This window comes from Zavarzinia compransoris, assembly GCF_003173055.1.
In the GTDB taxonomy this organism is placed as follows: domain Bacteria; phylum Pseudomonadota; class Alphaproteobacteria; order Zavarziniales; family Zavarziniaceae; genus Zavarzinia; species Zavarzinia compransoris.
In genome coordinates this window covers 555,606-663,761 of sequence record NZ_QGLF01000001.1, presented here as the reverse complement: position 1 = coordinate 663,761, position 108,156 = coordinate 555,606, and the positions used below count along the sequence as shown (strand labels likewise).

The following is a 108,156-nucleotide window of genomic DNA, read 5'->3' as shown; positions in this document are numbered from 1 at the left end:
GTCGAGCTGTTTCGCGAACCAGCCGGAAATCGCCGCGTCATAGGCCGCGGTCCGGGCATAGGCCTTGGCCGCCAGCCGGCGGCGGAGGCCAAGGGTGGTCGCCCCGCCATGCGCCGACAGATCGGCCAGCACATCCTTGTAGTCGGCCGGTTCGACCACGACGGTGACATGGTCGTGGTTCTTGGCCGCGGAACGGATCATGGCCGGGCCGCCGATGTCGATGTTCTCGATCGTCTCGTCCCAGTCGGCGCCGCGCGCCACCGTCGCCTCGAAGGGATAGAGGTTGACGACGACCAGATCGATATTGCCGATCCCGTGTTCCTGCATCTGGACGACATGGTCGGCCACGTCGCGCCGGCCGAGCAGGCCGCCGTGCACCTTGGGGTGCAGGGTCTTCACCCGCCCGTCCAGGATTTCCGGGCTGCCCGTGTGGTCCGCCACTTCGATCACCTTGAGGCCGGCATCGCGCAGCGCCTTGGCCGTGCCGCCGGTGGAGAGGAGTTCGACCCCCCGCTCGGCAAGGGCGAGGGCGAATTCGACGAGGCCGGTCTTGTCCGAGACCGAGAGAAGGGCGCGGGCGATCATGATCATCCTGAACAGGCTGTAACGGAATGGCCGCTCTCATAGCACCCAAGGCCGGGCCTTGCCACTGCAACCCTTGCGGAGCGGGGCGATGTTCCACTAATGTTCGCACGATGCTGACCAGATTCCTGCTGCCCGCCGGGCTCGCCACCGCCCTGGCCCTGGGCGCCGCCGCCACCGGCGCCATGATCACCCGGCCCGATACGCTGGCCGGGCGCCTGCATGATTCCATGCCCGGCCCCTTCACCGCCCAGGTGATCGAGGTCGTCGACGGCGACACGCTGGAAGTCCGGGTGCAGATCTGGCTGGGCCAGGAAGTGATCACCCGGGTGCGCATGACCGGGATCGACACGCCGGAACTGCGCGGCCAATGCGACGCGGAAAAGGCCAGGGCGCGGGAAGCCAAGGCCCTGCTCGCCCGCCTCGTCGCCCCGGGCACGGTGATCCTGCGCGACGTCACTTACGACAAATACGGCGGCCGGGTGCTGGCGGCGGTCAGCGGCGCCGACGGCCGGGGCCTGGCCGACCAGATGATCGGCGCCGGCCTCGCCCGGCCCTATCAGGGCGGCGGCCGCGCCGGCTGGTGCTGATCAGTTCCGCCGCGCCGCCTCGTACAGCGGCAGGACCGCGGGGATCTGGGCCTGAAGGCGCTGGATGCGGTTGGCGTCGGACGGATGGGTGGAAGCGAATTCGAGTGGCCGGCCCGCGTTCCGCGCATTGGCCGCCGCCATCTTCTGCCACAGGCTGACGGCGGCATTCGGGTTATAGCCGGCCCGCGCCATGGTGGTCAGGCCGCCGGCATCCGCCTCATATTCCTGGTCGCGCGAGAAGGGCAGGATCACGCCATAGGAAACGCCGGCGCCGATCAGCCCGGCGATCTGGTCCGATTGCTGCACGCCGCCGACCGCCAGCCCGACCTGGGCCAGCGAGACACCCAATTGCCCCGCCCGCTGGGTGCCGATGCGCTGGGCGGCATGGCGGCGCTGGACATGGGTGACCTCATGGCCGAGCACCGCCGCCAGTTCGTCGTCCGCGCCCGCAAGGTTCAGCAGGCCGCGATAGACGCCGATCTTGCCGCCCGGCAGGGCGAAGGCATTGATCTGCGCACCGTCGAACAGGGCGAATTCCCAGGTATAGGCATGCCCGAGGCCCGAAGCGTCGACCACCCGGCGCGCCACCGTATTCACCCGCGCCCGCCCCTTGGCGTCGGACGAGAGTTTTTCCTTGGTCTTCAGTTGCGACCAGGCCTGCAAGCCCATCTGGTTCAATTCGCCGTCCGCCGGCGCCATGCTGCGCCCGACCGCCGTGCAGCCGGCCAATCCCCCCGCTGCAAGGCCGAGAACGCCGCGGCGCGAGACGAAACAGCAGCGGCCGAAGCAAAGGGTCATGACGCGAACTCCGGAATCATCGTCGGCTGCGAGTAGAGCCACCAATCCGGGCCGGAGCAAGGCCGCGGCCGGGGCGGCCAGAAAAGCCTCATGATTATGCCACAGTGTTGGCTATGCTCCGCGCGAATGAAAATTCCCTTTCGCGGCGAGTCCAATCACATGCCCCTGCTGTCGCGCGCTTCGTCCCTCGCCCTGCTTCTCGTCCTCGGCGCCCTGCCCGCCCGGGCCGAAGAGGCGCCGCCGGCCCCCCTGCCCGCGCCCCTGCCGGCACCGCTGTCGACGCCCCAGGCCGCCAACAGCGAGGATATCGGCGGCTGGAATCTCGATACCTTCAAGCTGCCGGGCAAGGATGAAACCATCTGCGTCGTCACCCGCGAATTCGACAATGGCGACCGTCTCGGCTTCGTCCTCGGCGAGCGCGGGCGCGGCATCATCTATGGCCAGCCCGGGCTGAAGGTGCGCGAGGGGGCGGAGATGGACATCGGCTTCTCGGTCGACGGCCGCCAGCCGCTCGGCTTCCACGGCGTCGCCTATGATCCTTCCGCCATCATGTCCGAACCGGTGCCCTCGCCCGAGGGCGAGAAGGTTCTCGCGGTCTTCGCCCGCGGCCAGAAGGCGGTGATCGGCTCCAACGCCCTGAAGCTGCGCTCGGGCGAGTTGGACCTGGCCGGGGCGGAGGCGGCGATCCGCGCGCTCGACGCTTGCGGCAGCGCCAACAATATCCAGGTGGTGCGCATCGATCCGGCCGCCCCGGCCGCGCCCGCGGGCGGATCGGGCGCGCCCGTCACCGGCTCCACCTTCGCCGACGACGGCCAGGCCGCAGCCCCCACGGCCCCGCCCGCCGCCGAGCCGGCCCAGCCCGAGCCGACCCCGGTCGAGACCGCGATCCGCGACGCCATCGCCGCCGAGGCGAAGAAGCGCAGTGCCGGCGTCGGCTATGCCGTCGCCCTGCCGAAGGACGTGACCGGCGACGGCCAGGAAGATGTCGTCCTCGTCTTCGTCCTGCTCGAAGGCAAGGTGAAGAAGGGCTATGTCACGGTGCTGAAAACCATCGGGGTGAATAGTTTCGCCCGGCTGAACACGGTGGATCTCGGCGGCGTGCCGACCAATGACCCGGTGATCTTCACCCCGGCCGGCATCATCGTCACCATGGAAGGCGGCACGCCGGCCAAGCCGAAGGAAGTCGAGGTGCTGATCACCCCGGACAAGCTGACGGTGAAGAAGAAAAAATAGCTCAGTCGCCGCCGGGCAGTTCGGCGCGGATCGCGCGGGTGGTTTCGACCGCCCGCGCCAGCAGGCTTTCGACCCGGTTCATCCGCTCTTCCAGGCGCTGCATCGCCTGTTCGACCGCCTCCAGGCGATCGTCGAACCCGCCGGGCGCCGCCGGCTGCGGCTCGGGCACTTCATCGGGCATCTGGGTGCCGGCGCCGGCCCGCTGCACCACGTCGGCGACGGGGACGGCCAGCAGCGCGGCCAGGGTCACGACCTCGGTCGGCGCCAGTTCGCGCTGGTCCTTGAACAGGGCATCCACCGCCGCCTCGGAGACATTCAGGGCAGCGGCGACATTCGAACGGGCGAGGCCGAGCACGCGCAGGCGCTGATCGAACCAGGCCGTGTCGAAGAACAGCGCCACCCCAATCCCCTTCTCCGGTCAGGACGCGGCGCCGGCCTCCTTCAGGCGGGCGATCTCCGCGGCCGAGAAACCCCAGTCGGCCAGCGCCGTCTCGGTATCCTGGCCGGGCAGCGGCGGCGCCGCCGGCAGGTCCGGCCTTGTGCGGCTGAACCGGGGCGCCGGCGCCGGCTGCACATGGCCATCCTGCTCAAAGAAGACGCCGCGGGCAATATTATGCGGATGTTTCGGCGCCTCTTCCATCGACAGCACGGGGGCGTAGCAAACGTCCGTCCCCTCCATCAGCGCGTCCCATTCGGCGCGAGTCTTCCCCCTGATCACCGCGGCCAGTTTCTCCTTCATCGCGGGCCAGCTGGCGACATCCATCTGGGCGCCGAAATCGGCCGGGTCGAGGCCGGCGAGGCGGATCAGTTCGGCATAGAACTGCGGCTCGATCGAGCCGATCGAGACATATTTGCCGTCCTTGGTCTCATAGGTGTCGTAGAAATGGGCGCCCGTATCGAGCAGATTGACGCCCCGCTCGTCCTGCCACAGGCCCTGCGCCTTCATGCCATACATCATGGTGGTCAGCAGGGCCGCGCCGTCGATCATGGTGGCGTCGACCACCTGGCCCTTGCCGCTCGACCGCGCCTCGATCACGGCGGCGAGCAGGCCGAAGGCGAGGAACATGGAGCCGCCGCCGAAATCGCCGACGAAATTGATCGGCGGCACCGGCCGGCCGCCCTTGTGGCCGATCATGTGCAGGGCGCCGGACATGGCGATATAGTTGATGTCATGGCCCGCCGCCTTGGCCATCGGGCCGTCCTGGCCGAAGCCGGTCATGCGGCCGTAGGCGATCCTCGGGTTGCGGCCGAGGCAGACGTCGGGGCCGAGGCCGAGACGTTCCATCACGCCGGGCCGGAAGCCTTCGAGAATGATATCCGCCTTCTCGACCAGCTTCAGCACCGCCTCCACCCCGTCCGGCTTCTTCAGGTCGATCGAGATCGAGCGCTTGCCGCGGTTGAGGAAATCGAACTTGTCGTTCATCACGCTGAACCGTGCCGCCCGGTCGACGCGGACGACATCGGCGCCCATGTCCGCCAGCAGCATGGCGCAGAACGGGCCCGGCCCGATGCCTGCGATCTCAACCACCTTCAAGCCCTTGAGCGGCCCCGCCATGCGACTTCCCCTATTTGTCATGTTTGATTGTTAAGACAGCTTTTTAACCGTGTCGTGAAGCCAGGTCACGGGCGAATATCAGCATCAAACCAGGACACCAAGATGACGTCGCGCCTTCCTGCCGAATCCATCGTCGCCCGGATTGAAGCGCTTTACCGGGAAAAGGGCCATTCCCCCTATGAAGGGGGCGAATCGGTCAGCCAGCTCGCCCATGGCCTTCAGGCCGCCGCCTGCGGCCGGCGGGCGGGCGCCGGTCCCGGCCTGATCGCCGCCGCCCTGCTGCACGACATCGGCCACCTGCTGGACGCGGCGGGGGAAGCGGCGGCGGTGATGGGCTATGACGCCAGGCACGAGGACGGCGGCGCCGACCATCTGGCCCGCTGGTTCGGCCCGGCGGTGACGGAACCGATCCGCCTGCATGTCGCGGCCAAGCGCTATCTGTGCGCGACCAAGGCGGGCTATTTCGACCGCCTGTCGCCCGCCTCGGTGCGCAGCCTCGCCCTCCAGGGCGGGCCCATGTCGGCGGCTGAGGTGGCGGACTTCGAGGCGCTGGACCATTGGCGCGACGCCGTGCGCCTGCGCGTCTGGGACGAGGAGGCGAAAGTGGTCGGCCTCGACGTGCCCGCTTTCGCCGACTACCGCGAGTTGCTGCGCGCCCTGGTCCAGGGGGCCTGAGCCTTGGAGCCGGACGAGGGACCGGGCCGGGTGATCGGCCGCACCCTCCTCCCGATTCTCCTGGCCCTCCTCTTCGACGGTCTGGCGGATTTCGGCAAAGCCGTCCTGCTGGGCCAGCGCCATGATGTCGTGGTCTGGCTGGTGCTCAGCAGCCCGGCGCTGATCCCGGCGCTCGTCCTGTTCTACGCCTTCTCGATGCTGCGGCTCGCCGGCATCCGCCGCCGCACCATTTTCATCCTGTTCGTGCCCACCCTGACCGCCCTCGCCCCGGCCCTGTCGATCAATGCCGCCGGCAACATCAGTCTGACGCTGCGGCAGGGCGGCATCGAACTGTTCCGGGACGGGGCGATCACCTGGGCCGGGGTGTTCTTCCGATCGGCGGAAGCCGCGGTGCACGCCCTGGGCATCGTCCTGGCCAGCATCGTCTCGCGGCGGATCCTGCCCGAGATCCGGCGCCCGGCCGAGCCATGAAGGACATTGCCGGCCGCTGGGGATCTTTGTATCCAAGATCGGCCCCCCATCGAGAAAAGACCCCGACCGTGACCCTGCCCGAGCGTTTCAACATGGCCCGCTATTGCCTGGACGGGCATGCGGCGGGCAAGACCGGCCTGATCCTGGCCGGCGCCCATGACGACGAGGTGTGGCGCTTCGGCGCCCTCAAGGATGCGGTGCTGCGGGTCGCCAACGGGCTGCTGGCCGCCGGGCTGCGGCCGGGCGACCGGCTGATGATCCGCATGGACAATGACGTCGCCTATGCGCTCGCCTATTTCGGGGCGATCGCGGCGGGCATCGTCGCCCTGCCCTCGTCCAGCCAGTTGACCGCGGCCGAGGCCGAATTCCTGCTGGCCGATTGCGGCGCCCGGGCGGTCGCGGTCGGGGCCGGCATGGCCGACCTCAAGGTGCCGGACGGGGTGACGGTGATCCCGGCCCAGGCCGTGGCGGATTGGGCGCGGAACGGTGCCCTTGGCGATTTCGCCGATACGGCGGCGGACGACCCGGCCTTCCTGGTCTATACCTCCGGCACCACGGGCAGGCCCAAGGGCGTGCTGCACGGCCAGCGCAGCGCCTTCGGCCGGCGCCCCATGTATCAGGGCTGGTACGGCATTTCCGGCGACGACCGGGTGCTGCATGCCGGCGCCTTCAACTGGACCTATACGCTCGGCGTCGGCCTGACCGACCCCTGGGCCAATGGCGCCACCGCCTGCCTCTACAACGGGCCGCGCGATGCCGCCGTCTGGCCCCGGCTGATCGAACGCTTCAAGGCGACGCTCTTCGCCACCGTCCCCGGCCTCTACCGCCAGATCCTGAAATACGGCGAGATCGGCGGCCACGATCTTGCCAGCCTGCGCCACGGCCTGACCGCGGGCGAGAGCCTGCCGGCCGTGATCCTGGAACAATGGCGCGAAACCGTGGGGACCGAGCTTTACGAGGCGCTGGGCATGTCGGAAATCTCGACCTATGTCAGCCAGTGCCCGCCTGGCCCGGCCCGGCCCCATTCGCCGGGCCGGCCGCAGCCGGGGCGGCGCGTCGCCATTCTCGACCCCGAGACCTGGGTGCCGCTGCCGGCGGGCGAGATCGGCCTGCTCGCCGTCCATCGCAGCGATCCGGGCCTCATGCTCGGCTATTGGCAGCGCCCGCTGGAGGAGGCGGAAGTGCTGCGCGGCGACTGGTTCGCCGGCGGCGACCTCGCCCATCTGGACGAGGACGGTTACCTCTGGTTCCATGGCCGCAACAATGACCTGATGAACGCCGGGGGTTACCGCGTCTCGCCGCTCGAGGTCGAGGCCGCGCTGGCGAGCCATCCGGCGATCGCCGATGTCGCGGTCGCGGAACGGCAGGTGTCCGAGACCATTTCGATCATCTGCGCCTATGTCGTCCCGCGTGACGGCGCCGCGATCGACAAGGCGGCCGTCCTTGCCCATGCCGGCGGCCGGCTCGCCGCCTACAAGCAGCCGAAGGAGGTGATCGTGGTGGAAACATTGCCGCGCACCGCCAACGGCAAGGTCATGCGCCGGGCGCTGGCGGGGCTGGCATCATGACCTATCCCTTCGACGAGGCTTGCGCCGGCCTCGGCCCCGACTGGCTGGCGATCGTCGAGGCGGCGGCGCGCCGCGTCGATCCCGCCTATCTGGCGGCCCTGTCCGGGCAGGAGTGGCTGCCGGGCCCGGCCCTGATGCTGGCAGCACTTCGCCTCGTGCCGATCGAGGGCGTGCGGGCGGTGCTGATCGGCGAATCGCCCTATCCCCGCGCCCAGTCCGCCCGGGGCGAAGCCTTCTACGATGGGGCGGTCGGCCCGCTGTGGGGCCCGGGGGGGCTGGCGAAGCCGGTGAACCGGGCGACGTCGCTCCGCAACATCATGAAGATGCTGCTGGTCGCCGCCGGCCATATCTCGGCCGATGCCCGGGCGGAAGAGATCGCGGCGCTCGATCCCGGCGCGCTCGGCCTTGTCGCCACCATGGACGAATTGTTCCGCCGCATCCGGGCCGAGGGCATTCTCTGCCTCAACGCGATCCCGGTGCTGACCGCCGCCAAGGCCCGCGACGCCAAGGCGTGGAGCGGGTTCATGGACGTGTTCCTGGCCGGCCTGCACCGGGCCCGGCCGGACGCGACCCTGCTGCTGTTCGGCAATTTCGCCCGCAACCTCGGGCAATTGCCCGGCGCTGCCGGCTTCTCCGTCCTGGCCGCGGAACACCCCTATAATATCGGCTTCATCAACGATCCGGCGGTGCAGGCTTTCTTCCGGCCGCTCGATCTGCTGCGGGCCTGAGCGCGTTCAGGACCACGCTGGCCACGATCAGCCCGGCGCCGGCAAGGCCGAGCGCCGGCAGCCGTTCCCCGGCCAGCCGGCCGAGAATGCCGGCCCAGATCGGCTCGGTCGCATAGATCAGGGTGGCGCGCGTCGGCGACAGGCGCTTCTGCGCCCAATACATGGCGAGATGGATGACCACGCTGCCAAGCCCCAGCCCGCCGGCACAGGCCAGCAGCAGCCAGCCCGGCGCCGGCACGCCCTCGCCCGCCACCGGCACGGCGGCGAAGGTGGCGACGGCGATCACCACGATCTGCACCAGCGCCACGCGCCGGGAATCCAGGCGCTTCGTGTAGATGCCGATGGCGACGATCTCGGCGGCGATGATCGCGGCGCTGGCGATGGTCATCGCCTCGCCCGCGCCGAGATCGAGATGCAGCGCCCCCGGCCCCGCCAGCAAGACCATGCCCGCAAACGCCAGGGCGATGCCGGCCCAGGCCAGGGGCCGCGGCGGATCGCGCATGAACAGCCATTGCGCCAGCGGCACCATGGGCACATAGAGCGCGGTCAGGAAGGCGGACGTGCTGCTCGGGATCATGCCGAGGCCGACCGCCTGCAAGCCGTTGGCGGCGGCGACCGCAAGCCCGGTGCAAACCCCGACCCACCATTCGAGCCGGGTCAGCCCGCCGATCCGCGGCAGGGTGATCGCCGCCAGCACCAGGGCGGCAATGCCATAGCGCAGGCCCTGGAAGAACAAGGGCCCGGACACCGCCAGCGCGGTCTGGATGACCAGGAAGGACGCGCCCCAGATGAAGGTGACGCCGAACAGCACCAGCGCCGGCAGATGGCGGGCAAGGCCGGCCTCGGTTTCGGGCGCAAAGGGACGGTCGAGGCTGGTCATGGCTTGAGGTGCGTCCGCAGGGGCCGTAAACTGGGCGGGTGAATAGTGCAATATATTGCCCATGACGGAAGGTCAAGCCCCGGTCCTCCGGCATCTTGCCGCCAACCTGAAGCGCCTGCGCCAGCGCGCCGGCCTCAGCCAGGAACAATTGTCCCGGCTGTCCGGCGTCTCGCGCCGCATGCTGGTGGGGATGGAGGCGGGCGACAGCAATGTCAGCCTGTCGACCCTGGACAAGGTGGCGGCGGCCTTGGGCGTCCTCCTGCCCGACTTGATCACCGACCGCAGCGAAAACCCGCCCCGCCCGGTCCTGGCCTGGACCGGCCGCCACCGGGGCAGCGAGGCCCACCTGCTGCAATCGGTCCCCGCCAGCCAATTGGCCGAGCTTTGGGAATGGGTGCTGATGCCGGGCGAAAGCTATACCTCCGCCGCCGATCCCGCCGGCTGGTACGAAATGGTCCTGGTGATCGAGGGCGAGCTGGAAATCACCTTCGCCGACCGGGTGGAGCGGCTGGGGCCGGGCCAGACCCTGTCCTACCGCTCGGACCGGCCCTTCGACTACCGGCCGGCGGCCGATGCCCGCGTCCGCTTCATCCGCAATGTGGTGATCTAGGCTGTGAACTCATAACCGTTGCATGGTGAGGGTGCACCTGCTCTGGTAGTGGAGCAAACCAGCGCGCGAGACTTCCGATGCGAACCGAGAACGTCGAGATACTTTCGGACCAGACCAACGCCGCCATTGTGCGGCATCCCGGCCGAGCTTTTCCAGGGGTTCTCGTTCAGGGCGACAGTCTGCATGCGTTGTGCCAGCGAGCGGACTCGGCCTGCAAAGAGGTTGGGCGAGGAAAACCGGGCTTTGACGAACTGAACGATCTTCGCAATGCGCTCTGGTTTTACCTCAATCACTACAAGGCGACCCTTATGGAGCACGGCATAGCTCTGCCCTTCTCTGAACAGCAGTCTCCCTGAGACTGGCCTTTCAATTATGCGGAAACCGGGCGTGTGGAACCGGATGATGGACGCCATTACCGCCGCGCACGATGGCGACATCCAGATGATCGACACCACCTCCGTGCGTTTATGAGTCTACGGCCTAATCGGCGACAGCCGCATCGAAGGCGGTGCGGGCTTCGGCGATGGGGCCCTGGTTCCGTTCCGCCCAGGCGATCAGCCCGACCAGGGGATCGAGCAGGGACTCGCCGAGGTCGGTCAGGCGGTATTCGACGCTGGGCGGCTTGGTCGGGAAGACGCGGCGGGCGATCAGCCCGTCCCGTTCCAGGTCGCGCAGGGTCTGGGCCAGCATGCGCTTCGAAATATCCGGCACCGCGCGCTGGATCTCGCTGAAGCGGTGCGGCCGCTGCGACAGGGTGATGACGATCAAGGTCGTCCACTTGTCGCCCAGCGCATCGAGCACGCCGCGCACCGGGCAGCCGGCCAGATCGAAGGCCCGGCTGCTCCACACCCTGAACCGTTCCGCCAGCCGCGCCTTTGCCTCGGCCGGGGGATGGTTATCGGCAAGTAACCCTGTCACGAAAAACTGCCTCCTTCCGCAGGACCCCATGGCCTCATATATAGGCATGGTCTAAATTCTATACCAGGAGTCGGAACGTGGCAAACAGCGAAACCATCGTCGTCACCGGCGCCACCGGCCAGTTGGGCCGTCTGGTCGTCGAGCAATTGCGCGCGGCGGCACCAGGCGCCCATATCGTCGCCCTCGCCCGCAAGCCCGAGAGCGCGGCCGATCTCGCCGCCCAGGGCGTCGAGGTCCGCGCCGCAGACTATGCGAAGCCCGAGACCCTGGCCGCCGCTTTCGCCGAGGCCGACAAGGTGCTGCTGATCTCATCGAGCGAGGTGGGCCAGCGCTTTCCCCAGCACCGCAATGTGATCGAGGCGGCGAAGGCGGCGGGCGTGAAGCTGCTCGCCTATACCAGCCTGCTGCGTGCCGACGTCAGCCCGATGAACCTTGCCGTCGAACACCGCCAGACCGAGGACTTGCTGCGGACCTCGGGCTTGCCCCATGCCGTCCTCCGCAACGGCTGGTACACGGAGAATTACATCGCCGGCCTCGGTACGGCGCTGGAACACGGCGCGGTGCTGGGTGCCGCCGGCAGCGGGCGGATTTCCTCGGCCGCGCGGGCGGATTATGCCGCCGCCGCCGTCGCGGTCCTGACCGCCGCGGCCGACCAGGCGGGCAAGGTCTACGAGCTTGCCGGCGACACGTCCTATACGCTTGCCGATTATGCCGCCGAGATCGCCCGCCAGTCGGGCAAGCCGGTGGTCTACAACGACCTGCCGGAGGCGGCGTACCGCGACATCCTGCTCGGCGCCGGCCTGCCGGATTTCCTGGCCGACCTGCTGGCCGAAAGCGATGCCAAGGCCGCCGGCGGCGCGCTTTACGATGCGGGCGGCGCGCTCGGGCGCCTGATCGGCCGGCCGACCACGCCGCTGGCCGCCTCGGTCGCCGCCGCCCTCGCGGCCTGACGCGGTGCCCGCCGCCCGTGCGGGGCGGCGGGCCCGCCTACATCAGCAGTTGGGCGTCGTCGACATTGACGATGGCGCCGGTCATGAAATCCGAGCGCGGGTCCAGCATCAGGCTGATGATGCCGTCCAGGTCCTCGACCTTGCCGATCCGGCCGCGCGGAAAGCGCGCGACGAATTTCTGCCCGGCCTCGGTATGAAAGAAATCGCGGTTGATCTCGGTCTCGACATAGCCGGGGCAGATGGCATTCACATTGATGCCGTGGCGCGCCCATTCGATCGCCATGGTCCGAGTCATCTGCACCACCGCCGCCTTCGAGATGCAGTAGATCGAGAGTTTCGGCAGCACCCGCAGCCCGGCGATCGAGGCGATATTGACGATGCGCCCGCCCGACTTCCGCTCGAGGAAGCGGCGCGCCGCCGCCTGGGCCATGAAATAGACCGCCTTCACATTGGTGTTCATGATCCAGTCGTAATTCTCGACCGTTTCCTTCTCGATGCCGGTGCCGCCGCCGACCCCGGAATTGTTGACGAGGCCGTAAAGGGGACCGAGCGCCGCCTCCGCCTTGTCGAGGGCGGGGGCGATGGCGTCGAGGTCGGTCACGTCGAGGGGGATTGCCGCCGCCTCGATGCCGCGGGCGGTGAGGTCTTCGACCAGGGCTTCCAGCCGCTCGACCCGGCGGCCCGAGACCGAGACCTTGGCCCCCTGCCCGCCCAGCACCTCGGCGAAGCGCCGGCCGAAGCCCGAGGTCGCCCCGGTGATGAAGACATGGCGCCCGGCCAGCGGCTGCGCGGTGGAATCGGTCATGGCTCTCCCCTATAACGTTTGTCGCTTGTCGCCCGGCATAGCAAAGGCGACCATGGCGCCCCAAGAACAAAAACCGCATGGGGAGTGTGTCGCGTCATGAGTCTTCAGGAATTGGCCGCCATCCGCGCCGCCCTGGCCGCCACCGACCGCGAGGGCCAGTCCTTCGCCGAAATCCGCGTCCTTTACGAGCAACTCGCGCCGCCGGTCGATCCGGACGACGGCACCATGGTCGAAGCCTTCGAGATCGGCGCCATGAAGGCGGAGTTTTCCGTGCCCCGGGGCGCGGACGCGACGGCAGCCATCCTCTATTTCCATGGCGGGGGCTATTGCCTCGGCTCGCTGAACACCCATCGCCGGCTGGCGCGAAGCCTTGCCCAGGCGGCGGGGGTGGCCGTGCTCGCCATCGACTACCGCCTTGCGCCCGAAGCGCCCTTCCCCGCCGCGGTCGAGGATGCGCTGGCCGGCTACCGCCACCTGATCGGCCGGGGGATCGCGCCCCGGCGGATCGCCTTCGCCGGCGATTCGGCCGGCGGCGGCCTGACCATGGCGACGATGCTGGCGGCGAAGACCGAGAACCTGCCCCTGCCGGGCGCCGGCTTCTGTATCTCGCCCTGGGTGGACCTGGCGAACGACCTGCCCTCGATGGCGCTCAAGGCGGCGGAAGACCCGATGATCTCGAAGCGACGGCTGGACGCTTTCACCGCCGGCTATCTGGGCCCGCGGGATGCGGGCGATCCCCTGGCCTCGCCCCTGCGCGGCGACCTCAGGGGCCTGCCGCCGATCCTGATCCAGGTCGGCTCGGCCGAATGCCTGCTGGACGATGCGGTGCATCTGGCCGGCAACCTGGGCCTGGCCGGGGTCGAGACGCGGCTCGACATCTGGCCCGAGATGATCCACGTCTGGCATTTCTTCGCCCCCCTGCTGTCGGAGGGGCGCGATGCCATCACGGTCGCCGGCCGATGGCTCGGTGAAAGGTTGCGGACATGACGGATACGATCGCCATCGAAATCGTTTCGGACGCGGTCTGCCCCTGGTGCTGGATCGGCAAGCGCCGCCTGGACCGGGCGCTGGCCGCCCGGCCCGACCTTACCGTCGAGCGGGTCTGGCGCGCCTATATGCTGAACCCGGAGATGCCGGCGGAAGGCATGGACCGCGATACCTATCTCGCGGCGAAATTCGGCGCCGACCGCCTGCCCCGCCTGCACGAGCCGCTGGCCGCGATCGGTGTCGAGGAAGCCATTCCCTTCGATTTCAAGGCGATCGCGCGCATGCCCTCGACCCTGGATGCCCACCGGCTGGTGCGCTGGGCGCGCAGTGCCGGGGTCCAGCCCCAGGTGGTCGAGGATCTGTTCAGCCGCTATTTCGAACAGGGCCAGGATATCGGCGATCCCGCCGTCCTGGTCGCGGCGGCGCGCGGGGCGGGCATGGACGGCGATCTCGTCGCCGACCTGCTGGCGGGCGAGCAGGATGTCGAACTGATCCGGCGCGAAGACACATTGGCGCGCCAGATCGGCATCACCGGCGTGCCCACCTTCATCATCAACGGCAAATGGGCCCTGGTCGGGGCCCAGCCCGCCGAACAATGGGTGGAGGTACTGGACCGGGTGGCGGCGGGGGCCGACCTCGCCGCCCCCTGACCGGCAGGGCCCCGATCAGCCGATATGGCGGCTGGCGACGGCCGTGGTCTCGCCGGCCGGCACCACGAAGCGGCCCATCCAGTCGAGATCGGCGCGCAGGCGCACGATGTCGCCGACGACGATCATGGCCGGGGCCTTGATCCCCTCGCGGCCGATCACCTCCGCCGCCCCGGCGATCGTGGTCTCGAAGACCTTCTGGCTGGGCAGGGTCGCATTGGTGACGATGGCGACCGGCTGGCCGGCGGGCCGGCCGGCCTCGATCAGGCGGGCGGCGATGCCGGCGAAATGGCGGACGCCCATATAGATGACGAGGACCGGCGCGCCCCGGGCGATGGCCTGCCAGTCGAGACCGTCGGGGACATCGCCGCCGGCGTCATGGCCGGTCAGGAAGGTGACGGCGGAATTCACCTCGCGGTGGGTCGCCGGCAGGCCGCCATAGGCCAGCCCGCCGATCCCGGCAGTAACCCCCGGCAGCACGCGGAACGGAATCCCGGCGCGGGACAATTCCAGCGCCTCTTCCCCGCCGCGGCCGAACATGAAGGGATCGCCGCCCTTGAGGCGCAGCACCCGCTTGCCGGCCCGGGCCAGCTGGATCAGGCGTTCGGTGATATCGGCCTGGCGGCAGGACGGCCGCCCGCCCCTTTTTCCCACATATTCGAGCAAGGCGCCGGGCTTGGCGAACCGCAGGATATCGCCGCCGACCAAGGCGTCATGCACGACGATATCGGCCTGCTGCAAGGCGCTGTGCACGCCCAGGGTCAAAAGCGCCGGGTCCCCGGGCCCCGCCCCGGCAAGCCAGACCCAGCCGGGCGCGAACACAGGCAGAAAATCGAATTCGGGCAATGTTGAACCTCCGCCATCGGCCGCTGCCGAGGGGTGAGGTTCAACATTGTCCGTCACGTACTGAAAATTCAATACAAGTTATTTCTGCTAAAATACCGTCACACCGCCAGCCGGCGCAGGCGCGCCGACAGGACGTCGAGCAGCGAGACCGCCACGATGATGATGATCATGATCACCGCCGCGGTCGGATAATTGAACGCCCGCAGTTCCTCGTGCAGGACCATGCCGATGCCGCCGGCGCCGACGATGCCGAGCACCGCCGCCGAGCGGACATTGGATTCGAAGCGATAGAGTGCGAAGGACACCCAGAGCGGCATGACCTGCGGGATGATGCCATAGACGATCTCATCGAGGCCGGAGGCGCCGGTGGCGCGGATGCCCTCGACCGGGCGGTGGTCGATGGCCTCGACCGCCTCGGAGAACAGCTTGGCCAGGATGCCGGTGGTATGGACGAAGAGTGCCAGCGCCCCCGCGAAAGGCCCGAGGCCGACCGCGACGACGAAGAGCAGGGCGAAGACGATCTCGTTGATGGCGCGCAGCGAGTCCATCATGCGCCGGGTCGGCTGCACGATCCACCAGGGCGCGACATTCTCGGCGCACATCAGGCCGAAGGGCACGGCGAAAATGACCGCGAGGAAGGTGCCCCAGATCGCGATCTGCACCGTTTCCCACATTTCGAGGACGTAGAAGCCCCATTCGGCGCGCTGGATGAACTGAAGGAAATGGTCCGGCCAGAAATCGCCCGCGAGTTCGGCGATATTGGCCCGATTGGTCCAGAGCTTGCCGAAGTCGATCCCGGCGCCGCCGTAGGAAAGCGCCAGAAGGCCGACCAGGGCAAGCCAGCCGCCGATGGAGAACAAGCGCTTCCGCGCCTCGATCTGGGCGCGGGCGACCGCATCGGGCGATCCGGAAGCGCTGGACGACAGGCTCATGCGTGGACCTCGGAGACTAGACCTTGGCGGGGCGGCGCAGCGGTTCGGCGACGCCGCCCGGCAAAGGGCTGGACGAAGGTCTGGACAAGGGGGCCGGCACGCCGGCCCCCTTCCAGGGTACTCAGTTGGTCTTCGACTTCTCGGCCAGTTCGGCCAGCTTGGCGTCGATTTCGGCGATCTTCTTCGCCTTCTCGTCGGCCGGCAGGGCTTCGTCCGCTTCGAGCTTCTTCTTCGCCTTGAAGAGTTCCAGCTGACGGATCGGGTTCAGCTGGTCATTGGTCGAGGCGCGGAACGGCGACCACTGCAGGCCGGCCAGGACCTTCTTTTCTTCGGCGACCTGTTCGGCGGTGAAGCCGGCGCGCTCGGTGCCGTAGCCGAGGAAGAAGGCCTTCAGCTTGGCCTTGCTCTCGTCCGAGACGTCCTTGCGCCAGACGATCGGGTCGGAGGGGATCAGCGGCGAGGTCCAGATGACCTTCAGCTTTTCCAGCGCTTCCGGCTTGGTGACCTTCAGGCGCGACAGGTTTTCGCTGTTGTTGGTGGCGATATCGAGCTGCTTGTTGGCGACCGCGAGGGCATTCGCCTCGTGGTTGGCGTTCAGCACGGTCTTGAAGAAGGTCTTCGGGTCGATGTTGTTCAGCGCGAAGACGTAGTAGCTGGGGACGAGGTTGCCCGAGGTCGAGTTCGGATCGCCGTTGCCGAACACCAGATCCTTGCCGCCATGCTTCAGCAGGTCTTCCAGGCTGTTGATCGGGCTGTCCTTCTGGGCGATCAGGTGGCTGTAGTAGCCGGCCGAGCCGTCGGCGGCGACGGTCTGGGCGAAGACTTCGCCGTTGGCGCGGTCAACCGCTTCCATCGCCGACTTGTTGCCGTACCAGGCGACGTCGACCTGCTTGAAGCGCATGCCTTCGATGATGCCGGCATAGTCGGGGGCGAAGAACGCCTTCACCTCGAAGCCGGTCTGCTTGGTCATGTCGGCCAGGAACGGCTCCCAGATGGTCTTCAGGTTCGACGAGGACTCGGTCGAGATGATGCCGAAATTCAGGACTTCGGCGGCTTCCGCCTTGGCCGTCAGGCCGAAGGCGGCACCGACCATGGCCAGCGCCGCAATGGTCTTCTTGAACATGACCCTGTTCCTTACAGTTGGGGGTGAAGGGGTTACGACAGGCCGGCCGCGAGTTTCATCTCGAGGCTGTCGGCATTCTCCTGAAGCGACGTGCCCCAGAGGGCGGCCGCCGCTTCCTGATCGCCGGCATAGAGTTCGCCGAGGAGTTCGGGGGTCAGCCGGGCCGAGGGACCGTCATAGACGATCTGGCCCCGGCGCAGCGCCACCGTGCGCGGGCAATAGCGGACGGCGTAGTCGACCTGGTGCAGGGTGACGACCACCGTGATCCGGTCTTCCATGTTGATCCGCTGCAGGATTTCCATGACGTTCCGGGACGAGGCCGGATCGAGCGAGGCGATGGGTTCGTCCGCCATCACGATCGGCGCCTTCTGGACCAGGGCGCGGGCGATCGCCACGCGCTGCTGCTGGCCGCCGGACAGGGTGCCCGCCCGCTCGTAGGACCAGTCGCTGACGCCGACCCGGGCCAGCGCCTCGAGGGCGAGCTGGCGATCGGCGGCGGGAAACAATTTGAACAGGGTGCGCCATTGCGGCAGCCGGCCCAGCGCCCCGCACAGCGTGTTGGTCAGCACCGACATGCGGTTGACGAGGCCGAACTGCTGGAAGATGAAGCCGATCTCGGACCGGATGTCGCGGATGTCGCGCCCCAGGCGGCCCCGGTCCTGCACCATGCGGCCGTTGACGGTGATGGTGCCGGACGCCGTCGCATGCCGGTCGCCGGCGACGAGACCCGCGATATGGCGCATCAGGGTGGATTTGCCGGAACCGGAGGCGCCGATCAGCGCCACCATTTCGCCCGGCTCGATGACGAGATCGATGCCGTCGAGCGCCTTGCGCCCGCCGCCGAAGGTCTTCGAAAGACTGCGCACCTCGATCGCCGACGCCATACCCAACCCCGCAAGTGCTCTTGGGGGTTCGATAGCAGCCGCCGGTGACCTGTCCGTTGCGCTTGAGTTAAGGTTTGATGTCAGCCCCGGCGGGCAAGGCTGGCCTCGCGGTGCAGGATATAAAGGCCGGAGCCGACGACCAGCCCGCAGCCGGCCCAGACCGCAAGCGACGGCAATTCGCCCCAGAAGGCGAAGCCGATCGCAACCCCCCAGACGATCCCGGTATATTCGAAGGGCGAGACCACGGAAACAGGCGCCCGGCGGAATGCCGTCGTCATCGCCAATTGCGCCAGCCCGCCGATCAAGCCGATGCCGATCTGGCCCGCCCAGTCGGTCAGGTCCGCCGGCGTCACCCAGACGAAGGGCAGGAACAGGCAGGCGGTGACGCTGGAAAACAGGCCGAAGAAGAACACGATGGTCGCCGGCTCCTCGGTCCGGGACAGCACCCGGATGGTCACCCCGACCAGGGCATAGGTGAAGGCGCCGGCCAGCGGCAGCAGGGCATAGGCGCTGAACAGGCCACCGCCCGGCTGGACCATGACGAGGACGCCGAGAAAGCCGACCCCGATCGCCGTCCAGCGCCGCCAGCCCACCGTCTCGCCCAGCAGCGGCACCGACAGCGCCGTCATCAGCAAGGGGCTGATGAAGGACAGCGCGATGACATCGGCCAGCGCCAGCTTCTGATAGGCAAGGAAGAAGGCGAAAAGCGAGATCGTGCCGACCGCCGCCCGGACGAAATGCAGCCCCAGCCGCCTGGATTTCAATTTCGCCCGCAAGCCCGTGCCGTGCAGCAGGAAGGGCAGCACGACGAACAGGCCGAAGGTCGAGCGGAAAAAGACGAGCTGGGCGACGTGATAGCGCTCCGCCTGCCATTTGGCGAGCGCGTCCATGCCGATGAAGATGAAGACGGCCAGCACCATCCACAGGATGCCGGCGACAGCGTCGCGGGCCTGGACTTGGCTGTCGGCGGTGGTGGCGGTGGTCATTCCGGGACACTTTCGATGGCTCGCCAGCCTGCCGAAGCGGCCTCTGTTTCACAAACGGCTGCCGCGCAATGCGGCCATGCGCGGCGGTCTTTCGCAGATCGTCCAGGTTTCGTACTGTCCGTGCATGACCGACCCGACCGCGCCCCAGATCGATGCCCTTCGCCTCGGCATCGACGGCCTGATCCGCCGCTTCAAGATCGCCGAGGCGGCAGCCGGCACCCCCGAGCACCGTCTCAATCCGATCGACGTGCAGGCGCTGCAATTCATCGCCGCCCGGCCGGGCTGTACCGCCACCGCGGTCGGGCAGCATCTGGGCGTCGTCGCCACCACCACGTCCGCCCTCGTCGACCGGCTGGTGCGCCAGGGCCTGGCCACCCGCCAGCGCGTCGAAAGCAACCGGCGCATCGTCCGGCTCGATCTTTCGGCCGCCGGAAAGGCCAGGGTCGAGGCCATCGTCGAGACCCAGAACGACCATTGCCGGCTGATGCTGTCGAGCCTCGAAAGCCAGGAACGGGCAGCCCTGATCGCGGCGATCGAGAAAATCGTCAATACGATAGGATAATTATACGATCTTCGTATAATATACCCCTCGCCATTGCCGTGAGGAGGGAGCGACCGTGACCCGACCGACCTATGTCCTGACCGGCGCGACCGCCGGCCTCGGCCTTCATGTCGCCGCCCGGCTGGCGGCACGGACCGAGGCCCGGCTGATCGCCGGCGCCCGCCGGCCCGAGCGGGCGGCGGCCCTGCGCGCCCTGGTCCCGGCGGGGCGGTTGGAGGTGCTGCCCCTCGACCTCGGCACGCTGGCCTCGGTCCGGGCCTTCGCCGGGCAGGTGCTGGCGGACGGGGGCGGGATCGCCGGGCTGATCTGCAATGCCGGCCTGCAATTGATCGGCCCCCAGCGCCAGACCGCGGACGGGGTGGACGAGAGTTTCGCCGTCAACCACCTCGGCCATTTCGCCCTGGTCGAGCGCCTGCTGCCCGCGCTCGACCCCGGGGGCGTGGTCGTCACTATCGGCAGCGGCACCCATAATCCGGCGGACCGGCTGGCCCGGCTGTTCGGTTTCCGCGGCGCCGATTTCGACACTGCGGAGGCGGTCGCGGCAGGGAGGCTCAGCCGCCCGGCGGGGAACAGGCAGGCGGGCATGGACCGCTATGCGACCGGCAAGCTCTGCGCCATTCTCCACGCCCTGGACATGGCGGCGCGGGTGCCGCCGGAACAGGCGCGCTTCTATGCCTTCGACCCGGGCCTGATGCCGGGGACGGACCTGGCGCGGGAGCGCTCGGCCATCGAGCGCCTGGCCTGACGCCGCCTGCTGCCCTTGCTGCGCCCTGTCGTTCCGGGGGTGAGCAGCGCCGCGGGATCGGCGGCGGCGCTGGTCGACCGGCTGGTGCTGGCGCCCGCGGCCTATCCCTCGGGCAGCTACGTCGAATTCACGGGGCGGCTGGCGCCCCATGATCCGCTCGCCCGGCGGGCCGATCTCGGCCGCGCCCTGCATGCCCTCTCACGCCGGCTGACCAGCGGTTAGGCGAATTTATTCGCCTTGGGGAAGCCGCGCGGGGCCAGCCGCCCTGCCCCGCCCCGGCTGCCCTGCCAGTCGGCGAGGTTGGTCTCGGTCTTCACGCCGCTGCCATAGGGCCAGGACAGGCCCTGGGCCAGCGTGAAGGTGGTGACGTCGCCGAGGCCGCCGTCCTTGTACTTCTGCAAGGTGACGCCGCGGCCGCGGGCCATTTCCGGCACTTCCGACAGGGGGAAGACCAGCATTTTGCGGTTCTCGCCGATGACCGCGACACTGTCGCCGCCGGTGCGGCGGCAGACCACGGCCTCCGCCCCTTCGGCCGGGTTCAGCACCTGCTTGCCGGTCCGGGTCTGGGCGATCACGTCGTCTTCGAGGGCGATGAAGCCGCGGCCGTCGCTGGCGGCCAGCAGCAGCTTTGCCCCCGGCCTGTGCACGAACATGGCGACGATGTCCTGGTCGTTGCCGAGATCGACCATCAGGCGGATCGGCTCGCCATGGCCGCGCCCGCCGGGCAGCTTGTCGCAGCCCAGCGTAAAGAAACGACCATTGGTGGCGAAGACCAGGAGCTTGTCCGTGGTCTCTGCCTTGATCATGAAGCGGCCGTGGTCGCCTTCCTTGAAGCGGATGTCGGCGTCGCTTTCGACATGGCCCTTCAGCGCCCGGATCCAGCCCTTGGCGGAACAGACGACGGTGATCGGCTCGCGCTCGATGAAGGCGGTCGAGGGCAGGTCGACCGCCTGGGGCGCCTCGGCGAAGCTGCTGCGGCGCTTGCCGAGCGGGCTGTCCGGGCCGAATTCCCGGGCGATCTCGGCAATGCCCTTGGCGACGGCCTTCCGCTGGCGGGCGGGTTCGGCCACCAGCTTTTCCAGGTCGGCGCGTTCCTTGAGAAGACCGTCGTGTTCCTTGCGGATCTCGAATTCCTCGAGCTTCCGCAGGGAGCGCAGGCGCATGTTGAGGATCGCCTCGGCCTGGACATCGGTCAGTTCGAAGCGGGCCATCAGGGCGGGCTTCGGGTGATCCTCCTCGCGGATGATGCGGATCACCTCGTCGAGGTTCAGATAGGCGATCAGATAGCCGCCGAGGATTTCCAGCCGGTGCGCGATCTCGCGCAGCCGGTGGTTGGCGCGGCGCACCACCACCTCGATCCGGTGGTCGATGAAGGCTTGCAGGGCTTCCTTCAGGCTCAGCACCCGGGGCTTCTGCCCGCCGTCGAGCACGTTCAGGTTCAAGGACACCCGGACCTCGAGGTCCGAGAGCTTGAACAACCCCTCCATCAGCAGTTCGGGTTCGACGTTGCGGCTGCGCGGGACCAGGACGATGCGCACCTCATCGGTCGATTCGTCGCGCACGTCTTCGAGGACGGGCAGTTTCTTCTGCTCGATCAGTTCGGCGATCTTCTCGATCAGGCGCGATTTCGGCACCTGATAGGGAATCTCGGTGACGACGACATTCCAGATGCCACGGCTGCCCTCTTCCTTGTGCCAGCGCGAGCGCAGGCGGAACGAGCCCCTGCCGGTGGCATAGGCTTCGCGGATCGAGGCGGCGGGTTCGACCAGGATGCCGCCGGTCGGGAAATCCGGGCCGGGGACCAGGGCGACGATCTCGTCAACGGGTGCGTCGGGCCGGGCGATCAGGTGGGAGATGGCGGCGCATAATTCGCCGATATTATGCGGCGGGATCGACGTCGCCATGCCGACCGCGATCCCTTGCGCGCCATTCGCCAGCAGGTTCGGGAAGGCGGCGGGCAGGACCACCGGCTCCTTGTCCTCGCCGTCATAGGTGGCGCGGAAATCGACTGTGTCCTCGTCGATATCGGCCAGCATCAGTTCGGCGATCCGGGTCAGCCGCGCCTCGGTATAGCGCATGGCCGCCGGGTTATCGCCGTCGACATTGCCGAAATTGCCCTGGCCGTCGATCAGCGGATAGCGGACGGCGAAATCCTGGGCGAGGCGCACCAAGGCGTCATAGATCGACTGGTCGCCATGGGGATGGAACTTGCCCATGACGTCGCCGACCACGCGGGCGCATTTCTTGTAGCCGGACTTCGGGTCCAGCTTCAGCTGCCGCATGGCGAAGAGCAGGCGGCGGTGCACCGGCTTCAGGCCGTCCCGCACATCCGGCAGGGAGCGCGCCATGATGGTCGACAGGGCATAGGCGAGATAGCGCTCGCCCAGCGCATTGGCCAGCGAGACGTCGCGAATCTCGCCGGAATCGAAGGTCATGTCCGTCATGGCCCAGACCCTAGCAGATGGCGGGCCCCGAACCCAAGAGGCTGGCAAGGCGGATCCGCGCCGCCGGCAGCCCCCGCCCCTGGGGGGCCAGGACATGACGTTCCAGGAAATGGCCGGTCAGGGCCAGGCCGTCCGCGATCTCGCCCGGGTCCGCCGCCCCGCCCCCGGCGAGAAACGCGGGCAGGCGCAGCAACCGGTCGCCATAGGGTGCCGCCGCCGCGGCCGAGACCGCCCGCCCGGTCCGGGGCGAGACATGGGTCAGGCCGGCGGTCGCCCCGGTCACCGCACAGGCCCCGAGGTCCAGCCCGAAGCCGAGATCGGCCAGCACTTCCAGTTCCAGGCGGACCAGCAGGGCGGCATAGGGCCCGTCCGCCGCCAGCACCTGAAGGAAGACCTCCAGCCCGTCGAACAGGCGGGCGTGGACCTCGCGTTCCGGCAGCGCGGTTTCGAGCACGGCGCAGACGGCGCTGAGCGCCGCCAGTTTCCGCGCGGAATCGAGGGCCTGGGCGCCATGCGCCGCCCCCGGCTCGAGACCATAGGTGCCCAGGTGATCGGATAGCCGCGCCCGCCAGACCGCATGAAGCTCGTTGCCCGGTTGCAGCAGGGGGGTCAGGCGCCGCCCCGCCCCGCCCCGGACCAGGCCGGGATGGCGGCCGTGGTCGCGCGTGAACAGGGACAATACGGCATCCCGTTCCCCCAACGGCCGCACGGCGAGGACGATGCCGCGGTCACGCCAATCCATCGATACCTGCCGTCGGTTGCGCGGGAAGGCGACAATATTGTTTCAACCGGGCTTTTTCCATGGGGATCAGCGTGGTATCACCGTGCCAACGAGAGGAAGCGCTGCGATGCGGAAATCGACGCGTTTCCCAGATTCAGGGGCGCTCCAGATTCAGGGGCGCTCAGGTCTACAGGGGCCAGGACTGCAAGGGTCGGCACATCATGCCCGAGGTCAAGTTGAAACCCTCGATCGAACAGCGCTTCACCTTGTTCGATCGCGAGGAATGGCGGGCGCACCGGGCGGATACGCCCATGACCCTTTCCCCGAACGACCTGCTGCAATTGCGCGGCGCCGACGAGATGATCTCGTTGGACGAGGTGGCGGATATCTACCTGCCCCTGTCCCGCCTGCTGAACCTTCACGTCTCGAACACGATCGAGCTTTACCGCTCCACCTTCCGCTTCCTCGGCACGGTGCCGGCGAAAGTGCCCTATATCATCGGGCTGGCGGGGTCGGTTTCGGTCGGCAAGAGCACGTCCGCCCGCATTCTCCGCTCGCTGCTGGCGCGCTGGCCGTCGCATCCGAACGTGGAACTGATCTCGACCGACGGTTTCCTGCATTCGAATCAGGTGCTGCGCAAGCGCGGCCTGATGGAGCGCAAGGGCTTCCCCGAAAGCTATGACGTCCGCACCCTGCTGAATTTCCTCGCCAATGTGAAGGCGGGCAAGCACAACGTGAAGGCGCCGGTCTACAGCCATATCGTCTACGACATCGTGCCGGGCGAGCATCAGGTGATCAACCAGCCGGACATCCTGATCGTCGAGGGGCTGAACGTCCTTCAGGTGAATACGGCCCCCGGGCTCGACGACGTCATCTTCGCCTCGGACTTCTTCGACTTCTCGATCTATGTCGATGCCGAGACCGAGATCATCCGCGACTGGTACATCGCCCGCTTCCTGAACTTCCGCCAGACCGCGTTCCGCGATCCCAATTCCTATTTCGGCCGCTATGCCACCCTGTCGGACGACGAGGCGCGGGATACCGCGCTCTCGATCTGGACCCGGATCAACGAGCGCAACCTGGTCGAGAACATCCGCCCCGCCCGCTTCCGCGCCGACCTGATCCTGAAGAAGGGGCTGGACCACCGGGTGGAATCGGTGGCCCTGCGCAAGCTCTAAAGCCGGGCCATGATCCCGGCCAGGATCTCGTAGGAGCGCAGCCGCGCCTCGTGGTCGTAGATCGCCGAGGCGACCATGATCTCGTCGACCCCGGTCATCTCGATGAAGGCTTCGAGGCCGCGGCGCACCGTCTCGGCGCTGCCGGCGAAGGAATAGGTCAACATGCGCGACGCCTGGCGCTTCTCGACCGGGGACCAGTAGAGGTCGATATCGTCGATCGGCGCCTGCAGCTTGCCCCGGGTGCCGCGCACCATATTGGTGAAGGCCTGCTGCGCCGAGGTGAAGAGGCGGCGCCCCGCCTCGTCCGTCTCGGCGGCGAAGACATTGACCCCGGCCATGGCATGGGGCTTTGCCGACTGGCCCGACGCCTCGAAGCGGCTGCGGTAGAGGTCGAGGGCGGGCAGCAGTGACTCCGGCGCGAAATGCGAGGCGAAGGCATAGGGCAGGCCCAGCATGGCCGCAAGCTGCGCCCCGAAGGTGGAGGAGCCGAGAATCCACAAGGGCACCTGAAGCCCCGCCCCCGGCACCGCCTGCACCGCCTGCCCCGGCGCCGGGGCGGCGAACAGGGCCTGGAGTTCGAGCACGTCCTGGGGGAAATTGTCGGCGCTGTCGGGATGGCGGCGCAGGGCGCGCAGGGTGCGCTGGTCCGTGCCCGGCGCCCGCCCGAGGCCGAGGTCGATCCGCCCGGGATAAAGCGCCGCCAGAGTGCCGAACTGCTCCGCGATGACCAGGGGCGAATGGTTGGGCAGCATCACCCCGCCGGCGCCGAGGCGGATGGTCCTGGTGCCTTCGGCGACATAGGCAAGCGCGACCGAGGTCGCCGCGCTGGCGATGCCGACCATATTGTGATGTTCCGCCATCCAATAGCGGTTGTAGCCCCAGGCCTCGGCATGGGCGGCGAGATCGCGGGCGTGGCGCAGCGCATCCCCCGTCTCCTGGCCGACGCAGACCGGCGCAAGGTCCAGAATCGAGAACAGGGTCATGCGCCAACCTCCCGGCCACTTCGAGGACCGGTAGCATGCCGCCCGCAACGGCCGGGAAACAGCCCCCCGATTCCGCCGCCCTGCCCTGCACGGGCCTCAGATCGGCCCCCCGCCCACCAGCTGGATCACCACCCGTTGCAGCCGGCGCAGGCGCTGGGTCGCCCAGGGGCCGACGATCGGGGTGCGCGGCTCGATCGCCAGGGTGATCAGCACGCCCATCTGCGAGGGATCGACATAGATGGGGTAGAAGGCGCCGAGTGAAAACAGGCCGGGCCCGTCGCTGTAGACGATCAGGCCGCGGTCGGCATCATATTGATAAATCTGGTATTGGCGCGGCGGGTGGCGCAGGCCCTCCATCACCTCGGCGACAATCAGGCCCGGCACCGCCACCTGGCGGAAGCGCTTCCGCCGGGGCACGATATTGAAATCCGGCTGCTTCAGGAAACCGTAAAGCAGGGTCAGCGCGAACAGGCCGGCCGCGGCATAGCCGGCAATCTTCAGATACAGGCCGTAGTCGTCCACGATGCCGCCGATCCCCAGGGCACGGCATGATGCGGCCGTGCCCTGGCAGGTAACGGTATCGTTAACAAATCGTCAAGCCGGCCGACCCGATCCGGGGCGAACGGCCCTTCCCTATTCCTGCCAGTCGAGGCCCATGGCGGCGAAGCGCTCCCGGTCGTTGGCCCAGTCGGCCCGGACCTTGACGAAAAGGAACAGGTGCACCCGGCGGCCCAGGATCGCCTCCAGTTCCTCGCGCGCCAGGCTGCCGATGATCTTCGCTGTGGCGCCGCGCTTGCCCAGCACGATCGCCTTCTGGCCGTCGCGCTCGACATAGATCACCTGTTCGATGCGGACCGAACCGTCCTTCTGTTCCTTCCACGATTCGGTCTCGACATGGATCGAATAGGGCAATTCCTGGTGCAGGCGGAGGTAGATCTTCTCCCGCGTCACCTCGGCCGCCAGCATGCGTTCCGGCAGGTCGGACAGCTGGTCCTCGGGGAACAGCCAGGGCCCTTCCGGCAGGCGCGCCTCGATCGCCGCCATCAGATCGTCGCAGCCGGCGCCGCCCGAGGCCGAGATCATGAAGGTGGCATCGAAATCGATCCGCTCGTTCATCGCCTGGGCGAGGCCGAGCAGGGTTTCGCGCTTCACCAGATCGATCTTGTTGAGGGCGAGCAGGGCCTTGCGCCCGCTGTCCTTCAGGCCCTTGCACACCGCCTCGACCGCATCGTCGATGCCGCGCTCGGCATCGACCACGACGACGATGAGATCGGCGTCCGCGGCCCCGGCCCAGGCCGCCGCCACCATCGCCCGGTCCAGGCGCCGGCGCGGCGAGAACACGCCCGGCGTATCGACAAAGACGATCTGCGCCGTTCCCCGGGTAACGATGCCGGTAACGCGGGTGCGCGTCGTCTGCACCTTCTGGGTGACGATCGAAACCTTGGTGCCGACCAGGCGGTTGGTCAGGGTCGACTTGCCGGCGTTGGTCGGGCCGACGATGGCGACGAAGCCCGCCCTGGTCGGCGCCCCCGCCGCGGTCGAAGGGGCGTTATCGGTCATGGTTCTGCCTTCAATGCCGTGATCAGCGCCTTGGCCGCTTCCTGTTCGGCGTTTCGCTTCGATGTGCCTTCTCCCGTCGCCGTCTCGCCGCCGGGCAGGATCACGGCGACGATGAAGACCGGCGCATGGTCGGGGCCGCTGCGGTCGACCGTTTCATAGCGCGGCTGGCCGAGGCCCTGGGCCACGGTCCATTCCTGAAGCGCGGTCTTGGCATCCTTGGGCGGGGAGACCCGGTTGGCGAAATAATCGACCCAGAGACGGGCGACGACGCCGCGCGCCGCCGGCAGGCCGCCGTCCAGGAAGACGGCGGCGATCACCGCCTCCATGGCATCGGCCAGGATCGCCGGCTTGGCCCGGCCGCCCTGTTCCTCCTCGCCCTTGGCAAGGCGGAGAAAGCGGCCGAGGCCGATGTCGCCGGCGATCTGCGCCAGGGTTTCGCGCCGGACGAGGCCGTTCAGGCGCACCGCCAGCGCCCCCTCGTCCCAGGTCGGATGGGCGGCGTAAAGGGTTTCGGCGACGACCATGCCGAGCACGCGGTCGCCGAGGAATTCCAGCCGCTCGTTCGAGGTCTCGGCCCCGAAGCTCTTGTGGGTCAGGGCGCGCAGCAGCAGGTTGCGATCGGCGAAATGGTGCCCCAGCACCTGGCCGAAACTGTCGGGCGCGGTCACCGGATCACGTGCAGCAGGCGCTCGTAGCGGATCGCGCCGAACCATTTCCAAGGCTCGAACAGCCCTGCCGAGCCGTCCGACGAGAAGAAGATCAGGTCGGCGCGGCCGATCAGGTTTTCCGCCGGAATGAAGCCGACGCCGCCGATTTCTGGCGGGAAGCGGCTGTCGATCGAATCGTCCCGGTTGTCGCCCATGGCGAAGTAATGGCCGGGCGGCACTTCATAGACGCCGGTATTGTCGGCCTTGCTGCCGCCGACCAGGTTGAAGGTCGTGTAAGTGACGCCGTTCGGCAGGGTCTCGCGGTATTGCTCGATGCGGCGGACGCCGCCGTTCGGCAGGGTCTCGACGTAATCGTCGATGCGTTCGCGCGGCACCGGCGTGCCGTTGACGATGAGAACGCCGTCGGTCACCTGGATCCGGTCCCCGGGCAGGCCGACGATGCGCTTGATATAATCGGTGTTCGGCTCGTTCGGCTTCCTGAACACGGCGACGTCGCCGCGCTCCGGCACGCTTTCCAGCACCCGGCCCTCGAACAGGTCGAGGCCGAGCGGCATCGAATAGCGCGAATAGCCGTAGGAGAATTTCGAGACGAAGAGATAGTCGCCCACCTCCAGCGTCGGCCGCATGGAGCCGGAGGGAATGTTGAACGGCTCGAACAGGAAGCTGCGGATGACGAGCGCGATGAGCACGGCATAGATGACGGTCCGCACCGTCTCCATGAAAGACGAACGGCCCGACTGCTTCATCGCTTTATCCCTGACCACGGTCACGCACCTGCTCCCGGTTTGCGGGCATCAAGCCCACCGCCCGCCGTCCTGTCAACTGGCACGACGAGGGGCGGGCCCCGAGCCGGCTGTAAAGCGCCATTGCGGCAGCACCGGGGCGAAGCGGTTTCCCCGCCGCCCGCAGCGCGGCTAGACTGGCCCCGAAGCAGGCAGAACCCGGAGGCCCAGGTGGAGCATGATGGACCGGCGGGCGCCCCCGCCTCCCCCCTCGCCCTGATGCGGCAGCAGATGGCGGCGGCCGACGACCGGCTGCGCGCCGGCCTTGCCGCCGCCCGGGACGAGGCCGATATCATCGCCATCGCCCGCGACCTGCTGGCGCTATGCGAGGCGGTGGCGGCCGACCTCGCCGGCCTGGCGCCGGTGAAACCGCTGGCCTGCCGTGCCGGCTGCGATCTCTGCTGCCGCAACCTGATCCAGGTCCGGCCGCTCTTCGCCGTGCTGGCGGCGGCCGAGGCCCGCGCGACCTTTCCGCCGGCGCAATTCGCGGTGCTGCTCGACCGGGTCGCCGGGGGCACGGATTTCTGCCCCTTCCTGTTCGACGGCCGCTGTTCCATCTATCACGTCAGGCCCATGGTCTGCCGCGGCTATTACAGCCTCGATTTCGAGCGCTGCCGCGAGGGCGACTATTGCGAGAAGGGCCTCGGCTATCAGGGCGACGGCGGCCATGCCGCGCATCAATCGATGGTCTTCCTGTTCGCGCTCGAAAAGCGGATCGAGGCGATCGAGGCCGATCTCGGCCTGGCGCCGGGCCTCGTCCTGCTCGACCGCGCGGTCCGCACCCTGCTGGCCGAACCCGATGCCACGGCCCGCTGGCTGGCGGGCGAGGCCGTGTTCACCGCGACCGGCGACCCGCGCCTGCCCGGCTGAGGCATGGCGACCGGCGGCAACTTCGGCTAGGGTCCGCGCCATGCTGCCGATCCCTGCCAGCCTCTCGGCCTGCGCCGTCGAGGTCCTGACCACCGCCGACGCCCTGGAGAAGGCCGCCAAGTCCCGCCGCTTCGCCAAGGCCTGGCGCGACGGCCGCGCGGCGGGCGGCGCCATGCCCATCGGCAGCGCGGTGCCGCCGCCGCGCCCGGCCCGGCCGGCCAAGCCCGACCTGCTGCCCCCGCGCGACGTGCCGCGCCGCCGCCCGGGCTCGCCCCAGGGGCGCAAGGCCCTGCTCCATGCGGTCGCCCATATCGAACTGAACGCCATCGACCTGCATTGGGATATCGTCGCCCGCTTCACCGCAACCCCGCTGCCGGTCGATTTCTACGACGACTGGGTGCGGACCGCGGACGAGGAGGCACGGCATTTCGAATTGCTGAGCGACTGCCTGCACGCAAGGGGCAGTTTCTACGGCGACCTGCCGGCCCATGCGGAAATGTGGCGTGCGGCCGAGGATACGGCCCACGACCTGCTGGCCCGCCTGACCGTGGTGCCCATGGTGCTGGAAGCCCGCGGCCTCGACGTTACCCCCGCCATGATCGAAATCTTCCGCAAGGCCGGCCCGGCGGAGGCGGACGCGGTCGCCGCCCTCGAAACCATTTATGCCGAAGAGGTCGGCCATGTCGCCCATGGCACGAAATGGTTCCACGTCCTCTGCGCCCGCCACGGCCTGCCGCCGCGGGAAACATTCCACGCCCTGATCCGGCAATATTTCCACGGCGCCCTGAAGCCGCCCTTCAACGACGAGAGGCGCGCCGCCGCCGGCCTGCCGCCCGATTTCTACCGGCCCCTGGCCGAAGGGTGACCACGCGCGCGGCCGGAAGGCGGCAGCATGGCTTGACGCCCGGTCCGCCGCCGCCCAAGTTGTCCCCGGGGACGCGGGAACGGGGGTAGTCGCATGGCCACACGAACGGCGGACGGGCGCGGGGCCGGCGAAAAGATCTTTCGGTATCCGTGGTACGGCGTGGCACTCATCTGGTTCGTGGTGCTTCTGCTGGCCGGCTTCGTCATCGTCCTGACCGCCGGCGCCCTGGCGCTGGTGATCGACGGCGAGCCCGGCACCGCCGTGGTTCTGGCCGTGCTCGGCCTCCTTGTCGGCGCGCTCCTGCCCCTCACGGTCCGGCCCGCCCTGACCTTGACCAGACACAAGGTAAGCATCGGCGGCGACGGCCGTATCCGCATGACGCTGCCGACCTGGGGCCGCAACGGCCCGCGGCCGCCCCTTTATGACGTCGAACTCGCCCCCGGCGACATCGCCGCCGTAGAACACCGCGAAGTGATGCGGCGGAGCATGGGCACCCCCTGGACGGAGGAATGCTGGCGCGTCGTCACCCATGGCGGCGAAGCCTATGATTTCGGCACCCGCGCGACACGGGGGGCGATCCACTTCCCGGTCGAAACCGCGGGACAGGCGATCGCCGGACTCGCGGGCGTGACGGTCGGCGAGGCCGGCCCGGTGGAAGCCGGCAGCGACGGCGTGCTGCGGCCGCTGACCGCGGTCGAGGCCGAAGGCAAGCGCCGGACCGCCCAGAACTTCTGGATCGGCATCGGTATCGCCATGGCACTGCTCGCCATCCTGCGCGCGTGCATGCAGATGGGTTAGCTCTCCGGATCCTGGAGAGATGCCAGATATATATCGAGCGCCTGAACCGTGGCCTTTGCACGCTGGAAAGTATTTTCGCTGATGCCAAGGCCCATGTGCCGGGCTTCGATATGCACGAGATATTCCATGCACGCCTCTTTCCCGACGCCACGCCGAAGCAGCCCGGCGACGTGCATCAAGTAGCCGTCATACTCATCGGCCGCCCCGTCGCATCGGTGCAGCCCGATCGGGTCCCATAGAGACCAGCCGATGTCGCGCAACCGGGAAAGGGCGATCGTGGTGGGCTTGGGCATGGCGTCATTATAGACGACAATATCGCTACGCCCCACAACGTCCACCCGGTGGAAATCGGCGGAGCCCGATGGCTTGCCGCGGCGGATGGAGATCCATCTGCCCGGCAACATCGACAACTTGTCTGAAATCGGCGGCTTGCCAGGCCGTTGGCGTCCCCTACGGGATTCGAACCCGTGTCGCCGCCGTGAAAGGGCGGTGTCCTAGGCCTCTAGACGAAGGGGACTGAGAGGCTCTCGCGCTTGCGAGGCGCCTCAGATACGAATTCCCGAAGCGCCGGTCAACACAAAAATAGCAGACCCGGAAAGCCGCGGCCTGCGCTGCGGGAAACGGCCGGAATCGGCCGGTATCGAGACCTCGGGGGGATTCGGGTCCGAATCAGCCGGGTGCCCTCACCCCTGACGGTTGGCGTCCCAGAGCACGAATTCATGGGCGATGAAGCGTTCCATCATGTCGCGGTAGATCGCTTCGATCAGGTCGGGCGAGGCGCCATGGCCGAGGGCTTCGGCCCGGATCTTGTGCACCACGTCTTCGATCCGGGCCTCGTCGCGGACCACGTCGCGCGTCGGCTTGATCCGGCCGGCGTCGGCGATGCGCTGCTCGCGTTCGGCCAGCAGGCGGACGATGTCGCGGTCCAGGCGGTCGACCTCGGCCCGGACCTCTTCCATGGTGTTGCAGCGTGTCATGACACTATCCTAGAGGCCGGCCGCATCGGCCGCATCCTCGATCATGAGGCGAAGGCGGGACCGGCCCTGCCATATTTCGGCACGGACATGACCGGCGAGATGGACGGGCGCGCCCCGGGCCGCCGCCGCGGCCAGCCCCTCGACCACGGCGCCGTCGCCGGAACGGAAGGCCACCGCCTCCGCCGAGCGGCCGCCCGCATCTTCGAGGCGCAGGCGCAGGTGACCCTTGCCCATGGGCGCGGCATGGGCGATGCGGACCGCGGGCAGGACGAAGCGCGGCTCCGGATTGCCCTGGCCGAAGGGGGCGACCTGGGCCAGCCGCGCCACCAGGTCGCCGCTGATCCCGGCAAGGCCGATGGCGGCGTCGATCTTCAGGCCGTCGCGGGCGAGCGCGTGTTCGACCAGGGTCTCGAAGCGGCCAGCCCAGAAATGTTCCAGGTCGTCGAGGCGGGCCGTGGGCACGGTGATGCCCGCGGCCATGGCGTGGCCGCCGCCCTCGTCGATCAGGCCGGTAGCCCTTGCCGCCGCCACCGCCGCGCCAAGGTCGATCCCGGGGATCGAGCGGCCCGAGCCCTTGGCCCGGCCGTCCTCGATGATCGAGAGCACGAAGGTCGGCCGGCGATAGCGTTCCTTCAGGCGGCTGGCGACGATGCCGACGACGCCCGGATGCCAGCCCGCACCCGCCGCCAGCACCAGGGGGCCGACACCATTGCCCCGCGCCAGCCGGCTTTCCACCGCCTCGACCGCCGCCGCCTCGACCTCTTTCTCGATCGCCTGGCGCTCGCGGTTCAAGGCATCGAGACGGGCCGCCAGGGCGGTGGCGAATTCCGGATCGTCGGTCGCCAGCAACTGGGCGCCGAGATCGGCCTGCCCCACCCGCCCCCCGGCATTGACCCGGGGCCCGAGCAGATACCCGAGGTGATAGGCGGTCGGCGCCGTATCGACCCGCGCCACATCCATCAGCGCCGCAATGCCCGCATTGCCCCGCGCCGCCATCACCTTCAAGCCCTGGGTGACGAAGGTGCGGTTGAGGCCGGTCAGGGGCACGACGTCGGCAACGGTGCCCAACGCCACGAGGTCGAGCAGCGCCATCAGGTCCGGCGGCGCCCCGTCGCCGAAGAAGCCGCGGCGGCGCAAGTCGCGATTGAGCGCGACGACCAGCAGGAACGTCACCCCGACCGCCGCCAAGTGGCCGAGGCCGGACTCGTCGTCCAGCCGGTTCGGATTGACCAGGGCATGGACCGCGGGCAGCAGCGGTTCCGCCTGGTGATGGTCGGAGACGATGATCTCAAGCCCGGCCGCCCGCGCCGCCTCGAACGGCTGAAAGGCCAGGGTGCCGCAATCGACGGCGATCACCAGCCGCACCCCTTCCCGCGCCAGGAATTCGAGGGCGGCGACATTGGGGCCATAGCCCTCGCGCTGGCGGTCCGGCACATAAAGCCGCAAGGGCCGGCGCAGCGCCTTGAAATAGCGGATCAGCACCGCCGCCGAGGTGGCGCCGTCGACGTCGTAATCGCCGAAGACGGCGATCTCCTCGCCCGCGATCACCGCGTCGGCCAAGCGGGCGGCCGCGCGCTCCATATCCTTCAGGCGGGCGGGATCGGGCATGTCGGCCCGGAGACTGGGGTTCAGGAAGCGGTCCACCGTCTCGATCGAGAGCCCGCGCCCGACCAGCACCCGCGCCGTCACCGCATCGAGGCCGGTGGCCTGGGCCAGCGCCAGCGCCTCCCGCTCGTCCCCCACCCGGAAGCGCCAGGGCCGGCCGGCGAAAGAGCGCTCGACCCCGAGCACGAGGTCGGTGCCGGCCGGGAAATCGGGACGGGCGGCGGGCATCATGGCCGGGAAGTCCGGGCGTAAGCGCGATTCGTCATGGCTGCATAGTAAGCATGGTCCGGGCCGGGCCGTCAGTCCCCGCAATGCGACAGGATGATGAACGGCATCCGAGTACCCCCATGGCCGGTGCCGGACTCACGGCCAAGCACAAAATATGGGGGTCGAACCAAATTTTCCCGGTTCCGACTCACGCCGGGTCGACCTAGAGTTTGTGTCCAACCACGGCGGATGCCCCCTATCCATGGGGTCGCCATAACAAGGGTGGCAGCGGTCGGGCCCTTCGGTCCGGCCTCGGGGCGCGGCAATCTACAAGGTCAGGGGCGATAAGATGCGGATCGAGCGGCGATTCACGACCGAAGGCAACTCTCCCTACGCGGGCATCGAGTTTCAGGAAGTATCGAGCGAGATCCGCAATCCGGACGGTTCGGTGGTGTTCAAGCTGGGCGCCATGGAAGTCCCCGCCGCCTGGAGCCAGGTCGCGACCGACATCCTGGCCCAGAAGTATTTCCGCAAAGCCGGGATTCCCGCCCGCCTGAAGAAGGTGAAGGAAAAGGGCGTGCCGTCCTGGCTGTGGCGTTCCGTCGCCGACGAGACGGCGCTGGCCAAGCTGCCGGCGGACGAGCGCTACGGCGACGAGCGCACCGGCCGCCAGGTCTTCGACCGCCTGTCCGGCACCTGGACTTATTGGGGCTGGAAGGCCGGCATGTTCGACGGCGAAGCGGATGCCCTCGCCTTCCGCGACGAACTGGCCTTCATGCTGGCGAACCAGATGTGCGCGCCCAATTCGCCGCAATGGTTCAACACCGGCCTGCACTGGGCCTATGGCATCGACGGCCCGGCCCAGGGCCATTTCTATGTCGACGAGAAGAGCGGGCAGGTCACCCGTTCCACCTCCGCCTACGAGCGGCCGCAGCCCCATGCCTGCTTCATCCAGGGCATCGAGGACGACCTCGTGAACGACGGCGGCATCATGGACCTGTGGATCCGGGAAGCCCGCCTGTTCAAATATGGTTCGGGCACCGGCACCAATTTCTCCAAGCTGCGCGGCGTCAGCGAAAAGCTGGCGGGCGGCGGCAAGTCGTCGGGCCTGATGTCCTTCCTGAAGATCGGCGACCGGGCAGCGGGCGCCATCAAGTCGGGCGGGACCACGCGGCGCGCGGCCAAGATGGTGATCGTCGACGTCGACCATCCGGACATCGAGGAATTCATCGACTGGAAGGTGATCGAGGAACAGAAGGTGGCGGCCCTGGTCGCCGGCTCCAAGCTCGCCGAAGTCCATATGAACGCGATCCTCGCGGCCTGCCATCTCGACACGGTGGGCGGCGACGCCCGCTTCGAGCCGAAGCAGAACGAGGCGCTGAAACAGGCGATCAAGGCCGCCCGCAAGGCCATGATCCCGGACAATTACATCCAGCGCGCCATCCAGTTCGCCCGCCAGGGCTATCGCGACCTCGAATTCCGCGTCTATGACACGGATTGGGATTCGGACGCCTATCTGACCGTCTCCGGCCAGAATTCCAACAATTCGGTCCGCGTCACCGACGAATTCCTGAACGCCGTGCTGGCCGACCGCGACTGGCAGCTGACCGCGCGCACCACCGGCAAGGTGACGAAGACGGTGAAGGCCGCCGAACTGTGGGAAAAGATCGGCCTTGCCGCCTGGCAATGCGCCGATCCGGGCCTGCAGTATCACACCACGGTGAACGACTGGCATACCTGCAGCAATTCGGGCCCGATCCGCGGCTCGAACCCCTGCTCGGAATATATGTTCCTGGACGATACGGCCTGCAATCTGGCGTCCCTGAACCTTCTCACCTTCCGCCGGGACGACGGCAGCTTCGATGTCGCCGCCTTCGAGCATTCGGTCCGCCTCTGGACCCTGGTGCTCGAAATCTCGGTGACCATGGCGCAGTTCCCCTCGCCGAAGATCGCCGAACTGTCGTACCGCTACCGCACCCTCGGGCTCGGCTTCGCCAATATCGGCGGCTATCTGATGGCGTCGGGCCTGTCCTACGACTCGGACGAGGGCCGGGCTTTCGGCGGCGCCGTCTCGGCGGTGATGACCGGCATCGCCTATGCCACCTCGGCCGAGATGGCGAAGGAACTGGGCGCCTTCCCCGGCTTTGCCGACAATCGCGCGCCCATGCTGCGGGTGGTGCGCAACCACCGCCGCGCCGCCCACGGCGTTGCCACCGGCTATGAGAACCTGCACACGCTGCCGGTCGCCCTCGACCATGCGAATATCCGCGAGGCCGGCCTTGCCGCCGCCGCCAAGCGGGCCTGGGACCTGGCGCTGGAACTGGGCGAGCAGCACGGCTATCGCAATGCCCAGGCGACGGTGGTCGCGCCCACCGGCACCATCGGCCTGGTCATGGATTGCGACACCACGGGGATCGAGCCGGACTTCGCCCTGGTGAAGTTCAAGAAGCTGGCGGGCGGCGGCTATTTCAAGATCATCAACCGCATCGTCCCCGTCGCCCTGGCCACCCTCGGCTATGGCGAGAAGGACATCGCCGACATCGTCGCCTATGCGGTCGGCCACGGCACGCTGGCGGGCTCGCCGGCGATTTCGCATGCCGCGCTGAAGGCCAAGGGCTTCGGCCCGGCCCAGATCGAGGCGGTGGAAAAGAACCTCGCCCAGGCCTTCGACGTGAAGTTCGCCTTCAACAAATGGACCGTCGGCGAAGACTTCTGCCTGAAGACCCTGAAACTGCCGGCGGAGAAGCTGGACGATCCGGGCTTCGATTTCCTCGGTGCGCTCGGCTTCTCCAAGGCCGACATCGAACTGGCTAATGTCCACGTCTGCGGCGCCATGACCCTCGAAGGCGCGCCGCACCTGCGGGACGAGCATCTGCCGGTCTTCGACTGCGCCAATCCTTGCGGCCGGATCGGCAAGCGCTATCTCTCGGTCGAAAGCCACATCCGCATGATGGCGGCGGCCCAGCCCTTCATCTCGGGCGCCATTTCCAAGACCATCAACATGCCGGCATCGGCGACGGTCGAGGAATGCAAGGAAGCCTATCTCCTGTCCTGGCGACTGGCGCTGAAGGCGAATGCGCTCTATCGCGACGGCTCGAAACTGTCGCAGCCGCTGGCCAGCCAGATCCTGGAAGAGGTGAACGACGAGGTCGGCGAAGACGCCACCCCCATGGTGAAAGGCCAGGTCATCGCCGAGCGGATCGTCGAGCGCATCGTCGAGAAGGTCGTGCCCGGCGTCGGCGTGCGCCAGCGCCTGCCCCACCGCCGCAAGGGCTATACCCAGAAGGCCAATGTCGGCGGCCACAAGGTCTATCTCCGCACCGGCGAATATGACGACGGCAAGCTGGGCGAATTGTTCATCGACATGCACAAGGAAGGCGCCGCCTTCCGCAGCCTGATGAACAATTTCGCCATCGCGGTCTCGATCGGGCTTCAGTACGGCGTCCCGCTCGAGGAATTCGTCGATGCCTTCACCTTCACCCGCTTCGAGCCGGCGGGCATGGTCGAAGGCAACGAGGTCATCAAGATGGCGACCTCGATCCTCGATTACGTCTTCCGGGAACTGGCCGTCTCCTACCTCGCCCGCAACGACCTTGCCCATGTCGAGCCGGCGGACCTGCGCTTCGACGCCATGGGCGACGGCGCGGACGAAGCCGCCCTCGACGGCGCCCCGCAGCGCCGCGAGGCGGTGGATGCCAAGGCCGCCGCCTTCAAGGCGTCGGTCACCGCCCCGGTCTCGAACGGCTATGTCCGCTCCAACCTCTATGTCCTGAACGCCGCCGCGCAAGGCTTGCGTCAGGCGGCCCAGGCCTCCCATGCCTCGGAAGCCGTCGCCCTGGTGGCGGAGCCGGAGGTTGCCGTCGCCGCCCAGGCGGAAAGCGCCAGTGCTGCGGTGGCGGTCGCCGCCAGCGCGGTTTCCGCGGCCGAAAAGCGCCTCGCCCGCATCCGCGAGGCGCGGGTGAAGGGCTATGTCGGCGATGCCTGCGGCGATTGCGGCAATTTCACCCTGGTGCGCAACGGCACCTGCCTGAAGTGCGACACCTGCGGCTCGACCAGCGGCTGCTCGTAACCCGACGCGCCTGACGAAAACCCCGCCGGTCCCGCCGGCGGGGTTTTTCGTTTTTCAGGGGAGCGGCGCCCGGGCATAGCGGCCGGGCGGCTGGCCGACATGGCGGCTGAACGCCGTGCTGAAGGTGCTGGCCGAGCCGTAGCCGACCCGCGCCGCGACCTCGGCAAGACCGCCCTCGCCCCGGCGCAGCAGGTCCTTGGCCAGCGCCATGCGCCAGGCGAGCAGATATTCCATCGGCGGCACCCCGACGTGGCGGCTGAAGCGCTCGAAGAAGGCGGAGCGCGACAGCGCCGCCGCCCGCGCCAATTCCGCCATGGTCCAGGGCCGGGCCGGATCGGCATGCATTCTCCGGATCGCTTCGGCCAGCCGGCCATCGCCCAGGCCGCGCAGCAAGCCCGCCGGGGCATCCGGCGCCTGGGCCAGGCGCAGGGCTTCGACCAGCAGGATCTCGACAAGGCGGGCGAGCACGAGGCCGCGCCCGGGCTGGGCCGCCGCAGCCTCCCCGATCAGCAGGCGGACCAGGACGGACAGCCGCTCCACCCCCCGGACATGAATCTGCTTCGGCAGCAGCGACAGGAAGAGATCGCCGTTGCCGGCCTCGGTGACGAAATAGCCGCCCAGGATGCGGACATCGGGCGGGCCGTCCTGGCGGCCGTGGCGAAGCTCGGCCGTTGCCTGCGCCGCCGCATGGGGATCGACCGGCTCCGGCGCCACGGGCTCGAAGCCGGTCATGGTGAAGCCCGGCGTCGTCGGCAGCAGGATGAAATCGCCGGCATCGAGAGTCAGCGCCGCCTGCCCGTCCACGGCCAGCCGGCAGGCGCCTTCGATCACGGCGGCGAAACTGGGATACCCGAAATCCCCGTATCGGACCCCCCAGCGCCCGGCGCCGCTGATGCCCTTGGTAAAGACCGCCCGGGGCCGGAGCAGCCCGATGACATCCGAAAGAGGATCGACCATGTTTGGACGATAACAAATGAAAAATGGATCATCAATCGCAGATCGTCCGATCCACCCCGGCTAGAATGCCGTCATCGACACCCGAGATGGGAGATGAAGGATGAAGACGATATTGATCACCGGCTGTTCTTCGGGCTATGGGCTCGAGACGGCGCGCCATTTCCTGGGCCAGGGCTGGCATGTGGTCGCGACCATGCGCCGACCGCGGGCGGACCTTCTGCCGCCGGCCGAAAACCTGCGCCTCCTGCCGCTGGACGTTACGGACGAGGCCAGCATCGCGGCAGCGGTCAAGGCCGCGGGGCCGATCGACGTCCTGGTCAACAATGCGGGCATCGGCGTCGTCGGCGCCTTCGAGGCGACGCCCATGGCCCATATCCGCAAAATCTTCGAGACCAATACCTTCGGCGTGATGGCCCTGACCCAGGCCGTCATCCCGCAGATGCGCGAACGCCGCGCCGGCACCATCGTCAACGTCACGTCGAGCGTGACCCTGGCGCCCATGCCGCTGGCCGCCGCCTATACCGCCAGCAAGCAGGCGATCGAGGGCTTTACCGGCTCGCTGGCCCATGAACTCGGGCATTTCAATATCCGGGTCCGGCTGGTGGAGCCCGGCTATGCCCCGACCACGCGCTTTGCCGCGAATACCGAGGTCCGCATCGAGGATCTGGTGCCCGAGACTTACGCCGGCTTCGCCGCCCCGATCTTCCAGGCCTTCGCCCGGCCGGCCCTGACCACCCGGGAAAGCGACGTCGCGGAAGCGGTATGGGCCGCGGTCGACGACGGCACGGCCAGGCTTCGCTTCCCGGCAGGCGCCGATGCGGTCGCCCTGGCCGGCACCGCCTAGCCCGCATGGTTGACAGTCAGTCCGGTCCCGCGCACTGATGGTTAAAAGGGCTGGGCTCGACACACGCCATGATTCGTCATTTGTTCCTGATCCTGTTCGTGATCGCCGGCGGCATCGGCGCCAGCCAGCTGCCGAATTTCGCTCGCGCCTATGAACAGCGGCTGGGCGGCGCCCTGGGCGAAGTGCAGAAACTGGTCGATGCCTTCGCCACCCAGGCGGCGGCCGAGGGGCTGACCTTCAACGAACTGGCCGAGCGGCACCGCCAGTCCAGCGATTCGGCGGTGCGCGGCACGGCCGACCGCATGCTGGCGCTGGAAACGCGGCGGAAATCGCTGGCGGCGGAAATGACGGTGCTGAGCGCGACCACCGACAGTTTCGGCAAGGTGGTGACGGTCGCGACCGGCAGCGACCGCGAATTGCTGCGCGACACGCTGTCGACCTATGAGATCACGGCGACGCTGGATCCGATGTTCGGGCTGGGCGGGGTCGGCTTCGGCTGGGCGCTCTACGGCCTGCTCGGCCTCGTGTTCCGACGCCGGAAAAGGGCAACGCCGGGCGGTTTCGTCCGGCGCTGATCCCGATTGCCGCCGTCAGGCTGCGCGGGGCAGCCGGGCGGCGGTCCAGATGCGGTCGAGGGCGGCGACCAGCCGGTCCATCATGTCGTCGTCGTGGAAGGGCGACGGGGTGAAACGCAGCCGCTCGGTGCCGCGCGGCACGGTCGGGAAATTGATCGGCTGGACATAGATGCCGTCGACCGCCAGCAATTCGTCCGAGATCGCCTTGCAGCGGACCGGATCGCCCACCATCACCGGCACGATATGGGACTGGCTGTGCAGCACGGGCAGGCCGGCGGCGGCCAGTTTCCGCTTCAGGGTGGCGGCGCGTTCCTGATGCTTTTCGCGCAGTTCATTGTGCCGGCGCAGGTATTTGATCGAAGCGCAGGCCCCGGCCGCGATCACCGGCGCCAGCGACGTGGTGAAGATGAAGCCCGGCGCATAGGACCGCACGCAATCGACCATCACCGACGAGCCGGCGATATAGCCGCCCATGGCGCCGAACGCCTTGCCGAGGGTGCCCTCGATCACGTCGATCTCGCCCATGGTGCCCGTCGCCTCGGCGACGCCCGCACCCTGCAGGCCATAGAGGCCGACGGCATGGACTTCGTCGAGATAGGTCAGGGCATTGTATTTCTTCGCCACCTCGACGAAATCGGCGATCGGGGCGATATCGCCGTCCATCGAATAGACGCTTTCGAAGGCGATGATCTTGGGCGCCGCCGGATCGGCATCCTTGAGAAGATCGACGAGGTGCTTCACGTCGTTATGGCGGAAGATGCGCTTGGGCGCGCCGCCGTGGCGGATGCCCTCGATCATGGAGGCGTGGTTCAATTCGTCGGAATAGACGGTGACGCCCTTCAGCACGCGGGACAACGCGGACAGCGCCGCCTCGTTCGAGACGAAGCCGGAGGAGAAGAGCAGCGCCGCTTCCTTCCGATGCAGGCTGGCCAGTTCGTCCTCCAGCAGGACATGGGCGCGGGTGGTGCCCGAGATATTGCGGGTGCCGCCGGCGCCGGCGCCGAAAGTATCGAGCGCCTCGTGCATGGCGGCGAGGACTTCGGAATTCTGGCCCTGGCCGAGATAATCGTTCGAGCACCAGACCACGATCTCGCGGGGGCCGGCCTGGCTTTGCCAGGTGGCACGGGGGAAGGCCCCGCAGTGACGCTTCAAGTCGGCAAAGACACGATACCGGCCTTCTTGCTTCAGGTCGGCGATGGCAGTCGCAAATTTCTCGTCGTAGTTCATTCGCCCTGTCCCAGTTGCCTTGATCGTGGGCACCGGTGATTAGCCCCTGCCCCATGCCGATGATCACCAAGCGACGGCCACTCGTGTGCCGGCACCCATCCTCACAGGTATTGGTTCACAAATCCTATAACGGTGGGTTGATCCAAGGCAAAGCCGATCGACAAAATGCGGGGTGCAAGTTGCCGCAGGGCCCAAAGTGTGATGGGCCCAAAAGGGCGAGGTGCCGAAAATGCGGACGGCGGGAACGCCCCCCGACGTCCCGCCGCCCTGACCGCCTATCCCCCGATGGGCGATCACCGCCGCGGCAACCGCGGCGGCACGGAAGAAAGATGCCGGGGTCCGGGCGTCGGCGCTGTGACCGCCCGCACAGTCGGCAAGGTTTTGTTAACGGCCGCGCCGGCGCCGCCCCTCGTCCAGCTCGGCGGCGGAGATCTGCAGGCCGCCGATCAGTTCGAAGGCATAGGGCGACTTGCCGTCGAGCGGCACGGTGACGGTCAGGTGTTCCAGGATGCCGCCGCCCGGCTTGCCCCGGTCGAGGGGGATCTGGGTCTCGTAGCTGGCGCGGCTGATCACCCGCGTGTTGGTCTCGGTCAGGGCCAGGAAATAGGGCACGGTGATGCCGGTGACATCCTTGCCCGCCGGCCCCCGGCGCGCGACGATCGAAAGCCCGACGTCGACCGTGACCTGGCCGTTCGCGGCCGGCTGGCAGATGCCCTTGGCGTCCAGCACTTCGACGGTATAGACGACGTCGTCCGGCGTTTGGCCGCCGCCGTCGCGGAACCTTGTCAGGCTGGCGCCGTCGGACAGCACGGAAACGGCGGGGCAAGGCACGGCAGGCGTTTCCGTCGCGCCGGAGGACGACGAGGAGCCGCAGCCCGCGAGCCCGAGCGCGACCAGCACCGCCGCGGCCAGGGCGGCCTGCCTGCGCGGTGCTTTCCCGCCTTGCGACACGATGGCCATCCTTTGCTTCCCTTTCGCTGCCGGTACGGATTATGGTCGGCGCACTCTAGACAAGCGCCCGCACGGGCACAAGCCGGGCCCGGCCCCTCCAGTGGACGTCACGACGACGATGAGCAAACCCGCCCTGACCATCCTTCTCGCGGCCCCGCGCGGCTTCTGCGCCGGGGTGGACCGGGCCATCCAGATCGTCGAACTGGCGCTCGAACGCTTCGGCCCGCCGATCTATGTCCGGCACGAGATCGTGCACAACCGGACCGTGGTCGAATCGCTGGAAGCCAAGGGCGCGGTCTTCGTCGAGGAACTGGACGAGGTGCCGGCGGATGCCCATGTCGTCTTTTCCGCCCATGGCGTGCCGAAATCGGTGCCGGCGGATGCGCGGCAGCGCGGCCTGGCCTATCTCGACGCCACCTGCCCCCTGGTCTCCAAGGTCCATGTCGAGGCGGAACGCCTGCATGCCCAGGACATGCACCTGATCATGATCGGCCATGCCGGCCACCCGGAAGTGGTGGGCACCATGGGCCAATTGCCCGAGGGCGCGATCACCCTGGTCGAGAAGGTCGAGGATGTCGCCGCCCTGGCGGTGCCGGACCCGGAAAAGCTCGGCTTCATCACCCAGACCACCCTGTCGGTCGACGACACGGCGGGCATCGTCGCCGCGCTGACCGCGCGCTTCCCCGCGATCCAGGCGCCCCATAAGGAAGACATCTGCTACGCCACCACCAACCGGCAGGCGGCGGTGAAGGCGATCGCGCCGCAATGCGATGCGCTGATCGTGATCGGGGCGCCCAATTCCTCCAATTCCGTCCGCCTGGTCGAAGTCGGGGCCCGCGCCGGCGTCGCCAAGGCGCTGCGCATCCAGCACGCGGGCGAACTCGACTGGTCGTTGATGGAAGGCGTGCACCGGGTCGGCATCACCGCCGGCGCCTCCGCCCCCGAAAGCCTGGTCGAGGAATTGATCGAAGCCTTCCGCCGGCGTTACGCGGTGACCGTCGAACAAGTGACGGTGACCGAGGAACGCGTCCAGTTCAAAGTGCCCCGCGCCCTCATCGCCTGATCCCGATCCGCCATGGCCGTCTATACCGACGTCGACAACGACGCCCTCGCCGCCTTCCTCGCCGAGTACAATATCGGCGAGGTCCTGTCCTTCAAGGGCATTGCCGAGGGGGTCGAGAATTCAAATTTCCTGCTGGAAACCACCCGCGGCCGCTTCATCCTGACCCTGTTCGAGAAGCGCGTCGCCGAGGCGGACCTGCCCTTCTTCATCGGCCTGATGGACCATCTGGCGCTCGGCGGCCTGTCGTGCCCGACGCCGATCCATGCCCGCGACGGCAAGGCGCTGCGCCGGCTGGCCGGGCGGCCGGCGGTGATCGTCTCGTTCCTGACCGGCGTCTCGCCGCGGAAGCCCAATGTCGCCCAATGCGCCAGCGTCGGCGCGGCGCTGGCCGGCCTGCATGCGGCCGGGGCCGGCTTCGGCATCCGGCGCGACAATGCCCTGTCGCTGGCGGGCTGGCGCCGGCTGGTCAACGATTGCGCCGCCGATGCGGACAAGGTGCGCCCCGGCCTTGCCGAGACCATCGCCGGCGAACTGGCCTATCTCGAGGCGCGCTGGCCGCGGGACCTGCCGCGCGGCGTGATCCATGCCGATCTCTTCACCGACAATGTCTTCTTCGTCGGCGACGATGTTTCCGGCTTGATCGACTTCTATTTCGCCTGCAACGACTTCTACGCCTACGACCTGGCGATCTGCCTGAACGCCTGGTGTTTCGAGCCGGACGGCGCCTTCAACGCGACCAAGGCCATGGCGCTCTCCCGGGGTTACACGGGAAAGCGCCCGCTTTCCCGCGCCGAGGCGGCGGCCATGCCCCTGTTCTGCCGGGGCTCGGCGCTGCGCTTCCTGCTGACCCGGCTCTACGACTGGCTGAACCAGGTGCCGGGGGCGCTGGTGCGGCCGAAGGACCCGGTCGAATATCTGAACAAGCTCCGCTTCCACACCGGCGCCCAGGGCCCGGAAACCTATGGCATTACCATTGACTGACGACGACCGCGTTGAAATCCACACCGACGGCGCCTGTTCCGGCAACCCGGGACCGGGCGGCTGGGGCGCCCTGCTCCGCTTTCGCGGCACCGAGAAGGAACTCTCGGGCGGCGAGGCGCAGACCACCAACAACCGCATGGAACTGATGGCGGCGATCGCGGCGCTCGAGGCGCTGACGCGCCCGGCCGAGGTCCGCCTCTTCACCGACAGCCGCTATGTGATGGACGGCATCACCAAGTGGATCGCCGGCTGGAAGCGGAACGGCTGGAAGACCGCCGACAAGAAGCCGGTGAAGAACGACGACCTGTGGCGCCGGCTGGAAGTCGCCGCGGCCCGCCACCGCGTCGACTGGCACTGGGTCAAGGGCCATGCCGGCGATCCCTTGAACGAGCGGGTGGACCAGATCGCCCGCGCCGCCATCAGATCCGCCACGACAGGCTGAGGGCGCCGAAGACGTCGCCCTGCGTCTGCCCGACATATTCCTTGGTGCGGAAGACCTGGGTGAAGGTGGCGCGGACATTGCCGATGGTGACCGCGGCGCCGACCTGGAGATCGGCGACGAAATTCTTTTTCTCGACACTGTCGCTGTCGGCGAAACTATTGCCGTCGAGGAAGATGTTGCGCGCCACCGCCCGCCCCTCGACCCCGGCGAAGACATACCAGTCGATATCGTTCACCGGCTTGAAATAGCCGGTGCCCGACAGCGCGGTGCGGATGCGCGGCGCGCCCCAGTCCGAGGAGACGTCGCTGCCGACCTTGAGGGTGGCGCTGGCCGAGGCATAGGTATGGACATTGCCGAGGGTGGCGCCCACGCTCGGCTCCAGCGCGACGCCGAGGCCGCCGGGGTGGAATTCCGAGATGAAGCGCCATTTCCGCTCGTAGGACAGGACCACGCCCATCTCGTCCGACAATTGGGAATCCCAGCCCTCGAAGGGTTTCACGCCGATGGTGTCGTGGAACCAGCTCTGTGTCTCGGCGGCGCCGGCCGAAGGGCCGATGACCCCGACCTGAAGCTCGTAGCTGTCGAGCTGGCGGCCGGTGTCGTTGGTCAATTGCACGCCGCCGTAGAGCCAGCCCGCGAAGGGACGGCCATGGTTGCCGGCGGTGGTCACGTCCTGGCGGCCGGGGGTGAAGATGCTCTGCCCGATCGAGAAGCCGAGGCGGACCACGCCCTGCTCCGGCATGAGCGGCAGGGCCCGAGCCAGCACGCCGGCATCGAGCGGCGTCGCATCCGAGCTTAGCAGATAGGACGCGCGCATGCCGTGGGTGTAATGCTGGTCGGTGCCGCCGCCGAACTTGTCGTTCTCGATCTGGATCGACAGGGTGCCGCGGTCGTCGCTCGGGTCTTCGCCCGCGGTGGCGGTGCGCTTCGGCGCGGCGGTATCGCCCGCGGTCGCACCGTCGAGCGCGCGGCCGCCCTTGCCGTCGAAGGACAGGGTCAGGGAGGCGATCAGCGCCGGCATGTCGACGCGCGACCCATGCAGTGACACCGGGCCGAAGTCGAGGGCCGAAATGGCCCCGCTGGCCGAGACGGCGATCCCGGCGAAAGCCCCGCAGACGGCAGACAAAATGGTCCCGTTCAGGACCGCGTTCATGGCGATCATGGCAAGCTACCCACAGATTGGAAATGGTCAGGCGTTCAGCCCTTGTGGGAGCAAGTTGCACCAGGCCGGCGGCAACATCAGCCGTAAGACCATCCATTTCCAAAGGTATTCAGCCCCTTTGGAACCGCTTCGGCGCAGCTATGGTTAGCGAAGGGTAAATCGCCCAAGGATTGGGCAAAATGGCGGAAAACAAGGTGTTTTCGGGCACCATGCTACCGCCGGCGTGGCACGGTCGGGCCGCGCCGGCGGTGACAAATCGTCAGCGGTTGTCGCCGCCGCCGGTAATGACGCCCCGCGCCTTCCGGTCCTGAAGTTTCGCCATATTGGCGGCAAACACCTCCCCAAGGTCGAGGCCGGCCGCGGTGCAGAGTTCGGACAGGTACCAGCAGACGTCGCCCATCTCGGCGCGCAGCTTTTCGGTCAGCGCATCGTCGGGCGTCCCGTCGCGGATCCATTTCTTGACCACCCCCGCGACCTCGCCCGCCTCGCTGGCCAGACCGAGGGCCAGATATTCCAGGGTGCGGTCGGCCGGGAAGATCGCGGTCGTCCGGGTGAAGGCCTGATAGGTCTTGAGATCCATGGCGGCGCGCCCCTTACAGCAGTTCGAGGACCGCTTCGGCGGACGAGACGTCGAGGCCCGAGGGATTGGGCTCCACCGCCAGCGCCGCCACCTTGCCGTCGCGGGCGATCAGGGCATAGCGGCGCGAGCGCAGCCCCATGCCGAAGCTGGACAGGTCGAGGTCGAGGCCGACCTTGCGGGTGAAATCGCCGTTGCCGTCGCCGAGCATGAGGATGTGATCGCCGACCTTCTGGTCGCGGCCCCAGGCGCCCATGACGAAGGCATCGTTCACCGACAGGCAGGCGATGGTATCGACGCCCTTCGCCTTCAACGCCTCGGCATGGGCGAGGAAGCCCGGCACATGCTTGGCCGAGCAGGTGGGGGTAAAGGCGCCCGGCAGGGCGAAGAGGACGACCGTCTTGCCGCCGAACACTTCCGCCGTCGACAGCGGCGCGGGCCCTTTCTCGGTCGGGGTCATGAAGGTGGCCTCGGGCAGGCTGTCGCCGACGGCAATGGTCATTGGTCTTATCCTTCTGTGCGGGCCGCCGGGCCCGCCGGCGACCGTCGGATATAGCCGGAAGCCCGCCCCGGCCTCAAGCCGCCGATAGATTGCAGTGCAATAGCCTGCTATCTGAAACGGCATCAGAGGAGATACGGCATGTGCGACACCATCGTCGTGCCGCCTTCGGTTTCGGGCGGTCCGATGCTGTTCGCGAAGAACAGCGACCGCGAGGGCGGCGAGGCGCAGGCGGTCGAAATCCGCCCGCGGCGGACCCATGCGCCCGGCGCCCGGCTGCACGCGACCAACCTCAGCCTGCCCCAGGTCTATGAAACCGCGGCCACCCTGCTGTGCCGCCCCTATTGGCTGTGGGGGGCGGAAATGGGGGTGAACGAATACGGCCTTGCCATCGGCAACGAGGCGGTGTTCTCCCGCGTCGCCCCCGAGGCCGGCCCGACCCTGACCGGCATGGACCTCGTTCGCCTGGGGCTGGAACGGGCGCGCGGCGCGGCCGAGGCGGCGCAGGTGCTGATCACCCTGATCGCCGCCCACGGCCAGGGCGGCAACGGCGGCCAGCGCCACCATTTCCCCTATGACAGCGCCTTCCTGATCGCCGACCCGCGCGAGGCTTTCGTGCTGGAGGCCGCCGGGCGCCATTGGGCGCTGGAACGGGTGGCGGGCATCCGCGCCCTTTCCAACCATTATTCGATCACCAGCCGCTACGAGCGCCTGTCGGACGGGGCCAAGGAATTCGCGCGCGGCCGGGGCTGGTGGTCGGGCCAGGGCGCCTTCGATTTTTCCGCCGCCTTCGCCCGGCCGCTGCTCGGCCTTGCCGGCCGGGGCCGGCAGCGGGCGGCACGGGCCTGCGCCCTTCTGGCGCGGGCGCCGGCGGGCGGGATCGGCCTGACCGACCTGATGCGCCTGCTGCGCGACCATAGCCCCGCGGGCGAGCGGCCGGGCTGGCAGCCGGGCGGCCTGTTGCCGGCGACGATCTGCGCCCATGGCAGCGCCGGCCCGGCCAAGCGCGCGGCCCAGACCACCATGAGCTTGGTTGCCGGCCTGGAGCGCGGCCTGCCCGCGCTTTGGGCGACCGGCGGGGCGGCCCCCTGCACCGCCCTGTTCCGCCCCTTCTTCATCGAGGCGGGCATGCCGGCGGCCGAGCCGGCGCCGACCGACCGATTCGATCCCGCCTGCCTGTGGTGGCGCCAGGAACGGCTGCATCACGCGGTGGTCCGGGACCATGCCGCCCGCCTCGCCGCCTATGGCCCGGCCCGGGATGCGCTGGAAGCCGCCCTGGTCGAGGAGGTGGAGCGCGCCCGCGCCCAGGCCGCGACCCGCAGCGCGCCCGAGCGCCGCCGCCTGCTGGGCGATGTCGCCAGGGCGGCGTGGACGGTGGCGGAAGATGCGCTGGCCCGCTGGACAAGGATCGCCGAGGGTGTGCCGATCGAACATCGCCCCGGGCCGATTTTCCGCTATCATCGCCGCCAATTGTCCCGCCGGGCCGACATCCAGAACGGATAAGCCGCCGAAATGCCTTTGCCCATCCAGATCCTGCTGATCCTGTCCTATCTCCTCGTCGCGGCTGCCGGCGGTTTCGCCGCCCAGGATCTCTGGCCCGCGGTCGACGGCACGGTGATCGCCGTCGCCCTGTTCTTCGCCGCCCTGCAGGGCCATGTCCTGTTCCTGCGCGCCGGCGACCGGGCCGAACTGCTGACCGAGATCGACCTGCTGCGCCGCAGCCATGCCGAGACCCTGCGCGAACTGGCCGAACTGAAGCTGGGCCTGGCACGGCGCGCCGCCCGCGACGAACAGACTTCCCGCCTTGCCGAATAGCCCGCCGAATAGGTTGCCATGACGTCCCTGTTGCTTTCGAATGCCGCGCCCCTGCTGGCCCCCGCGCGGGGCGCCATCGTCGATCTCTGGGGCGTCGTCCACAACGGTGTCGCCGCCTTTCCCGACAGCCTGGAGGCGCTGGCCCGCTTTCGCCGCGGGCGGACGGCAAGGGTCGTGCTGGTCTCCAACGCGCCCCGGCCGCAGCATGTCGTGCACGAGCAGCTCGACCGCCTGGGCGTTCCGCGCGATCTCTACGACGCGGTGGTGACCTCGGGCGATGCGACCCGGGAAGCGCTGAAGGGCCGGCCGGGGGCGCGCGTCCGCCACATCGGCCCGGCCCGCGACCTGTCCCTGTTCGAGGGCCTGGACCTGACCCTCGTGCCCGGCGTGGCCGAGGCGGATCTCGTGGTCTGCACCGGCCTCGCCGACGACGAGACCGAAACCGCCGAGGATTACCGCGCCGAGCTTCAAGCAGCGAAGGACCGCGGCCTGCTGCTGGTCTGCGCCAATCCCGACCGGATCGTGGTGCGCGGCACCAGGACCATTCCCTGTTCCGGCGCGCTGGCCTGGCTGTACCATGATCTCGGCGGCGCGGTCGAATGGCACGGCAAGCCCCATGCCTCGGTCTATGCGCGGGCGCTGGCCCTGCTCGACACGGCGCCGGCGGAAACCATCGCCATCGGCGACGGCATCGAGACCGATATCCCGGGCGCCAATGCCCAGGGCATCCCGGCCCTGCTGGTCACCGGCGGCGTCCATGCGCCGCTCTGGGGCGATCCGCCGGACGAGGCCCGACTCAGGGCGGCGCTCGCCGATCACGGCCTTACGGTGGCGGGGGCGATCGACCGGCTGCGCTGGTAGCGGGCTTGCCCAGGCGCAGCATCACCACCCGATAGGCGGCGTTCAGCAAGGGATTGAAGCGCGCGAACCAGCCGAGCGGCCCGGCCAGCAGATCGAGCTGGCGGGCAAGGGGCACGTCGCGCAGCACGCGGAAGCCCCGGCCCCAGGCGGTGCAGCTTTTCGGCCGGTCCAGGCCCCAGGTGAAGCGCGATCCGGTCACGACGATCGAGGGGTAGAAGGCCCAGCCCCGGGCCAGCCACCTGGCCATGGCATCGAAGATGAAGGTCGCCCCCGGAAAGCGCGCGGCGATCCGCGCGGTCAGCGCCTGCATCTTCTCGTCCGAGAGATACATCGAGACACCTTCCATCAGGAACAGCGGCACGGCGCCGGCCGGGACTTCGATCGAATCGATGAAATCCGGCGCCGCCACCGAGCCGGTGACGAAGCGCCGCCGGGGCTCGTGGCCCTCGAAGGCCAGGGCCCAGATCGGCGCGACCATGGCGAGGTCGACGTCGATCCAGGTCACCGAACCGTCGTCCAGCCGGTCGAACCTTGTGCACAGGCCGCAACCCATGTTGACGACCACCGCCCGGCCGCGATGCCGGCGCAGGTGACCGGCCACCATCTGGTCGATGATGCGCTTGCGCAGGATCAGGATCGGCCGGTCGGTCAGGCTGGGGATGAATTTCTCGAACGGCGGCTTCAGCCGGTCGACGATATCGTCGACCTTGGCGTCGCGCAGCACCGGCCGGCCGCGCCGGTTCTCGCGCCATTGGGCGTAGAGCGGAATCAGCAGGGTCTCCGAGACCCCGGTCAGATCGATGGCCAAACGCGCCTCCCCGGATACTGGGGAGTCAGTCTAGGCTCAGTCGAACAGGGCGTCGATGTCCGCCTGGCTGGCCTTGGCGCCGGGGGCCAGCGTCGGCGCGGGGGCCGGCGCGGGTTCGGGCTTCGGGGCCGCGGCTTCGCCCAGCAATTTGTCGACCTCGTCCTGGGCGATGCCCTCGCCCTCGAGGGCGGGGCCGTTCAGGAGGGCGGCATCGCCCTTCCGGGTCTCTTCCGCCGGCACATCGGCCAGTTCGGCGCCGAGCGCATCCTTGAGGCGGCTCACCCGCTCCTCGATATAGGTCAGGGTCTCGACCACCTTGGAGATGCGCTGGCCGGTGATGTCCTGGAAGGAGCAGGCTTCGAAGATTTCCATGCAGCGGTCGGAGACGAGCGCGCCATAGGCGCCGCCCGCGGGATCGGCGGCCATGATGGCCTCGGCCGCGGCCATGATCTTGTTCGTCGCCTCTTCCGTCGAGCGGACGATGGCTTCGAGTTCGCGGCCGGCCCGGGGCAGGCGGTCGCGTTGCAGGTCGCCCGGGCGGAGCGAGGCGATCTCGCCCTTCGCCTTGGCGATATAGTCCGACAATTCCCGGAACTCGCGGTAGATCGAGGTATCGATCGAGCGGAAATAGGCCTGCATGGTCGCGATCAGCACTTCCGTGACCGAGGCGACCTCGACCAGGCTGGGGTCCTGGCCCCGCCTTCTGAGGTGATCGACCAGCGAGCCGACCTGCGCCGACAGATTGTCCCCGAGCATCGCGGATCCCTCAGAAATCGCCGAGCACGGCGCGCATCTTGGACTTCAGGGTTTCGGCGTTGAACGGCTTCACGATGTAGTTGTTCACGCCCGCCTGCTTGGCCGCGATGACGTTTTCCGTCTTCGATTCGGCCGTGATCATGATGAAGGGGGTCTTCTTCAGGCCCTCGTCGGCGCGGACCTGCTTCAGCAGTTCGTAGCCGGTCATCGGTTCCATGTTCCAGTCCGAGATGACCAGGCCATAGGGTTTCGCCTTCAGGCGGCCCAGCGCCTGCTGGCCGTCCGTCGCCTCGTCCACATTGTCGAAGCCGAGCTGCTTCAGCAGGTTGCGGATGATGCGCAGCATCGTCTTGTAGTCGTCGACGATCAGGATGGGCATTTGCAGATCGACTGCCATGGAATCATGCCTCGTGACTTTTGCATTGCGTCTTCACCGCTCGTGTTCCACGCGTACCGTCCGGAACCGGCGGGGCGCGACCGTCATCGTCGCCGCGCCACGATCCTCGCGGATTTCGGCTAAGAAACGGTAAACCGGGTTGCGGCCGCAGCGCCTCACTTGCACCGGCCGGGCCGCCCCTTTAAGGTCCCGGCCTCGACCCCCGGCTGCGGGGGCGGGAAAGAACATGGATCTCGATCAGAACGGGAATGGCAGATGTCGCAGGTCGGCCTTTATTTTGAAGATCTTTCGATCGGTCAGAGCGCAACCTTCGGGAAGACCGTTTCCGAGGCCGACATCCTGATGTTCGCCGGCGTTTCCGGCGACACCAACCCGGTCCATCTCGACGCCGAATATGCCGCGAACACCCCCTTCAAGGAGCGGATCGCCCACGGCATGCTCTCCGCCGGCCTGATCTCGGCCGTGCTCGGCACCCGGCTGCCGGGGCCGGGCGCCGTCTATGTCGGCCAGACCCTGAAGTTCCGCGCGCCGGTGAAGATCGGCGACACCGTGACCGCCCGGGCCGAAGTGATCGAACTCGAACCCTCGAAGCGCCGCGTCGTGCTGCGCACCCAGTGCCTGATCAAGGGCAAGGTCGTCGTCGACGGCGAAGCGACCGTCATGGTCCCCGGCCGCCCGGTCGCCGTCTGAACTCAGGTCCGCCATGCTCGTCGTCGATCGCCTTGACCATGTCCCGCCGCCGGCGCAGGGCGCGGTGCTGGCGATCGGCAATTTCGACGGCGTCCACCGCGGCCACCACACGCTGCTCGGCACCGCGGCGCGAATCGCGGGGCCCATGGGCGCCCCCGCCGGGGTGCTGACCTTCGAGCCGCACCCGCGCCTGCTGTTCAGGCCGGATACGCCGCCCTTCCGCCTGACCCCGCCCGCCGACAAGCTGCGCCTGCTCGCCGCGGCCGGGGCCGAGGTGACGGCGGTCCTGCCCTTCACCGCCACGCTGGCCGCCATGCCGGCGGCGGATTTCGTCCTCGATATCCTGGTCGGGCGGCTGCGCGTGGTCCATATCGTCATCGGCTTCGATTTCTGTTTCGGCCAGGGCCGGGGCGGCGATGTCGCCGTGCTGCACCACATGGGCGAGATGGAGGGCTTCGGCGTCACCGTGCTCGATCCGGTCGGCGACAGCGACTGCCGCCCGGGCGAAGGCTTTTCCTCGAGCGCGATCCGCAAGGCCCTGCAAGCGGGCGACATCGCCACCGCCACCGGCCAATTGGGACGGCCCTGGTCGGTCACCGGCATCGTCGCCCGGGGCGACCAGCGCGGCCGCACCATCGGCTTTCCGACCGCCAATCTCCCGCTCGGCGATTACCTGCGCCCGGCGTTCGGGGTCTATGCGGTCGAGGTCGGGCTCGACGACGGCCGCACCGTGCCCGGCGTCGCCAACATCGGCCGGCGCCCCACCTTCGGCAAATTGGACGAAAACCTCGAAGTCCATCTCTTCGATTTCGCCGAAGATCTCTATGGCCGCAGCATCGAGGTCCGCCTCCTCGCCTTCATCCGGGCCGAGCGGAAATTCTCCGGGCTCGACGAACTGAAGGCCCAGATCGCCGCCGACAGCGCGGAAGCCCGGCGAATTACCGCCGCGTCGGCCTGAACCGCCGGCGCGACCCCCAGGGGACCGCGGCTGGACGGTTCGTGGCCCGCCTGTTAAAACCACCCGTCAAAATCGGGGCCCCCGCCGGCTCCGCCACTCGTTCGAACTGGCACCCTCACATGACGACCGACTACAAGGCGACCGTATTCCTGCCGACCACCGACTTCGACATGAAGGCCGGCCTCGTCAAGAAGGAACCGGCGCTGCTTGAGCGCTGGGACCGCCTGGACCTCTATGGCCTGTTGCGCAAGGCCCGCAAGGGCCGCGAGAAATTCGTCCTGCACGACGGCCCGCCCTATGCCAACGGCAACATCCACATCGGCACGGCGCTGAACAAGATCCTGAAGGACGTGATCAACCGCAGCCAGTCCATGCTGGGCAAGGATGCGCCCTATGTCCCCGGCTGGGACTGCCACGGCCTGCCCATCGAATGGAAGATCGAGGAGAAGTACCGCGCCGCCGGCAAGAGCAAGGACGCGGTCCCGGTCTCCGAATTCCGCCAGGAATGCCGCGCCTTCGCCGACCATTGGATCGGCGTGCAGAAGGCGGAGTTCCGCCGCCTCGGCGTCGAGGGCGACTGGGACGATCCCTATCTGACCATGTCCTTCCCGGCCGAGGCCAGGATCGTCGAGGAATGCCTGAAGTTCCTGATGAACGGCGGGCTCTATCGCGGTGCCAAGCCGGTCATGTGGTCGGTGGTCGAGGAAACCGCCCTGGCCGAGGCCGAGGTCGAGTATCACGACCACACCTCGACCACGATCCATGTCCGCTTCCCCGTCGTCTCGGGGCCCGAGGTCGTCCGGGGCGCCTCGATCGTCATCTGGACCACCACCCCCTGGACCATCCCGGCCAACCGCGGCATCGCCTGCGCCGCCGACGCCGACTATGTCCGCGTCAAGGTGACCGAGGTCGCCGAGGGCAGCCGCGCCCAGGTCGGCGAGGCGATCGTGGTCGCCGGTCCCCTGCTGCCCGAAGTGGCGAAAGCCGCCGGCATCGCCGCTTACGAGATCGAGGCCGGCTTTCCGGGCAGCGACATCGCCTTCGCCACCGTCTGCGCCCATCCTTTCCGCGGCCAGGGCTATGACTTCGACGTGCCGGTGCTGGCCGGCGATTTCGTCACCATGGATACCGGTACCGGCTTCGTCCATATCGCGCCCAGCCACGGCGCGGACGACTTCGAACTGGGCCGCCGGCATGGCCTGCCGGTGCCCGAGCTGATCGGCCCGAACGGCGCCTATCTCGACGACGTGCCGCTCTTCGCCGGCAAGAAGGTGCTGTGGCCGAACGGCAAGGAAGGCAATGCCAATTCGAGCGTGCTCGAAGCGCTGGCGGCGGCCGGCGGCCTGCTCGGCCAGGGCCGGCTCGTCCATTCCTACCCGCATTCCTGGCGTTCCAAGGCGCCGCTGATCTTCCGCGCGACGCCGCAATGGTTCATCTCGATGGAGACGAACGACCTGCGCGCCAAGGCGCTGACCGCGATCGACGAGGTGCGCTGGGTGCCCGGCGTCGGCCGCAACCGCATCCATGCGATGATCGCCAGCCGCCCGGACTGGGTGATCTCGCGCCAGCGCGCCTGGGGCGTGCCCATCACCCTGTTCGTCGACCGGAAGACCAACGAGCCGCTGCGCGATGCGGCGGTGAACGCCCGCATCGTCGCGGCGGTGCAGGCCGAGGGGGCGGACGCCTGGTTCACCTCCCCGCCCGAGCGCTTCCTCGGCGCCGGCTACGATCCCGCCCAGTATGAACAGGTGATGGATATCCTGGACGTCTGGTTCGATTCAGGTTCCACCCATGCCTTCGTCCTCGAGGAGCGGGAAGAACTGAAGTGGCCGGCGTCGCTGTACCTCGAAGGTTCGGACCAGCATCGCGGCTGGTTCCATTCGTCGCTGCTCGAAGCCTGCGGCACGCGCGGCCGGGCGCCCTATGAAGGCGTCGTCACCCATGGCTTCGTCGTCGACGGCCAGGGCCGCAAGATGTCGAAATCGCTGGGCAATACGATCGCGCCGCAGAATGTCATCGACCAGAACGGCGCCGATATCCTGCGCCTCTGGGTCGCGACCTCGGACTTCTCCGAAGACCTGAAGATCGACAACGACATCCTGAAGGCCAAGGCCGAGATCTACCGCAAGCTGCGCAACACGCTGCGCTGGATCATGGGCAGCCTCGCCGGCTTTAGCGACGCCGAGCGCCTGGCGCCGGCGGAAATGCCGGAACTGGAGCGCTGGGTGCTGCACCGCCTGGCCGAACTGGACAAGGCGGTCAGGGCCGGCTACGGCGACTATGAATTCCATCGGGCCTTCATGGCCCTGACGGATTTCTGCATCACCGATCTTTCCGCCTTCTATTTCGACGTCCGCAAGGATGCGATCTATTGCGACGGGCCGGCCTCCATCCGCCGCCGCGCCGCGCGCAGCGTGCTCGACATCCTGTTCGGGTGCCTGACCAAATGGGCGGCGCCCGTGCTCTGCTTCACCATGGAAGAAGCCTGGCTGACCCGCGTGCCCAGCGAGACCGACAGCATCCACCTGCAGGAATTCCCGGCCATCCCGGCCGACTGGCACAACCCCGGCCTCGCGGCCAAGTGGGACCGGCTGCGCGACCTGCGCCGCGTCGTCACCGGGGCGCTGGAAATCGAGCGGCGCGAGAAGCGGATCGGGTCGAGCCTGCAGGCAAAGCCCGTGGTCCATGTCGCCGATGCGGACTTGTTCGCACTTGCACAAACCGCCGATCTCAGCGAGCTTGCGATCACGTCCGGCCTCGATCTGGTCGAAGGCGCGGGCCCGGCCGATGCCTTCCGCCTCGAGGACGTGTCGGGCGTCGCCGTCTCCCCCGCCCCGGCCACGGGCGGGAAATGCGTGCGCTGCTGGATGGTCCTGCCCGAGGTCGGCGCCCATGCCGATCATCCGGGCCTTTGTCACCGCTGCTACGAGGTCGTTGCCCATGGCTGAACGGTCGGCACCACGCTATCGCACCTTCGGGCTGGCGCTGCTGGTGCTGACCCTCGTTCTCGACCGGATCACGAAGGAATGGCTGCTCGGGCTGCTGGACGGCCAGGACCCGATCACGGTGACCGGCTTCCTCGATCTGGTCATGGTCTGGAACCGGGGGGTCAGTTTCGGCCTGTTCCAGCAGGGCGACGATGCCGGACGATACCTTCTGACCGGTTTCGCCGTCATCGTGGCTTTGGTATTGATCGTGTGGATGTGGCGTTCGTCGACCCGTATTGCGGTCACGGGACTTGCCCTTGTCGCCGGCGGGGCGCTGGGCAATGCTTATGATCGCGTGGTTTACGGTGCCGTTGCCGACTTTTTCGACTTTCATTTCTCGGGTTATCATTTCTGGGCGTTCAACATCGCGGATTCGGCGATCACCATCGGGGTGGGTTTCCTGCTGTTGGATGCTTTCCGCGCCCCGGCCGCAGCGGCCGGACGCTAGAGGAGCAGTGAAGATGAGTGTCATCCGATCCGGTTTCCGCCACCTCGGGCTGGTCGTCGCCCTCAGCGGCGGCGCGATCCTGATCAGCGCCTGCGACGGGGGCGGCGACATCCGCTCGCAGCTCGGCGTCAGCCGGCGCAGCCCGGACGAATTCTCCGTCGTCACCAATGCGCCGCTCGCCCTGCCGCCGGACTTCAGCCTGCGGCCGCCGCAGCCGGGCGCCCCGCCGACCCAGGGCGCGCGGCCCGAAACCTCGGCCTCGACGGCGGTCTTCGGCGCCACCCTGCCGGGCGGCCCCGCCGCCGGCACGCCGGTCGGCGTCGCCGCCGCCCAGCCGCCCAGCGCCCTCGAACAGCAGTTCCTGTCGCGCGCCGGCGCCACTAGTGCCGATCCGGCAATCCGCGCGACGCTGAACCAGGAAAGCGGCGCGCTGGTCGAAAAAAGCCGGAACTTCGCGCGCGAAGTGCTGGGCATCGCCAATATCGACCCGACCGATATCGTCGTGAACGCCCCGGAGGAGGCCCGCCGCCTGCGGCAGAACGCCGCAAGCGGCCTGCCGGCCAGCACCGGCGACACGCCGCAGATCAGGCGCGGGAACCCGGGGCTGCTTGAAGGTGTTTTCTGACCGTGTGCACCTTGCACTCGTCAACCTTCGGGCCGCAGCATGGCTATCGCCGATCTATTCCCTTCGACCAGGACTTCTCGCCGCCTGGGGGGAGCCCTTCCCCTCAGGACGGGACTCCGCCTTCGCTCCGTGCATGACGGGAACTTGAGACAAGCGATGCATGCGCCCGTGGACCACCCCGCACAGACCATTTTCGAGCAATCGATCACCGATTGCGCCAACGGCCGGCTGACTCATGCCGCGATCCGCGGCCGCCTGACCGAGACCGCAGGGGTTCTGTCGCGCCTCGCCAGCCAGGCGGAAGCAAAGACCCTGCCCCATTTCACCATTCCCTACCGCACCGACGATCTCGACGAGCAGGCGGCCGTCGCCGAACGGATCGTGGCCGAGTGCAGCCAGGTCGTGGTGCTCGGCACCGGCGGCTCGTCCCTGGGCCCGCAAGCCATCGCGCAACTGGTCCAGACCCCCTTCGGCGGCCCGGCGGACCGGCCCCGCGTCGGCTTCCTTGACAATCTCGACCCGATCGGGCTGGCTGCGGCCCTGGCCACCTGCGACCTTGCCAATACCCATTTCCTGGTCGCGTCCAAGTCGGGCAGCACGGCGGAAACCATCGCCCAGCTGCTGATCGTCATCGACGCGCTGGAACAGGCCGGTTACCGGACCGACGCGATCGGCCGCCATTTCACCGTGGTGACCGAACCGCGCGACAACCTGCTGCGCAACCTGGCCCGGCGGTTCGGCGCGCGGGTGCTGGATCACGATCCCGATCTCGGCGGGCGCTATGCCGTGCTTTCGGTGATCGGCACCCTGCCGGCGCTGATCCTCGGCCTCGATGCCGCCGCCTTGCGCCGGGGCGCCGCCCGCACCCTCGAGCAGAATCTGCATGCCATCGACCCGTCGCTGGCGCCCGCCGCCGTCGGCGCGGCCGTCTCGATCGCCGCCGACGACTGCGGCCTGCCGCAGACCGTGATGTTCGGCTATGGCGACCGGCTGGAGCGGCTGGCCGCCTGGTGGCGCCAGCTGTGGGCGGAATCGCTCGGCAAGCACGGCAAGGGCACGACCCCGATCACCGCCGTCGGCCCGGTCGACCAGCACAGCCAGTTGCAGCTCTATCTCGACGGGCCGGACGACAAGCTGTTCACCGTGGTCGACCTTGCCACCAAGGGCCAGGGCCCGGTCATTCGGACCGATCTGGCCGACGACCCGAGCCTCGCCTTCCTCGCCGGCCGCCAGATCGGCGACATCGTCGCCGCCCAGGCCCGTTCGACCGGGGATACGCTGGTGAAGTTCAGCCGCCCGGTTCGCCGCCTGACCATTCCCCGCTACGACGAGGAAGCGCTGGGCAGCCTGTTCATGCATTTCACGCTGGAAACCCTGATCGCCGCCGGCCTGATCGGCGTCGATCCCTTCGACCAGCCCGCGGTCGAGGACGGCAAGATCCTGACCCGCCAGTATCTGCTGGCCGACAAACGCTGAATGCGGCCCGGATGCGCATGGGGCATGATGCCCCCATGCGCATCCGCCTTCTTTCCGAGTCGACCGTCAACCGCATCGCCGCCGGCGAAGTCGTCGAACGCCCGGCCAGCGCGGTCAAGGAACTGGTCGAAAACGCCATCGACGCCGGCGCCAGCCGGATCGACGTGGTGGTCGAGGGCGGCGGCCGCGCCCTGATCCGCGTCGCCGACGACGGTTTCGGCATGAGTGCCGGCGAACTGGCCCTCGCCATCGAGCGCCATGCCACCTCGAAACTGCCGGACGACGATCTCGACGCCATCAGCAGCTTCGGTTTCCGCGGCGAAGCCCTGCCCTCGATCGGCGCGGTCGCCCGCCTCGACATCGCCAGCCGCGCCCGCGGCGCGGCCGAGGGCTGGATGATCCGGGTCGAGGGCGGCCTGAAGCACCCGCTCGAACCGGCCGCCATCGCCGCCGGCACCAGGGTCGAGGTCCATGATCTGTTCTATGCCACGCCGGCCCGCCTGAAATTCCTGAAATCGGAACAGGCCGAATACCAGGCGATCGCCGATGTCATGCGCCGGCTGGCCCTGGCCCATCCGGCCATCGGCTTCTCTCTGGCCGACGGCGCCAGGGTCGCGCTGCGCTTCCCGCCCGAAACCACGCTGGATCCCCTCGATGCCCGGCGCAACCGCATCGCCGCCGTGATCGGCCGCGATTTCGCCGACAATGCCCTGGCGATCGCGGCGGAACGCGAAGGGGTGCGGCTGGAGGGCTTCGCCAGCCTGCCGACCTATGCGCGGGCCACCGCCGCCCATCAATATCTCTTCGTCAACGGCCGGCCGGTGAAGGACAAGCTGCTGACCGGGGCCGTGCGCGGCGCCTATGCCGATTTCCTGGCCCGCGACCGCCATCCCGCCATCGCCCTCTACCTCACCATCGACGGGCGGCAGGTCGATGTGAACGTCCACCCGGCCAAGGCCGAGGTCCGCTTCCGCGATCCCGGCCTCGTCCGCGGGCTGATCGTCGGCGCGCTGCGCCATGCGCTCGGCGAAGCCGGGCACCGCGCCTCGACCACGGTGGCGGGCGCGGCGCTGGGCAGTTTCCGGCCGGCCGAACTGCCGTCCCTGCCCGCCCGCAGCCCGGGCTTCGCCTTCGCCGCCCCGCCCCGCCCGAATCTGGCCGAGCGCAGCGCCGCCTATGCCTTCCAGGCCCCGCCCGATGCAACGCCCGGCGTTGCCGCCATGCCGTCCCCCCAGGCCCCGGCCGCCGCCGCGGACGAGGGGCTGGATCGCCCGCTGGGCGTGCCGCGCGGACAATTGCACCTGACCTATATCGTCGCCGAGACACGGAACGGCCTGGTCCTGGTCGACCAGCATGCGGCGCACGAGCGCCTGGTCTACGAGCGGATGAAGAAGGCGATCGAAAGCGAGGGCGGCGTCAAGCGTCAGGCCCTGCTGATCCCCGAGGTGGTCGACCTCGACGGCGACGGCGCCGCCCGCATCGCCGCCAAGGCCGACGATCTGGCCGAACTCGGCCTCGTGGTCGAGGCTTTCGGCCATGGCGCCGTGGTGGTGCGCGAGGTGCCGGCCCTGCTGGGCAGGGCCGATGTCCCCGGCCTCGTCCGCGATCTGGCCGACGAGATCGCCGAACTCGGCGACGGTTTCGCACTGCGCGAGAAACTGGCGGAAGTCTGCGGCACCCTCGCCTGCCATTCGGCGGTCAGGGCCGGGCGGCGCCTGACCTACCCGGAGATGGATGCCCTGCTGCGCGAGATGGAGGCGACCCCCCATTCCGGCCAGTGCAACCACGGCCGTCCCACCTATGTCGAACTGAAACTGCCCGACATCGAACGCCTGTTCGGTCGGCGCTGAGAGGCTGTTTGGAAACCCCGGACGGGTCGATCCGGCGGATTTCCAAACAGCCTCTGAGCGTCAATCCCGGCCGAGGACGGTGATCGCGCCCTTGCCGTAGCGCCGCCGGTCCTCGACGGTGAAACCCGCCGGCCAGGCAGGCTCTTCGCGATGTTCGTGCTCGGCGACGACGAGGGCGGCGGGCGCCAGCCAGCCGGCGGCATCGAGCGCCGCCAGCGCCGCCTCGTTCAGCCCCTTGCCGTAGGGCGGATCCAGGAACACGAGGTCGGCGGCAAAACCCGGGGGCGGCGCGCCTGGCCTTATGGCGTCGCGGCCGACCAGCTTGCACTCAGCCTCGCCCCGCACGCGCTTGATGTTCTCGGCGATCAGGCGCTGGGCAGGCACTTCCTTCTCGATCAGGACCACGCGGGCGGCACCGCGGGAAAAGGCTTCGAGCCCCATGGCCCCCGTGCCGGCGAAGACGTCGAGCACCACCGCCGCCTGCGGCAGGCCCCGGTTGGCCAGGATATTGAACACCGATTCGCGCAGCCGGTCGGCCGAGGGCCGCGTCGCCCGGTCGTCCGGCGTCAGCAGGATACGGCCCTTGTTACGGCCGGCGACGATGCGCATGCCGCCCCCCCTTGTCGCCCGGCGCCGAACGCTCCTGACGCCCGCCTTCGGGGCGCGAGCGGGGCCCCCGCGGCCCCTTGGGCGGCGGACCGTCGCGGCCGGGCCCCTCCTTGGCCGCGGGACCGCGGCCCTGCCCGGTCTTCACGGCCGGCGCACGGCCCTGTCCGTCTCTTGCCGCGGGGCCCCGGCCGGCCCCCTCCTTCGCCGCGGGGCTGCGGCCCCGTCCAATCTTCTCGGCCGGCGCGCCGCCTTGTTCGTCCCTTGCCGCGGGGCCCCGGCCGGGCCCCTCCTTCGCCGCGGGGCTGCGGCCCCGTCCAATCTTCTCGGCGGGCGCGCGGCCTTGTCCGTCTCTTGCCGCGGGGCCCCGGCCGGGCCCCTCTTTCGCCACCGGTGTGCGACCCGCGCGGACTGGTGCCGGCTTGCCCCGCGGGGGCCTGTCCTCTTCGTCGGCGGCGGGTTTCTGCCGCGGGACGATCGGTTTCGCCGGCTTCGGCGCCGGCTTTTCGTATCGGACCTCGTCGCCCTTCAGCAATTTCTCGACGATGGCGGGGCCGATCGGCATGACTTCGCCGAGCGGCAGGCGGTCGAGGTCGAAGGGCCCGTAGGAGACCCGCTGCAAGCGATTGACCGAAAGCCCGAGGTGTTCCATCACCCGGCGGATTTCCCGGTTCTTGCCCTCGGTCAGGGAGACATAGAGCCAGGCGTTCAAGCCGCCGATCCGGTCGATCTCCACCTCGATGGAACCATAGCGGACACCGTCGATGGTGACGCCCTGTTTGAGCGCCTCCAGCCGGCCGACATCGATCCCGCCGGCGACGCGCACCTTATAGCGGCGCACCCAGGCGTTCCGCGGCAGTTCGAGCTGGCGGGCCAGGGCGCCGTCGTTGGTGACCAGCAGCAGCCCTTCGGAATTGAGGTCGAGGCGGCCGATGGAAACCACCCGGGGCAGGCCCGCGACCTTCAGCAGGTCGAAGATGGTCGGGCGGCCCTGGTCGTCCTTGTGGCTGACGACGAGGCCGCGCGGCTTGTTGAAGCGCCACAGCCTGGTCTTCGGCGGCGAGCCGACCACCCGGCCCTCGACCTCGATGCGCTCGGCCCCGGTCACCTTGAAGGCGGGCGTGGCCAGCACGGTGCCGTCGACCGTGACCTTGCCCTCCTCGATCAGGCGCTCGGCGTCGCGGCGCGAGCAGACCCCGGCGCGGGCGAGATATTTGGCGATTCGCTCCGCCTCCGGCGCGGCGGGCGCGGGCGGGGCGGCGGGCTTGGCCTTCGAGGGGCGGGATTTCTCGTTTGTCGACATGGGCGGATCATAGTCGTGTAATTTCCCAATGCCATGACCAAGACGCCGATGGACCACGCCCTGATCGAAGCCGAGGCCGCCGCCGCCCGCGGCGAAGTGCCGGTCGGCGCCGTCATCGTCGATCCGGCGACACGGGCGATCGTCGCCGCCGCCGGCAACCGCACCCGCGAATTGAACGATCCCACCGCCCATGCCGAGGTGCTGGCCATCCGCGCCGCCTGCGCCCGCCTGGGCCAGGAGCGCCTGACCGGCCTCGATCTCTATGTGACGCTGGAGCCCTGCGCCATGTGCGCCGGCGCCATTTCCTTCGCCCGGATCCGCCGGCTCTATTTCGGCGCCGACGATCCGAAGGGCGGCGCGGTCAGCCACGGCCCGCGCTTCTACGGCCAGCCCACCTGCCACCACGCGCCGGAGGTCTACGACGGCATCGGCGGCGACGATGCGGCCCGGCTGCTGCGGGAATTTTTCGCCGGGCGGCGTTAGAGTTCGTCAGCGGCCGTTCGTCTTTTTCGATTTTGGCTGATTCAGCCAGAATCGGACAGACTTAGGGCGTGGTCTTGCCCTCGGTTTTCGGGGCGGCGGGGGCCGCTGGGGCCGCGCCCCTGCCCAAGGTCCCCGGATCGATCGACGTTCCGGCCGGCACGGTCGTCGGACGCAAGGCGACCGGCGGCGGCACATTCGCCGGCGGCGGGTCCAGAGGACCGGCCCCGGCGCATTTATCCAGGCTTTCCTTCACATCGCGGAAACGCGCTTCGCTATGGAAGGCGACAGGGCCGAACCACAGGCGAACCTGGACCAGATTTTCGCCCACGTCGCGGAGGCCGGCCATGAAGAATGTGTTTCGGTTCAGGTCGTCATCGAAGGTGTCCCGCATCGCCCGGTCGATCGCCTGGCCGACGATGAAACCCATCACCCCCGCCCCGGCCGCCCCCGCGCCCGGCTGGGCGGCCTCGTTCCGGTAGCAGCGGACGGTGTAGGTCTTGCCATCCTCCTCGAGGCCGAGGGCAAGGGCGAAGATGCCGCAGCGATCCGCCACGCGGCCGGCGCGATAAAGGCAGCGGGCCAGGGGCTCCGCCCCGGCCTTGTAATAGAAGGCATTGTTCGGGGTGTGTTGCCGCGGGTCGTGGATCTTCGCGCAAGCCGAAAGGCCAACCAGGCCGAGCGCCGCGATCGGCAGAAAAATCGACTGGCGCATCATGCCCCCTAATCAATACCGGGAAAATGAAATCCACGGATCAATGTAACCTGGAATAGAATATTCCGGTATTCGAAGTTTCGCGGCTTTCCGCCCGTTTCCTTTCGGCGGGGACGCTGGTCTATTGAAATGGGTGGCCCGGCCGAAGGCCCGCAACCTCAACAAGAAGCGGCAATGGGTCTCTGCCGGGGCCGGCTGCGCGACAAGACCGCAAGCCGGCGGAGGAAACAAATGAAGGTCCTGATATAATGAAGATCCTCGTCCTGGGGGCGACCGGCACGATCGGCGCCGCCGTGGCCACAAGGCTGGCAGGCCAGGGCCACGATGTCCTGGGCTTGAGCCGCAGGGTCGATTCGGACCGGATCCTGACCACGCTCGGCCTGCCCTTCTTCCGCGGCGACATGCGCCGGCCCCAGCCCTGGTCTCACCTGCTGGACCAGATGGACACGGTCATCCAGACGGCCTGCACCTTCACCGACGACATGGATGCGGTGGACGCGGGCATTGCCGACGCCCTGATCGAGGCCGGCGCCCGACGCCCGACGCCGCTGCGCGTTCTCTATACCGGCGGCTGCTGGCTCTATGGGGCGACGGGGGACCGGGTCGCGGGCGATGGCGACGACTTTGCCCCGCCGCCGGCCTTCGCCTGGATGGTCCGCCACGGCGAAAGCCTGCTGGCCGCCCCGGGCCTCGTCACCGCGATCATCCATCCCGCCATGGTCTATCACGAGTTCGCCGGCGCCTTTGCCCGCATGGTGAGTGACGCCAAGGCGGGCCGGCCGATCGAATATTGGGGCAGCATCGAAACCCGCTGGCCCCTGGTGCATCGCGACGATCTCGCCGACGCCTACCGCCTGCTGCTGGAAAACCCCGGCCTGACCGGCCATTTCAACGCCAGCGCCGAGGACGGCGTGCCGCTGGCCGAGATCGTGGCCCATGTCGCCGCCACCCATGGCGCCACCCGCATGCGCCACCGCCCCCTGTCCGATGTCGTGGCGGAACATGGCGCCTGGGCCGAGGGGCCGACGCTCGACCAGCAGATGGCGGCGGGAAAGCTCAGGGCGCTCGGCTGGCGGCCCCGCCACGCCTCGTTCCGGACCGCGATCGGATAGATCAGATGTCCCGCCCCGCGCGCTTCAGGACATCGACGGCGAGTTCGGCCAGGAAGGTGGCGACGGCGCCATACATCACCGCCTTCTCCGAACTGGCATTGCCGTCGAGGCCGCGCTTGTAGACCCCTTGCGCGATGGAGGCGAGGCGGAACATCGAGAACGCCAGATAGAATTCCCAATGGGGAATGCCGTCGCGCCCGGTGCGGCGGCAATAGGCGGCGAGATAGTCGGCCTCGCTCGGAATGCCGGTCGCGGCGAAATCGACCCCCATGAGATTGCCCATGGTCGGATCGGCGATGTGATAGGGCATGCAATTATAGGCAAGGTCGGCCAGGGGATGGCCGAGGGTCGACAGTTCCCAGTCCAGCAGCGCGATCATGCGCGGCTCGGTCGGGTGATAGATCGAGTTTTCCAGGCGGAAATCGCCATGGGCGATGGCGACGTCGTCGCCCGGGGGGATATGGGCCGGCAGCCAGGCGATCAGCCGGTCCATGGCCGCCACCTCGCCGGTCTTGGCCAAGTCGTACTGCTTGGTCCAGCGGCCGATCTGGCGCTCGAAATAATTGCCGGGCTTGCCGAAATCGCCGAGGCCGACGGCGGCGACATCGACCTTGTGCAGCTTGGCCAGGACGTCGTTCATCGAATCGTAGATCGCCGCGCGTTCCTCCGGCATCAGGCCGGGCAGCTGGGGATCGCGCAGCACGCGGCCGTCGACATGGCCCATGACGTAGAAGGCGGTGCCGATGATCTCCGGGTCCTCGCACAGCACGAGCGCAGGGGCGACGGGCACCTCGGTCGCCGCCAGGGCCTCGATCACCTTGTATTCGCGCTCGATCTGATGGGCGGAGGCGAGCAGCTTGCCCGGCGGCTTCTTGCGCAGGACATAGCGCCGGCCGGGCGTGGTCAGCAGGAAGGTCGGGTTGGACTGGCCGCCCTTGAACTGGCGCACCTCCATCGGCCCGGCGAAGCCCGGAATGGCCGCTGTCAGGTATTCGGCGAGCCGGTCCTCGTCGAAGCGATGCGCCTCGCGCACCGCGCCGATGTCCACGCCCTGTTCCCCCGGTGCCACCACGACCATGAACCCGCTCTCCCCGTTAACGATTATGTGCGGGGGACGCTAGGACGCTCCGAAATCGCGGTCAACCGTGGTGATCAGCCCTCGCCCGCCGCCGCGATCGCTTTCAGCGCGATGTCGGTGCGGTTGAAGCCGCCCGGCCAGTCGATCCTGGCGACCGCCCGATAGGCGGTTTCGCGCGCCGCGGTGATCGTCTCGCCAAGCGCCGTGACATTGAGGACGCGGCCGCCGGTGGGCACGAAATGATCGCCCGCCGCCCGGGTCGCCGCATGAAAGACGGTGACGCCGGGCACGGCGCCGGCCGCTTCAAGCCCCCGGATCTCGCCGCCGGGCAGAAGATCGCCGGGATAGCCCCGGGTCGCCATCACCACGGTGACCGCCGGCCGGGGATCCCATTCGATGTTCAGCTTGTCGAGGACACCTTCCGCCGCCGCGATCAGCACTGGCAGCAGGTCGGTCTGCATCCGGGCCAGCAGCACCTGGCATTCCGGATCGCCGAAACGGACATTGTATTCGATCAACTGGGGCCCCTCGGCCGTCAGCATCAGGCCGGCATAGAGCACGCCCTTGAATGGCCGGCCCTCGGCGGCCATGGCGGCGACGGTCGGGCGGATGATGCGGGCCATCACCTCGTCGACCATGGCCGGGGTCATCAGGGGCGAGGGCGCGACCGCGCCCATGCCGCCGGTGTTCGGCCCCTCGTCATGGTCGAAGACGCGCTTGTGGTCCTGGGCGCTGCCGAGCGCCACGACGTGGCGGCCGTCGGCGATGGCGAAGAAGCTCGCCTCCTCGCCGGTCATGAACGCCTCGATCACGATCTCGGAACCGGCGGAACCGAAACGCCCGGCGAAACAATCCTCGACCGCGGCCACCGCCTCGTCCCGGGTCGTGGCGATGACCACGCCCTTGCCGGCGGCAAGCCCGTCCGCCTTGATCACGACCGGGATCGGCTGTCCGGCCAGATAGGCCAGCGCCGACGCCTTGTCGTGGAAACGGCCGTAGGCGGCGGTCGGAATATCGTGGCGGGCGCAGAGATCCTTGGTGAAGCCCTTGGACCCTTCGAGCTGGGCCGCCGCCGCGGTCGGTCCGAAGACCTTCACGCCCTTTTCCGACAGTTTGTCCACGAGACCGATGACCAGCGGCGCCTCCGGCCCGACGACGACGAAATCGATCTTTTCCGAGCGCACCAGGGCCAGCACCCGTTCGCTGTCCTTGGGATCGAGGTCGATGCAGGTCGCGACCTGGGCGATGCCGCCGTTCCCGGGGGCGCAGAACAGCCGCGTCACCAGGGGGGACTTGGCCAGCGCCCAGCACAGGGCATGTTCGCGACCACCGCTGCCGATCACCAGAACATTCATCGGTAAAGAACCTCGACCAATTTTCCGGCCCTGCTTGTATCATGTTCCGATGAGCATGGAAGACGCAGCCAGCCCGAATCTGCCCGAACTCTCGGTCTCGGAACTCTCCTCCCTTCTGAAACGGACGGTCGAGGACCGTTTCGCGCTGGTCCGCGTCCGGGGCGAGATGTCGGGGGTGAAGCGGCATTCATCGGGCCATCTCTATTTCGCCCTGAAGGATGTGGATGCGGTCCTCGACGGCGTCGCCTGGCGGAATGTCGCCGGGCGCCTGAAATTCCGCCCGGAAGACGGGCTCGAAGTGGTGGTCACCGGGCGGCTGACCACCTATCCCGGGCGCTCGAAATACCAGATCGTCGCCGAGAGCCTGGAGCCGGCGGGCGTCGGCGCCCTGATGGCCCTCCTTGAGGAGCGGAAGCGGAAACTGGCGGCGGAGGGTCTCTTCGCCCCGGAGCGGAAGCGCGCCCTGCCCTTCCTGCCCGGGGTCATCGGCGTCGTCACCTCGCCCACCGGGGCCGTGATCCGCGACATCCTGCACCGGCTGGCGGACCGCTTCCCGCGCCATGTTCTGGTCTGGCCGGTCGCGGTCCAGGGCGACGGTGCCGCCGAACAGGTGGCCCGGGCCATCGCCGGCTTCAATGCGATCGCCCCCGGCGGCCCGGTGCCGCGCCCGGACCTGCTGATCGTCGCCCGGGGCGGCGGCAGCCTGGAAGACCTCTGGGCCTTCAACGAGGAGGCGGTGGTGCGGGCCGCCGCCGCCAGCCGCATCCCGCTGATTTCCGCGGTCGGCCATGAGACCGACACCACCTTGATCGATTTCGCCTCGGACCGGCGGGCGCCGACCCCGACCGCCGCGGCCGAGATGGCCGTGCCGGTGCGCGCCGAACTGCTGGACCGGGTGGAGGAGATGGGCGCCCGCGCCCGCCAGGCCGCGCGCCGCCTGCTGGCGGAACGCGCCACGAGGCTGGACGGCCTGGCCCGCGGCCTGCGCCACCCGAAGACCCTGATCGAAGCGGCCGAACAGCGCCTGGACGATCTCGGCGAACGGCTGCCGCGCGCCCTGCTCGGCCTGATCGGCGACCGCCGCCGCCAATTGGCCGAGGTTGCCGGCGGCCTGCGCGACCCGCGCCAGCAGATCGCGGCGGCGGAACAGCGCCTGGGCGATCTCGGCAAGCGCCTGCCGCGCGCCCTGCTCGGCCTGATCGGCGACCGCCGGCGCCTGCTGGCGGAAGTCGCGGGCGGCCTGCGCCCCACCGTCCTGCAAAGCGAGATCCGCCAGCGCGGCGACCGCCTGACCCAATTGGCCGAGCGCCTGTCCCCCGCCATGCGCCGGGCGGTCGAGGCCGGCGAGCGGCGCCTGGCGACGCCGGCGCAATTGCTGGAAAGCCTCGGCTATCACCGGGTGCTGGCGCGGGGCTATGCGGTGGTGCGCCGGGACGGCAAGCTGGCGACCGCCGCCGCGGCATTGGGTGCGGGCGATGCGCTCGAAATCGAATTCGCGGACGGCAAGGTCGCCGCCGTCGCCACCGGCAGCGAAAATCCGCCGCGCCGCCGCCCGCGCAAGACCGAGACCACGCCGCCCGAACAGGGCACCCTGATCTGATGGATATCGCTTCGATGGATACCGCCGCCCCCGCCAAGATTCTCTACGATCACGGCCAGTTCAAGGTGCTGTGGCCCGGCGCCTATGTCATCTGCGCGGTGACGGGCAAGCGGATCGCCCTCGAAGACCTGCGCTACTGGTCGGTCGACCGGCAGGAACCCTATGCCTCGCCCGAGGCGGCCCTGAAACGGGCCGGCCTGATGCCGCAATCGTGATCCGGCTTCTCGCCGCCCTTGCCCTGGTCGCCGCCGGCGGCGCCCGGGCGGCCACCATCGACGGCGAGGTCCGCCAAGGCCGCCTCGTCTTCGGCCATGCCGAGCGCTGGGAGGAGATCCGCTACGACGGCCGCGTCCTGCACGTCGCGCCGGACGGCGGTTTCGTCCTCGGCATCGGGCGGGATGCGGCGGGCGAACTGGCGATCGAGGTCCGGGACGACAAGGACAAGGTGACCACCCTACGCCGCCCGATCCTGACGCAGGATTGGGACATCCAGCGGATCGACGGCCTGCCCGACAAGAAGGTCAATCCGGACCCGGAAACCCAGGAACGGATCAAATGGGAACGCAGCCGGATCCAGGCCGCGCGCCAGGCCGACCGTGCCGCCTTCGACTGGCAGGCCGGGTTCCGGTGGCCGGCGACCGGGCGGATTTCCGGCATCTACGGCAGCCAGCGCATCCTGAACGGCCAGCCGCGCCAGCCGCACCTCGGCCTCGACGTCGCGGTGCCGACCGGCACGCCGATCAAGGCCGCCGCCGCCGGCCGGGTGACGCTGGCTGCCGGCGATCTCTATTTCACCGGCGGCACGGTGATCATCGACCACGGCGCCGGGGTGCAGACGCTTTACGCCCATCTCTCCCGCGTCGACGTGAGCGAGGGACAGGCGGTGACGGCGGGCCAAACCATCGCCCTGTCCGGCGCGACCGGGCGGGTGACCGGGCCGCATCTCCATTTCGGCCTCGCCTGGTACGGGCTGCAACTGGACCCCGCCCCCTATCTGCCGAAGGCGGATTGAACGGGCTCAGCCCAGCAGCGCGACCAAGAACAGAAGCGGCAGCAAGCCCCAGAACAGCGCAAAGCCGAGGGCCCGGCCGAGAACGGCCAGAACCAGCGCCGGCACGCCGGAGACCAGAAGGACGAGGCCGGAGATCACGGCGAAGCCCTGGGCCATGCCGTCGCCGGCCGCATCCGTACGGGTGAACAGCGCGGTCGCCAGCATCAGGAGGAAGATCGCCCCCTGAAGGCCGGCGATGATGAAGGCGGCGGCCCGCATGCCTCAGGACCGGGTGTTCAGGAAGCGGATGAGGTCGAGCGCCGGCGGCTCCACCCCGGGCCGCAGCAGGGACAGGACGACATGGGCCTGCCCCCGGTGGTGGGTCTGGTGATTGAAGACATGCTGGATCATGTCGGCCCGGCGGTTGCTGGCCGCCCCTGCCGTCATGGTCCGATAGGCGGCGACGGCGTCGAGGTCGGCGTCGGAAAAACCGTCGACCATGGCGGTCAGGCGGCGGTCGAGTTCGTCGCGCGCCGTGCGCAATCCGGGCAGCGTGTCGGCCAGCACGAAATCCAGCCGGTCGACCGTCGCGAAGGCCTGTCCGGTCAGGCGTTGCAGCCACAGCACGTCGGCGACGGCGATATGGTTCAACGTGCCCGAGAGCGAGCGGAAGAAGGCGCCGACATCGCGGTGATAATCCGCATCCGAAAGCCCGGCGGCGGCATCATAGAGCCGCCGGTTGGCCCATGCGTTATAGGCGGCAAGGTCGCGGAACTGGGATTTCAGGCTCATGGCCGTTTCCTTGGGCTCAGATGCCCTGGTGATCGTGGCGCAGCAGGGTGCCGCAATGCTTGCAATGGATGGCGTCCCGATCATGCCGGATCAGGCCGCAGCCGGTGCATTTGACATAGACGCCGGTCGGCCGCAGCACCGCCCGGACGAGGTTCAGGAACAGGCTGACGCCGACGATCATCACGATCACCGACAGCAGCCGGCCCCATTGGCCGACGAGGACGACATCGCCGAAACCGGTGGTGGTGAGCGTGGTCACCGTGAAATAGATCGCATCGGCAAAGGTATGGATGCCCGGATTGACCCGGTGCTGGAGGGCGAAGATGACGCCCGACATGATGAAGATGAAGACGAAGAGGTCGAGCCCGGCCCGGACCGCCATCTCCTTTTCCTCCAGCCAGGGCGAGAGCCGCTTCAACTCGCCCAGCACCTGATAGGAGACCGCGATGCGCCGCGCCCGCAGGATGCGCAGGAACGCCAGGCTCTCGAGCCCGGGCACGAGCAGCGAGGCGACGACCACAAGGTCGAAGAGCGTGCTCGGCAGCAGGAGATGGCGCAAGGGCCGGGGGGCGATGACGAAGCGCGCCGCGACATCGAGCGCCATCAGGACCCCGATCGCGAGGTCGATCTGCCAGAAGCCCGACTCGGCGACGAAGGAAACCCCGACGAAATAGACGATGGTCGCCAGATCGAAGACGAAGAGCCCGTAGCGGAAGGCGACGGTCAGCGGGTCGGAACCACGGTAGAGATCGGCCAGCCGCAGCCGCAAGGTCCGGCCGAAGGGGCGCCGGCGGCGCGGCTTCGCGGTCGCTGTCTTCTGGTCTGTCATGCCCTGCCACGCTCGGCTTTCACGGGGCCAAGTATAAGCCTTCAAATCCCGCGGGCGATCGCCTATATCTAGCGGTGTCGGGCAACCGACTATGGCGATAAACGAAGTTCGGAATAGACGTTACGGACCCGGGGGCGGTACCCGGCGCCTCCACCATGTGCCGATGGCCGATCGCGGTCGTCGGCAGATGATGGGGGCGAAACAGGATCGACGTGCGTAGTAAAGGGATGCTCTTTCGCCCGGCATGATACCGCCGTTATCGGGTCAATCCTACAAGTGCCAACGACAACGAAATGGCGCTCGCTGCCTAATTTTTAGGTAAGCGCGGTTCGGGGGGCACCGGGCAACAGAAGCCCCCCACCAAATTCCCATCACTCCCGCTTCCCGCATTTGCGAACGGCGAAAGGCCGGACGTCTGCACGCCCGGCCCAGAAGGAACCCCCTGTCAGGCGTTGGCGGCGCTGCCGGCGAGGCTGCGTTCGCCCCGGCTGCGGCGGAGCGCGTCGAGGCTGAGGCGGCCGGCACCGAAGGCCGCGACCTGCAGCAGGCCGCCGGCGATGGCCAGGTTCTTCAGAAGGTGGATCGACTGGTTCTGGTCGCCCGCCGCATTGTGGAAGACGACCGCCGTCACCACCGAGAAGACCGCGAGGACGGCCGCGACCGCCCGGGTCTTGAAGCCGGCGATCAGCAGGATGCCGCCGCCGATCTCGAGCGCGACGGCGCCGACATAGGCAAGTTCCGGCAGGGGCAGGCCGGCAGCGGCGATATAGCCGATGGTGCCTCCGGCCGCGCCGAGCTTGGACACGCCGGAAAGAAGGAAGATCGCCGCCAGCAGGATGCGGCCGATCAGGGGCAGGTAACGGGGTTCGGTGTTCATGGGTCCTTGCCTTTGGAAAGCGGGAAATGCGGCGCGGCATTCTCGATGCTGACTATCGGCGCCTCGCTTCGTGCAGGAAATCGGGATAAAATCGTCCGGAACGTTCGAGAAAATCGAAATACATGGACCCGCGCGCCCCGACCCTCGACCAGCTTCACGTCTTTCTCGCCGTCGTCGAATGCGGGGGCTTTGCCGCCGCGGCGCGGAAACTGGGGCGGGCGGCTTCGGTCGTCAGCTATCAGATCGCCAATCTCGAAACCCAGCTCGGCCTTGCCCTGTTCGACCGGGAGCGGACCCGCCGCCCACGGCTGACCGAGGCCGGCCTCACGGTGCTGGCCGACGGCCGCGCCATCGCCGGCCGGCTGGACCAGTTGCTGGCCCGGACACGCGGCTTGCAGCAGGGGCTGGAGGCGGAGGTTTCCCTGGTCGTCGACGTCATGCTGCCCATGGCCCGGCTCGCCCCCCTTCTGGAGCGTTTCCGCGACGCTTTTCCGACGGTTGCGCTGCGCCTGCATGTCGAAGGGCTGGGCTCGGTCGCCGAAATGGTGCTGGCGGGGCGGGCCGGGCTCGGGCTTTCGGGCCCTCTGCTGAACGGCAGCGACGCGCTGGAACGCCGCGCCGCCGGCGGCATCACCCTGGTGCCGGTGGCGGCGCCGACTCATCCCCTGGCCGCCCTGCCCGGCCCGATCCCCGAGGCGGCGACGCGCGAACACCTGCAACTGGTGCTGACCGACCGCTCACCCCTGACCGCGGGCCGCGATTTCTTCGTCCTGGGGATGCGGACATGGCGCCTGGGCGATCTCGGCGCCAAGCACGCCCTGCTGCGTGCCGGCATCGGCTGGGGCAGCATGCCGGCGCCCCTGGTGGCAGAGGATCTGGCGGCAGGAAGCCTGTGCCGCCTGCCGATCGATGCCTGGGACGACATGATCTACAAGCTGCGACTGGTGCATCGGGTGGACAATCCGCCCGGGCCGGCCGGGCGCTGGCTGGCGGATGCGCTTGCCGCCTGGCGCTGGGCCGCGCCATGAAAAAAGCCCGGCCGCCGGGGCCGGGCTTTTCCAGAAGATCGGTAAACCGATCAGCGCTTCGAGAACTGGAAGCTGCGGCGGGCCTTGGCCTTGCCGTACTTCTTACGTTCGACGGTGCGGCTGTCGCGGGTCAGGAAGCCGCCGGCCTTCAGCACGCCGCGCAGTTCCGGCTCCTGATAGGTCAGGGCCTTGGACACGCCGTGGCGCACCGCACCGGCCTGGCCCGACAGGCCGCCGCCGGAGACGGTGGCTTCCACGTCGTACTGGCCGACGCGGTTCGAAACCTGGAACGGCTGGTTCAGCAGCATGCGCAGAACCGAGCGGGCGAAATAGGTCTGGATGTCGCGACCGTTGATCGTGACCTTGCCGGTGCCGCGCTTCACCCAGACGCGGGCGACCGCGTCCTTGCGCTTGCCGGTCGCATAGGTGCGGCCCTTGGCGTCCACGGCCTTCTTCACGTCCGGGGTGTTACTGGCGGTGGCGGAGGACTGACCGGCGGACAGCGTCCGCAGATCCTGGAGGGTACGGGGAGCCTGGTTCTCGGCCATGGCCTACCTCTTGTTCTTCGGGTTCAGCGCCGCGATGTCCAGGACTTCGGGCTGCGAACCGGCATGGGGATGAGCGGGGCCGGCATAGACGCGCAGATTGGACATCTGCTGGCGGCCGAGCGGACCACGGGGAACCATGCGCTCCACCGCCTTGATCAGGACGCGCTCGGGATGGCGGCCGTCCAGGATCTGGCCCATGGTGCGCGACTTGATGCCGCCCGGATGGCCGGTGTGCCAGAAGAATTCGCGGCGTTCGCGCTTGCGGCCGGTGAAGGCCACCTTCTCGGCGTTGATCACGATCACATTATCGCCCATGTCGACATGGGGCGTGAACGTGGGCAGGTGCTTGCCCCGCAGACGGTTGGCGACGATCGAGGCGAGACGGCCGACGACGAGACCGGTCCCGTCGATCACCACCCACTTCTTCGTCACTTCCGCCGGCTTCGCGGAATAGGTCGTCATTCAATAAACCTCTGTTTGCCGGGCGGTGGGCCCGGCGGAGGGCGGCATATAGACAGAGGCCGGGCCCGATTGCAAGAGGTTCATGGCCAGCAAAATCAGCGACTTATCGCTACGGTATTATAATACCGCTTCCTAAGTCGCTGATTTTTCGAGAATCGCTCACCCCGGTATATTGATACCGCGCTCCACCGCCGGGCGGGCGGCGATCCGGGACAGCCAGGCGCTGACCCCGGGCAGTTTTTCGAGGTCGACCCCGAGGAAGCCGCCCAGCTTCGCCCAAGGATAAGCCGCCATGTCGGCGATCGAATAGGCGTCGCCGCCGAGATAGGGCACGGCGGCCAGGCGCGATTCCAGGACCTTGAAGATGCGCCCGACCTCGCCCGAGAACCGTTCGAGCGGATAGGTCTGGGGCTCGCCCTGGTAATTCCTGAAGTGAAACAACTGGCCCATCATCGGCCCGATGGAAGCCATCTGGAAGAACAGCCATTCCAGTTCGGCCATGCGCTGCGGGCTGCCCGCGGGGGCCAGGAAACGACCGTATTTCTCGGCCAGATAGATCAGGATGGCGCCGGATTCGAACACCACCTGGCCGTTCTCCGTATCCCGGATCACGGGGATCTTGTTGTTCGGGTTCAGCGCCAGGAACTCGGGCGCGAACTGCTCGCCCTTGCCGAGATCGACCGCCTTGACCGCATAGGGCACGCCAAGCTCTTCGAGCATCACCGAGACTTTGCGGCCATTGGGCGTCTTGGCAGTGTAGAGTTCGATCATTGTCTAATTCCGACCGGTGAGCACACGGCCTAGCCTTGCCCCAACAAAAGCCCGGCGCCAAGCGGAAACAGCCGGGCGAAAACCATCCATGAGGAGGACGCAAGGATGAACGCCCCCGCCGAGACCCCCTATGCGCTGCGCAGCGACCGGGACGGCATCGCCACAGTGACCCTGAGCCGGCCCGCGGCGCGCAATGCCCTGTCGATGGCGATGATGGCGGCGCTGCACGGGATGCTGGACGACATTCATCATGATACCTCCGTCAAGGTGGTGATCCTCGCGGCCGAGGGGCCGGCCTTCTGTGCCGGCCACGACCTGAAGGAAATGCGCGCGATCGGCCGGGACGCGGACAGGCTGGGCGCGGTCTTCGCCCGTTGCAGCGCGCTGATGCAGCGGATCCAGTCCCTGCGCCAGCCGGTGATCGCCCGGGTCCACGCCATGGCCACCGCCGCCGGCTGCCAGCTGGTCGCGACGGCCGATCTCGCGATCGCCGCCGAGACGGCGAAATTCGCCACCCCCGGGGTCAATATCGGCCTCTTCTGCTCGACGCCCATGGTGGCGCTGACCCGCAACGTCCCGCGCAAGCAGGCGATGGAAATGCTGCTGACCGGCGAGGCCATGGACGCGGCGACGGCGGAACGCTTCGGCCTGATCAATCACGCCGTCCCGCCCGAACGACTGGACGAGACGGTCCACGCCCTGGCCGCCCGCATCGCCTCGAAATCGCCCCTGACCCTTGCCATCGGCAAGGAAGCCTTCTACGCCCAGATCGAAAAGGGCACGGTCGCCGCCTATGACCATGCCTCGGCGGTGATGACCAGAAACATGCTGGCCCGCGACGCCCAGGAAGGCGTCGGCGCCTTCATCGACAAGCGCCCCCCGGTCTGGGAGGGCTGCTGAGCGGCCGGCCTCAGAGGCCGATGCAGCGCTTGACCGGCTCTTGTATCTTTTCGAACAATTTGCCGCTGATCCGCCCGGAGGACTCGTTGTATTCCTTCATGTCGGCGGCCGACAGGCTGCCATCGGCCATCGCCCGTTCCATCCAGTCGACCATGCAGGCGCAGACCTCGCCGACCCGGTCCCTGTTGAACAGGGTCCGGGCCTCCGGTGAGATCTCGTAGCCCCTTTCGCAGCTCCTCGTGTAGGCTGCGCGTATCTCGGGCAGCAGGCGGCCGTCGTCACCGTAGAGCGCGCGAATGCCGCGCGGCAGGCCGGGCCGGGCGGGGGACGGAGGCTCGGGATTGCCGGCCGCCGGCGGCGGACCGGCCACGGCAACCTCCTGCGCCGGAACCTCCTGCACCGGGTCCTGCTGCCCCGCCCACCAGTCGGCGGCAAAGAAGACGCCGGTCGAAATCAGGGCGAACAGCAGGCCCAGCCCAAGATAGTCGCGCAATGTAAGCATGATCGAACCGATCGGAAACCATCACCGCGTGCATTATGGCCATGGGCCGGCACGGGCCCGAAACGCTATTGCGCCCAGGATCACGCCCGACCGTGGGAACATTCCCGGAAAGCCCTGATCCGGAAAGCCCTGACAGGCGGCGGCCGGCAATGCTAGAAGCGCCGCATGCCGCCCCGCACGCCGAAGCAACGTTCCGCCGCCGCCCCGCCCGACCTCACCCGCGAGGCCGCCCTCGGCCCCCCCGTCTGCGGCATCGACGAGGCGGGACGCGGGCCCTGGGCCGGGCCGGTGGCCGCCGCGGCGGTGATCTGGCCGGCGGGCGCGGTGCCGCCGGTGGGCATCACGGATTCGAAGAAACTGTCCGCGGCGGCGCGCGACCGGCTGTTCGACGCCATTCTCGCCGGCGCCCAGGTCGGCATCGGCGAAGCCAGCGTCGAGGAAATCGACCGCCTGAACATTCTCCGCGCCACCATGCTGGCCATGGCCCGGGCCGTGGCCGCCCTGCCGGTCGTGCCCGGCCATGCCCTGGTCGACGGCAACCGCCTGCCGCCCGACCTGCCCTGCCCGGCGACGGCCCTGGTCAAGGGCGACAGTCTTTCGCTGTCGATTGCCGCCGCCTCGATCATCGCCAAGGTGCATCGCGACCGGATCATGGCCGCGGCTGATTTGCGCTTTCCGGGCTATGGCTTCGCCCGCCACATGGGCTATGGCACGCCGGAACATCACGAGGCCCTACAACGGCTTGGGCCCACAAGTTTCCACCGCACATCATTTAGTCCCATCAAAGCCTTGATTCAAAACGACTATTGACGAGATTCCCCGGCCGAATCAGGATGCCCCGAATCGCATGATCGCAGGGGTTCAGGATGTCCAGGGAAAGCAAGACCGATTTGCCGCTCGACCGTATCGTGCTGGGCGACTGCATCGAATCGATGCGCGCCCTGCCCGACAAGTCGGTCGATCTGGTCTTTGCCGATCCACCCTACAACCTGATGCTGGACAAGGGCACCCGCGCCGGCCAGCTGCGCCGGCCCGACCAGTCGGTGGTCGACGGCGTCGACGACGAGTGGGACCGTTTCGGCAATGGCACCAGCATTGCGGAATCATACGCCGAATACGACCGCTTCACCCGCGAATGGCTGTTCGAGGCGCGCCGCATCCTGAAGGACACGGGCGCGCTCTGGGTCATCGGCTCCTATCACAATATCTTCCGGGTCGGCACGGCGGTACAGGACCTGGGCTTCTGGATGCTGAACGACGTGATCTGGCGGAAAGCCAATCCGATGCCGAATTTCCGCGGCCGGCGCTTCACCAATGCCCATGAAACCCTGATCTGGGCGGCGCGGAACGAAGCGCAGAAGACCTATACCTTCAATTACGATGCCCTGAAGACGATGAACGACGATCTTCAGATGCGCTCCGACTGGCTGCTGCCCATCTGCGGCGGCAACGAGCGCCTGAAAGGCGACGACGGCGCCAAGGCCCACCCGACCCAGAAGCCGGAAGCCCTGCTCTATCGCATCATCGTCGGCTGCAGCCATCCGGGCGACGTGATCCTGGACCCGTTCTTCGGCACCGGCACCACCGGCGCGGTGGCGAAGCGCCTGGGCCGCCATTTCATCGGCCTCGAACGCGACCCGGCCTATGCCGCCGTCGCCAGCCAGCGCATCGCCGCGGTCGAATCCGGCGACATGGCCCCGCTCTCGGTCACCAAGTCGAAGCGCGAGGAACCGCGCATCCCCTTCGGCCAGGTGGTCGAACGCGGGCTGATCCAGCCGGGCACCAAATTGTTCGACCAGCGCCGGCGCTGGGTCGCCCGGGTGCGCGCCGACGGCAGCCTGGTGGTCAATGACGCCACCGGCTCGATCCACCGGGTGGGCGCCCATGTCCAGGGCGCGCCGGCCTGCAACGGCTGGACCTTCTGGCATTTCGAGCACCAGGGCAATCTGGTGCCGATCGATTTCTACCGCAGCCGGCTGCGCGCCGAACTGGGCGCCAGCCACTGAAGGAATAAAGTGCCGGGGCTCAAAGCCCCAGCATGATCCGCAGGTTCTGCACCGCGGCGCCGGACGCGCCCTTGCCCAGGTTGTCCAGGCGGGCGACCAGCAGGGCCTGGCCCCGCGCCTCGTTGCCGAAGACGCGAAGTTCCAGCTTGTCGGTATCGTTCAGGGCTTCCGGCTCGATCTTGCCGCCGAGATCGGCGACCGGCCGCACCGAGACCAGTTCGCTGCCCTCGAAGCGGGCGCGCAGCAGGGCTTCCAGGTCGCCCGGCTTGGGCGCGCCCTTCAAAAGGTCCAGGTGCAGGGCGACGGTCACCAGCATGCCCTGGCGGAAATCCCCGACCGAGGGCACGAACACCGGCCGGCGCTCCAGGCCGCTGTACTGCCTGATCTCGGGCACATGCTTGTGCTCGAGGCCGAGGCCGTAAAGCTCGAACCTCGGCGCGGTGCCGGCCTCATAGGCTTCGATCATGGCCTTGCCGCCGCCCGAATAGCCGGACACGGCATGGACCGCGACCGGATAGTCGGCGGGCAGCACGCCGCCCTCGACCAGCGGTTTCAGCAGGGCGATGGCCCCGGTCGGATAGCAGCCGGGATTGGCGACATGGGGCGCGCCGGCAATGGCCGCGCGCTGCCCCGCCGCCATTTCGGCAAAGCCGTAGACCCAGCCGGGCGCGACGCGATGGGCGGTCGAGGCATCGAGGATGCGGGGCGCGTCGGCGCCGAGGTCGGCGGCCAGGGCGACCGATTCCTTCGCCGCATCGTCGTGCAGGCAGAGGACGATCGCGTCCACCTCGGCCATCAGGGCTTTTTTGGCGCCCGGGTCCTTGCGCTTGTCGGGATCGATGCTGCGGATCTCGATGCCGGCCACGTCGCGCAGGCGCTCACGGATGCCGAGGCCCGTCGTGCCCGCCTCGCCATCGATGAACACGGTCGCAATACCGCCGAACTTGGTCACCGCCATACTCCCTGAAAGCCTCGATAAGGGACGCCGTTTATAGACCTAGACCACGCCCGCCGCACGCAACACTTTCATGAAGACCGTGGGCACGCCGGCATCGCCGATATGCGCCGGGCGATGCCATTCCCCTGCCGCGGCGAAATCGCCGACCCGGGCCACCATCACGGTCAGGACCAGATGGAAATGGGTGAACGTATGCTCGACCGCGACGTTCAGCGCCTGCCAGGCCGCTGGACAGGGCGGGGTCGAGGCCGGCGCCGCCCCTTCGGCCCAGGCGCCGCCCGGCACTTCCATCATGCCGCCGAGAAGGCCGCTGGGCGGGCGGCGGCGCAGGAGAACGGCGCCGTCGCTGCCCCGGACGGCGACATAGGCGGTGCCATAGCGGGTGGGCCGCGCCGCCTTGGCCGCCTTCACCGGATAATGCGCGGCATCGCCCGCCGCCGCCCCGTCGCAATAGCGCGCGACCGGGCAGCGCCCGCAATTGGGCGTCTTCGGCTGGCAGACGGTGGCGCCGAGGTCCATCAGGCTCTGGGCGAAATCGCCCGGCCGGTCGGCGGGGACCAGATTCTGGGTCAGGCGGCGGATGGCGGGCTTTGCCTGGGGCAGCGGTTCGGCCAGCCGGGTGACGCGGGCCATCACCCGCTCGACATTGCCGTCGACCGCCGCGACCGGCCGGCCGAAGGCGATCGCGGCGATGGCGCCGGCGGTGTAGTCGCCGATGCCCGGCAGCTTGGCCAGACCTTCCGCCGTATCGGGGAAGCGGCCGCCCTTGGCCGCCACCGCCTGGGCGCAGGCATGAAGATTGCGGGCGCGGGCGTAATAGCCGAGCCCCGCCCAGGTGGCGAGCACCGCTTCGAGCGGGGCCGCCGCCAGGGCCTGGACGGTCGGGAAACGCTCCAGGAAATCGGGAAAGCGGCCGAGCACGGTCGCCACCGTCGTCTGCTGCAACATGATTTCCGACAGCCAGACCCGATAGGGATCGGACCTCTCGCCCGGGGCCGCGCGCCAGGGCAGGTGCCGGCGGCTGGCGTCGTACCAGGCCAGCAAAGCGGCAGCGAAGCCCGATTTCGGCCGGGCGGCCGGAACAGGAAGGGCGAGCGCGAATTCAGAATCGACGGGCGGCATTCCGTGATTAGAGTGGGCCACCATGGTGCGATCAACAAAGACATTCGACCCCTCGCCCGAGCGGCGGCGGCGGACCGAGCCGGCCTCGGCCAATCTGGCCGCCTTGCTGCGCTCGGTCGCGGGCAAGCGCGGCTTTGCCGCCGCCGAGATCGTCACCCATTGGCCGCTGATCGTCGGCGAGCGCCTGGCCGCCTGCACCCTGCCGGAACGCCTCCGATTCGAGCGCAACGCCAATGAGGGCGGCGTGCTGGAAGTGCGGGTCGACGGGCCGCTCGCCCTCGAGCTTCAGCATCTCGAACCGCAGATCGTCGAGAAGGTGAACGGTTTCTGCGGCTATCGCGCCGCCGCCCGGCTGAAGCTGACCCGCGGCCATGTCCCGCCGCCGGCCCCGCGCCGGGGCCCCCTGCCCCCGGTGCCGCCGGCGGAAAAGGCGGCGATCGACCGCATGGTCGCCGCAATCGAGGACGATCATCTTCGCGAGGCCCTGGCCAGCCTGGGCCGCGCCATGCGCGCCCGCGCCATCGCCGATGGCGGGCGTTAACCCTACCGGCAGCATCAACCGCCTTTACGAACCCCAACATCTTGTGGTGAGATGACCCCATGAAGACGAGACGCATGATCCTGACCGCCATGGCCGGCATTGCCGCGACGGCCCCCCTGGGCCTGCCCGCGCTTGCCGACATCGCGCCGCCGCCACCGCCGCCGGCCGATCCCTTCGCCGAGGGGACCTTCGTGCTCGGGCCGAAGGATGCGGCGATCACGGTCACCGAATTCGCCTCCATGACCTGCCCGCATTGCGCGCATTTCACCCTTTCCACCTTCCCCGAGGTGAAGAAGCAATTCATCGACACGGGCAAGATCCGCTTCGTGTTCCGCGACTTCCCGCTCGACCAGATCGCCTTGCAGGCGTCGCAGCTGGTGCGCTGCGCCGGTCCCGAGCGGGCGGAAGCGCTGGTCGATCTGCTGTTCCGCACCCAGGCGACCTGGGCCCGCGCGGCCGACCCGATCGCGGTCCTGAAGCAGACGGTGAAGCTGGCCGGGGTCGGCGATGCCAAGGCCGACGCCTGCCTTGCCGACGAGGCGCTGAAACTCGCCGTCGCGCAATCGCGCTTCGATGCGGAAAAGCAGTACCAGATCCGCTCGACCCCCAGTTTCGCCATCGGCACCAAGATCCAGTCCGGCGCCCTGACGATCGAGGAATTCACCGCCTTCCTGAAGGACAACGGCCTGAAGGACTGAGACGGCGGGGCCGCCGCGCCCCGGCCGGGCCCGGCGCTTCGGCGCGGCGAGGCGCCGCCCGGCGCCCGAGGGCCACAGGTGCATAGCGTGCCGAGGCGGCGGCCACCGCCGCCGCCCGGCGTTTGAGGTCAGACGAATATGGTCCAGTTCACGAAGCTGCGGCTTTCGGGATTCAAATCCTTCGTCGACCCGACCGAACTGATCATCCAGCAGGGGATGACCGGGATCGTCGGGCCGAACGGCTGCGGCAAGTCCAATCTTCTCGAGGCGCTGCGCTGGGTCATGGGGGAAACCTCGGCCCGGCTGATCCGCGGCTCGGAAATGGACGACGTGATCTTTGCCGGCACCTCGAAGCGCCCGGCGCGCAATCTGGCGGAAGTGGCGCTGGTGCTGGACAACAGCAGCCGCCGCGCGCCGGTCGCCTTCAACGACCATGTCGAGCTTGAAATCTCGCGCCGGATCGAGCGCGAGGCGGGCTCCGCCTATCGGATCAACGGCAAGGACGTGCGCGCCCGCGACGTCCAGCTGCTGTTCGCCGATGCCTCGGTCGGCTCGCGCTCGCCGGCCCTGGTCGGCCAGGGCCGGATCAGCACCATCATCAACGCCAAGCCCGGCGACCGCCGCCAGATCCTGGAAGAGGCGGCGGGCATTTCCGGCCTGCACTCCCGCCGCCACGAGGCGGAACTGCGCCTGAAGGCGGCGGAGGGCAACCTCGTCCGCGTCGACGACGTGGTCGGGCAGCTGACCGGCCAGTTGAACGCCCTGAAGCGCCAGTCGCGGCAGGCGACGCGCTATCGCAACGTCCAGGCCCAGATCCGCAAGGGCGAGGCCGTCGTCCTGCACCTGAAATGGCTGGAGGCGGAGGCGGCACTCGAAGCCGCCCGCGCCGACCTTGCCGCCGCGCAGAACGCGGTCCGCGTCGCGACCGAGCAATCGGCCCATGCCGCCAATGTGGAAAACCGCGCGGCCGAGGCGATCCCGCCCTTGCGCGAGGAGGAGAGCCGCACCGCCCAGATCCTGCACAAGCTGGTGGTGGAGCGGGACAGCCTCGCCCTCGAGGAGCGGCGCGCCCGCGAAGCCCTGTCCCGCCTCGCCCAGGCGATCGAGACCGTGGACCGCGACCAGCGCCGCGAAGACGCCCTGATGTCCGATGCCGGCGCCGCCCTGGAACGGCTGGCCGAGGAACAGGCCCTGCTCGAAGAGGCCGAGGACGGCTCGGGCCAGGATGCCGAGGAAGCGGAGGCCCAGGTGGCGGAGGCCGCCGATCGCCTCCAGGACCGGGAAGCCGAACTGGACAAGGCCAACCGCGACATCGCCGCGGTCGAGGCCAGGCGCCAGGGCCTGGAGCGGGAAATCCGCGAAATCGCCGGCCGCCTGGACCGCCTGAGCCAGACCCGCCAGCAGTTGGACGCGGACGAGCGCCGCCTGGCCGAGGAGAAGGCCCGCGCCACCGACCTCGGCCTGCTGGTCGAACGGCTGGAGACGGCGCAACTCGATTTCGAAGCCGCCCAGGAAGCGGTGCTGGAAGCCGAGGCGGCCCGCGCCGAGGCCCTGGGCGAGGAATCCGACACCCGCGAGGCGCTGCGCCTTGCCGAACGCGAAGCCGCCCGCGTGGCGGCGGAGGAAAAGGCCCTGGCCAGCCTCCTGGCGGCGGAAGCGGGCGGCCCCTGGCCGCCGGTGGTCGATGCGCTGAGCGTCGCCAAGGGCTTCGAGACGGCGCTGGGCGCCGCCCTGGGCGACGACCTCTCGGTGCCCGCCGATCCGGCGGCGCCGATCCATTGGGCCGCCCTGCCCGGCTATGACGCCGTGCAGCCGCTGCCGGCAGGGGTCACGCCCCTCTCCGCCCATGTCTCCGGCCCGGCCGCGCTGGGCCGCCGCCTGGACCAGATCGGCATCGTCGGGCGCGACCGGGGGGCTGCGCTCCACGCCGCCTTGCGGCCCGGCCAGATGCTGGTGACGGCCGAGGGCGACCTCTGGCGCTGGGACGGCTTCACCGCCACCGCCGAGGCGCCCAGCGCCGCCGCCATCCGCCTCGCCCAGCGCAACCGCCTGAAGGAACTGGCGGCGGAACGCGAAGTCCTGGACCTGACCGCGGCCGAGGCCCGCGCCGCCTTCGAGACGGCGCGCCAGGCCGCCCAGCACGCCCAGTCCCTGGAGACCGAGGCCCGGCGCCGCAGCCGCGAGGCCAACGACCAGGTGAACCGGCTGCGCGAAGAGGAAGCCCGCGCCAGCCGCGAGGCGGTGGCGCGCGAAGCCCGCGCCCATGCCCTGGCCGAATCGATCGAGCGGGTGGCGGCCGATCTCGCCGCCGTGGCGGAGGGGCGCGAGACCCTGCTGGCCGCGCTGGACGATTTGCCGCCCCGCGCCCATCTGGACGACGGCCGCGCCCGCCTCCAGCGCGAGGTGGAATTGCATCGCCAGAGCCTGTCCCAGGCCCGGGCCGCCCGCGACGGCCTGCGCCGCGAGGTCGAGGCGAGGCGGAAGCGCCTTCAGGACGTCAAGGCCGAACTCGCGGCCTGGAACAAGCGCGCCGCCTCGGCCGAGGCGCAGCGCGCGCAACTGGCGGAGCGCCGCGCCGCCGCCGAGGCGGAGCGCGAGGAAATCGCCGGCCGGCCGGAAGAACTGGCCGAAGCCGCCGAAGCCCTGGCCGACCGGATCGAGGACGCCGAGCGGCGCCGGCGCAAAGCCGCTGATGCCCTGGCCGAGGCGGAGCGGCAATTGACCGACTCCCGCCGCGCCGCCAAGACCGCGGAAGCGGATGCCGGCGCGCTGCGCGAAGCCCGGGTCCGGGCCGAAGCCGGAGTCGAGCAGGCGCAAAGCCGCCGGGCGGAACTGGCCGCGCGCATCGGCGAGGAATTGGACTGCGCCCCCGACGCCATCCTGGCCGAGGCGGAGGTCGGCGCCGAAGAAGCCCTGCCGACCCTGGCCGAACTGGAAACCCGCCTGGACCGCCTGCGCCGCGAGCGCGACGGCATCGGCCCGGTCAATCTCCGCGCCGAGCAGGAGGCGGAGGAGATCGAAGGCCAGATCAATGCCATGACCGCCGAGCGCGAGGATCTGGTCGCCGCCATCGCCAAGCTGCGCGCCTCGATCGGCGCCCTGAACCGCGAGGGGCGGGAACGGCTGCTGGCCGCCTTCGAACAGGTGAACCAGCAGTTCGGCGTGCTGTTCACCCGCCTTTTCGGCGGCGGCCGCGCCCATCTGGCGCTGACCGAATCCGACGATCCGCTCGATGCCGGGCTCGAGATCTATGCCTCGCCGCCGGGCAAGAAGCTCCAGGTGCTGTCGCTGCTGTCGGGCGGCGAGCAGACCCTGACCGCGCTGTCCCTGATCTTCGCGGTGTTCATGGTCAATCCCTCGCCCATCTGCGTGCTGGACGAGGCCGACGCCCCGCTGGACGATGCCAATGTGGTGCGCTTCTGCGATCTGGTCGAGGATGTGGCGCGGGAGACCGGCACCCGCTTCCTCGTCGTCACCCACCACGGCCTCACCATGCAGCGCATGCACCGGCTTTTCGGCGTCACCATGTCGGAGCCCGGGGTCTCGCAACTGGTCTCGGTCGACCTCAGCAAGGCGCCCGAATTGCTGGCTGCGGAGTGAATTCCCGATCAATTTCAAGGGGTCATGCCGCAGTGCGGTGCGATTCTGCCTGCGGCACCTTGCCCACACTCGACTTTTTGCTGATATTTCAAAGGCTTGTCTGCGGCCTTTTGTACCTTGACTAGGATGCAAGGGCCACTTACCTTGCGCCCGCCTTGGCTAGGGGTCGGGGTGTGGGGTCGGCAGTGGCCGCGGGCTTTCGGTGCGTTGCGCCTCTTTGCGCATTGCACACTGGCAATGATCGCGCCAGAAGGTAGTCTAGCGACATGGCTGATGATCCGCTTCCCTCCCTTGCCGATCTCGACCGGCGCCTGAAGGAGGCGCGCAACGATGTTCTGGGTCCGCCGGAACGCGATGCGCCTTCCCGGACGTCGAGCGCCTTTGGATCGGCCATGCGGCTTGGCGTCGAATTCGCTTCCGGATTCGTCGTCGGCGGGTTGATCGGTTGGGCGCTGGACCGATGGTTCGGGTCGAGACCCTGGTTGATGGTCGTGTTCTTCCTCCTGGGCGCCGCCGCCGGGACGTTGAACCTGATCCGTTCCGCACGCCGCCTCCAGGCGGAAGCGGAGGCCAGCGAAGAGCAGGATTCTTCAACGCGCGGCTGAGTATTCGAGGTTCCGACATGGCCGCAGGCGGCGAAGCGCATGGTCCTCTCTTCCAATTCGAGATCCAACGGCTCGTTCCGCTCGAAATTGGTGGCATCGATATTTCCTTCACCAATTCCGCGCTGTGGATGGTGATCATCGTCGCCGTCGCGACCGTGTTCTTCCTGGCCGCCACCTCGCGCGCCGCGCTGGTCCCGGGCCGGCTGCAATCGGTCGCGGAATTGTCCTACGAATTCGTCGCCGGCCTGCTGCGCGACAATGCCGGCAAGGAAGGGATGAAGTATTTCCCCTTCATCTTCACGATCTTCATCTTCGTGCTGCTGGCCAACATGCTGGGCATGGTGCCCTATTCCTTCACGGTGACCAGCCATCTGGCGGTGACGGCGACCATGTCGCTGATCATCATCCTGGGCATCACCGTGCTCGGCCTGATCAGGCACGGCTTCGGCTTCTTCCACGTCTTCCTGCCGTCGGGCGTGCCGATGTGGCTGGCGCCGCTGCTGATCGTCATCGAGGTGATCTCCTATCTCACCCGCCCGGTCAGCCTCGCCGTCCGTCTTTTCGCCAATATGATGGCGGGCCACACCACGCTTAAGGTTTTCGCGGGTTTCGTCGTGGCGCTCGGCGTCGCCGGCGTCGTCCCCCTGCTCTTCGTTGTGGCGCTGACGGCTCTCGAAGTTCTGATTGCCTTCCTGCAGGCCTATATCTTCACGATCCTGACCTGCATCTACCTCAACGACGCGTTCCACCCTCACCACTGATCCCCCCTCACCACTGATCCTAAGAGCACGAAGCTCCTAACTTAGAAGGAATGGTTCCATGGAAGTCGAAGCTGCCAAGATGATCGGCGCCGGCCTCGCGACCCTCGGCCTCGGCGGCGTGGGCATCGGCCTCGGCAATCTGTTCTCGAACTTCGTCGCGGGCGCCCTGCGCAACCCGTCGGCGGCCCCGAAGGTGTTCCCGAACCTGCTGCTCGGCGCCGCGCTGACCGAAGCGCTCGGCATCTTCTCGCTGCTGATCGGCCTGCTCGTCCTGTTCGGCTGATCCCAAGCGAACGGGATCGGATACGGTCATGCGGCACATCATCCTGGGAACAGCCTTCGCGCTGGCGGCCGTCACCCCGGCCCTGGCCGAAGGCGGCGAGAAGAAGGGGCTGCCCCAGCTCCGCTTCGAGGATTTTCCGCCGCAGATCTTCTGGCTCGCGGTCACTTTCGTCCTGCTTCTGGTGATCCTCAGCACCCTGGTGGTGCCGAAGCTCCAGGGCACGATCGAGGGCCGCAAAGCCAAGCTCGAGGGTGACCTCGCGGCCGCCGCCCGTCTGAAGGACGAGGCGGAAGCCGCGATCACGGCTTACGAAAAGGCCCTGGCCGAGGCGCGCACCCGCGCCAACGCCATCGCCGCCGAAGCCAAGGCCAAGATCGAAGCCGCGGGCGCCGCCCGCAAGGCCGAGCTCGAAGCCAAGCTGGCCGAGGAAGCCAAGGCCGCCGAGGCGCGCATCCGCGCGACCAAGGAAGCCGCCCTTGCCGAGGTGCGCAACATCGCCCTCGAGGCCGCCCGCGCCATCGCCACCAAGGTTGCCGGTATCGACGTGGACGACGCTTCCGCCGCCAATGCGGTCGATGCGACGCTCGCCCGGAACGGCTGAGGAGAGGACGCCATGCATTTCCTGTCCAATCCCGAGACCTGGGTCGCCGTTGCCTTCCTCCTTTTCGTGGGCCTCGTGGTCTACCTGAAGGTGCCGGGCATCATGGGCAAGGCGCTCGACGAGCGTGCCGCCAAGATCAAGGCGGACCTCGACGCAGCCGCCAAGCTGAAGGCCGAAGCCGAGGCCGCTCTCGCGAAATACCGCGAGGCGACCAGGAACGCCGACAAGGAAGCCGAAGCGATCGTCGTCGAAGCCAAGGCCGTGGCGGAAGCCCTGGCCGCCAAGGCCGAAGCGGACCTCGCCGCCGCCCTCGCCCGCAAGGTCGAGGTGGGCAAGGCCAAGATCGCCCAGGCGGAAGCCAATGCGATCGCCGAAGTCCGCGCCGTCGCGGCCGAGGTTGCCATCGCCGCCGCCCGCGAGATCATCGCGACGCAGCTCGATGCCGCCGCCAAGGACCGCATCATCGGCGAGACCATCGGTTCGGTGGCGACCCGCCTGAACTGAGCGTTCAACAGATCTGCACGAATTGAAAACCCCGGCCGGGCAACCTGCCGGGGTTTTCGTTTGCCGCGGCGCCATATTACCGTGACCGGCGTCACGCCCGGGCGATTGACAGCAAGTCTCAGTATGCGACCCTTGAGCTTCGGATCTCTGGGGGGAGAACGGTCGTGGCCTTGATGGATTTCCTGCTGAAGCAATTCGTCGACGTCATCCAATGGACGGAAGACGGTCCCGGCACCCTCGCCTATCGCTTTCCCATGGCAGGGAAGGAAATCCAGAACGGCGGCACCCTGGTGGTGCGCGAATCCCAGGCCGCCCTCTTCATCAACGAAGGCACGCTGGCGGACAAGTTCGCCCCCGGCACCCATACGCTGACCACCCAGACCCTGCCCGTCCTCACCTACCTGCGCAACTGGGACAAGGGCTTCGAATCGCCCTTCAAGTCGGATGTCTATTTCTTTTCGCTGCGCGAGCAGATCAACCAGAAATGGGGCACGGCCCAGCCGGTCACCGTGCGCGACAAGGAATTCGGCGCCATCCGCATCCGCGCCTTCGGCACCTATTCCTATGCGATCGAGGACCTGGACATTTTCTTCGCCAAGCTGGTGGGCACGGCGGAGCGGATCACCGCCGCCGACCTCGACGGCCAGTTGAAAAGCGCGATCATCACCGCGCTTGCCACCGGCCTCGGCCAGAGCGGCGTCGCCTTCGTCGACATGGCCGCCAACCAGCAGGCCTTCTCCGAGGCGATGCAGGCGGTGGTGCGGCCGGCACTGGCGGCATACGGCCTGGCCTTGCGCAGCTTCTATGTCCAGAGCCTGTCCCTGCCCGAGGAATTGCAAGCCTATATGGACAAGGCGACCGGCGTCCGCATGGCCGGCGACCTGCAACGCTATACCCAGTTCCAGGCGGCGGAAGCGCTGGGCGTCGCCGCGGCCAATCCGGGCGGCGTCGCCGGCGCCGGCGCCGGCATGGCCGCCGGCCTCGCCATGGGCCAGGCGATGGCGCAGAGCCTCGGGGTCGGGGCCGCCGCCCCGGCAGCACCGGCAGCCCCGGCGGAAGATCCGATCGCCCTGCTCGAGCGCTTGGGCAATCTGGTCGCCAAGGGCATCCTGACCCCGCAGGAATTCGAAGCCAAGAAGGCGGAAATCCTCAGCCGCATCCGCTGACATGGCGCAGCTTCCCTGCCCTGCCTGCGGTGCCGGGGTCGCCTTTCGCGGCGGCCAGTCGGTCTATGCCGTCTGTGCCTTCTGCGGTTCCATGGTGGTGCGCCACGATGTCGACCTGTCGAGCATCGGCAGGATGGCCGCCCTGCCCCCGGACATGAGCCCGTTCCAGATCGGCACCACCTGCCTGTTCCTGGGCGTCGAATATACCCTGGCCGGGCGGGTGAAGGTCGGCTATCCGGACGGGGTGTGGAACGAATGGTTCGCGCTCGGCGGCGACGGCGCCGGCGCCTGGCTGGCGGAAGCCCAGGGCACCTATGCCTTCAGCTTCGAAAGGCCACTGCCGGCGGGAGGCGCCAATGATGACGTCCTCGACCTGCTGAGGCGCCAGGCCGCGGGCGAGCCGGACAAGACGGTCTCGGCGCTCGGCCGGGAGATCGCCGACGGACCGTTGACCTTGCGCGTGGTCGATATCAGGACCGTCACCTGCATCGGCAGCGAGGGGGAACTGCCCTTCGCCGCCCCGAGCGGCCGGGAAGTGCTGTCGGTCGACCTCATCGGCCGTGACGGCGAGTTCGGCTGCATCGAATTCAGTGCCGCGGGCAGCCGCTATTACCAGGGCCTCTACGTCGAATGGCCCGACCTGAAGGCCGCCAACCTGCGGGCGCTGGAGGGCTGGGCGTGAGCGCCCCGGGCAAGCCCCGGCTGTTCGACTGCCCGGTCTGCGGCGGCACCGTGACCCTGCGCGCCGCCGGCCATTCGCTGGATGCCGCCTGCACCTTCTGCGGCTCGCTGATCGACGTTTCGAACGAGAACCTGCGCGTCATCATCGAAGCCCATGACGCCGCCATGAAATCGCCCATCGCACTCGGCACGCGCGGACGCCTGCACGGCATCGACTGGGAAGTTATCGGTTACGTCCTCAAGACCGAGGGCAGCCGGACCTACAGATGGGACGAATATCTCCTGTTCAACCCCTGGCACGGCTTCCGCTTCCTGTCCCAGTCCGGCGGCCATTGGAGCCTGTCGCGGCTGCTGAAGCGCGACATCAAGAGCACCCGCCTGCTGGACTCGACCCTCGCCTTCGAGGGCGAGAATTACCGCCGCCTGATCGACGGGGATGCCATCGTCGTCGCCGTCGCCGGCGAATTCTACTGGCGTGTAACCTATCAGGAACAGGTGCGGGCGATCGACTATGTCGCCCCGCCGAAAATGCTGAGCTTCGAGTTGAACGAGAACGAGATCAACGTCTCCCTCGGCGATTATCTGGAGCCCGAGCTGGTGCGCGAGGTCTTCAAGCCGAAGTCCATGCCCGCCCGCACCACCGTCGGCGCCAACCAGCCCTCACCCTATAAGGGCAAGGCGAAGCCGATGGCCGTCATCGGCGCCATCGCCGCGTCGGTCCTGATCATGGCCTCGGCCGTGCTCTGGCTGCTCTATCCGGAACGCGTCGCCTTCCAGCAGCGCTATGTTCTGACCCCGGCCCTGGCCAACCAGACGATCACCACCGATCCCTTCGCCCTGAACGGCGGCGCGGTCGATATCGAGGTCGAGACCCCGGGCCTGAACAACGATTGGGTCGAAGTCGGCATCGCCCTGGTCGAAGAGAATACGGACGACAGCTATTCCCTGGTCGAGGCGATCGAATATTACCAAGGCTATGACGGCGGCGAATATTGGTCCGAGGGCGCGACCGGCACCTGGTCGTCGCTGTCGTCGATCCCGCCCGGGACCTACCGGCTGCTGATCGACGCCGAAGTGGGCAGCATGGCCCCATCCGCCGCCGCGCCGCGGCCGGCGGCGCAGGAACTGCATATCGCCGTCCGCGACAGCGCGGCGACCTATGGCACGCTGGTGATGGCCCTGCTGCTGCTGGCGCTGTGGCCGGCGTGGACGGTCTATCGCGCCCTGTCCTTCGAATGGCGCCGCTGGCGCGACAACGCCGGCTGAGACGGGGGGCATCCGATGGCCAGGATCTATGCCGTATTCGCCCTGGTGGTGGTGGCGGGCGCCCTGACCCTGAACCATCAGGGTTTCGCCTTCGCCAGCCTGTTCACGGGCGCCACCAAGGCCAAGGGACCGCCCGAACAATCCCACAAGTGACGGAGCCGCGAGATGGAATTCATCGAACTCATTCAGGCGAAATATGTCGTCGGGGCCATCGCCTATTCGGCGCTCGGCACGGTCATCCTGGTGCTGGCCTTCGTCATTCTCGATCTGCTGACGCCCAAGGTCAGCGTCTGGCGCGAACTGGTCGAGAAGCAGAACCTCGCCTTCGCCGTGTTCCTGGGCGCGGTCGCCATCGGCATTTCGATCATCATTTCCGCCGCCATCCAGGGCTGAGGCGGGACCGGGATCTTGGCGCCGCTGCTGCTTGCCTCCGTCTTCATCATCGCGACCTGCGGCCTCGTCTATGAATTGATCGCGGGCACGCTGGCCAGTTACCTGCTGGGCGATTCGGTCACCCAGTTCTCGACGGTGATCGGCACCTATCTCTTCGCCATGGGCATAGGCTCGTGGCTGTCGCGCTATATCAACCGCAATCTGGTCGCCTTCTTCGTCCGCATCGAGACCCTGGTCGGCCTCGTCGGCGGCACCTCCGCCGCCGTGCTGTTCCTGATGTTCGAACAGGTCGAATCCTTCCGCGTCCTGCTCTATTCGATGGTGACGGCGATCGGCATCCTGGTCGGGATCGAGATCCCCCTGCTGCTGCGCATCCTGAAGGACGAGTTGGATTTCAGCGACCTGGTCTCGCGCGTCTTCACCTTCGACTATATCGGCGCGCTCTTCGCCTCGCTGCTGTTCCCCCTCGTCCTGGTGCCGCACCTCGGCCTCGTCCGCTCGGCCTTCCTGCTCGGCATGCTGAATGTCGCGGTGGCGGGCTGGGTGCTCTTCATCGTGCGCCGGCACATGACCGGGGTGCGCCAGCATGCCGCCGGCATCGCCGCCGCCTTCGCCATCCTGACCGCCGGGCTGATCGGCTCGGACCGGATCACCTCGCTGGCCGAAACCGCCTCCTTTCCCGGAAACATCATCTATGCCCGCTCCTCGCCCTATCAGCGCATCGTGCTGACGCGGGAGCGGGACGACCTGCGTCTCTACATCAATTCGAACCTGCAATTCTCGTCGCTCGACGAATACCGCTACCACGAAGCCCTGGTGCATCCCCTGCTCGCCGCGGCGGCAGCGCCCCGCCGGGTGCTGGTGATCGGCGGCGGCGACGGTCTCGCCATCCGGGAAATCCTGAAATACCCGGCCGTGGAAAGCATCACCCTGGTCGAACTCGATCCCCTGATGATCGAGCTGTTCACCCGGAACGACATGCTGGCGGCCCTGAACCGGGGCGCGCTGGCCTCGGAGAAGGTCACCATCGTCAACGAGGATGCTTTCCTCTGGCTGCGCGGGCAGCAGGACCTGCCGGAGGAGCGGAAATTCGACGCCGTCTTCATCGACCTGCCCGATCCGTCCAATTTCTCGATCGGCAAGCTCTATACCGTCACCTTCTACCGCCTGCTGGGCCGGGCGATGCGCGACGACGGCCGCCTGGTGGTGCAGAGCACCTCGCCCCTGGTGGCGCGGAAATCCTTCTGGTGCGTGAACAATACCCTGGCGGCGGCGGGCTTCGTCACCACGCCCTATCACACCTATGTCCCGGCCTTCGGCGACTGGGGTTACATCATGGCCGGGCGCAGCCCCTTCGTCGCCGCCGGCCGCTATCCCCCAGGGCTCCGCTTCGTGACGCCGGAGACGGTGGCGGGCATGTTCCGCTTTCCCCCCGACATGGATTGGGTCGAAACCGGGATCCAGCGCCTGGACGACCAGGTCCTGATCCATTACTTCGACGACGAATGGTCGCGATACCTCATTTATTGACGATACGGCGATGAAGACCAGGCCGACACGACGGGCGATGATGGCGGGGGCGGCCGCAGCCGGCCTCGGCGGGGGCGCCTTCGCCCTGTCGCTTCCGGCGCCGGCCGCACCTGTCCCCGGCCGGCTGGACGGGCTCGACGCCGCCACCGGGCACCGGCTCCGCAGCGGCGACTTCCCGCCCCCGGCCCGGACGGTCCGGACCCGCATCGCCATCGTCGGCGGCGGCGTTTCCGGCCTTGCGGCGGCGCGGCGGCTGGCAAGGGCGGGGCTGGACGACCTCCTCGTCCTGGAACTGGAGGACGAGGCCGGCGGCAATGCCCGGGGCGGGCGCAACGCCGTTTCCGCCTATCCCTGGGGCGCCCATTACGTGCCCCTGCCGACCGACGAATCGACCGAGGTCCGCCGCCTGTTCGAGGAACTGGGGGTGATCACCGGTTACGACGCCGCCGGCCTGCCCCTTTACGACGAATTGATGCTCAGCGCCGATCCCCAGGAACGCCTGCAGATCCACGGCCGCTGGCAGGAGGGGCTGGTGCCCAATATCGGCGCGACCGCCGACGACCGGGCCCAATACGCGCGCTTCTTCGCCTTCGTCCACGGGTTATCCGAAAGGCGCGGCCGCGACGGCCGGCGCCCGTTCGCCATCCCGGTCGACGAAAGCTCGGCCGATCCGGCATGGCGCGACCTCGACCGCCTGACCATGAAGGCCTGGATGGAAGCAGAGGGTTACACCTCGGAACGGCTGCACTGGTACGTCAACTACAGTTGCCGCGACGATTTCGGCACGCCCCATGGCGAAACCTCGGCCTGGGCGGGGCTGCATTATTTCGCCGCCCGCAGCGGCCGCGCCGGCAATGCCGCCGCCGGCAGCGTGCTGACCTGGCCCGAGGGCAATGCCTGGCTGACCACCCGGATGGCCGCCCCCCTGGGCGGGCGGATCCGGCCCCGCTGCCTCGCCTGGAACATTGCCGCGGCCGAGGCCGGCGGCCTTCGCCTCCAGATCTTCGATGCCGCCCGGGACGAGAGTTTCACCGTCGAGGCCGAAGCCGCGATCCTGGCCGTGCCGCGCTTCATCGCCGCCCGCCTGTGGCCGGCCCATGGCGCCGAGGGATTTTCCTATGCCCCCTGGGCGGTCGCCAATATCACCCTGGGCCGCCTGCCCGGCGGCACGGGCGAGCCGCTGGCCTGGGACAATGCCATCTACCGCAGCGCCATGCTCGGCTATGTCGTCGCCACCCACCAGGACCCGCGCCGCCACCACGACCGCACGGTGATCACCTATTACTGGCCGCTCAGCCACTTGCGCCCGGCGGCGGCGCGGGCCGAAGCCTTCGGCCGCGATCTCGCCGCCTGGCAAGCCCTGTTCGAGGCGGAAATCCTGCGCAATCACCCGTCGCTGAAGGGCAAGCTGGAACGGATCGACATCCGCCTGTTCGGCCATGCCATGGTCCGCCCCGTGCCCGGCTTCATCTGGGGCCCGGCGCGGGCGGCCGCCCTGGTCCAGACCCCGCCGGTCTTCGCCGCCCATGCCGATCTCGGCGGCATGTCGATCTTCGAGGAAGCCTATACCAAGGGTATCGCCGCCGCCGAAGCCGCCCTCGCCTTCCTCGGGAACGGGAGGCCGGGATGAACGACCAATTCCGCCCCAGCCTGCACCTGCTGGCGGATTTCTGGGACGGCGGTCCCCTGGACGACGTCGCCTTGATGGAGCGGGCCCTGGTCGAAGCCACGGCGGCCTGCGGCGCCCGCCTGCTGCACCTGAAGCTGCATGATTTCGGCGCGGGCGGCGGCATCACCGGCTTCGCCCTGCTGGCGGAATCCCATATCAGCGCCCACAGCTGGCCCGAGCTGGGGCTGCTGGCGGTCGATGTCTTCGTCTGCGGCCAGAGCGAGGCCGACAAGGCCCTGGCGGTCTTCCGCCGGCTCTACCGGCCGGCACGGGAAAGCGTGATCCGGGCGCTTCGCGGGATGGATCCAGCGTGATGGATCCGGAACAATTACATCCATTATGGATACATTAAGGAATGCGGCGCCATAAAGGCGGAAGAAGCCGGTCAGCCGGTGCCTTCAGCCAGGAGAAACCATGGCGCCCCTCCGTTCCCTGCTCTCCACCACCGCCCTCCTGACCGGCCTTGCCGCCAGTGCCGGCGCCCTGGCCCAGGAAGCCTTCCCGGTTTCCGGCGACCAGTTCGGCTACGGCAGCCGCGCCGTCGCCGAGGCGAATTTCCAGGCCAGCCTGTTCGGCGGCAGCGATTCGAACGGCGGCATCTATGGCGGCGCCCCCAGCTTCACCATGCCGCTGGGCGACAGCCTGGGGGTCCAGGTCGACGGTATCGGCGGCGTCGTCGGTGACGAGCACGGCTTCGCCGGCGGCGCCGTGCAATTCTTCTATCGCAACCCCGAGGTCATGACGCTCGGGATCATGGCCGGCGGCTATGCGGTCGAGGGCATGGGGCAATTCGCCGTCTCGGCGATCGCCGAATATTACATCGACGCGGTCACCCTCGAAGCCACCCTCGGCTTCCAGGACGGCGACGTCATGGAAAGCACGGTCTACGGCCGGGCCGGGATCGCGGTCTATGCGACCCAGAATCTCCGCCTCGGCGCCGGCATCACCTATTCCGACGAAGCGAAGCTCGGCGGCGACCTGCAGATGGAAGCGCTGCTCGAAGGCGTGCCCGGCCTCGCGGTCTTCGCCACCGGCAGCTATGACGACGACGGCGCCGCCGGCTACGGCGGCCTGCGCTTCTACTTCAATGTCGGCGACAGCCTGGCCGCGACCGACCGCACCAAGCGTCGCAACAGCCCCAGCCTGATGGCCCTGCACCGCAATTTCGTGCGCCCCAATGCCTTCCTGTCCGACCCGACCGGCTTTGGCCTGCGCCAGATCAGCCGCGCCGCGGCGGCGGCGTCGGGCGGCACGCCCTTCGCCAATGTCGACGACCAGACGGCACCGCCGGTGCCGCCGGTGACCCCGCCGACCTCGTCCACCGGCCTCATCGACGTCGTCAACAATGCGGTCAACCAGATCGGCAACCAGACCGCGATCCAGCCGCTGACCGACCTGATCAACGGCCTGACCGGGGCCAACGGCGGCGCCCTCAGCGCCATCACCAACCCGCTGAACCAGCTGACCCAGATCGACGGCGGCCCCCTCGGTCCCCTGACCCAGCTGGTCCAGGGCCTTGCCGGCGCCAACGACAGCGCCCTGACCCCGCTGATCGACACGCTGAACGGCATCATCGGCGGCCTGACCGCCGGCGCCAACCCGGACGCGATCGCCGGCGGCCTGGCTAATATCCCCGGGGTGGGCGGCCTCACCGGCCTCTTCGGCGGCGGCGCCCTGCCGGGCGGGACCGACTACGGCCTGATCAACCTCGTGAACAATACGCTCGGCCAATTGGGCGACAATTCGGCGGTCCAGCCCTTGACCGACCTGCTGAACGCCCTGACCGATCCGGTCAACGGCGGTCTCGCCCCCGTTACCGGCGCCCTCAACGACCTGACCGCGCTTCAGGGCGGCCCCCTCGCCCCCCTGACCGAACTGGTCGGCGCCCTGGCCGGCACCAATAATGCCGCGCTCAATCCCCTGGTCGACACGCTGAACGGCATCCTGGGCGGCCTCGCCTCGGGCGCCGATCCCTCGGCCGTCGCCTCCGGCCTGTCCAACCTGCCGGGTGTCGGCGGCCTGACCAGCCTCTTCGGCGGCCTGACCCTGCCCGGCGGCTCGGGTGGCAGCGGCACCGGCCTGATCAACCTCGTGAACAACACGCTCGGCCAATTGGGCGACAATTCGGCGGTCCAGCCCTTGACCGACCTCCTGAACGCCCTCACCGATCCGGTCAACGGCGGCCTTGCCCCCCTGACCGGCGCCCTCAACGACCTGACGGCGCTGCAAGGCGGCCCCCTGGCCCCCCTGACCGAACTGGTCGGCGCCCTGGCCGGCACCAATAATGCCGCGCTCAATCCCCTGGTCGACACGCTGAACGGCATCCTGGGCGGCCTCGCCTCGGGCGCCGATCCCTCGGCCGTCGCCTCCGGCCTGTCCAACCTGCCGGGTGTCGGCGGCCTGACCAGCCTCTTCGGCGGCCTGACCCTGCCCGGCGGCTCGGGTGGCAGCGGCACCGGCCTGATCAACCTCGTGAACAACACGCTCGGCCAATTGGGCGACAATTCGGCGGTCCAGCCCTTGACCGACCTGCTGAACGCCCTCACCGATCCGGTCAACGGCGGCCTTGCCCCCCTGACCGGCGCCCTCAACGACCTGACGGCGCTGCAAGGCGGCCCCCTGGCCCCCCTGACCGAACTCGTGGGCAGCCTGGCGGGCACGAATAATGCCGCGCTCAATCCCCTGGTCGATACGCTGAACGGCATCCTGGGCGGCCTCGCCTCGGGCGCCGATCCCTCGGCCGTCGCCTCCGGCCTGTCCAACCTGCCGGGTGTCGGCGGCCTGACCAGCCTGTTCGGCGGCCTGACCCTGCCCGGCGGCTCGGGCGGCAGCGGCACCGGCCTGATCAACCTCGTCAACAACACACTTGGCCAATTGGGCGACAACTCGGCGGTCCAGCCCTTGACCGACCTGCTGAATGCGCTGACCAATCCGACCGACGGGGCGTTGAGCCCGGTGACCAGCGCCCTCAACGACCTGACGGCGCTGCAGGGCGGGGCCCTGGCGCCCCTGACCGAACTCGTGGGCAGCCTGGCGGGCACGAATAATGCCGCCCTCAATCCCCTGGTCGATACGCTGAACGGCATCCTGGGCGGCCTTGCCGCCGGGGCCAGCCCCTCGGCGATCACCGCCGGCCTGTCCAGCCTGCCGGGGGCCGATTCGCTGACCGGCCTGCTGGGCGGCGCCCTCTCGGGCGGGAGTTCGACGGCGGGCCTGATCGACACGGTGAACGGGGTTCTCACCAACCTTGGCGACAATGCCGCGATCGAGCCGCTGACCGACCTGCTCACCACCTTGACCTCGACCGCGCCGGACGGCGTGCTGGCCGGCCTGCTCACGCCGCTCAACCAGTTGACCGCGATCGACGGCGGCGCGCTTGCCCCGGTCACCCAGCTGGTCGACGGCCTCGTCGGGGCGGACAACGGCGCCCTGGCCCCGCTGGTCGAGACGCTGAACACCCTGCTCGGGGGTCTGACCGCCGGGCTCGACACCGGCACGATCGCCAGCCAGACCGCCGGCGCCCCGACCACCGGCCTGCTGGCGGGCCTGTTCGGCCTCTGAGCCCCGGCCCCGGGGGGCTCCTCCCCCCGGGGCTCGCCCTCAGGCCCGGAAATAGCGGCCGCAGTGGCCGCAGACGATATCGACCGGGCGGGTGACATTGAGCCCGCTCGCCCAGCCGACATGGCCGCACCACGGACATTGGGCATAGCCCGTATACCCTTCCTGAAGCATGACCTCATCCGCCGGGGGCGACGCATGCATCAGCATGATGCGCAGCGTTCCGACGTCCACCGTCTCGCCCAGATCGCGCCGGATCTTCTCGCCGCGGCGGAAGGGAATCGTCGCGGTCGTTTTCATGGCATCACCCCCTGGATTTACCTGAGCGGAGACTATATGGGTCCCGCATCGCGGCCTATGAGCCGCTTCACTGCACCCCGTGCCTCGGTGTCGCAGTCTTGTCGTCATGCTGATACACTCGCCCGCGCTCAAAAGGAGGGGGAAACCTGATGGCATTGGATCGTTCGCACCTCAGCCACTATCTCGGCATCGCGCCGTCCAGTCGCGAGGAAGGGGTGCTGCGCCTGCTTCTCGAAACGGCCATCCGCACCGTCGATGCCGCCGAGGGCTCGGTTCTCGCCTATGACCGCGACGCCAACGATCTCCGATTCGTGATGACCGTGAACGGCCCGGGCAATCTGGTCGGCCAGCGCGTGCCGATCGGGGCCGGCCTCACCGGCCTTGCCGCCCTGACCCATGAGGTGCAGATCGGCGCCCCCACCTACAAGACCGTCGACGATGCCAACAAGGCGACCGGCGTCGAGGGCGAGCCGAGCGCGGTGATCGCCGCCCCCATGGTCTCGGGCGACCAGCTGATCGGCGTGCTGACCGCCGTCCGCTTCAAGCCCGGGCACCGCTTCACCACCGACGACGGCCGCGCCTACGGCAATTTCGCCACCGTCGCCGCCCTGATGCTGGACCAGCACAACCGCCTGCGCGACCTTGCCGGCGGCGGCGGCGAACTGACCACCGCCGGCGGCTTCGGCCCGGAGGAGGCGCGCATCATCGCGGCGCTGACCACGGTGGCGCAGACCCGGCCGGACCGCCTGCCGCGCCTTGCCCAATTGTTCGAACAGATGGTCGAAATCGCGGTCTGACCGGGGCCCGGCATGACTCACGTCGCGATTTCCGAGGCCGCCGCCGCCCGCTTCGACGAATTGGCCGCATCGACGCTGGAACCGGTCGATGTGGCCGTGATCGATTCAGGCATCGACGCCACCCACCCGGACCTCGCCGGCCGGGTGGTGAGCCAATGGACGGTGGAGGACGAGGACGGCCGCCTGGCCGTGCACGAACTCGAAACCGGCATCAACAACGATACTTTCGGCCACGGCACCGGTGTCGCCGGCATCATCGCGCGCATCGCGCCCAATGCCCGCCTGCACGACATCCGCGTGCTGGACGCCCGGAACAAGGGCGATCCCAGCGCCTCCCTGGTCGCCTTCCGCCATGTCCTGGCCAAGCGCCATCGCCTGATCAACATGAGCCTGGCCATCCCCGCCTCGCAGCGCGAAGCGCTCTACAAGCTGTGCGAGAGCGCCTACCAGCGCAACCAGGTGGTGGTCGCGGCCAAGCGCAACGTGCCGGTGACCGACGAGGGCCTGCCGGCGGAATTTTCCAGCGTCATCTCGATCGACAACCATCAGGTCCCGGAGATGAGCCTGCATTTCATCGAGCAGGGCCTGATCGAATTCGCCACACTCGGCAACGAACTGACCGTGCCCGCCCCCGGCGGCGGCTATACCGTGAAGACGGGGACGAGCTTCGCCACCCCCACCGTCACCGGCATGTGCTGCCTGATGCTGGGACGCTGGCCGATGCTGCGCCAGTTCGAGCTGAAAACCATCCTGAAGGCCCGCGCCCATGACGCCCTCTGACGTTCCGCCGCCGGGCCCAGGCCCCAAGGCCCCGCCCCCTGAAGCCATCCCCCTGCCCCTGGCCGGCGCCCCCAAGGGCGCGCCCCCTGGGGATTTCCCGCCCCCCGGCGCCGCCAAGATGGGCGACCCGCCCCTGGCCGGGCCGCCGGGCCTGCCGCCGGCCGGCGCTCTGAAGGGCGGGGCCCCGGGCATGATGCCGCCCCCGGGCGGCGCCAAGGGCGGCGCGCCGGGCATGATGCCGCCGGCGGGCGGCATGAAGGGGCCGGGTGCCCCAGGCGGCTTCCCCGGCCTGCCCTTCCCGCCCGAGCCCATGAGCTTCAAGAAACTCCTGCGCTGGGCCCTGCTGCTGGCCAAGGCGGCGCCCCTGCCCTTCCTCGGCTCGGTCGGGCTGGCGGCGCTGGTCAATGCGCTCACGCCCTACAGCCAGCAGGTGCTGGTCTCGCTGACCTCGGCGCTGGAGGGCAAGGGCGGGGCCGATCCGAAGTGGATGGCGCTGCTCTACGCCATTCTCGCCGTCGTCGTCATCCTGCTGTCGATGGCGAGCAAGCTGGTCACCACCTGGTCGAACGAGAAGATGCTGGTGGCGCTGCGCGCTCTCCTGCACGACCGCATGCTGCTGCTCGGGCCCATTTTCCATGCCAAGGTCTCGGGGCCGCAGCTGGTCCAGATCGTGAATAATTTCTCGGCCGGGGCGCAATTCACCCTGCGCGAGATCCTGGCCTATCCCCTGACCCGGGGCGTGGGCATGGTGACCGCCGGGTTTTTCCTGGCCGACAATCTGGCGGCCTTCGAAAGCATCCCGCCGCTGATCCGGATCGTGCTGCTCGGCCTTGTCGTCGTCATTCCGCTGATCGGCTGGAAATTGTCCGGCATCGTCGGCCGCGCCTTCGAACAGGTGCGGGCCGAGGAAGCGGCCTTCGCCGACGAATTGGGCAATTCCACCGCCCAGCCGGTGGAAGTACAGCTGATGCGCGCCCACGGCCAGCGCTCGCGCTCCATTGCCGAGCGCCTGCAATCGGTCATGGCGGCCAAGCTCAGGGCGACGCTGCGGCGCGAGGCGGTGCAACAGTTCCAGGGCTCGATGTCCACCATCCTGACCACCGTCCTGCTGATCTATGCCGCCTTCTCGTTCGAGCCGAACACGCCGATCGGCGCCCTGCTCGGCCTTCTCCTGATGGTGCCCCTGGTGGTCGGGCCAATCCAGGAGCTGGTCACCTTCTTCACCGGGCTTTCGGTCAACTGGCCGATGATCCGCCCGGTCGGCGAGATCATCGACGCCGAGCCCGAGATCAAGGATGCCCCGGGCGCTCGCGATCTCGCCCTGGCGGAGCCGACGGCGGAACTGAGCGAGATCACCTTCGGCTATCCGCCGGCCAAGGCGCCGGTCATCCTGAACGGTGTCTCCCACCGCTTCCGGGCGGAGGCGATCACGGCCATCGTCGGCGGCTCCGGCTCGGGCAAAAGCTCGATCATGCGGCTGCTGGTCCGGCTCTACGATCCGCAGGGCGGCAAGGTCCTGCTCGGCGGCCAGGCGCTGGACAGCTATACGCTGGACAGCCTGCGCCGGCAGGTGGTCACCCTGTCCCAGTTCCCCCTGATGCTGTCCGGCAGCCTGCGCCGGAACTTCGAACTGGTGAAGGCGGAGGTCACGGACGACGAGATCATCGCCGTGCTGCGCCGGGTCGGGGTCTGGGACGCGCTGCTGCGCATCCGCCCGGAAGGACCGCTGGAGATCACGGTGACCCAGGCGGCGGGCACGGGCACCCTGTCCGGCGGCCAGCGCCGGCTGGTGGCCCTGGCCCGGGCCCTGATCCTCGCCCCCCGGATCCTGCTGCTGGACGAGCCTTCGACCGGCGTCGACGTCGAATCGACCTCCCGCCTCGTCGCCGTGCTGCGCGACCTGGCGCGGGAAGTGACCATCATCATGGTCGAGCACGACGTCGATTTCGTCACCGCGGTGGCGGACGAGGTGGTCTGCATCGAGAACGGCAAATTCGTCTCGACCGGGGCGCCGCAGGCCCTGATCGCGGCGGACGACAATCTCTTCGCCCGCTTCGTCAAGGCGCGCCGCCGCGCCACCTCGACCGATCACCTCGAAATCGAACGGGTGCCGCTGCCCGCGGCCGCCGGCTCGACCAAGAAGGGCTGACAAACGAAGGGGGCGGCGGATGGAAATCCGCCGCCCCTCAGCCGGGCCCTCTCAGCCGGGCAGGCGCTCGAAGGTCGGCATGCCTTCGGGCAGCACATGATAGGGCTGCTGGTCGACCGTATAGATGGCGATGTCCGGGCCGGCGAAAGCCTTCGGATCGTCAAGCGTGCCCACCTTCAGGATCACGGCCGGAAAGCCCGGGGCGCGGGTGACGATCTGGGTGCCGCAATCGGGGCAGAATTCCCGGGTCACCGGATTTTCCAGGTCCTGACGGCGGAAATGCTTGGCCGTGCCCTTGGTATAGCGGAAACCGTCGGTCGGCAGGGCCATGAAGAAATTCGGGCCGCCACCGGTCACATATTGGCATTCCCGGCACAGGCATTCCGCCTTCATCAGCGGTTCGCCCTCGGCGACATAGCGGACGCTGCCGCAATAGCAGCCACCTTCTACTCTCATTACATCCTCCCTTGGTCGGGGCGGGTGCTCCCGCCTCCGGGCGCCATGGTAGCGCGGTTTGCCAAGGGAGGAATGTGGTTAATTAAGCGGCCTGTTCGGAGTTTCCGCTCAGCGCCGCTGGGCGCGGGCATGCTCGCGCCAGCGGTTGGCCTCGGCGGCGAGATTGGCCGCGACCGCGTCGTTGCCCATTTCCCGCTCCGCCCGTTCGAGATCGCCGAGCGCGGTCAGGAAATCCTCGACCAAGCCCAGGTTGCGGGTCTCGTTCACCAGACTGCGCATCGATTCGACCGAGGTCATCAGGTGGGGATGGGCCTCGAACGGCCGGCCGGCGGCGATCAGCGCCCGCCCCAGGCGATTCGAGGCGGCGGCATGGATATTGAACAGGGAGGGCGGCAGCTTGCCCTCCGTCGCCTCGGCCACCGCGTGCAATTCGTCGATGCAGGTGGACAATTCCTCGATCGCCGCCTCGGGCGCGCCGAGGTTGAGGTGCAGCCGCCCCAGCGCATTGCGGGCGGAAGCGAGCGCGGGGCGCTGGTCCGGCAGGTCGGTGCGGCCGACGAGGCCGGCGCGGCGGGCGACGGCTTCCCCTTGCGCGTCGCGGGCCTGCTCGTTCTTGCCCAGGGTCTCGAAGGAGGCGGCGCGGGCCTGGGCGATATCGGCCTGGAGCGGCGCGCCGAGACCGCGGCCGTCGCCCCTGGTCGCCGCGATCACCACGGCCGTTTCCTCGGCCCGGGCGATCGCCCCCGCATGATCGCCGGAGGCCTGGAGCACGCGGACGGACAGGAAGCCCAGAATGGCGCTTTCGATGCCGAAGCCTTCGAGCCCCGGCGCACGCCAGACCTGATCGAGCAGGGCCTGGGCCTCGCCGGCAAGGCGGCGGGCCATCAGGGCATCGACCAGCCGGCGGGTCTGGTCGAGCAGGCGGGCGGCGGCACCGTCGTCGGGCCCCGCGGCAAGGGCGGCCAGCGCCTGGTCGACATTGGTGCGAAGCGTGGCGATCTCGGGATCGTCGGATACGGCAGACATGGAAACCTCTTTTCCCCCAACGCGCATTACGGCTTGGCCGTGGGCGCGACAGGCCTCAATATGCCGGGCGAAAGGCCGGTCGCCAAGCCGGGGCTGATACTGCCAGGGACATAGGGGGCAATGAACGACGACGACCGCGCGAAGCGACGCGCCCTGCTCACGCGGCATTTCCTGTTGCGTGATGTACCGGAAAAAGTGCTGGACGACCTGATCGGATTTTCGACCACGCGGCGCTATGCCGACGACGAAGTGATCTTCGCCAAGGGGGACGACGGCGACGGCCTCTACGGCATTCTCGAGGGCCAGGTGCGCATCTTCTCGGGCGATGCCGAAGGCCGCGAGATCACCCTGAACATTCTCGACACCGGCGAATTGTTCGGCGAGATCGCCCTGATCGACGGCAAGTCGCGCTCGGCCGATGCCGCCGCCATCGGCACCACCACCCTGTTCCACATGCCGCGCCGGCATTTCGTGCCCTATCTGCGGCAAAGCCCGGACCTTTGCTTCAGCCTGCTCGAAATCCTCTGCGCCCGGGTGCGCTGGACCAGCAGCGTGATCGAGGACCGGGCATTTCTGGGCCTCGAGGCGCGCCTTGCCAAATGGCTGCTCAACCTCGCCAACGACGAGCTGGCCGGCCGCAACAATGTGGTGCGCCTGCGGATGAAACTGTCGCAGCGGGAATTGGGCGCCCTGGTCGGCACCTCGCGCGAGGCGGTGAACAAGCAGTTCGCGCTTTGGCGCGACAACGGCCTGATCAGCATCGAACGAGGCATGATCACCCTGCACAGCCCGGACCAGCTTCGGGCCCTGGTCGATCTTGCCTGAGCCCGTGATCATGGACGAGACGGTCGACGACGTCCTGCGCAAGGTGGTCGCGGCGCGAAAGCGCGGCGAATTGTTCGAAGCCTTCGATCTCGCCCGCATCGCGATCGAGAACCGGGGCATGGACACCCGCCTCGCCTTCGAGGCGGTGCTGTGCCTGGTCCGGGCCGGTGCCAGCGAACTGGCGCACCGGCGCTACAATGAATACGGCCTGTCGCCGGACCACGGCGTCGACTATGCCACCCTGCTCGGCCGGATCGAGAAGGACGAGGCCCTGGCCCTGTCGGGTGCGGCGCGGCGGGCCAAGCTGCATGATGCGGCCATTGCCTATCGCGATGCCTATCTCCGCTACCCGGACTATTACCCGGCGATCAATGCCGCCACCCTCTATCTCCTGGCGGGGGAGGAGGACAATGCCCGGGGCTTCGCCGATCTCGCCAACCAGCACCTGCGCGCGGCCGACGAGGGCACCGGGCGGCCGATGAATTTCTGGGAACTGGCGACCACGGCCGAGGCGGCCCTGATTCTCGGCGATCTCGAGACGGCGGCGCAGGCGATCGGCGAGGCCATGGCCCTGCCCGACCTCGATGTCACCGCCGTCGCATCGACGCGCCGGCAATTGCGCTTGGTTGTCGCGGAAAAGAATCTGGACAGCGCCATTCTCGCCCCGATGACACCGCCGACGGTCGCCCATTTCACCGGCCACCGCCTGACCCCCTGGGGGAGGCCCGGCCGCTTCCCCGCCGCCCTGGAACCGGCGGTGGCGGACGGCATCCGCGCGGCGGTGGCGCGGCACGGCATCCGCTTCGGCTATGGCTCGCTGGCGTCGGGCGCCGATATCCTTTTCGCCGAGGCGATCGTCGAGGCGGGCGGCGAAGTCCATGTCGTGCTGCCCTTCGTGCAGGAGGATTTCGTCCGCATCTCCGTCGCCGATTCCGGCCCCGGCTGGGTGGAGCGTTTCGAGCGCCTGATCCATCACCCGCGCATGCGCGTCTCGCTCGCCACCTTCGATCCCTTTCTCGGCGACGACGAGATCTTCGGCTATGCCGCGCGCTATGCCATGGGGCTTGCCGTGATCCGGGCCGACATGCTGGGCGGCCCGGCGGTCCAGCTCGCGGTCTGGGACGGCGTGCCCAGCCCCGGCCCCGCCGGCACCGCCGCCGACATCGCCTTCTGGCGCGACACGCTGCAACGCCCCTGCGACGTGATCTGGCCCGACGCAGCCCCGGTGGCGGCGCCGGTCGCGCCCGGCCTCCAGGCCGCCCCGGCGGTCCAGGCGCCGGCCATCGTCCCCGCTGCCGGCGACAAGCCCAGCCGGGTGCTGCGCGCCCTGCTGTTCTGCGATGTCAAGGGTTTCTCCAAGCTGAACGACGTCACCATCCCCGTGTTCTTCCGGGAAGTGATGGGCAGCCTGGCGCGGGCGACCAAGCGCCACAGCAACGCGATCCTCTACAAGAACACCTGGGGCGACGCCATCCACACCATCATGCGCGATGCCCCGGCGGCGGCGGCCCTCGCCCTCGACCTGCAGGAGGAAATGGGCAGGATCGACCTTGCCGGCCTCGGCCTGCCGGAAGGCTTGGCGCTGCGCGTCGGCGGCCATGTCGGCCCGATCTATTCGAGCTGGGACAATGTGCTCGAGGAAGAGACGTTCTTCGGCGCCCAGGTCACGCGCTGCGCCCGGATCGAACCCATCGCCTTCACCGGCAAAGTCTTCGTCTCCGAAGCCTTCGCCGCCGAACTGGCCCTGACCTCGCGGGATTTCAGCGCCGAATATGTCGGCGACATCCCGACCGCCAAGCAGTTCGGCCGCATGCCCATGTATCTGCTGCGGCGGCGCGGCTGAGGGGGCTCAGCGCACGAAGGCGGCCAGCCGGCGCAGTTCGGCGAGAAACTCCTCCTCCGCCCGCTTGGCCGGCCAGGGGGTGAGGCTGCGCTCGAGGGGCGGTTCCGGCATGCCGAAAGTGGCGGGGTCCGCCGCCTCCGCCGGGGTGAGGCCGACCAGTTGCACCGCCTCGGTGGCGGCAAGGCCGCGGTCCGCCTTCTTGATCCGCCGGGTCATCGCCGCCGGCAGCGGAAACGGCAGACCATAGCGCTGGTGCACGGCCCGTTGCACCCCGTCCTCCAATTGCCGCCAGCGGGCGCCGAGGAAGGGCTTCAGCGGCGTGATCACATCCATCCCGAGCAGGCCCTCGCAGGCGTCATGCAGCAGGGTGGCGAGTTCCAGCCGGACCGAGAGACGCGCGGGCGGCGTGGTGCGGCGCACCTCGGCCAGCACGTCCAGCGAATGCTGGGCGACGGAATAGGCATAATCGCCCCTGGTCGCCCCGTTCCAGCGCGCGACGCGCGACAGGCCGAGGGCGATATCCGTGTCCTCGAAATCGAAGGGGGAAGGATTGGCAAGGTCCAGCCGCCGCCCGGAAAGGAAGCGCTGCCAGACGCGGGAGTCGTTCATGGGCTGGGGGTTCCCGATTCAAGCGGCGGGGATCATGCCCCCACTGCCCCCGGCCGACAACCGCCGGACATGAAAACGGCCGCCCGAAGGCGGCCGTTTCCCACTCGATACGCGGATCCTCAGTGGCGGCGACGGCCGAGGAAGGCGTTGAACTCGCCGACGATGCCGCGCCGGAAGGCGAGCACGCAGACGACGAAGATCACGCCGACCACCGTCGTGACCGGCAGGCCCGAGGTCGCCAGGAAGTTCTGCAGCGAGATCACGAGACCGGCGCCAACCGCCGGGCCGACCAGGGTGCCGACACCGCCGAGCAGGGTCATCAGGATCACCTCGCCCGACATCTGCCACTGAATGTCGGTCAGGGACGCCAGTTGCAGGGCGATGGTCTTGGTGCCGCCGGCAACGCCGGTCAGCGCCGCCGACAGGCCGAAGGCGATCAGCTTGAAGCGGTCGACCCGGTAGCCGAGCGAGATGGCGCGCGGCTCGTTCTCGCGGATCGACTTCAGCACCGCGCCGAAGGGCGAATTCACGATCCGCCAGATCAGGAAGAAGCAGAGCAGGAAGACCGCGACCACGAAGTAATACATGGGCAGCGAGCCTTCGAGGCTGATCAGCCCGAAGACGGCGCCGCGCGGCACGCCCTGGAGCCCGTCCTCGCCGCCGGTGACCGCCGTCGCCTGCAAGGCGAAGAAGAACACCATCTGCGACAGGGCAAGCGTGATCATGGCG

At 68.5% G+C, this 108,156-nt stretch carries 116 protein-coding genes, 1 tRNA gene, 1 other RNA gene and 1 pseudogene (2 of these 119 running past the window's edge); 67 read left to right on the top strand and 52 right to left on the bottom strand.

Going from position 1 to position 108,156, the window contains the following annotated elements; all coding sequences use genetic code 11:
- Positions 1-591 carry the start of a bifunctional phosphoribosylaminoimidazolecarboxamide formyltransferase/IMP cyclohydrolase gene (gene purH / locus DKG75_RS03325; RefSeq protein WP_109919642.1) on the bottom strand. The gene continues 990 nt to the left of window position 1, outside the view, so 591 of the gene's 1,581 nt are visible here — the first part of the coding sequence; it begins with the start codon at positions 589-591; its stop codon lies off the left edge, out of view.
- A 104-nt stretch (positions 592-695) separates the two neighbouring features.
- Here purH and DKG75_RS03320 point away from each other — a divergent pair, with 104 nt between their 5' ends.
- Complete coding sequence (locus DKG75_RS03320) at positions 696-1,172, top strand: thermonuclease family protein (protein ID WP_166646320.1); 477 nt, start codon at positions 696-698, stop codon at positions 1,170-1,172.
- On the opposite strand, the gene DKG75_RS03315 is transcribed toward DKG75_RS03320, so the two are convergent.
- Entirely contained in the window at positions 1,173-1,970 is a 798-nt protein-coding gene (locus tag DKG75_RS03315) for a M48 family metallopeptidase (RefSeq protein WP_109919641.1), read from the bottom strand.
- A 159-nt stretch (positions 1,971-2,129) separates the two neighbouring features.
- Between DKG75_RS03315 and DKG75_RS03310 the strand changes: the two genes are divergently transcribed.
- Entirely contained in the window at positions 2,130-3,203 is a 1,074-nt protein-coding gene (locus DKG75_RS03310; protein WP_133636744.1) for a hypothetical protein, read from the top strand.
- Between the two features lies 1 nt (position 3,204).
- On the opposite strand, the gene DKG75_RS03305 is transcribed toward DKG75_RS03310, so the two are convergent.
- Together DKG75_RS03305 and DKG75_RS03300 are read right to left on the bottom strand one after the other, a co-directional pair.
- On the bottom strand, positions 3,205-3,603 hold the full coding sequence (locus DKG75_RS03305) for a DNA-binding protein (RefSeq protein ID WP_109919639.1): 399 nt from the start codon (positions 3,601-3,603) through the stop codon (positions 3,205-3,207).
- 18 nt (positions 3,604-3,621) lie between these two features.
- Positions 3,622-4,758, bottom strand: a complete 1,137-nt coding sequence (locus tag DKG75_RS03300) for a CaiB/BaiF CoA transferase family protein (protein ID WP_109919638.1) — start codon at positions 4,756-4,758, stop codon at positions 3,622-3,624.
- 102 nt (positions 4,759-4,860) lie between these two features.
- Here DKG75_RS03300 and DKG75_RS03295 point away from each other — a divergent pair, with 102 nt between their 5' ends.
- The 4 genes from DKG75_RS03295 to DKG75_RS03280 all read left to right on the top strand — a co-directional run bounded on the left by DKG75_RS03295 (position 4,861) and on the right by DKG75_RS03280 (position 8,200).
- Positions 4,861-5,433, top strand: a complete 573-nt coding sequence (locus DKG75_RS03295; protein WP_109919637.1) for a phosphonate degradation HD-domain oxygenase — start codon at positions 4,861-4,863, stop codon at positions 5,431-5,433.
- A 3-nt stretch (positions 5,434-5,436) separates the two neighbouring features.
- The gene (locus tag DKG75_RS03290; RefSeq protein WP_133636742.1) at positions 5,437-5,904 is read left to right on the top strand and encodes a hypothetical protein; all 468 of its coding nucleotides are present in this window, start codon (positions 5,437-5,439) and stop codon (positions 5,902-5,904) included.
- Between the two features lie 68 nt (positions 5,905-5,972).
- Complete coding sequence (locus DKG75_RS03285; RefSeq protein ID WP_208111931.1) at positions 5,973-7,472, top strand: acetate--CoA ligase; 1,500 nt, start codon at positions 5,973-5,975, stop codon at positions 7,470-7,472.
- Entirely contained in the window at positions 7,469-8,200 is a 732-nt protein-coding gene (locus tag DKG75_RS03280) for a uracil-DNA glycosylase family protein (protein ID WP_109919634.1), read from the top strand. Before DKG75_RS03285 ends, DKG75_RS03280 begins: the two co-directional genes overlap by 4 nt.
- Here DKG75_RS03280 and DKG75_RS03275 read toward each other — a convergent pair.
- Positions 8,145-9,080: a DMT family transporter gene (locus DKG75_RS03275; protein WP_109919633.1), complete on the bottom strand. Its 936-nt coding sequence runs from the start codon at positions 9,078-9,080 to the stop codon at positions 8,145-8,147. The two genes, DKG75_RS03280 and DKG75_RS03275, sit on opposite strands and share 56 nt — an antisense overlap.
- Before the next feature lie 61 nt (positions 9,081-9,141).
- On the opposite strand from DKG75_RS03275, the gene DKG75_RS03270 reads away from it, so the two are divergent.
- The 3 genes and pseudogenes from DKG75_RS03270 to DKG75_RS03260 form a co-directional block, all read left to right on the top strand.
- Complete coding sequence (locus DKG75_RS03270) at positions 9,142-9,690, top strand: helix-turn-helix domain-containing protein (protein ID WP_109919632.1); 549 nt, start codon at positions 9,142-9,144, stop codon at positions 9,688-9,690.
- A gap of 77 nt (positions 9,691-9,767) precedes the next feature.
- Positions 9,768-10,046, top strand: coding sequence for a DUF6959 family protein (locus DKG75_RS03265; RefSeq protein WP_109919631.1), 279 nt, complete (start codon positions 9,768-9,770; stop codon positions 10,044-10,046).
- 19 nt (positions 10,047-10,065) lie between these two features.
- Positions 10,066-10,155: pseudogene (locus DKG75_RS03260) on the top strand (IS5/IS1182 family transposase); the annotation flags it as partial.
- A gap of 15 nt (positions 10,156-10,170) precedes the next feature.
- Here DKG75_RS03260 and DKG75_RS03255 read toward each other — a convergent pair.
- A complete protein-coding gene (locus DKG75_RS03255; protein WP_243746428.1) occupies positions 10,171-10,608 on the bottom strand; it encodes a winged helix-turn-helix transcriptional regulator in 438 nt (145 codons plus the stop codon).
- 77 nt (positions 10,609-10,685) lie between these two features.
- On the opposite strand from DKG75_RS03255, the gene DKG75_RS03250 reads away from it, so the two are divergent.
- Positions 10,686-11,558 carry an SDR family oxidoreductase gene (locus DKG75_RS03250; RefSeq protein ID WP_208111930.1) on the top strand — a complete coding sequence of 291 codons (873 nt, stop codon included), beginning with the start codon at positions 10,686-10,688 and terminating at the stop codon, positions 11,556-11,558.
- 37 nt (positions 11,559-11,595) lie between these two features.
- Here the strand turns inward: DKG75_RS03250 and DKG75_RS03245 are convergent, their stop codons facing one another.
- A complete protein-coding gene (locus tag DKG75_RS03245) occupies positions 11,596-12,363 on the bottom strand; it encodes an SDR family NAD(P)-dependent oxidoreductase (RefSeq protein WP_109919629.1) in 768 nt (255 codons plus the stop codon).
- A 96-nt stretch (positions 12,364-12,459) separates the two neighbouring features.
- Here DKG75_RS03245 and DKG75_RS03240 point away from each other — a divergent pair, with 96 nt between their 5' ends.
- Positions 12,460-13,350, top strand: coding sequence for an alpha/beta hydrolase (locus tag DKG75_RS03240; RefSeq protein ID WP_109919628.1), 891 nt, complete (start codon positions 12,460-12,462; stop codon positions 13,348-13,350).
- Positions 13,347-14,000, top strand: a complete 654-nt coding sequence (locus DKG75_RS03235; protein WP_109919627.1) for a DsbA family oxidoreductase — start codon at positions 13,347-13,349, stop codon at positions 13,998-14,000. The genes DKG75_RS03240 and DKG75_RS03235 overlap by 4 nt, the downstream gene beginning before the upstream one ends.
- 15 nt (positions 14,001-14,015) lie before the next feature.
- Here the strand turns inward: DKG75_RS03235 and cobA are convergent, their stop codons facing one another.
- From cobA to DKG75_RS03210, 5 genes are all read right to left on the bottom strand, one after another.
- The gene (gene cobA / locus DKG75_RS03230; protein WP_109919626.1) at positions 14,016-14,843 is read right to left on the bottom strand and encodes a uroporphyrinogen-III C-methyltransferase; all 828 of its coding nucleotides are present in this window, start codon (positions 14,841-14,843) and stop codon (positions 14,016-14,018) included.
- A 98-nt stretch (positions 14,844-14,941) separates the two neighbouring features.
- Positions 14,942-15,775: a phosphonate ABC transporter, permease protein PhnE gene (phnE, locus tag DKG75_RS03225; RefSeq protein WP_109919625.1), complete on the bottom strand. Its 834-nt coding sequence runs from the start codon at positions 15,773-15,775 to the stop codon at positions 14,942-14,944.
- A 121-nt stretch (positions 15,776-15,896) separates the two neighbouring features.
- Positions 15,897-16,898, bottom strand: a complete 1,002-nt coding sequence (phnD, locus tag DKG75_RS03220; RefSeq protein WP_109919624.1) for a phosphonate ABC transporter substrate-binding protein — start codon at positions 16,896-16,898, stop codon at positions 15,897-15,899.
- Between the two features lie 32 nt (positions 16,899-16,930).
- Positions 16,931-17,782 (bottom strand): phosphonate ABC transporter ATP-binding protein, encoded by an 852-nt coding sequence (gene phnC / locus DKG75_RS03215; RefSeq protein ID WP_109919623.1) that lies wholly within the window; start codon positions 17,780-17,782, stop codon positions 16,931-16,933.
- 80 nt (positions 17,783-17,862) lie between these two features.
- A complete protein-coding gene (locus DKG75_RS03210; protein WP_109919622.1) occupies positions 17,863-18,768 on the bottom strand; it encodes a DMT family transporter in 906 nt (301 codons plus the stop codon).
- 124 nt (positions 18,769-18,892) lie between these two features.
- Here DKG75_RS03210 and DKG75_RS03205 point away from each other — a divergent pair, with 124 nt between their 5' ends.
- Genes DKG75_RS03205 through DKG75_RS03195 form a run of 3 tightly spaced genes read left to right on the top strand, consistent with a single transcriptional unit; the run spans position 18,893 to position 20,297 of the window.
- Positions 18,893-19,330: a MarR family winged helix-turn-helix transcriptional regulator gene (locus tag DKG75_RS03205; RefSeq protein ID WP_166646319.1), complete on the top strand. Its 438-nt coding sequence runs from the start codon at positions 18,893-18,895 to the stop codon at positions 19,328-19,330.
- Between the two features lie 55 nt (positions 19,331-19,385).
- Positions 19,386-20,075 (top strand): SDR family NAD(P)-dependent oxidoreductase, encoded by a 690-nt coding sequence (locus DKG75_RS03200; RefSeq protein WP_109919621.1) that lies wholly within the window; start codon positions 19,386-19,388, stop codon positions 20,073-20,075.
- 39 nt (positions 20,076-20,114) lie between these two features.
- Complete coding sequence (locus DKG75_RS03195; RefSeq protein WP_133636740.1) at positions 20,115-20,297, top strand: hypothetical protein; 183 nt, start codon at positions 20,115-20,117, stop codon at positions 20,295-20,297.
- Here DKG75_RS03195 and parC read toward each other — a convergent pair.
- Both parC and recO read right to left on the bottom strand, forming a co-directional pair.
- Complete coding sequence (parC, locus tag DKG75_RS03190; RefSeq protein ID WP_109919619.1) at positions 20,294-22,519, bottom strand: DNA topoisomerase IV subunit A; 2,226 nt, start codon at positions 22,517-22,519, stop codon at positions 20,294-20,296. The genes DKG75_RS03195 and parC overlap by 4 nt on opposite strands.
- A 10-nt stretch (positions 22,520-22,529) precedes the next feature.
- A complete protein-coding gene (gene recO, locus DKG75_RS03185) occupies positions 22,530-23,261 on the bottom strand; it encodes a DNA repair protein RecO (RefSeq protein ID WP_109919618.1) in 732 nt (243 codons plus the stop codon).
- A 200-nt stretch (positions 23,262-23,461) separates the two neighbouring features.
- On the opposite strand from recO, the gene coaA reads away from it, so the two are divergent.
- Positions 23,462-24,418 carry a type I pantothenate kinase gene (gene coaA / locus DKG75_RS03180; protein WP_109919617.1) on the top strand — a complete coding sequence of 319 codons (957 nt, stop codon included), beginning with the start codon at positions 23,462-23,464 and terminating at the stop codon, positions 24,416-24,418.
- On the opposite strand, the gene DKG75_RS03175 is transcribed toward coaA, so the two are convergent.
- From DKG75_RS03175 to lepB, 5 genes are all read right to left on the bottom strand, one after another.
- Positions 24,415-25,401, bottom strand: a complete 987-nt coding sequence (locus DKG75_RS03175; RefSeq protein WP_109919616.1) for an LLM class flavin-dependent oxidoreductase — start codon at positions 25,399-25,401, stop codon at positions 24,415-24,417. The two genes, coaA and DKG75_RS03175, sit on opposite strands and share 4 nt — an antisense overlap.
- A gap of 96 nt (positions 25,402-25,497) precedes the next feature.
- Positions 25,498-25,923, bottom strand: a complete 426-nt coding sequence (locus tag DKG75_RS03170) for a hypothetical protein (RefSeq protein ID WP_109919615.1) — start codon at positions 25,921-25,923, stop codon at positions 25,498-25,500.
- Between the two features lie 111 nt (positions 25,924-26,034).
- The gene (gene era / locus DKG75_RS03165) at positions 26,035-26,961 is read right to left on the bottom strand and encodes a GTPase Era (RefSeq protein ID WP_109919614.1); all 927 of its coding nucleotides are present in this window, start codon (positions 26,959-26,961) and stop codon (positions 26,035-26,037) included.
- Complete coding sequence (gene rnc / locus DKG75_RS03160) at positions 26,958-27,629, bottom strand: ribonuclease III (protein WP_243746427.1); 672 nt, start codon at positions 27,627-27,629, stop codon at positions 26,958-26,960. The genes era and rnc overlap by 4 nt, the downstream gene beginning before the upstream one ends.
- On the bottom strand, positions 27,626-28,375 hold the full coding sequence (lepB, locus tag DKG75_RS03155) for a signal peptidase I (RefSeq protein WP_109919612.1): 750 nt from the start codon (positions 28,373-28,375) through the stop codon (positions 27,626-27,628). Before lepB ends, rnc begins: the two co-directional genes overlap by 4 nt.
- Before the next feature lie 207 nt (positions 28,376-28,582).
- Here lepB and DKG75_RS23185 point away from each other — a divergent pair, with 207 nt between their 5' ends.
- From DKG75_RS23185 to DKG75_RS03140, 3 genes are all read left to right on the top strand, one after another.
- On the top strand, positions 28,583-29,281 hold the full coding sequence (locus DKG75_RS23185) for a YkgJ family cysteine cluster protein (protein ID WP_208111929.1): 699 nt from the start codon (positions 28,583-28,585) through the stop codon (positions 29,279-29,281).
- A gap of 40 nt (positions 29,282-29,321) precedes the next feature.
- On the top strand, positions 29,322-30,146 hold the full coding sequence (locus tag DKG75_RS03145; protein WP_109919611.1) for a ferritin-like domain-containing protein: 825 nt from the start codon (positions 29,322-29,324) through the stop codon (positions 30,144-30,146).
- 93 nt (positions 30,147-30,239) lie between these two features.
- Positions 30,240-30,944, top strand: coding sequence for a hypothetical protein (locus DKG75_RS03140; RefSeq protein WP_109919610.1), 705 nt, complete (start codon positions 30,240-30,242; stop codon positions 30,942-30,944).
- On the opposite strand, the gene DKG75_RS03135 is transcribed toward DKG75_RS03140, so the two are convergent.
- The 4 genes from DKG75_RS03135 to recJ form a co-directional block, all read right to left on the bottom strand.
- Entirely contained in the window at positions 30,941-31,348 is a 408-nt protein-coding gene (locus tag DKG75_RS03135; protein ID WP_208111928.1) for a hypothetical protein, read from the bottom strand. The genes DKG75_RS03140 and DKG75_RS03135 overlap by 4 nt on opposite strands.
- Positions 31,349-31,385: 37 nt before the next feature.
- Positions 31,386-31,461 (bottom strand) — tRNA-Glu (locus tag DKG75_RS03130).
- 166 nt (positions 31,462-31,627) lie between these two features.
- A complete protein-coding gene (locus tag DKG75_RS03125) occupies positions 31,628-31,921 on the bottom strand; it encodes a chorismate mutase (RefSeq protein ID WP_208111927.1) in 294 nt (97 codons plus the stop codon).
- A 9-nt stretch (positions 31,922-31,930) separates the two neighbouring features.
- Complete coding sequence (gene recJ / locus DKG75_RS03120; protein WP_341809831.1) at positions 31,931-33,757, bottom strand: single-stranded-DNA-specific exonuclease RecJ; 1,827 nt, start codon at positions 33,755-33,757, stop codon at positions 31,931-31,933.
- Positions 33,758-34,082: 325 nt separating this feature from the next.
- Between recJ and DKG75_RS03115 the strand changes: the two genes are divergently transcribed.
- Entirely contained in the window at positions 34,083-37,802 is a 3,720-nt protein-coding gene (locus DKG75_RS03115) for a vitamin B12-dependent ribonucleotide reductase (RefSeq protein WP_109919609.1), read from the top strand.
- Between the two features lie 54 nt (positions 37,803-37,856).
- Here DKG75_RS03115 and DKG75_RS03110 read toward each other — a convergent pair whose 3' ends face one another.
- Positions 37,857-38,759, bottom strand: coding sequence for an AraC family transcriptional regulator (locus tag DKG75_RS03110; RefSeq protein WP_109919608.1), 903 nt, complete (start codon positions 38,757-38,759; stop codon positions 37,857-37,859).
- 100 nt (positions 38,760-38,859) lie between these two features.
- Here DKG75_RS03110 and DKG75_RS03105 point away from each other — a divergent pair, with 100 nt between their 5' ends.
- A complete protein-coding gene (locus DKG75_RS03105) occupies positions 38,860-39,603 on the top strand; it encodes an SDR family oxidoreductase (RefSeq protein ID WP_109919607.1) in 744 nt (247 codons plus the stop codon).
- Positions 39,604-39,671: 68 nt separating this feature from the next.
- Entirely contained in the window at positions 39,672-40,178 is a 507-nt protein-coding gene (locus tag DKG75_RS03100) for a DUF2937 family protein (protein ID WP_109919606.1), read from the top strand.
- Positions 40,179-40,193: 15 nt separating this feature from the next.
- Here the strand turns inward: DKG75_RS03100 and hemA are convergent, their stop codons facing one another.
- Together hemA and DKG75_RS03090 are read right to left on the bottom strand one after the other, a co-directional pair.
- A complete protein-coding gene (hemA, locus tag DKG75_RS03095; RefSeq protein WP_109919605.1) occupies positions 40,194-41,405 on the bottom strand; it encodes a 5-aminolevulinate synthase in 1,212 nt (403 codons plus the stop codon).
- Positions 41,406-41,789: 384 nt separating this feature from the next.
- Complete coding sequence (locus tag DKG75_RS03090) at positions 41,790-42,365, bottom strand: hypothetical protein (RefSeq protein WP_109919604.1); 576 nt, start codon at positions 42,363-42,365, stop codon at positions 41,790-41,792.
- Between the two features lie 109 nt (positions 42,366-42,474).
- Between DKG75_RS03090 and ispH the strand changes: the two genes are divergently transcribed.
- From ispH to rnhA, 3 genes are read left to right on the top strand one after another with little or no spacing between them, the layout of a single operon-like run.
- On the top strand, positions 42,475-43,419 hold the full coding sequence (gene ispH / locus DKG75_RS03085) for a 4-hydroxy-3-methylbut-2-enyl diphosphate reductase (RefSeq protein ID WP_109919603.1): 945 nt from the start codon (positions 42,475-42,477) through the stop codon (positions 43,417-43,419).
- Positions 43,420-43,431: 12 nt separating this feature from the next.
- Positions 43,432-44,400: a homoserine kinase gene (locus DKG75_RS03080; RefSeq protein ID WP_109919602.1), complete on the top strand. Its 969-nt coding sequence runs from the start codon at positions 43,432-43,434 to the stop codon at positions 44,398-44,400.
- Positions 44,393-44,842 (top strand): ribonuclease HI, encoded by a 450-nt coding sequence (gene rnhA, locus DKG75_RS03075; RefSeq protein WP_425086467.1) that lies wholly within the window; start codon positions 44,393-44,395, stop codon positions 44,840-44,842. The genes DKG75_RS03080 and rnhA overlap by 8 nt, the downstream gene beginning before the upstream one ends.
- On the opposite strand, the gene DKG75_RS03070 is transcribed toward rnhA, so the two are convergent.
- The 3 genes from DKG75_RS03070 to DKG75_RS03060 all read right to left on the bottom strand — a co-directional run bounded on the left by DKG75_RS03070 (position 44,820) and on the right by DKG75_RS03060 (position 47,083).
- Positions 44,820-46,004: a lipid A deacylase LpxR family protein gene (locus DKG75_RS03070; RefSeq protein ID WP_243746426.1), complete on the bottom strand. Its 1,185-nt coding sequence runs from the start codon at positions 46,002-46,004 to the stop codon at positions 44,820-44,822. The genes rnhA and DKG75_RS03070 overlap by 23 nt on opposite strands.
- Before the next feature lie 259 nt (positions 46,005-46,263).
- Entirely contained in the window at positions 46,264-46,584 is a 321-nt protein-coding gene (locus DKG75_RS03065; RefSeq protein ID WP_109919600.1) for a nucleoside triphosphate pyrophosphohydrolase family protein, read from the bottom strand.
- Positions 46,585-46,597: 13 nt separating this feature from the next.
- A complete protein-coding gene (locus DKG75_RS03060; RefSeq protein ID WP_109919599.1) occupies positions 46,598-47,083 on the bottom strand; it encodes a peroxiredoxin in 486 nt (161 codons plus the stop codon).
- 138 nt (positions 47,084-47,221) lie between these two features.
- On the opposite strand from DKG75_RS03060, the gene DKG75_RS03055 reads away from it, so the two are divergent.
- Genes DKG75_RS03055 through DKG75_RS03045 form a run of 3 tightly spaced genes read left to right on the top strand, consistent with a single transcriptional unit; the run spans position 47,222 to position 49,756 of the window.
- Positions 47,222-48,583: a peptidase C69 family protein gene (locus DKG75_RS03055; RefSeq protein WP_109919598.1), complete on the top strand. Its 1,362-nt coding sequence runs from the start codon at positions 47,222-47,224 to the stop codon at positions 48,581-48,583.
- A gap of 9 nt (positions 48,584-48,592) precedes the next feature.
- Entirely contained in the window at positions 48,593-48,895 is a 303-nt protein-coding gene (locus DKG75_RS03050; protein ID WP_109919597.1) for a hypothetical protein, read from the top strand.
- An 18-nt stretch (positions 48,896-48,913) separates the two neighbouring features.
- A complete protein-coding gene (locus DKG75_RS03045; protein WP_109919596.1) occupies positions 48,914-49,756 on the top strand; it encodes a TIGR01459 family HAD-type hydrolase in 843 nt (280 codons plus the stop codon).
- Here the strand turns inward: DKG75_RS03045 and DKG75_RS03040 are convergent.
- From DKG75_RS03040 to DKG75_RS03030, 3 genes are read right to left on the bottom strand one after another with little or no spacing between them, the layout of a single operon-like run.
- Positions 49,719-50,564, bottom strand: a complete 846-nt coding sequence (locus DKG75_RS03040) for a class I SAM-dependent methyltransferase (RefSeq protein ID WP_109919595.1) — start codon at positions 50,562-50,564, stop codon at positions 49,719-49,721. The two genes, DKG75_RS03045 and DKG75_RS03040, sit on opposite strands and share 38 nt — an antisense overlap.
- Before the next feature lie 36 nt (positions 50,565-50,600).
- Entirely contained in the window at positions 50,601-51,320 is a 720-nt protein-coding gene (locus DKG75_RS03035) for a protein phosphatase CheZ (RefSeq protein WP_109919594.1), read from the bottom strand.
- Positions 51,321-51,330: 10 nt separating this feature from the next.
- The gene (locus tag DKG75_RS03030; protein ID WP_109919593.1) at positions 51,331-51,717 is read right to left on the bottom strand and encodes a response regulator; all 387 of its coding nucleotides are present in this window, start codon (positions 51,715-51,717) and stop codon (positions 51,331-51,333) included.
- 255 nt (positions 51,718-51,972) lie between these two features.
- Between DKG75_RS03030 and DKG75_RS03025 the strand changes: the two genes are divergently transcribed.
- The 7 genes from DKG75_RS03025 to mutL all read left to right on the top strand — a co-directional run bounded on the left by DKG75_RS03025 (position 51,973) and on the right by mutL (position 60,751).
- Complete coding sequence (locus DKG75_RS03025) at positions 51,973-52,407, top strand: MaoC family dehydratase (protein WP_109919592.1); 435 nt, start codon at positions 51,973-51,975, stop codon at positions 52,405-52,407.
- Positions 52,408-52,420: 13 nt separating this feature from the next.
- A complete protein-coding gene (locus tag DKG75_RS03020) occupies positions 52,421-53,365 on the top strand; it encodes a bifunctional riboflavin kinase/FAD synthetase (protein WP_109919591.1) in 945 nt (314 codons plus the stop codon).
- Between the two features lie 119 nt (positions 53,366-53,484).
- Positions 53,485-56,313, top strand: coding sequence for an isoleucine--tRNA ligase (ileS, locus tag DKG75_RS03015; protein WP_109919590.1), 2,829 nt, complete (start codon positions 53,485-53,487; stop codon positions 56,311-56,313).
- Complete coding sequence (lspA, locus tag DKG75_RS03010; protein ID WP_109919589.1) at positions 56,306-56,800, top strand: signal peptidase II; 495 nt, start codon at positions 56,306-56,308, stop codon at positions 56,798-56,800. The genes ileS and lspA overlap by 8 nt, the downstream gene beginning before the upstream one ends.
- A 13-nt stretch (positions 56,801-56,813) precedes the next feature.
- Positions 56,814-57,425, top strand: coding sequence for a DUF3035 domain-containing protein (locus DKG75_RS03005; protein ID WP_166646318.1), 612 nt, complete (start codon positions 56,814-56,816; stop codon positions 57,423-57,425).
- Positions 57,426-57,581: 156 nt separating this feature from the next.
- Positions 57,582-58,901: a glucose-6-phosphate isomerase gene (locus tag DKG75_RS03000; RefSeq protein ID WP_166646317.1), complete on the top strand. Its 1,320-nt coding sequence runs from the start codon at positions 57,582-57,584 to the stop codon at positions 58,899-58,901.
- 35 nt (positions 58,902-58,936) lie between these two features.
- Entirely contained in the window at positions 58,937-60,751 is a 1,815-nt protein-coding gene (gene mutL / locus DKG75_RS02995; protein WP_109919586.1) for a DNA mismatch repair endonuclease MutL, read from the top strand.
- Between the two features lie 60 nt (positions 60,752-60,811).
- Here mutL and rsmD read toward each other — a convergent pair whose 3' ends face one another.
- Positions 60,812-61,360, bottom strand: coding sequence for a 16S rRNA (guanine(966)-N(2))-methyltransferase RsmD (gene rsmD / locus DKG75_RS02990; RefSeq protein WP_109919585.1), 549 nt, complete (start codon positions 61,358-61,360; stop codon positions 60,812-60,814).
- Positions 61,338-62,660, bottom strand: a complete 1,323-nt coding sequence (locus DKG75_RS02985; RefSeq protein WP_109919584.1) for a pseudouridine synthase — start codon at positions 62,658-62,660, stop codon at positions 61,338-61,340. The genes rsmD and DKG75_RS02985 overlap by 23 nt, the downstream gene beginning before the upstream one ends.
- A 33-nt stretch (positions 62,661-62,693) precedes the next feature.
- Between DKG75_RS02985 and DKG75_RS02980 the strand changes: the two genes are divergently transcribed.
- On the top strand, positions 62,694-63,143 hold the full coding sequence (locus DKG75_RS02980; RefSeq protein WP_243746425.1) for a nucleoside deaminase: 450 nt from the start codon (positions 62,694-62,696) through the stop codon (positions 63,141-63,143).
- A gap of 61 nt (positions 63,144-63,204) precedes the next feature.
- Here the strand turns inward: DKG75_RS02980 and DKG75_RS02975 are convergent, their stop codons facing one another.
- Positions 63,205-63,858: a hypothetical protein gene (locus DKG75_RS02975; protein ID WP_109919583.1), complete on the bottom strand. Its 654-nt coding sequence runs from the start codon at positions 63,856-63,858 to the stop codon at positions 63,205-63,207.
- Positions 63,859-64,103: 245 nt separating this feature from the next.
- Between DKG75_RS02975 and DKG75_RS02970 the strand changes: the two genes are divergently transcribed.
- Entirely contained in the window at positions 64,104-64,967 is an 864-nt protein-coding gene (locus tag DKG75_RS02970; protein ID WP_109919582.1) for an NAD-dependent epimerase/dehydratase family protein, read from the top strand.
- A 1-nt stretch (position 64,968) separates the two neighbouring features.
- On the opposite strand, the gene DKG75_RS02965 is transcribed toward DKG75_RS02970, so the two are convergent.
- Together DKG75_RS02965 and purD are read right to left on the bottom strand one after the other, a co-directional pair.
- Entirely contained in the window at positions 64,969-66,045 is a 1,077-nt protein-coding gene (locus DKG75_RS02965; RefSeq protein WP_109919581.1) for a phosphotransferase, read from the bottom strand.
- A gap of 74 nt (positions 66,046-66,119) precedes the next feature.
- On the bottom strand, positions 66,120-67,400 hold the full coding sequence (gene purD, locus DKG75_RS02960; protein WP_109919580.1) for a phosphoribosylamine--glycine ligase: 1,281 nt from the start codon (positions 67,398-67,400) through the stop codon (positions 66,120-66,122).
- A gap of 49 nt (positions 67,401-67,449) precedes the next feature.
- Between purD and xseA the strand changes: the two genes are divergently transcribed.
- Genes xseA through DKG75_RS02945 form a run of 3 tightly spaced genes read left to right on the top strand, consistent with a single transcriptional unit; the run spans position 67,450 to position 70,012 of the window.
- A complete protein-coding gene (gene xseA / locus DKG75_RS02955; protein ID WP_109919579.1) occupies positions 67,450-69,000 on the top strand; it encodes an exodeoxyribonuclease VII large subunit in 1,551 nt (516 codons plus the stop codon).
- Positions 69,000-69,215, top strand: a complete 216-nt coding sequence (locus DKG75_RS02950) for a DUF2093 domain-containing protein (protein WP_109919578.1) — start codon at positions 69,000-69,002, stop codon at positions 69,213-69,215. The genes xseA and DKG75_RS02950 overlap by 1 nt, the downstream gene beginning before the upstream one ends.
- Positions 69,212-70,012 (top strand): M23 family metallopeptidase, encoded by an 801-nt coding sequence (locus DKG75_RS02945; protein ID WP_208111926.1) that lies wholly within the window; start codon positions 69,212-69,214, stop codon positions 70,010-70,012. The genes DKG75_RS02950 and DKG75_RS02945 overlap by 4 nt, the downstream gene beginning before the upstream one ends.
- Before the next feature lie 6 nt (positions 70,013-70,018).
- Here the strand turns inward: DKG75_RS02945 and DKG75_RS02940 are convergent, their stop codons facing one another.
- The 3 genes from DKG75_RS02940 to DKG75_RS02930 are packed head-to-tail and all read right to left on the bottom strand — an operon-like array spanning position 70,019 to position 71,612.
- The gene (locus DKG75_RS02940) at positions 70,019-70,270 is read right to left on the bottom strand and encodes a hypothetical protein (RefSeq protein ID WP_109919577.1); all 252 of its coding nucleotides are present in this window, start codon (positions 70,268-70,270) and stop codon (positions 70,019-70,021) included.
- Positions 70,271-70,273: 3 nt separating this feature from the next.
- A complete protein-coding gene (locus tag DKG75_RS02935) occupies positions 70,274-70,783 on the bottom strand; it encodes a DinB family protein (protein WP_109919576.1) in 510 nt (169 codons plus the stop codon).
- A 16-nt stretch (positions 70,784-70,799) separates the two neighbouring features.
- Positions 70,800-71,612: a potassium channel family protein gene (locus tag DKG75_RS02930; protein WP_109919575.1), complete on the bottom strand. Its 813-nt coding sequence runs from the start codon at positions 71,610-71,612 to the stop codon at positions 70,800-70,802.
- A 36-nt stretch (positions 71,613-71,648) separates the two neighbouring features.
- On the opposite strand from DKG75_RS02930, the gene ssrA reads away from it, so the two are divergent.
- Positions 71,649-71,974: a transfer-messenger RNA gene (gene ssrA, locus DKG75_RS02925) on the top strand.
- An 83-nt stretch (positions 71,975-72,057) separates the two neighbouring features.
- On the opposite strand, the gene DKG75_RS02920 is transcribed toward ssrA, so the two are convergent.
- Positions 72,058-72,489, bottom strand: a complete 432-nt coding sequence (locus DKG75_RS02920; RefSeq protein WP_109919574.1) for a DoxX family protein — start codon at positions 72,487-72,489, stop codon at positions 72,058-72,060.
- A gap of 122 nt (positions 72,490-72,611) precedes the next feature.
- Here DKG75_RS02920 and DKG75_RS02915 point away from each other — a divergent pair, with 122 nt between their 5' ends.
- On the top strand, positions 72,612-73,517 hold the full coding sequence (locus tag DKG75_RS02915; protein ID WP_109919573.1) for a LysR family transcriptional regulator: 906 nt from the start codon (positions 72,612-72,614) through the stop codon (positions 73,515-73,517).
- A 50-nt stretch (positions 73,518-73,567) separates the two neighbouring features.
- On the opposite strand, the gene rpsI is transcribed toward DKG75_RS02915, so the two are convergent.
- The 3 genes from rpsI to DKG75_RS02900 form a co-directional block, all read right to left on the bottom strand.
- Positions 73,568-74,065, bottom strand: coding sequence for a 30S ribosomal protein S9 (gene rpsI / locus DKG75_RS02910; RefSeq protein WP_109919572.1), 498 nt, complete (start codon positions 74,063-74,065; stop codon positions 73,568-73,570).
- 3 nt (positions 74,066-74,068) lie between these two features.
- The gene (gene rplM / locus DKG75_RS02905; RefSeq protein WP_109919571.1) at positions 74,069-74,527 is read right to left on the bottom strand and encodes a 50S ribosomal protein L13; all 459 of its coding nucleotides are present in this window, start codon (positions 74,525-74,527) and stop codon (positions 74,069-74,071) included.
- A gap of 159 nt (positions 74,528-74,686) precedes the next feature.
- Complete coding sequence (locus DKG75_RS02900) at positions 74,687-75,298, bottom strand: glutathione S-transferase family protein (RefSeq protein WP_109919570.1); 612 nt, start codon at positions 75,296-75,298, stop codon at positions 74,687-74,689.
- A 105-nt stretch (positions 75,299-75,403) separates the two neighbouring features.
- On the opposite strand from DKG75_RS02900, the gene DKG75_RS02895 reads away from it, so the two are divergent.
- Positions 75,404-76,198, top strand: a complete 795-nt coding sequence (locus tag DKG75_RS02895; protein WP_109919569.1) for an enoyl-CoA hydratase — start codon at positions 75,404-75,406, stop codon at positions 76,196-76,198.
- A 10-nt stretch (positions 76,199-76,208) separates the two neighbouring features.
- On the opposite strand, the gene DKG75_RS02890 is transcribed toward DKG75_RS02895, so the two are convergent.
- Complete coding sequence (locus DKG75_RS02890) at positions 76,209-76,691, bottom strand: hypothetical protein (RefSeq protein WP_109919568.1); 483 nt, start codon at positions 76,689-76,691, stop codon at positions 76,209-76,211.
- 174 nt (positions 76,692-76,865) lie between these two features.
- Between DKG75_RS02890 and DKG75_RS02885 the strand changes: the two genes are divergently transcribed.
- Together DKG75_RS02885 and DKG75_RS02880 are read left to right on the top strand one after the other, a co-directional pair.
- Positions 76,866-77,510, top strand: a complete 645-nt coding sequence (locus DKG75_RS02885) for a ribonuclease HII (protein WP_109919567.1) — start codon at positions 76,866-76,868, stop codon at positions 77,508-77,510.
- 56 nt (positions 77,511-77,566) lie between these two features.
- On the top strand, positions 77,567-78,706 hold the full coding sequence (locus DKG75_RS02880; RefSeq protein ID WP_109919566.1) for a site-specific DNA-methyltransferase: 1,140 nt from the start codon (positions 77,567-77,569) through the stop codon (positions 78,704-78,706).
- A 19-nt stretch (positions 78,707-78,725) separates the two neighbouring features.
- Here DKG75_RS02880 and argC read toward each other — a convergent pair whose 3' ends face one another.
- Entirely contained in the window at positions 78,726-79,658 is a 933-nt protein-coding gene (gene argC / locus DKG75_RS02875; protein WP_243746424.1) for an N-acetyl-gamma-glutamyl-phosphate reductase, read from the bottom strand.
- 45 nt (positions 79,659-79,703) lie between these two features.
- Positions 79,704-80,786 (bottom strand): A/G-specific adenine glycosylase, encoded by a 1,083-nt coding sequence (gene mutY, locus DKG75_RS02870; RefSeq protein WP_109919564.1) that lies wholly within the window; start codon positions 80,784-80,786, stop codon positions 79,704-79,706.
- 22 nt (positions 80,787-80,808) lie between these two features.
- Here mutY and DKG75_RS02865 point away from each other — a divergent pair, with 22 nt between their 5' ends.
- The 17 genes from DKG75_RS02865 (at position 80,809) to DKG75_RS02790 (ending at position 98,645) form a co-directional block, all read left to right on the top strand.
- Complete coding sequence (locus DKG75_RS02865) at positions 80,809-81,327, top strand: DUF721 domain-containing protein (RefSeq protein ID WP_109919563.1); 519 nt, start codon at positions 80,809-80,811, stop codon at positions 81,325-81,327.
- 59 nt (positions 81,328-81,386) lie between these two features.
- Complete coding sequence (locus tag DKG75_RS02860) at positions 81,387-82,025, top strand: DsbA family protein (protein ID WP_109919562.1); 639 nt, start codon at positions 81,387-81,389, stop codon at positions 82,023-82,025.
- A 138-nt stretch (positions 82,026-82,163) separates the two neighbouring features.
- A complete protein-coding gene (locus DKG75_RS02855) occupies positions 82,164-85,625 on the top strand; it encodes an AAA family ATPase (RefSeq protein ID WP_109919561.1) in 3,462 nt (1,153 codons plus the stop codon).
- Between the two features lie 266 nt (positions 85,626-85,891).
- A complete protein-coding gene (locus DKG75_RS02850) occupies positions 85,892-86,230 on the top strand; it encodes an AtpZ/AtpI family protein (RefSeq protein ID WP_109919560.1) in 339 nt (112 codons plus the stop codon).
- A gap of 17 nt (positions 86,231-86,247) precedes the next feature.
- A complete protein-coding gene (locus DKG75_RS02845) occupies positions 86,248-86,991 on the top strand; it encodes a F0F1 ATP synthase subunit A (protein WP_109919559.1) in 744 nt (247 codons plus the stop codon).
- Between the two features lie 58 nt (positions 86,992-87,049).
- Entirely contained in the window at positions 87,050-87,274 is a 225-nt protein-coding gene (locus DKG75_RS02840; RefSeq protein ID WP_109905724.1) for a F0F1 ATP synthase subunit C, read from the top strand.
- 28 nt (positions 87,275-87,302) lie between these two features.
- Positions 87,303-87,875: a F0F1 ATP synthase subunit B family protein gene (locus tag DKG75_RS02835; protein WP_109919558.1), complete on the top strand. Its 573-nt coding sequence runs from the start codon at positions 87,303-87,305 to the stop codon at positions 87,873-87,875.
- Between the two features lie 12 nt (positions 87,876-87,887).
- Positions 87,888-88,379, top strand: coding sequence for a F0F1 ATP synthase subunit B family protein (locus tag DKG75_RS02830; RefSeq protein ID WP_109919557.1), 492 nt, complete (start codon positions 87,888-87,890; stop codon positions 88,377-88,379).
- Positions 88,380-88,552: 173 nt separating this feature from the next.
- Entirely contained in the window at positions 88,553-89,545 is a 993-nt protein-coding gene (locus DKG75_RS02825; RefSeq protein ID WP_243746451.1) for an SPFH domain-containing protein, read from the top strand.
- Position 89,546: 1 nt separating this feature from the next.
- A complete protein-coding gene (locus tag DKG75_RS02820) occupies positions 89,547-90,227 on the top strand; it encodes a DUF4178 domain-containing protein (protein WP_109919555.1) in 681 nt (226 codons plus the stop codon).
- Positions 90,224-91,492, top strand: coding sequence for a DUF4178 domain-containing protein (locus DKG75_RS02815; RefSeq protein WP_166646316.1), 1,269 nt, complete (start codon positions 90,224-90,226; stop codon positions 91,490-91,492). The genes DKG75_RS02820 and DKG75_RS02815 overlap by 4 nt, the downstream gene beginning before the upstream one ends.
- Before the next feature lie 15 nt (positions 91,493-91,507).
- Positions 91,508-91,645, top strand: coding sequence for a hypothetical protein (locus tag DKG75_RS22890; protein WP_166646315.1), 138 nt, complete (start codon positions 91,508-91,510; stop codon positions 91,643-91,645).
- Between the two features lie 12 nt (positions 91,646-91,657).
- The gene (locus DKG75_RS02810; RefSeq protein WP_109919553.1) at positions 91,658-91,885 is read left to right on the top strand and encodes a DUF350 domain-containing protein; all 228 of its coding nucleotides are present in this window, start codon (positions 91,658-91,660) and stop codon (positions 91,883-91,885) included.
- Positions 91,886-91,900: 15 nt separating this feature from the next.
- Positions 91,901-93,415 (top strand): polyamine aminopropyltransferase, encoded by a 1,515-nt coding sequence (locus tag DKG75_RS02805; protein ID WP_109919552.1) that lies wholly within the window; start codon positions 91,901-91,903, stop codon positions 93,413-93,415.
- Positions 93,416-93,425: 10 nt separating this feature from the next.
- Positions 93,426-95,045 (top strand): FAD-dependent oxidoreductase, encoded by a 1,620-nt coding sequence (locus tag DKG75_RS02800; RefSeq protein ID WP_109919551.1) that lies wholly within the window; start codon positions 93,426-93,428, stop codon positions 95,043-95,045.
- Positions 95,042-95,398 carry an adenosylmethionine decarboxylase gene (gene speD / locus DKG75_RS02795; RefSeq protein WP_109919550.1) on the top strand — a complete coding sequence of 119 codons (357 nt, stop codon included), beginning with the start codon at positions 95,042-95,044 and terminating at the stop codon, positions 95,396-95,398. The genes DKG75_RS02800 and speD overlap by 4 nt, the downstream gene beginning before the upstream one ends.
- A gap of 100 nt (positions 95,399-95,498) precedes the next feature.
- Complete coding sequence (locus tag DKG75_RS02790) at positions 95,499-98,645, top strand: beta strand repeat-containing protein (protein ID WP_109919549.1); 3,147 nt, start codon at positions 95,499-95,501, stop codon at positions 98,643-98,645.
- A 39-nt stretch (positions 98,646-98,684) separates the two neighbouring features.
- On the opposite strand, the gene DKG75_RS02785 is transcribed toward DKG75_RS02790, so the two are convergent.
- A complete protein-coding gene (locus tag DKG75_RS02785; RefSeq protein WP_109919548.1) occupies positions 98,685-98,942 on the bottom strand; it encodes a hypothetical protein in 258 nt (85 codons plus the stop codon).
- 149 nt (positions 98,943-99,091) lie between these two features.
- On the opposite strand from DKG75_RS02785, the gene DKG75_RS02780 reads away from it, so the two are divergent.
- The 3 genes from DKG75_RS02780 to DKG75_RS23690 are packed head-to-tail and all read left to right on the top strand — an operon-like array spanning position 99,092 to position 102,668.
- Positions 99,092-99,739: a GAF domain-containing protein gene (locus tag DKG75_RS02780; protein WP_109919547.1), complete on the top strand. Its 648-nt coding sequence runs from the start codon at positions 99,092-99,094 to the stop codon at positions 99,737-99,739.
- 12 nt (positions 99,740-99,751) lie between these two features.
- Positions 99,752-100,519 (top strand): S8 family serine peptidase, encoded by a 768-nt coding sequence (locus DKG75_RS02775; RefSeq protein ID WP_109919546.1) that lies wholly within the window; start codon positions 99,752-99,754, stop codon positions 100,517-100,519.
- A complete protein-coding gene (locus DKG75_RS23690; RefSeq protein WP_133636738.1) occupies positions 100,506-102,668 on the top strand; it encodes an ATP-binding cassette domain-containing protein in 2,163 nt (720 codons plus the stop codon). The genes DKG75_RS02775 and DKG75_RS23690 overlap by 14 nt, the downstream gene beginning before the upstream one ends.
- 51 nt (positions 102,669-102,719) lie before the next feature.
- On the opposite strand, the gene DKG75_RS02765 is transcribed toward DKG75_RS23690, so the two are convergent.
- Together DKG75_RS02765 and DKG75_RS02760 are read right to left on the bottom strand one after the other, a co-directional pair.
- Positions 102,720-103,124 carry a GFA family protein gene (locus DKG75_RS02765; RefSeq protein WP_109919544.1) on the bottom strand — a complete coding sequence of 135 codons (405 nt, stop codon included), beginning with the start codon at positions 103,122-103,124 and terminating at the stop codon, positions 102,720-102,722.
- A gap of 108 nt (positions 103,125-103,232) precedes the next feature.
- Entirely contained in the window at positions 103,233-104,150 is a 918-nt protein-coding gene (locus DKG75_RS02760) for a tetratricopeptide repeat protein (RefSeq protein WP_109919543.1), read from the bottom strand.
- A gap of 120 nt (positions 104,151-104,270) precedes the next feature.
- On the opposite strand from DKG75_RS02760, the gene DKG75_RS02755 reads away from it, so the two are divergent.
- Positions 104,271-104,975 (top strand): Crp/Fnr family transcriptional regulator, encoded by a 705-nt coding sequence (locus tag DKG75_RS02755; RefSeq protein WP_109919542.1) that lies wholly within the window; start codon positions 104,271-104,273, stop codon positions 104,973-104,975.
- Between the two features lie 10 nt (positions 104,976-104,985).
- Positions 104,986-106,818, top strand: a complete 1,833-nt coding sequence (locus tag DKG75_RS02750; RefSeq protein WP_109919541.1) for a TRAFs-binding domain-containing protein — start codon at positions 104,986-104,988, stop codon at positions 106,816-106,818.
- 6 nt (positions 106,819-106,824) lie between these two features.
- Here the strand turns inward: DKG75_RS02750 and DKG75_RS02745 are convergent, their stop codons facing one another.
- A complete protein-coding gene (locus tag DKG75_RS02745; RefSeq protein WP_109919540.1) occupies positions 106,825-107,427 on the bottom strand; it encodes a hydrolase in 603 nt (200 codons plus the stop codon).
- Between the two features lie 119 nt (positions 107,428-107,546).
- Positions 107,547-108,156, bottom strand: partial view of a branched-chain amino acid ABC transporter permease gene (locus tag DKG75_RS02740; protein WP_109919539.1) — the 3' portion only. 371 nt of this gene lie beyond the right edge of the window; the window shows 610 of its 981 coding nt (coding positions 372-981); its start codon lies off the right edge, out of view; it ends in the stop codon at positions 107,547-107,549.

What these genes read in the sequence shown, in the direction of transcription:
- DKG75_RS02755 (WP_109919542.1), top strand. Translation starts at nt 104,271, where the DNA reads ATGAACGACGACGACCGCGCGAAGCGACGCGCCCTGCTCACGCGGCAT.
- DKG75_RS02830 (WP_109919557.1), top strand. Translation starts at nt 87,888, where the DNA reads ATGCATTTCCTGTCCAATCCCGAGACCTGGGTCGCCGTTGCCTTCCTC.
- speD (WP_109919550.1), top strand. Translation starts at nt 95,042, where the DNA reads ATGAACGACCAATTCCGCCCCAGCCTGCACCTGCTGGCGGATTTCTGG.
- DKG75_RS03270 (WP_109919632.1), top strand. Translation starts at nt 9,142, where the DNA reads ATGACGGAAGGTCAAGCCCCGGTCCTCCGGCATCTTGCCGCCAACCTG.
- DKG75_RS03060 (WP_109919599.1), bottom strand. Translation starts at nt 47,083, where the DNA reads ATGACCATTGCCGTCGGCGACAGCCTGCCCGAGGCCACCTTCATGACC.
- DKG75_RS02985 (WP_109919584.1), bottom strand. Translation starts at nt 62,660, where the DNA reads ATGTCGACAAACGAGAAATCCCGCCCCTCGAAGGCCAAGCCCGCCGCC.
- ispH (WP_109919603.1), top strand. Translation starts at nt 42,475, where the DNA reads ATGAGCAAACCCGCCCTGACCATCCTTCTCGCGGCCCCGCGCGGCTTC.
- DKG75_RS02865 (WP_109919563.1), top strand. Translation starts at nt 80,809, where the DNA reads ATGGTGCGATCAACAAAGACATTCGACCCCTCGCCCGAGCGGCGGCGG.
- phnE (WP_109919625.1), bottom strand. Translation starts at nt 15,775, where the DNA reads ATGAGCCTGTCGTCCAGCGCTTCCGGATCGCCCGATGCGGTCGCCCGC.
- DKG75_RS02965 (WP_109919581.1), bottom strand. Translation starts at nt 66,045, where the DNA reads ATGGTCGTGGTGGCACCGGGGGAACAGGGCGTGGACATCGGCGCGGTG.
- mutY (WP_109919564.1), bottom strand. Translation starts at nt 80,786, where the DNA reads ATGCCGCCCGTCGATTCTGAATTCGCGCTCGCCCTTCCTGTTCCGGCC.
- DKG75_RS02880 (WP_109919566.1), top strand. Translation starts at nt 77,567, where the DNA reads ATGTCCAGGGAAAGCAAGACCGATTTGCCGCTCGACCGTATCGTGCTG.
- DKG75_RS02775 (WP_109919546.1), top strand. Translation starts at nt 99,752, where the DNA reads ATGACTCACGTCGCGATTTCCGAGGCCGCCGCCGCCCGCTTCGACGAA.
- DKG75_RS03110 (WP_109919608.1), bottom strand. Translation starts at nt 38,759, where the DNA reads ATGGTCGATCCTCTTTCGGATGTCATCGGGCTGCTCCGGCCCCGGGCG.
- DKG75_RS03070 (WP_243746426.1), bottom strand. Translation starts at nt 46,004, where the DNA reads ATGATCGCCATGAACGCGGTCCTGAACGGGACCATTTTGTCTGCCGTC.
- DKG75_RS03145 (WP_109919611.1), top strand. Translation starts at nt 29,322, where the DNA reads ATGCTGCCGATCCCTGCCAGCCTCTCGGCCTGCGCCGTCGAGGTCCTG.
- DKG75_RS02860 (WP_109919562.1), top strand. Translation starts at nt 81,387, where the DNA reads ATGAAGACGAGACGCATGATCCTGACCGCCATGGCCGGCATTGCCGCG.
- DKG75_RS03055 (WP_109919598.1), top strand. Translation starts at nt 47,222, where the DNA reads ATGTGCGACACCATCGTCGTGCCGCCTTCGGTTTCGGGCGGTCCGATG.
- DKG75_RS02835 (WP_109919558.1), top strand. Translation starts at nt 87,303, where the DNA reads ATGCGGCACATCATCCTGGGAACAGCCTTCGCGCTGGCGGCCGTCACC.
- DKG75_RS02970 (WP_109919582.1), top strand. Translation starts at nt 64,104, where the DNA reads ATGAAGATCCTCGTCCTGGGGGCGACCGGCACGATCGGCGCCGCCGTG.
- DKG75_RS02780 (WP_109919547.1), top strand. Translation starts at nt 99,092, where the DNA reads ATGGCATTGGATCGTTCGCACCTCAGCCACTATCTCGGCATCGCGCCG.
- DKG75_RS02840 (WP_109905724.1), top strand. Translation starts at nt 87,050, where the DNA reads ATGGAAGTCGAAGCTGCCAAGATGATCGGCGCCGGCCTCGCGACCCTC.
- DKG75_RS03035 (WP_109919594.1), bottom strand. Translation starts at nt 51,320, where the DNA reads ATGCTCGGGGACAATCTGTCGGCGCAGGTCGGCTCGCTGGTCGATCAC.
- DKG75_RS02850 (WP_109919560.1), top strand. Translation starts at nt 85,892, where the DNA reads ATGGCTGATGATCCGCTTCCCTCCCTTGCCGATCTCGACCGGCGCCTG.
- DKG75_RS02810 (WP_109919553.1), top strand. Translation starts at nt 91,658, where the DNA reads ATGGAATTCATCGAACTCATTCAGGCGAAATATGTCGTCGGGGCCATC.
- hemA (WP_109919605.1), bottom strand. Translation starts at nt 41,405, where the DNA reads ATGAACTACGACGAGAAATTTGCGACTGCCATCGCCGACCTGAAGCAA.
- recJ (WP_341809831.1), bottom strand. Translation starts at nt 33,757, where the DNA reads ATGATGCCCGCCGCCCGTCCCGATTTCCCGGCCGGCACCGACCTCGTG.
- ileS (WP_109919590.1), top strand. Translation starts at nt 53,485, where the DNA reads ATGACGACCGACTACAAGGCGACCGTATTCCTGCCGACCACCGACTTC.
- DKG75_RS03005 (WP_166646318.1), top strand. Translation starts at nt 56,814, where the DNA reads ATGAGTGTCATCCGATCCGGTTTCCGCCACCTCGGGCTGGTCGTCGCC.
- parC (WP_109919619.1), bottom strand. Translation starts at nt 22,519, where the DNA reads ATGACGGACATGACCTTCGATTCCGGCGAGATTCGCGACGTCTCGCTG.
- DKG75_RS02800 (WP_109919551.1), top strand. Translation starts at nt 93,426, where the DNA reads ATGAAGACCAGGCCGACACGACGGGCGATGATGGCGGGGGCGGCCGCA.
- DKG75_RS03080 (WP_109919602.1), top strand. Translation starts at nt 43,432, where the DNA reads ATGGCCGTCTATACCGACGTCGACAACGACGCCCTCGCCGCCTTCCTC.
- DKG75_RS02935 (WP_109919576.1), bottom strand. Translation starts at nt 70,783, where the DNA reads ATGAGCCTGAAATCCCAGTTCCGCGACCTTGCCGCCTATAACGCATGG.
- DKG75_RS02950 (WP_109919578.1), top strand. Translation starts at nt 69,000, where the DNA reads ATGGATATCGCTTCGATGGATACCGCCGCCCCCGCCAAGATTCTCTAC.
- DKG75_RS03295 (WP_109919637.1), top strand. Translation starts at nt 4,861, where the DNA reads ATGACGTCGCGCCTTCCTGCCGAATCCATCGTCGCCCGGATTGAAGCG.
- DKG75_RS03105 (WP_109919607.1), top strand. Translation starts at nt 38,860, where the DNA reads ATGAAGACGATATTGATCACCGGCTGTTCTTCGGGCTATGGGCTCGAG.
- DKG75_RS03205 (WP_166646319.1), top strand. Translation starts at nt 18,893, where the DNA reads ATGACCGACCCGACCGCGCCCCAGATCGATGCCCTTCGCCTCGGCATC.
- DKG75_RS03020 (WP_109919591.1), top strand. Translation starts at nt 52,421, where the DNA reads ATGCTCGTCGTCGATCGCCTTGACCATGTCCCGCCGCCGGCGCAGGGC.
- DKG75_RS03240 (WP_109919628.1), top strand. Translation starts at nt 12,460, where the DNA reads ATGAGTCTTCAGGAATTGGCCGCCATCCGCGCCGCCCTGGCCGCCACC.
- phnD (WP_109919624.1), bottom strand. Translation starts at nt 16,898, where the DNA reads ATGTTCAAGAAGACCATTGCGGCGCTGGCCATGGTCGGTGCCGCCTTC.
- DKG75_RS02750 (WP_109919541.1), top strand. Translation starts at nt 104,986, where the DNA reads ATGGACGAGACGGTCGACGACGTCCTGCGCAAGGTGGTCGCGGCGCGA.
- DKG75_RS22890 (WP_166646315.1), top strand. Translation starts at nt 91,508, where the DNA reads ATGGCCAGGATCTATGCCGTATTCGCCCTGGTGGTGGTGGCGGGCGCC.
- DKG75_RS03265 (WP_109919631.1), top strand. Translation starts at nt 9,768, where the DNA reads ATGCGAACCGAGAACGTCGAGATACTTTCGGACCAGACCAACGCCGCC.
- DKG75_RS03235 (WP_109919627.1), top strand. Translation starts at nt 13,347, where the DNA reads ATGACGGATACGATCGCCATCGAAATCGTTTCGGACGCGGTCTGCCCC.
- era (WP_109919614.1), bottom strand. Translation starts at nt 26,961, where the DNA reads ATGACCGATAACGCCCCTTCGACCGCGGCGGGGGCGCCGACCAGGGCG.
- DKG75_RS02895 (WP_109919569.1), top strand. Translation starts at nt 75,404, where the DNA reads ATGAACGCCCCCGCCGAGACCCCCTATGCGCTGCGCAGCGACCGGGAC.
- DKG75_RS03320 (WP_166646320.1), top strand. Translation starts at nt 696, where the DNA reads ATGCTGACCAGATTCCTGCTGCCCGCCGGGCTCGCCACCGCCCTGGCC.
- lspA (WP_109919589.1), top strand. Translation starts at nt 56,306, where the DNA reads ATGGCTGAACGGTCGGCACCACGCTATCGCACCTTCGGGCTGGCGCTG.
- rpsI (WP_109919572.1), bottom strand. Translation starts at nt 74,065, where the DNA reads ATGGCCGAGAACCAGGCTCCCCGTACCCTCCAGGATCTGCGGACGCTG.
- DKG75_RS03090 (WP_109919604.1), bottom strand. Translation starts at nt 42,365, where the DNA reads ATGGCCATCGTGTCGCAAGGCGGGAAAGCACCGCGCAGGCAGGCCGCC.
- phnC (WP_109919623.1), bottom strand. Translation starts at nt 17,782, where the DNA reads ATGGCGTCGGCGATCGAGGTGCGCAGTCTTTCGAAGACCTTCGGCGGC.
- DKG75_RS03115 (WP_109919609.1), top strand. Translation starts at nt 34,083, where the DNA reads ATGCGGATCGAGCGGCGATTCACGACCGAAGGCAACTCTCCCTACGCG.
- DKG75_RS03280 (WP_109919634.1), top strand. Translation starts at nt 7,469, where the DNA reads ATGACCTATCCCTTCGACGAGGCTTGCGCCGGCCTCGGCCCCGACTGG.
- DKG75_RS02940 (WP_109919577.1), bottom strand. Translation starts at nt 70,270, where the DNA reads ATGCGGGCCGCCGCCTTCATCATCGCCGGCCTTCAGGGGGCGATCTTC.
- DKG75_RS03000 (WP_166646317.1), top strand. Translation starts at nt 57,582, where the DNA reads ATGCATGCGCCCGTGGACCACCCCGCACAGACCATTTTCGAGCAATCG.
- mutL (WP_109919586.1), top strand. Translation starts at nt 58,937, where the DNA reads ATGCGCATCCGCCTTCTTTCCGAGTCGACCGTCAACCGCATCGCCGCC.
- DKG75_RS03025 (WP_109919592.1), top strand. Translation starts at nt 51,973, where the DNA reads ATGTCGCAGGTCGGCCTTTATTTTGAAGATCTTTCGATCGGTCAGAGC.
- DKG75_RS03050 (WP_109919597.1), top strand. Translation starts at nt 48,593, where the DNA reads ATGCCTTTGCCCATCCAGATCCTGCTGATCCTGTCCTATCTCCTCGTC.
- DKG75_RS03175 (WP_109919616.1), bottom strand. Translation starts at nt 25,401, where the DNA reads ATGACCCTGTTCTCGATTCTGGACCTTGCGCCGGTCTGCGTCGGCCAG.
- DKG75_RS02785 (WP_109919548.1), bottom strand. Translation starts at nt 98,942, where the DNA reads ATGAAAACGACCGCGACGATTCCCTTCCGCCGCGGCGAGAAGATCCGG.
- DKG75_RS02765 (WP_109919544.1), bottom strand. Translation starts at nt 103,124, where the DNA reads ATGAGAGTAGAAGGTGGCTGCTATTGCGGCAGCGTCCGCTATGTCGCC.
- xseA (WP_109919579.1), top strand. Translation starts at nt 67,450, where the DNA reads ATGAGCATGGAAGACGCAGCCAGCCCGAATCTGCCCGAACTCTCGGTC.
- rsmD (WP_109919585.1), bottom strand. Translation starts at nt 61,360, where the DNA reads ATGCGCATCGTCGCCGGCCGTAACAAGGGCCGTATCCTGCTGACGCCG.
- DKG75_RS03245 (WP_109919629.1), bottom strand. Translation starts at nt 12,363, where the DNA reads ATGACCGATTCCACCGCGCAGCCGCTGGCCGGGCGCCATGTCTTCATC.
- DKG75_RS02915 (WP_109919573.1), top strand. Translation starts at nt 72,612, where the DNA reads ATGGACCCGCGCGCCCCGACCCTCGACCAGCTTCACGTCTTTCTCGCC.
- DKG75_RS02900 (WP_109919570.1), bottom strand. Translation starts at nt 75,298, where the DNA reads ATGATCGAACTCTACACTGCCAAGACGCCCAATGGCCGCAAAGTCTCG.
- lepB (WP_109919612.1), bottom strand. Translation starts at nt 28,375, where the DNA reads ATGAAGCAGTCGGGCCGTTCGTCTTTCATGGAGACGGTGCGGACCGTC.
- DKG75_RS02845 (WP_109919559.1), top strand. Translation starts at nt 86,248, where the DNA reads ATGGCCGCAGGCGGCGAAGCGCATGGTCCTCTCTTCCAATTCGAGATC.
- DKG75_RS02920 (WP_109919574.1), bottom strand. Translation starts at nt 72,489, where the DNA reads ATGAACACCGAACCCCGTTACCTGCCCCTGATCGGCCGCATCCTGCTG.
- recO (WP_109919618.1), bottom strand. Translation starts at nt 23,261, where the DNA reads ATGGATTGGCGTGACCGCGGCATCGTCCTCGCCGTGCGGCCGTTGGGG.
- DKG75_RS03100 (WP_109919606.1), top strand. Translation starts at nt 39,672, where the DNA reads ATGATTCGTCATTTGTTCCTGATCCTGTTCGTGATCGCCGGCGGCATC.
- DKG75_RS03125 (WP_208111927.1), bottom strand. Translation starts at nt 31,921, where the DNA reads ATGACACGCTGCAACACCATGGAAGAGGTCCGGGCCGAGGTCGACCGC.
- DKG75_RS02855 (WP_109919561.1), top strand. Translation starts at nt 82,164, where the DNA reads ATGGTCCAGTTCACGAAGCTGCGGCTTTCGGGATTCAAATCCTTCGTC.
- DKG75_RS03045 (WP_109919596.1), top strand. Translation starts at nt 48,914, where the DNA reads ATGACGTCCCTGTTGCTTTCGAATGCCGCGCCCCTGCTGGCCCCCGCG.
- DKG75_RS02760 (WP_109919543.1), bottom strand. Translation starts at nt 104,150, where the DNA reads ATGTCTGCCGTATCCGACGATCCCGAGATCGCCACGCTTCGCACCAAT.
- DKG75_RS02975 (WP_109919583.1), bottom strand. Translation starts at nt 63,858, where the DNA reads ATGATGCGCCAGTCGATTTTTCTGCCGATCGCGGCGCTCGGCCTGGTT.
- DKG75_RS02790 (WP_109919549.1), top strand. Translation starts at nt 95,499, where the DNA reads ATGGCGCCCCTCCGTTCCCTGCTCTCCACCACCGCCCTCCTGACCGGC.
- DKG75_RS02930 (WP_109919575.1), bottom strand. Translation starts at nt 71,612, where the DNA reads ATGACAGACCAGAAGACAGCGACCGCGAAGCCGCGCCGCCGGCGCCCC.
- DKG75_RS03210 (WP_109919622.1), bottom strand. Translation starts at nt 18,768, where the DNA reads ATGACCACCGCCACCACCGCCGACAGCCAAGTCCAGGCCCGCGACGCT.
- DKG75_RS03275 (WP_109919633.1), bottom strand. Translation starts at nt 9,080, where the DNA reads ATGACCAGCCTCGACCGTCCCTTTGCGCCCGAAACCGAGGCCGGCCTT.
- DKG75_RS03310 (WP_133636744.1), top strand. Translation starts at nt 2,130, where the DNA reads ATGCCCCTGCTGTCGCGCGCTTCGTCCCTCGCCCTGCTTCTCGTCCTC.
- coaA (WP_109919617.1), top strand. Translation starts at nt 23,462, where the DNA reads ATGCCCGAGGTCAAGTTGAAACCCTCGATCGAACAGCGCTTCACCTTG.
- DKG75_RS03065 (WP_109919600.1), bottom strand. Translation starts at nt 46,584, where the DNA reads ATGGATCTCAAGACCTATCAGGCCTTCACCCGGACGACCGCGATCTTC.
- DKG75_RS02825 (WP_243746451.1), top strand. Translation starts at nt 88,553, where the DNA reads ATGGATTTCCTGCTGAAGCAATTCGTCGACGTCATCCAATGGACGGAA.
- rplM (WP_109919571.1), bottom strand. Translation starts at nt 74,527, where the DNA reads ATGACGACCTATTCCGCGAAGCCGGCGGAAGTGACGAAGAAGTGGGTG.
- purD (WP_109919580.1), bottom strand. Translation starts at nt 67,400, where the DNA reads ATGAATGTTCTGGTGATCGGCAGCGGTGGTCGCGAACATGCCCTGTGC.
- DKG75_RS03315 (WP_109919641.1), bottom strand. Translation starts at nt 1,970, where the DNA reads ATGACCCTTTGCTTCGGCCGCTGCTGTTTCGTCTCGCGCCGCGGCGTT.
- DKG75_RS03135 (WP_208111928.1), bottom strand. Translation starts at nt 31,348, where the DNA reads ATGTTGCCGGGCAGATGGATCTCCATCCGCCGCGGCAAGCCATCGGGC.
- DKG75_RS02980 (WP_243746425.1), top strand. Translation starts at nt 62,694, where the DNA reads ATGACCAAGACGCCGATGGACCACGCCCTGATCGAAGCCGAGGCCGCC.
- DKG75_RS03030 (WP_109919593.1), bottom strand. Translation starts at nt 51,717, where the DNA reads ATGGCAGTCGATCTGCAAATGCCCATCCTGATCGTCGACGACTACAAG.
- DKG75_RS02885 (WP_109919567.1), top strand. Translation starts at nt 76,866, where the DNA reads ATGCCGCCCCGCACGCCGAAGCAACGTTCCGCCGCCGCCCCGCCCGAC.
- DKG75_RS02745 (WP_109919540.1), bottom strand. Translation starts at nt 107,427, where the DNA reads ATGAACGACTCCCGCGTCTGGCAGCGCTTCCTTTCCGGGCGGCGGCTG.
- DKG75_RS03140 (WP_109919610.1), top strand. Translation starts at nt 30,240, where the DNA reads ATGGCCACACGAACGGCGGACGGGCGCGGGGCCGGCGAAAAGATCTTT.
- DKG75_RS02820 (WP_109919555.1), top strand. Translation starts at nt 89,547, where the DNA reads ATGGCGCAGCTTCCCTGCCCTGCCTGCGGTGCCGGGGTCGCCTTTCGC.
- DKG75_RS03300 (WP_109919638.1), bottom strand. Translation starts at nt 4,758, where the DNA reads ATGGCGGGGCCGCTCAAGGGCTTGAAGGTGGTTGAGATCGCAGGCATC.
- DKG75_RS23690 (WP_133636738.1), top strand. Translation starts at nt 100,506, where the DNA reads ATGACGCCCTCTGACGTTCCGCCGCCGGGCCCAGGCCCCAAGGCCCCG.